Below are 109,141 nucleotides of genomic sequence, written 5' to 3'. Positions count from 1 at the left end.
GCTGGATTGAACATCTCCTGAAAGCGGACATTCGCCCACCGCAGACCACGCATCAGCCACCGCAGCAATAGAGTTGCCTTACGGGCATGTCTGGTGGCGAAAGGAAGCAGCATAGGTTCCGTCCTAGCCCTTAGCCGCTGTCTGCTGTATGAGCAGCCATGGAAAACAACAGATTTGAGAACCCCATCACCGTCAGGGCCGATGCAACTGGCACGCTTCTCACGCTTCGCACTGCTCGCGAGGCTTCCGACTTTCTTCTTAACCGATGGCCTGGCAAGCGAAGTGACAAGCACCGAGCGGCTCTCCAAGCGTGCTCGGACGTCAATCTGGGGAATAAACCAGTAATCGGCGCCCGACGCGCCTTTGTAGCGGCGGCCCGTGAGGCCGGCATCTTTTTTGACGAGAAGGTTTAGCGATCAAACGACTAATCGTCCGATAACGCCGTAGGCTCTGTCTCGCTTTTGGTGTCGACCGATTGTCGCTCTCTGGCCGCTGCCTTGGCGGCGAGTTTCTCGGCCTTCTTGCTGGCCTTTGCGCGGTCGCGTTCTTTGCGTTCTTGACTGTAATTCGGTGGTCGGGGCAATCCGGATCCTTCCTTGGTTGGGGACTAAGTAAGGCGGTGTGCTGCACAACGCAACTTTTTTGGGCGTTGCCTTTCGAGCGGTTCTGGCGGCCGGGGCGCCGGCGCCCCCCCTTCCGGACAACCAGTCGGCGATGAAGAAGGAAGCCCAAAACCAAAAGTTGACATGCATTCAACGATGGCGTATGAAGGTACTATCGATGTTTGCTTGTCTGATTTGTTCTGCGCGCTATTGGCGCCTCCTCGACGAACCTCCCTTCAAAAATCGACCCGACTGCCGCCGTGCAAACGCGCGGGGGTAACTTCATATGCTACAGAAAGGGTTCGTCATGAACACCGGCACAGTTAAATGGTTCAACGCCACCAAGGGCTTCGGCTTCATCCAGCCTGACAATGGCGGCCAGGACGTTTTTGTCCACATCTCCGCCGTCGAGCGCGCCGGCCTGCGCACTATCGCCGAAGGCCAGAAGCTCAGCTACGAGATGGTCCGCGACAACAAGTCGGGCAAGATGTCGGCCGACAAGCTTCAGGCCGCGTGATTATCATCCATTCGGCCGGTGACCACAGATGTACTGGCACCAGTGGCTGAACGGATGACAAGGAAGGGTCAGGCGAGTGCCTGGCCTTTTTTGTTTGGATGGCTTGCTGAACAAGGAGATAGATGATGGCTCGAGATCCTCAAAGCGCACGCGAACGGGCCGAACTCAACTTCGGCAAGACGCAGACGCAGTCCCTCGCCCGCAACCGCATTGTCGAAGAGAGTGAGGCGATTGCCAGAGAACGCGACGCGAAGACTGCGCGATTGAAAGAAATGCGCCTGCAGAAGGAAGCAGAAGAGATGCGTGCAGGAACAGCCCCCCGCACTTCCAAATCGACGGCCAAGAACTGATGGCAAGACGTGCAGTTCTGGTGAAAACGCCCGCGGACGCCACCATCGCCGATGTGGTGGAGAACCTCGATCATCCCATCGAATACGTCCGGCGCATCCTTGAAAAGCTGGAGCGCTGCCGCCGCGCCCATGGCGATGCGCAGGTGCGCATTGGCGTGCTTGGACGAGCCGAATGTCCGAACTACCTGATCGAATACATTACCGAAGACCCCAAATCCGGCCAGCAATCCGTCCATCCGGATGCTGCCTATAGTGGCAGCACACATCGCGAACTCGCCCCCAGACATGTCGAGGAGGCCAGGAACTGGTCTTCTGAAGAAATGAACATCACCGCTGTTTCGGCGTTGATCGGCAGGCTTCGCAGCCGGGCCAGCTGACACGGAGAAAAACTCAATGGCCATCAGATTTGTCGCAAAGGATCAGGAGAAGGGCGCAGCGACCATCACTGCCAAGGCGCCTGACAAGCGCAGCAATGATCGCGAGGCCGCCGCTCCGAACGACCTGGGCGAAACGCCAGCGACGATCGCAACCGACCTTTTCAACTCCATCCCCAAGGCGCCGAAGCGAAAGCGGAAGTCGAGATAGCGTCGTCTTGACAACCCCGCCTACAGGAAGCCGACCGGCTTTGAAGTTCACATGATCGTACCAATTCCCGGTGAAGACTTCGACTGCAAGTCCTGCGGCGCCTGTTGCTCCTGCTCGTCGGAGTGGCCACGGTTTTCCACCGAAGACGAGGCTCAACTCGACCGGATCCCCGCCCAATATGTCGCCGGCGATGAAAGCGGCATGCTGTGCCATGGCGCGCGCTGCGCGGCGCTTGTCGGCGTGGTGGGCAAATCGACCTCATGCGCGATCTATGAAATCCGCCCGGACGTCTGTCGCGCCTGCATGCCAGGCGGCGATGACTGCCTGATGGCACGGCAAAAATTCTTCCGGCCGGATGCGACGCTCGCCTCCTGAAAGACATCCGGGCAACTGAATGCCGGCGTCGGGGTCGCCACCCGGAAGCGCCCCGCTTCTTCCTTGCTATGGAAGAAATGTAAGGCAACACCTCACGTGTTGCAGCTGTTGCCCCCTCACCCCTTCCAAACACCCTCTTTCCTGAGATCTTCCATCGTGCGCGAAATGCCCTCGCGCAAAATGCCCACCATGTCGTCGATCTGCTCTTTGGTGATCGTCAGCGGCGGCGACATCACGCACATATTGATCAGCGGCCGCACCAGAAGGCCGAGCTCGTGGCAATGCGCGTCGATGCGCATGCCGACATTGCGGTCGAGTTCCAGCGGGTTCTTGCTGTCGCGGTCGGCCACGCATTCCACGCAGGCCATGAGGCCGACCCCACGCACCTCGCCCACCAGCGGTAGTTCTTCCAACGTCTTCAGCTGCGCCTGAAAATAAGGCGCCACGGCCCGCGCATGGGCAAGAATGCCGCCCTCGAGCAGGTCGAGATTCTTCAGCGCCACCGCGCAGCCAACCGGATGGCTCGAATAGGTCAGCCCATGGGCATACATGGCCGAGGGGTGGTTGGAGCGGCGCAGCTCCTGCAGCAGGCGCTCCGACACGATCATGCCGCCGAGCGGGAAATAGCCGGAGGTCACGCCCTTGGCGAAGGTGATGATGTCGGGGTCGATGCCGAACACGTCCTCGGACGCGAAGACATGGCCGAGCCGGCCGAAGGCCGTGACGACCTCGTCGGAGACGTAGAGAATGTCGTTGTCACGGCAGATTTTGCGGATGCGCGGCAGATAGTTTTCCGGCGGCACGATGACGCCGCCAGAGGCCTGCACCGGCTCGCCCACGAAGGCGCCAATCTTGTCGGCGCCGATGCGCTTCACCGTTTCCTCGAACTCGGCCACCAGGCTGTCGGTGAAGGCCGCGATGCTCATGCCCGCCGGCCGGCGGAACGGGTCGGGCGACGACAGCTTTACCACCAGGTCGTCGGCGCCATCCATCCAGTCGCGGTCGCGCGGGCGGCCGTTTAGCGAGGCCGACAGATAGGTCGAGCCGTGATAGGCGCCGCCGCGCGACAGGATCAGCTTCTTCTCCGTCCGGCCGCGCACATTGTTGTAGAACTGCATGAAGCGCAGCGCGCTTTCCACCGCCGACGAGCCGCCGGTGGTGAAGAACACGTGGCTGAGATCGCCTGGCGCGTGGCCCGCGATGCGCTCGGCGAGCACGGCGGAGGCCTCGTTCATCGTGTACCAGGGCGTGTTGTAGGAGAGCTGCATGGCCTGGTCGTACATGACCCGGGCCAGTTCCTCGCGGCGGTGGCCGACATTGGTGCACCACATGCCCGCCGGCCCGTCGATCAGCTTCTTGCCTGAGCCGTCGGTGATGTAGATGCCCTCGCCCTCGCCGATCAGGCTGCGCGCTTCGGCGCCGATCTCGCCGGCTGTCGGCCATGGCTGCACCAGATGGCGCTTGGCGAGTTCCACCGCCTCTTCGCCGCTCAGCGCCTCGCCGACCGTCGCCGTCATCATGTCCTGTGCCGCAGCCATTTTCTCCCCTTTCCGAAGCGCGCCGCCCCAAGTCGCCCATGCAACCGGGACGCAGCGACATTGGACATCATATTGAATGTCCGTTCAATCAATATCACAGAAATAGCGCTTGATTTCAATCCGCGGATGAGTTCAAGATGATGAAAAGCTGGCGCGCGACGGGAACCGTGACGCCGGCAAAGTTAATGGGATGGGCATGCAGAACGCGTTCGAACCTGCATATTTGCGCGAGCCGCACCAATGACGGCCGCCGCGGAAGGGTCACAGCCTCTCAGTCTCGGGAGGCGTCAACGAACCTCCCTTCTGCAATCGGAAGCCGCACAAGGCTTCGCCCTGATCAGCCCCACCTTCATCTATGCGCTGGTGCTTCTGGTGGTGCCGATCCTGGTCGTGGTCGCGCACAGCTTCTGGACGCAGAACTACCTCACCATCGACCGCACCTTTACGCTGGAAAACTACCGCATCGCGGTGACCGAGCCGATCTATCTCGACCTGCTGCGGCGCTCCCTGTGGATTTCGCTGCTGGTCAGCTTCTTCACGGTGGTGCTGGCCTACCCGATCGCCTTCTACATTTCGTTCCATGGCGGGCGGCACAAGGGGCTGTGGCTGTTCCTCATCACCATCCCCTTCTGGACGAGCTACCTGCTGCGCGTGATGTCGTGGAAGGTGATCCTCGGCTACAACGGCGTGCTGAATTCGGGCCTGATGGGGCTCGGCATCATCAGCGAGCCGTCGACTGCGTTGCTCTACAACACCAGCGCCGTGGTCATCACGCTGACGCATGCCTGGGCGGCCTTCGCCATCCTGCCGATCTTCGTGTCGCTGGAAAAGATCGACCGCTCGCTGATCGAGGCCGCGACCGATCTCGGTGACGGGCCACTGCGCCGCTTCCTGCGCATCACCCTGCCGCTCTCGGTGCCGGGCATCGTCTCAGCCATCCTCATCGTCATGATCCCGACGGTGGGCGACTTCGTCACGCCCAAGCTGGTCGGCGGCAAGGATGGGGTGATGATCGCCAACGCCATCCAGGCCCAGTTCGGCAAGGGGGCCAACTGGCCGCTTGGCGCGGCCCTTTCTGTGACGACGATGCTGGTGGTGACGGCGATGGCGGCATCCACGGTGCTCATCATCCGCTCGGCGGCAAGGATGGCGCGATGACCGCAATCCGCAACATCCTGTCGCGCTGGCTGCCGGCCTACGCCCTTCTCTATGTCGTCTTCCTCTATCTGCCCGTCGTGTTCCTGCCGATCTTCTCGGTCAACACCTCGCCCTCGCCGAAATTCCCGCTCGCCGAGCTGACCCTGCAATGGTACCGCGATCTACCCAACACGCCGGCGCTGATCGACGCGACCCGCAACAGCCTGATGGTGGGCATCGCGGCCGCGTTGCTCTCCACCATCCTCGGCATCTGCGCGGCGCGCGCCATCACGCGCTATCGCTTTCCGGGCCGGCGCGCCATCAACGGCCTGATCATGGCGCCGCTGGTGCTGCCGGAGATCATCCTGGCCGTTTCGATGCTCCTGGTGATGCTGCAGCTGGGGCTGGAGCTGTCGCTGGTCACGGTGGTGTTCGGCCATGTGCTGGTGTGCATCCCCTATTCGCTCAGCGTGCTGACCTCCGGCTTCGAGGGGTTCGACCGCAGCCTGGAGGAAGCCTCCGCCGATCTCGGCGAAACTGCTTTCGGCACGTTTAGGCGGGTGACGCTGCCCATGGTGGCGCCGGCCATCATTTCCAGCCTGCTCGTCTGCTTCACCATCTCGCTCGACGAATTCATCATCGCCTTCTTCCTCACCGGCACGGAGCCGACGCTGCCGATCTACATCTGGGGCCAGCTGCGCTTCGCCTCCAAGCTGCCCGGCGTACTGGCCCTCGGCACGCTGCTGCTGGTCGGCTCGTTCCTGCTTCTCACCGTCGCCGAACTTTTGCGCCGCCGCGCCGCGCGACGCACCCAGAACGCCGGAGGCGCCTTTGCCTGAGAGACCGATGCCCGAACGCTCGCAAAACGACCGCACGATGATCGAGATTTCGCACGTCACGCGCAGCTATGGCGCCTTCAAGGCGCTGGACGACGCCTCGCTGGTCATCCGCGAGGGCGAGTTCTTCTCGCTGCTTGGGCCCTCCGGCTGCGGCAAGACCACGCTGCTGAGGATGATTGCCGGCTTCGACAACCCGACCAGCGGCACCATCGCCGTCGATGGCCAGCCCATGGCGGGCATTCCGGCGAACCGTCGTCCGACCAACATGGTGTTCCAGAGCTACGCCATCTTCCCGCACCTCAATGTGGAGCAGAACGTCGCCTATGGACTCAGGCGCCTGAGGCTTGGTGCTGCGGAAGAAAAGCGCCGCGTCGAGGAGGCGCTGGCGCAGGTGTCGCTGACGGGCCTCGGAAAACGCGGCGCGCACGAGCTTTCCGGCGGCCAGCGGCAGCGCGTGGCGCTGGCCCGTGCGCTCGTGATGCGGCCAAAAGTGCTGCTGCTGGACGAACCGCTTTCGGCGCTGGACAAGAAGCTGCGCGAGCAGATGCAGGTCGAGCTGCGCCGGCTGCAGCAGGCGGTGGGCATCACTTTTATCCTCGTCACGCACGACCAGTACGAAGCGCTCGCCATGTCCGACCGCATCGCCGTGATGTTCGGCGGACGCATCGCGCAGGTTGCCTCGCCCAAGGAAATCTACCAGCGTCCGGTCAACCGCCAGGTGGCCGACTTCCTAGGCGGCATGAATTTCGTCAAGGCCGAGATCGTGGAGGAAAACGGCTCCTCGCTGGTCGTCGACACGCTGGGCTTCGGCCGCGTCAAGACCGAGAAGCCCAAGGCTTTTGTCCGCAATGGCGGCGGCGCCACGCTTGGCATCCGACCCGAACGGCTGCGCGTGCTGTGGGACGACGCGAGCTCGAAATTCGAGGTGGCCGGCCGGGTCATCGAGCGTCACTATTTCGGCGAGATCACCCATCTGATCGTGGAAATACCGGGGCTGGAAAAGCCGCTTTCGGTGACCGAGACCAACGATTTCGGCGCCGACGACATTCCGGTCGGCGCTCCCATCCGCCTCGCCTATGATCCCGACGCACTGGTGGCGCTGGCAGATTGAATTGGCCTCCGCGATAGGGCGACATCCGCATGACGATTACCGCCATCGACCATGTCCAACTCGCCATGCCGGAGGGCCGCGAAGAAGAAGCGCGGCGTTTCTATGAGGGCCTGCTCGACATCCCGGAAGTGCCCAAGCCGCCGGTGCTGGCCGCGCGCGGCGGCTGCTGGTTCGAACTCAGCATCGTCAAAATCCATCTCGGCGTCGAGCAGGATTTCGTACCGGCCCGCAAGGCGCATCCGGCCCTGGTGACCGACGACCTTCCCGCCCTGACGAGGAAGCTTGAAGCGGTCGGAATTCCGGTCACGCCGGACCATGCGCTTGCCGACACCGAGCGCTGCTTTGTCAGCGACCCTTTCGGTAATCGCATCGAGCTGATCCAGGGCAGAACCGGCGCCTGACCGGCGATTGAATAAGTGCGTCCTTCGAGGCTCGCTTCGCTCACACCTCAGGATGAGGGCTGTTGGCGTATACCTCCCTCATTCTGAGGTGCGAGCCAAAAGGGGCGAGCCTCGAAGGACGCACCTGATGACTTGAAAGCCCCTGTCAGGGTTGTTCTTCCAGTTCAGCCAGCACCTTCCGCGCCCCGATCCGCCCTGCCACGATCGCGCCCTCGATATAGCCGGGGAATGACGGCGACAGTTCCGACGACGCGAGATGAACCGGCGGAGCGCCGGCCAGAAGCACGTCCTCCGCATCCGTGGCGTTTACGTCGAGGATCAGGTCGCTATAGGCGCCGCCGCTCCAGGCGTCGTCGATCCAGTTCCGATAGCAGAAGTCGACCGCCTCTCCCGCCTCTGGGCCAAGCGCCGCCACCAGCCGCGACATGACTTCGGCGCGTAACGCCGCACCGTCGAGCCCGTTCCAACGCAACGCCAGCGGTCCACCAATGAAAACGACCAATGCCGGGTGACTTTCGTCCTTGCTGACGTCGCAGGCGAAGAGGCCGGGCAGGCTTCGCCACATGACCATGCCGCTCAGGCCCCTGTCGCGCCAGAAGGCGTGGGCGTAGCGGACCAGAATTTTGATCACCGCACCACTGTGCCAGACACCGAGCGCCCGCGACAGGCGAGCCGACAGCGGCGGCGAGAAGGCCAGCTTCGACGCCATCATCGGCGGCACCGCGACCAGCACCGAGCGGGCTTCAAAGACGCGGTCGCCCGCCAGAACCCGCACGCCATCCCGTCGATGTTCGATGCCCGTCACGACCGTGCCGAGACGCAGCCGGCCGCCGAGATCGCGCGCCAGATCGTCGGCCAGCGACTGCATGGTCTCGGCCAAAAAGTATTGCAGCTCCGACTGCTCGTTGATGATGCGGCGGTCATTGTCGATCAGGTGCCACAGCGGAATCCTCTCCAGCGCCTGGCACCAAAGCCCCTCGATCATCGAGCGGAAACCGGCCTTGGCCTCCGCCGGGTCGCCCTGCCGCTCGAGCCATGCGGCGACGGTCAGGCCGGCGATGTCCGGATCGTCCGGCTCGATGCCATTCATCCGCTCGCGGATCGCCATGGCGCCGAGATAGGTCTGCTCGGCGCCGTCGCGCGGCAAGGGCGGCTGGGTGATGAAATCGCCCTCTACATGGGTTTTTACCAGCGTCTTGCCGCGCGCCTTTATGAGCGCCATCAGCTCCGGCATATCCTCGCAGAGGAACTGGCCGCCGGTGTCCACCGCCTCGCCGAGGCCATTGGGCCGGGCTTCCACGCGCCCACCCACCCGGTCGCGCGCCTCGAGCAGGACAAAGCTGCGGCCGGCGCGCAAAAGCTCCTGCGCCGCCGAAAGGCCGGTAAAACCGGCCCCGACGACGACGGCATCGCAGCGCTCAATGCTCAATAGCCAGCCTTTATCTTCTCGAACTCGGCGATCATCTTCTGCTTCAGCTCATTGGGCAGCGGCGACTGGAACAGCGTCTTGTCGAGGAACTGGTCGACATTCGCATAGCCTTTCTCGGTCAGTACCGCCGGGTCGATCGCCCCCATGCCCTTGGCATTGGCGTGGCCGTAGCCGAAGGTCGTGACCATATAGTCCGACACCTCGGGCGCGTTGCGGGCGCTAAGGAAGTCATAGGCGCGGTCGATGCTGTCGGGCGCATCCTTCAGCAGCACATAGCCGCACACCCAGGTGGAAAGCCCCTCCTCGGTGTCGCGGTTCATCTCAAGCGGAATGCCCTCCTTCTTCAGCGAGGTGACGGTCTCGTTCCAGGCCCAGGCCAGATCGATCTCGCCATTGCCGAAGGCCTGGTTGATGTCGGTGCTGTCGGTCCAATAGAGGCGGACGTTCTTGTGCACTTCGCGCAGGAAGTCCGACGCCTGCTTGAACTGCTCGTCGGTCATCTTCGTCCAGTCGCGCAGGCCGATGACTAGGGCCGCCAGCGCATAGGCGTCGTCGACATTGTCGCCGATAGTCACCCGCCCCTTGTATTTCGGATCGGCGAAAATCTTCAGCGACTTCGCCTCTTCGGGCGTCACCTTGTCGGTGCGATAGATGAGGGCCGTATTGCCCCAGTCGAAGGGCATGAACCAGGCGTTGCCGGCGTCATCGGTGGCAAGGTTCTTCATCGCCATGATGCCAGGGTTGATGTCCTTCCAGCCGGCTATCCTGGCGGGATCGAGCGGCTGCAGCAGCCCCGCCTCGCGCCACTTCACCACATTCTGCGCGCAGGGATGCGCGACATCGGCCTTGAAGCCGGCCCGCATCTTCTCGAAGGCTTCGTCCTCGTCGCCGAAGAAGGCGAATTCCGGCGGCTCGGCATATTTGGCGTTGTAGGCCGGGTGGAGCGCCGGGTCCTCATAACCCGACCACTCGAAGACGATGGGCGAGCCGCCCGCGGCTAGAGCCGGCAATGGCGCGGCAAGAATGGCAGTGACGGTGGCAAGGAAGGCAAGGCGGCGACTTACTGGCTGCATGGCTGAGCGACCCCCGCTGATGAATGCCGTCCAGAGAATGCTCTCCTGACGCGCGCGTCAACTGGAAAGACATGCTCCGGACGGAACTGAGTAACGTCAGTAGCCGGCTTTGATCTTCTCGAACTCGGCGATCATCTTCTGCTTGAGTTCATTGGGCAGCGGCTGCTGGAACAAGGTCTTGTCGAGGAACTGGTCGACATTCGCATAGCCCTTTTCCTCCAGCACCTTGGGATCGACGGCAGCCATGCCCTTGGCGTTGGCCTGCCCGTAGCCCCACTCGCGCACCATGTAGTCGGCGACGGCCGGATCGTTGACCGCGTTCAGATAGTCGTAGGCCTTTTCCTCGGAACCCGGCGCATCCTTGTAACGGACATAGCCGCACACCCAGGTGGAGATGCCTTCATCGGTGTCGCGCTTCATCTTCACCGGCGCGCCATTGATGGCGAGCTGGGTGGCGGCGTCGTTCCAGGCCCAGGCGAGATCGACCTCGCCGCCATTCATGGCCTGCACGATCTCGGTGTTGTCGGTCCAGTAGAGGCGGACGTTCTTGTGCACCTGGCGCAGGAAGTCGGAGGCCTGCTTGAACTGCTCGTCGGTCATCTTCGTCCAGTCGCGCAGGCCGATGGCGAGGCTCGCCAGCGCATAGGCGTCATCGACATTGTCGCCGATGGAGATGCGACCCTGGAATTTCGGATCGGCAAAGGCCTTGAGCGACTGGATGTCCTTCTCGTCCACCTTCTCGGTGTTGAAGGTGACGGCGGTGTTGCCCCAGTCCCAGGGCATGAACCAGACCGTGCCGTTCTCGTCGGTGGCGAGGTTCTTCATGGCCATGATGCCGGGATTGAGGTCCTTCCAGCCGGCGATCTTGGAAGGATCGAGCGGCTGCAGCAGCCCCGCTTCGCGCCACTTGAGAACGCTCTGCGAGCAGGGGTGGCCAATATCGGCCTTGAAGCCGGAACGCGTCTTCTCGAAGGCCTCGTCCTCGTCGCCGAAGAAGGTGAAGGTGGGCGAGTCGCCGTGTTTTGCGACATAGCCGGGATGGAACGACGGTTCCTCGTAGCCGGCCCAGTCGAAGATCGTCAGATCCTTGTCGGCTGCGCCAGCGCTCCCCATCATCGGAAGCGTCAGCGCACTGGCAAGTGCCAGCGCCATCGAAACCCGTTTCATCACCGTCATCGTTCCCATCCTTCGGTTGTTATGTTTTCACGCGATCTTCTCCCCCGTCTCGCCCTCCCGCGAGAAGTGCTTGGGAAAGACCGAAGCCAGATATTCGACCGCCGCGCGATAGGCGCTTTCGCGCGTCATGTTCTCGGCGCCCATCATCAGGCGCAGCCACAGGCCTTCCAGCATGGCGCTGAGGCCCACTGCCGTGGCCTCGGCGTCATAGGCATAGCCGGCGTCCTTTTTCAGCTGTTCGCACAGGCCGACGATGGTCTGCTGGTAGTCCTGGTCGCGCGAGCCGCTCAGCGCCTGGTAGGTCGGGCGCGACTTGGCCTCGCCCCAGAAGGCGCACCAGGCGGCGAGCTTGCGCTTGTTGCAGATCGAGCGGTCGAAATCCGCCGCCACCAGCGCATGCAGCCGCCGCGCCGGATGCTCGCCGGCCTTCTGCAGCGCGTTGCGCCAATGCGCCGAATATTCGTCGTACATATGCTGCAGCGTGGCGACGAGCAGCTTTTCCTTGCTTTCGAAATGGAAGTTGACGATGCCGCGCGACAGACCCGCGCCGTCAGCCACGTCGGCCATGGTGGTATCGGCATAGCCGCGCTTGGCGAGGGAATCGATGGTGGCTTCGATGAGCTGCAGTTGCCGGGTTTCCTTCGAGGCCTTGCGGCTGCGCCTCTCCACGTCACCCTTGTCCGGTGCCTTTTCGGCCCGCTGCGTCGTCTTCATTCCTGCCGCCATGCTCCACATCGCCGTCAACGACCCTCGTCCGGCTTCCATCCGCGCAGATGAGTGGGGCGGTGTTCCCCGCTGTCAAGAACCTTCTGCATCGCCTCCCAGGTTCTGATGTTCTTGTCGACATAGTCGGCTCCGACGGCGCCCGCGACTGAGGCGTAAAGCGGCCCCTTCAGCCGCTCCAGCTCGCCGCGCGCGACTTCGCCATACCAGGGATTGCGGTCGGTGACGGCGATGTCGCGAAAGCCCGCCGCCTCCATCGCCTTGCGGTAGTGGGCGGGCGAACGCATGGCAAAGCTCAGGCCTTCCGCCGCCACATAGGCCCTCATCTCGGGCGACGGCTCGCCGTCATGGCCGATCATCCAGTTCGAGGCGGCAAACACACCGCCGGGCTTCAGCACCCGGAAGATCTCCGAAAACAGTGCCTGCTTGTCTGGCACATGCAGCAGCGCGTCCTTGGAGAAGACAACGTCGAAGGAAGCATCGGCAAAAGGCAATGGGCCGGGCGGCGCCTGCACGAATTCCGTACGCGCCGAAAGGCCGCGCTGTTCGGCACGCTTGCGCGCCACCGCCAGCACCGGAGCCTCGATGTCGAAGCCGGTCACATGCGCCGCGCCGTGCTTCTCCACCAGATGCAGCGCGATGCCGCCCGCCCCGCAGCCGACGTCGAGGATGCGCTTGCCGGCTAACGAAAGCCCGGCAACCACGCGATCCACCTCCTCCGGCCCGCCGGGCGACAGATAGCCCTCGCCCCACAGCGCTTCCAGGAAGCGGATGGCGGTGTCGTCATATTCCGGCTCTGCCTCGACCCTTTCGATCATTGTTCCACCCCTCCCAGCGGAAATGCCCAACGTCGAAATTTTACCGAAGCCTACTCCGCCTGCCGCAAAACGCAACCCTCCATTTGTTGAACATTCATTCAGAATCTCTGGACAGGACCCGCTTCCCCGTGCCAGATTTCCAAAAAACAAAGAACAAGAGCGGGAACCGGAATGAAGACTTGGGACGCCATCGTCATCGGCGCCGGGCACAACGGGCTCGTCAATGCCTGCTATCTGCAGCGTGCCGGGCTCGACGTGCTCGTGGTGGAAAAGAACGACTGGATCGGCGGCGCCGCCACCAGCCGCTCGCTCACGCCCGGCTTCCTCTACTCCAACTGCTCCTATGTCTGCTCGCTGTTCCGGCCCGAGATCATGCGCGACCTGGAACTGCCGCGCTTCGGCCTGCAGGTCATCTCCTATGAGGGCGGCGCGGTGTTCACCCGCGATGGCGACTATCTCGCCAACTATCGCGACCACCACGCCCACCGCCGCGAATTCGCGCGCTTCTCCGCCCGCGACGCCGAGGCTTACGACCGCTACGCCCGTGACGTGACGCGCCAGTGCCGCTTTATCCAGCCGCTTCTGATGCGGACCGCCCCCGACCCGACCAGCTTTCGCCCCCGCGACATCGGCGAACTGATCTATCTCGGCAAGAAATTTGCCGGGCTGGGCGCGGCCGAAATGGCCGACACGCTGCGCTTCTGGACCATGTCGATCTCCGACTTCCTCGACGAGCATTTCGAGACCGACGTCATCAAGGCCAATTTCGCGCTGTCGGGCATCATCGGCACCGCGCTCGGCCCCATGTCGCCCGGCACGGCCTATGTGCTGCTGCACCACTATATGGGCGAGGTGGACGGCTCGGTCGGCGCCTGGGGCTATGCACGCGGCGGCATGGGCGCGGTCACCAAGGCACTGGCCGACAGTTTTCGCGCGTCCGGCGGCACCATCCGCGCGAGCGCGGAAGTGGAGCAGGTGCTGGTGAAGAACGGCAAGGCGCGCGGGCTGGTGCTGGCCGGCGGCGAAGAGATTTTTGGCAAGCTCGTGGTCTCCAATGCCGACGTCAAGCGCACTTTCCTAAAGCTCGTCGAGGAAAAGGAACTGCCCGACACGTTCCTGCGCCGTGTCAAAAACTTCAAGATGCGCGGCTCGTCGGGCAAGGTGAACATCGCGCTGGATTCGATGCCCGAATTCCCCGCTCTGCCCAAGGATTCGCCCTGCTATCGCGGCGACATGCACTTCACCGACTCGGTCGAGCGCATGGAACGCGGCTACGACGACTGGAAGGCCGGGCGCTGGTCGGCCGATCCCTTCCTCGACATGATGATGCCCACCATGCTCGACCCGACCATGGCCCCGCCGGGCAAGCATTTCATGAGCTGCTTCGTGCAATATTGCCCGCCCAAGGTGGAAGGCCGCGACTGGACCGACGCCGACCGCGATGCCTTCGCCGAAACGGTGATCTCGCAGATCGCCAACTATTCGCCGGGGTTCCGTGACCGCATCGTGCACATGGAAGTGCGCACGCCGCGCGAGCTGGAAGCCGAAGTCGGCCTCACCGAGGGTAACATCTTTCAGGGCGAGCTGACCTTCGACCAGCTGCTGTTCAACCGCCCGGTGCCCGGCTACGCGCAATACCGCTCGCCCATCGACGGGCTCTACATCTGCGGCTCCTCCACCCACCCCGGCGGTGGCGTGATGGGTGCGCCCGGCCGCAACGCCGCAAACGAAATCCTGCGCGACCTCTCGCAGCCCACCAAGCATATGAGCCCGGCCCATGACGTCATTTGATGCAATCGTCATCGGCGGCGGCCACAACGGCCTCACCGCCGCAGCAACGCTGGCCAAGAGCGGCCGCAAGGTCCTGGTGCTGGAGGCCGCAAGCGAGATCGGCGGCGCGGCCCGCACCGAGGAGTTCGCGCCTGGCTTTCGCGCCGCGCCCGCACACTTGCTGAACCGGCTGCACCCGGAAGTGGTGAAGACGCTGGAGCTGGAGCGCCACGGCCTCGCCCTCGGCCCGATCGCGCCGAGCGTTGCGCTCTCGCGCGACGACAAGCCGCTCACGCTTCATGGCGCCTATGGCGAAAGCCTCTCCGGCGCCTCGGCGTCGGAAGCGGCGGCGTGGCAGGAATTGCGGGCGCAGCTCCTGCGCTATGCGGGCATCCTGAAGCCGCTTCTCGCGCGCCGCCCGCCCGAACTCGGCAACATGTCGCTGATGGAAACCTCGGCCTTCGCCATGACCGGCCTGTCGCTGCGCCGGCTCGGCAAGGAGGACATGCGCGATTTTCTCCGCATGCTGCTGATGAATGTTTCGGACGTCGCCGACGAACATCTGGACGACGACCGGCTGAAGGGACTGCTGGCTTTCGACGCTACGCTCGGCAGCCATCTCGGGCCCCGCTCGCCCACCTCGTTGCTCGGCCTCTATTATCGTCTCGCCGGCGAGTTCGGCCGCCAGCCCGGCGCGCAGGCGCTGCCCGCAGGCGGCATGGGCGCGGTGGTCGCTGCGATCCTGCGCGCGGCAAAGGCTGCCGGCGTCAGCATCCGCGCCGACGCGCCTGTGGCAAGAATATTGGCCGAAAAGGGCCGCGCCGCTGGCGTGGCTCTCGACAGCGGCGAGGAGATCCGCGCACGCACGGTCGTGTCGGCCATCAACCCGCACAGCACTTTTTTGGACCTCGTCGGCACACGTGAGATCGACACCGGCTTCGTCCGGCGCATAAAAAACATCCGCATGAAGGGCGATGCGGCAAAGCTGCATCTGGCGCTTGACCGGCCACCGGAGTTTTCGGGCGTCGATGCCGCCGGCCATCGCGGCCGCCTCGTGATCGCGCCCTCGTCCGATCATGTCGAACGCGCCTTCAATCCCGCAAAGTATGGCGAGTTTTCTCCGGAGCCGGTGATGGAAATCACCCTGCCGAGCCTGTCCGACCCGACGCTCGCGCCGGACGGCGCCTGCGTGCTTTCGGCCGTGGTGCAATATGCGCCCTATGCGCTGAAGGAAGGCTGGGAGGCGGGCAAGCCGAAATTCCTGGCCGCCATCATGGCCCGGCTCGAGCTTTACGCGCCGGGCATCGGCAGACTGGTGCGCCATGCCGAACTTCTGACACCCGCCGACCTCGAAGCGCGCTACCGCATGCCCGGCGGCCACTGGCACCATGGCGAATTGCAGGCCGACCAGATGATGATGTCGCGCCCGGCCTTCGGTGCGGCCGGCTACGACACGCCGGTGGAGGGGCTTTTCCTGTGCGGCGCCGGCTCGCATCCCGGCGGCGGCGTTTCCGGCGTGCCGGGCCTCAACGCGGCACGCCGCATCATCGAGATGAGGGGCTGAGCATGCCAAAGACGGCCGTGAAACCCGTGACTGAGCAGGCAATCGTCCAGCCTCTCCACTCCCCCGCCCAGCTCCACTTCCGCACGCTGCGACTCGACACGCCGTTCCAGCCGCGCATCGACGCGGCTATGAAAACCAATGACTGGTACGACTGGGGCGGTTATCGCGCGCCTGCCTCGCTGTGGGACGAGGAGCTGGAATATTTCGCCATTCGCAGCCAGGCGGCGCTGTTCGACATCTCGCCCATGACGAAATACCGGATCGAGGGGCCGGACGCCGAGAGTTTTCTCAACCGCCTCACGCTCCGCGATGTGACCAAGCTGAAAACCGGCCGCGTCCACTACACCGCCTGGTGCGACGACGAAGGTTTTGTGCTCGACGACGGCACGCTGTTCCGCCTCGCGCCGAACCGTTTCCGGCTCTGTTGCCAGGAGCGGCATCTGCCCTGGCTGCTCGACAGCGCCATCGGCTTCGACGTCACCGTCACGGAAGAAACCGAGGTGGTTGCCGCACTCGCCCTGCAAGGCCCGACTTCCTTCGCCATTCTGCGCGAAGCCGGTTTCGAGGGCGTGGAGCGGCTAAAAGTCTTCGATCTTGCCGAGTTTGCGCATGAAGACGGCAGCGTCACCATCTCGCGCACCGGCTTTACCGGCGATCTCGGCTACGAGCTGTTCGTCGAAACGCGTCTGGCGCTCAGCCTGTGGGACCGCCTCTGGCAGGCGGGCGAACTGCGGGGCATCCGCGCCATCGGCTACACCGCGCTGAACCGCGCTCGGCTGGAGGCCGGGCTGATCGTTGCCAATGCCGATTTCGTCACCGCCGAACACGCCATCCGGGCCGACCGCGTGCGCATGCCCGACGAGATCGGGCTGGGTTTCATGGTCGATCTGGAAAAGGGCCATTTCAACGGCCGCCGCGCCATCGCCGAGGCCCGCGCCAAGGGCAGGCTGCGGCATGTTCTGGTGGGATTGGAGATCGAGGGCAACATTCCCGCCGAGCACGCCATCGTCTATCATCGCAAGAAGAAGGAAGTCGGGCTGGTGAGCGCGGCGATCTGGTCGCCCATGGCCAAGCGCAACATCGCGCTGGCGAGCCTGGAGCGACCCTATGGCGATTCAATCACGGACGACCTCTGGGTCGAGATCTATGCCATGCGCGAGCTGAAATACGAACGGTTGATGAAGCGGGCAAAGGTGGTGCAGAGGCCCTTCATAAAGCTCGACCGCCGCACCGCGAGCCCGCCGGCGGAGTTCTGAACATGACCGAGGCGGATGCCGAATTCGCCGAACAGTGGCGGCTCGTAAATACGCCGCTCGGCGAAGAATGGTCGGGCCGCACGCGCTATGCGGCGGCGATGTGGTTCCACAAGCGCGGCGACATGGATGCCGAGACGCTGGAGGTCTACCGCATCTGCTCGCGGCTTGATTCGACAGACCCGTTGCCGATCATCCGCGACCGTGGCGTTGGCCTGGAATGGTTGAGAAGAATGGAGGCGCAGCGATAACGCCGCGCCTCGCGCCTTGAGGACAAATCACCCCTCCAGCACGTCCGCCCATTCGGGGTGCCGGCGGAATTGCGCATTGGCGAAGGGACAGAGCGGGATGATCTTCTTGCCCGACACGCGGGCATCCTCGACCGCCCGCGTCACCAGCCTCAACCCGGCGCCCTGCCCGCGAAACACATCCGGCACCTCGGTATGATCGATGATGATCCGGTGCTCGCCGACGCGGGTAAAAGTCATCTCCGCCTCGGCGCCGTCCGGGCCGCGCAGCACGTAGCGCCCCTTGGAACCGTTTTGCTCGAGTTCGATTTCAGCCAAATTCTCAATCACGTCCGCACCTCCTGGCCTGCCTTTTCGAGCTTGTAGGGGGCAAGGAAATCCCTTGCCGCAACAAGCTCGTTCTGTCGCATCTCGTGTCCGCCTTCATGCCACTCCAGTGTGACACTGGCGCCGTTCGCACGCAAATAGCTGTCGAGCCGCGTGGTCAGTTCCGGCGGACAGATCGGATCGCGGCGCCCGGCGGTGATCAGGATGCGCTTTCCCGCAAGGCTGCCCTTCACCTCGGGCTCGAACGGGATCAACGGATGCATCAGGATCGCGGCGTCAAATAGATCCGGCTCGGCAAAGAGCAGCGAGGCGAGGATGTTGGCCCCGTTGGAAAAGCCGATGCCGATCACCGACGATGGTTTTGCGTCCGCGACATGCGCCTTGACGAAATTCGCCATCTTGGCCGTTCGCGCGGCGAGGTCGGCCATGTCGTAGACGCCTTCGCCGGTGCGGCGGAAGAAGCGCGCCGCGCCATATTCGGAAACGTCGCCGCGCGGCGAGATCGCCGCCACGCCCGGCAACAGATCCAGCGCAAGCCCGAGCATCTGGTTTTCATTGCCGCCGGTGCCGTGGAAGAGGAAGAGCTCCGGACCGTTCTTCTTGCCGGGCAACTCAGTGAAAATGTAGCTGTCCTTGGACATTGTGGCCTCCTTGCCTGATCGATTCGAATGGCCGGCGGCGAAATTCGCCACCGGCCGGGGCTCGTCAGTTGCCGAGCGGCTGCAGGTTCTTTTCGAGCCAGGGCCGCAGATGCGCATGCTGGCTCGGCAGCTTCAGAGCCTCGCCAAGATGGGCGGTGTCCTCGTCGCGGTCGAAGCCGGGCTCGTTGGTCGCCACCTCGAACAGCACGCCGCCGGGGGTGCGGAAGTAGATCGCCCAGAAGTAGTCGCGATCGATCACCGGCGTCACCTGATAGCCCGTGTCCATCAGCGCCTTGCGCACCTCGAGCTGCTTGGCGCGGTTCTCCACCGCGAAGGCGACGTGGTGCACCGAACCGGCGCCGAGGTCGCCATAGGAAACGCCCGACAGGGTCTCGATGTCGACGAAGTCGGCGCCATTGCCGTCCTTCACGGCGAACCGCTTGACGTTGCCCGCGCTGTCCACCGCCTCATAGCCCATGAACTTCAGCAACTCCTCGGTCGCGCCGCCGTCCTTCAGGCGCAGCGACACGGAATGGAAGCCGTGGATCGCATCTTCGCCCGGAACGCCGCCCTTAAGCCATGGCAGCCGCTTGTCGTCCCTGACCTCGACCAGCGCGAAGCTGTCGCCATCGGGCCCGTCGAAGTCGAGACGGTTTTCCCCAAACAGCGTCTCGCGCTTCAGGCCGGTCACGCCCTGCTCAGCAAAGTGCTTTTCCCAATAGCCCAGCGTCCCTTCGGGCACGGAGAAGATCGTCTTGCCGACTTCGCCGGTGCCGTGGCGGCCCTTGCCGATGTTCGGGAAGGGGAAATAGGTCATCACCGTTCCGGGCGTGCCCACCTCGTCGGCATAGTAAAGGTGATAGACGTCGGGCGCGTCGAAATTGACGGTTTTCTTGACCCGGCGCAGGCCGAGCTTGTGGGTGAAGAAGTCGTTGTTCTGCCGCGCATCCTTGGCCATCGAAGTGACGTGATGCAGGCCTTTGATCTGATCCAGCATGTTTTTTCTCCCGTGTTCGCCGTGCAGCGCTTGCTGCTTTCTGCCCCCATATGTCGGTCAAAACGGCTCGCTGGGAAGACGCCGATAGCAGAATGGACTGTATACGATATGTGAACGATCGCACATCTGTCGTTCACCATTATTGAGAGCCGCCCGACTTGCGCCATGCCGAAAATTCGGCTCCATGTTCTGGACGCATGAGGGGGAACCGCGCGTGGCACGCAAAGGCAATCGTCCGAACATTCTTCTGATCACCTGCGACCAGTGGCGCGGCGAATGCCTGTCTGCCGCCGGGCATGGCGTGGTGAAGACGCCGAACGCCGATGCGCTGGCCGCCGAGGGCGTGCTGTTCCGGCGCCACTACGCCGGCGCTGCCCCGTGCTCACCGGCGCGCGCCTGCCTCTATACGGGCCTCTACCAGATGAACAACCGCGTCTGCCGAAACGGCACGCCGCTCGACGCCCGCCACGACAATATCGCGCTCGCTGCCCGCCGCCTCGGCTACGACCCGACGCTGTTCGGCTACACCGACGTCTCGCCCGATCCGAGGACGCTGGCCGCGAACGATCCCTTCCTGCGCAGCTATGAAGGGGTGCTGCCGGGCTTTTCCGTGCGCCAGCTGCTGCCCGAGCACCAGAAGCCATGGCTCTCCTGGCTGGCAGGGCGCGGCATCGATGCCAGCGCCGGCAGCCCGGACATCCATCGCCCTGCCGACGGCATTGTCGGAGACGACGTGACCAACGCCCCGCCGGCCTATTCCAAGGACGAGACGCCGACGGCATTCATCGCCGGCGAGTTCATCCGCTGGCTGGGCGAGCAGGAAAAGGCGCAAAGCTGGTTCGCGCATCTTTCCTTCATCAGCCCGCACCCGCCCTTCATCGTGCCCGAGCCATACAACACGATGTACGATCCGGCAGACGGGCCGGCCTTCCGACAGGCCAAGGGCTGGGAGGAGGAAGCGGCGACGCACCCCTACCTCGCCTACGAATATGAGCATCAAAAACGCTCGAAGTTCATTCCCGGCACCGAGGGCAAGGTGCGCGACTGGGGCGACAAAAACTTCCGGCAGATCCGCGCGCTCTATTACGGCATGATCTTGGAAATGGACGCGCAGCTCGGCCGAATCTGGGCCGCACTCAAGGCCGCCGGCGCATGGGAGGACACGATCATCGTGCTGACCTCCGACCATGCCGAGATGATGGGCGACCATTTCATGCTCGGCAAAGGCGGCTTCTATGATCAAAGCTATCATATCCCGCTGATCGTCCGCGATCCGGCGCGCCAAGCGGCCGCCGGCACCCAGGTCGAGCGTTTCACCGAAGCCGTCGACGTCATGCCGACGCTTCTCGACTTGCTGGACGAAAACGTGCCCGTCCATCTCGACGGAGACTCGCTAAAACCCCTCATCGAGGGAGAGACGCCGAAGAACTGGCGCGACGCGGCGCATTGGGAATTCGATTTCCGCTCCGTCTCGAAGGGCACCGCCGAACAGCATTTCGATATCGGCCCGCGCGACTGCAATCTCTCGGTCATCCGCGGCGAGCGCTTCAAATATGTCCATTTCGGTGGCGGGCTGCCGCCGCTGCTGTTCGATCTTCAGGAAGACCCCGCCGAACTGCGCAACCTCGCCTACGACCCGGCCTTCACCGCCGTGCGGCTCGAATTTGCCGAGCGGCTGCTTGCCTGGCGTTCGCGCCATCTCGACCAGTCGCTGGCGCTCACCGAACTGACGGCCGAAGGTCCCCTCGCCTACAGGCCCTGACCCGAAAAGACCCGCGCCGTCGCCGGCGCGGGTCCTTCGCCATTACGGAATGCACCGTTACTGCTGCTCGATCATGCGCTGCTGGTCGCGCTTTTCGGAATAGGTGCTCTTGTCATAGGCCGGCTGGGACTTGAGCTGATCCTTGGTGAAGTTGGTGTAGAGATATTTCTTGCCGCCCTTGTCGACCATGAAGGCAAGGTTATCCATGCCGACGGCAACTTCCTTCGACCCGATGCCGAGGAAGCCGCCGACGTCGATGATCACCGCATCGACCTTGCCGTCGCCGGACAACACCACGTCGCCGATCTTGCCGACATTGGCGTCCTCGGAGCCGTAGACGGTGGTGCCGGTCAGCTCTGCGGAGCGGATCTCGCCCACCGGCACCCGCGTCAGCAGCGACTTGTCGATCGAAGCCGTGGTCATGGTGTCGGGTTGGGTCGGCGCCATGGCCGTCTTGTTATGAGCCGGCGCCATCGCGCCGCCGCCATTCGTCGGCGCCTGAGCCAGGTTATTCGTTACCGGCGCGCTCGTATCGGCGGCACTGACCGGAGCCACGTCATAGGCGCGGCGGTCGAAGTCGGGCAGCGCCTTCAGCTGGTCCTTGCTGGCATTGACCACCAGCCAGCGCTTGCCGTTCTGCTCGGCCTGGTCGGCGTCACCATAGTTGACGGCGACATTCTTCTCGCCAAGGCCAAGGAAGCCGCCGACACCGACGACCAGCGATTCCACCATGCCGTTCGGCGAAATCACCAGGTCTTTGACCTTGCCGATGTTCTGGGCATCGTCGCCGGTGCTGTTATAGACGGTTTCGCCGATCAGATTGCTGGCCAGGTGACCGTCGGCGCGCATGGCGGGCGCGCCGGAAGGATTGTTGTCCTGGCTCATCGGAGCGGGGCTCGCGGGGGCCGGTGCTGTCGTGTTCTGCGCCTGGGCGGCGGTCGTCAGCAGGGTTGCGATGGCGGTCGTAGCCAAGAGGTTGCGGAACATGATATTCTCCTCATTCGTGAACTTTTCGCACTGCCACGCTGCGGTTTTGCTGTTGCTGGGAGGTGGTTGCGGCGTAGCATTCACGTGTCGACAACGTCACCAAAACCTCGTTGTTCCGAATTTTATCGGCCCTGGAATCGTCAGACTTCGTCTGGAAAATTTGTATAGGCTTTTGGGAACCTTTCCCCGGCCGGCACGTTGGCCGGCGAAGATTCGCTCTGGCAGGCGAGGACGGCGTGCTGCCTTCCAGGAGAAATGGAGACCAACGGATGCATTCTGCAGCGGTGATCAGCCGTGGCGAGGGCGTTCCGGGCACGGCAAACACCGGGATGATTTCCGGCTGCTGCCGAAACTCCGACGAGTGGATGCCAAGCTCATGATGGCACTGAAACGCAAGCTCGCATTCGGCCTGTCAAAGTCGATCATGGATGCGGCTACGCATGATTGCAGCGTCGCATGCTCTGGGATGGATCCCGCTGGCTCGGGCGGGCCGCCGGGCGCGCGCTGTCGGCCAGCTTTGCATTGGCCGATGTCGATTTCCACATGAGACGCGGAAACATTCTGCTGACAATGCAGACATATTAACCCAAACTAAATTACCCTGTTAACTGGGTAGACTTTTGAGGATCTGTGCAGAAACTTAGAAGTGGTGCGGGGAAGCGATTGGGGGAAAAGTGCAGCGCAAATTGAAAGAGGGCCAAGGCTTGCCGGCTGACGTCCTGCGCGCTGTGAACGACGATCAGCGGATCGCCGTTCTGCGCGATCTTCAACTGGCCGACGCGACGTCCGACGTCGATTTCGATAGGCTGACCACGCTTGCCGCGTCGGTGATGGAAGCGCCGATCGCCTTCGTCAGCCTGATCGATTCCGACCGCCAGTGGTTCAAGTCCTGCCTGGGCATCGGCGGCGAAGAGCTTCCTATCAGCGTTTCGTTTTGCGCCCATACCATCGCCGCCGGCGACAAGGTGTTCGTGGTGCCGGATGCGGCAGCCGATCCGCGCTTTGCCGACAATCCGCTGGTCACCGGCAGCCTCAACGTCCGCTTCTATGCCGGCGCGCCGATCATCGTGTCGGGCGAGCCGATCGGCACGCTGAGCGTCATCGACACCAGGCCGCGCCCGACGCCCGACGAAGGCCGCATCGACCAGCTTCACTCGCTTGCGGCGCTGGCCGCCAGCCTGTTCAAGATCAAGGAAGACAATCGCGCCGGACTGGCGGCCCGGGTTGCCCTGGCGCGCGAGGAAAAGCGCCGCGTCGTCGCCGTCGAGGCGGCATCGCTGGCGAGCTGGGCCTGGGACCTGCGCACCGACACGATCGAGTGCGACACGTTGTTTCCCGAGCTTCTGGACCTGCCGCCGACGACCCGCCTGTCGGCCCGCCGGATCTTCCGCGCCATAGACCGCCGCGACGTGAAGAAAGCAGAGGCGGATTTTCGCGCCGCACTCGCCACCGACGAGGAATATATCGGCGAATACCGCGTCGCCGGCGTGCATCCGACGCGCTGGCTGGCCGCGCGCGGACGCGTCATCGAGCATGACGAGGAGGGCAATCCGCTGCTCGTCTTCGGCGTCAATTTCGACATCAGCGAGCGCAAGGCGGCCGAGGAGCGCCAGCGCCTGCTGCTGCGCGAGCTCAATCACCGCGTCAAGAACACGCTGGCGACGGTGCAGGCACTTGCCACGCAAAGCGTACGCCACGCGCAGGAACCAGCCGAGTTCCTCGTGGCTTTCACCGCCAGGCTGCGCGCGCTCGGCCTGGCGCATGGGCTGCTGTCCGATCACGAATGGCGCGGCATCGCGCTATGCGAGCTGATCAAGCTCGAAGTGCTGCCTTTCGACGACGCCGAGAACCCGCGCATCCGGGTCAATGGCGAGCATCTGCTGCTTTCGCCCGACCAGGCGCTGGGCCTTGGCCTCATCCTGCACGAGCTCGGCGGCAACGCGCTCCAGCACGGCTCGCTGTCCAGTCCGGACGGCATCGTCGACCTGAGCTGGCGGGTCGACGGCAACCGCCGCGCCCGGCGGCTGGTGCTGACTTGGGTCGAGAGCGGCGGGCCGCGGGTCGTGCCGCCGCATCGCCACGGCTTCGGCTCCATCCTGATCCGCCGCAGCCTGTCAAAAATCCTCGCCAGCGAGGTCAACCACGAGTACCTGCCCGAGGGCGTACGCGCGGAAATCTCGATGCCGCTGGTGGATTTTCCGAACTGATCGAAAGGAAACGGCAGCGCAACGCTGCCGTCAGCCCTCGCCGCCCTCCTCACCCGACACGTCGGGCTTGGCCCTGTTCTCGCGATAGATGCCATAGGCGACCGCGGCAAGGGCCGGCGCAACGATTGCGCCTAGCCCCGCCTTGCTGCTCAGCAAGGTCGGCACCGCGCTGAGACCGGCGGCTATGGCGATGTTGGCCATCTCCTTGTTACGCTGACGGATCTCGCGCTCACGGCGGCGGTTCACCGCCAGCTTGTAGATAATGAGGATGATGCCAGCCAGAACCAGAAAGCCGATGCCGAAACCCAGCGAGGCTTCCAACGGCCCGTAGCGCCGCGCCGTCCAGATATAGCCGGCCCCGATCAGGAAGCCGATGCCGCACAGGGCGGCGGCGGCGGCCAGCAGATAGACGATCGCCGTCTGGCGCGCATGGCGCGCCGCGACCATCGCTTCCCCCGAAGCGAAGCTTGCGAGCAATGAGGCCAGCATGTTCGTCCCCCCGGCGCGACTCAACGGCGTGACATCATGGCAAAGAGGAAGCCGATACCGGCGGCGATGGCGAGCGACGTGACGGGCTTTTCACGGACGGCGGTCAGGATCTGTTCTTCGAGGTCCTTGGCATTGCTGCGCAACCCTTCCATCGCCGCTTCGCTCTGGACCTTCAGCTGTTCCACGCCTTCCTTGGCGGCGCGGCGCGCCGTGCGATAGGAGTGTTCGCCGGTGACGTTGAGCTGCTCCGTCAGCTTGGCGATGTCGGCCCGCAACTGGCGGATATCGGCATCGAGATCAGGGCTGGCGCCGCCGTCGTTGCCGGTCTTGCTGGATTTGCCTGTTGCTGCAGCCATGATTCAACTCCTCAAATTTCGTTGACCTGCAAACGTTTCATATTCGGCGAGGTTCCGAAAGCCGACCCCTGCCGGCTTTGCGCGCAGGCACGCGGAGCGCTTCATCTACACCAGCGGCCGCACCCTCTGTCCCAGTCCCTCCCAGCGCGCCAACACCATCAGTCCTTCCATGTCGAGGATGGTGCAGCCCCCATCGTGCCAGGCGATGAGCTTGCGGTTCGACAGCTTGCGGATGGTCTTGTTGGTATGGACGAGCGAGAGGCCGAGCGTGTCGGCGACATGCTGCTGGGTGATGGGGACTTCCAGCGAACGGCGCCCGATCAGGCCGACGGCCTGTGCCCTGCTGCCGATGAAGGCCATGAGATAGGCGGCGCGCTCAAGCGCCGAACGGCGGCCGACGCTGAGCAGGTTTTCGTCCAGCATCTGCTCCTCGCGCGCGGCGAGCCAGGTGATGTCATAGGCGAGGCCGGGGTGGTTGCGATAAAGCTCCTCGAGCTGGTCGCGCTCGAACACGCACAGCAACATGGGCGACAGCGACTCGACCGAATGCTGCATCTCGCCCATCAGGCTGCCCTGCAGGCCGATGAGGTCTCCCGGCATGACATAGTTGAGAATCTGGCGGCGGCCGTCCGGCATCAGCTTGAAGCGAAAGCCCCAGCCCGACAGCACCGTGTAGAGATGGGCGGAGTGGCTTCCTTCGACCAGCACGGTGGCGCCCTTGTCGACGGCCAGCTCACCCTTCTTGAACCTGGTGACGAAGGCCAGTTCCTGCTGTTCGAAGGCACGGAAGATCGGCAATGGCCGCAAGGGGCACTTTGCGCAATCGTGCTTGCGCACGGTCGATATCGGCTCCTGCGGCTTTGCCAAGCGGCCCCCTTTGCGAAGATTCCTGGGTGCCCAACGCTCGATTTTAGCCGAAGTTCCGCAACGATATTAAGTATATGTGTCTTTTTTAAATGACAGGTCCGGCGTTTGTCGCCATGGTCGGCGCACAATCCAAAACAGGTGATTTGAGTGTCCGATCTACTCGCCGGCATGCGAATCCTGCTACTTGAAGACGAGTTCCTGATCGCCATGGATGTCGAGCAGCTTTGCCGCGACAATGGCGCCAGGGAGGTCGTGACCGTCAAGGATTTGGACGAGATCGAGCAGGACAAGGTCGCGGAGAATTTCGACGCGGCGATCCTCGACGTCATGGTGAGCGGTACTTCGACCCTCGGCTTCGCGCGCCGCATTCGCGCACAGCGCCTGCCCTTCATCTTCGCGTCCGGCTATACCGACATGGATGAGGTGTTTCAGACCTTCCCCGGCATCCCGGTCGTCGACAAGCCTTATTCGGGCGGGGATCTCATCGAGGCACTGGCCGCTGCCATCAGCCGCCTACGCGGCTCAGGCCGCGTTTGATCCGGTCACCTGCGCTGATATCGCGTCGGGGCCATATTCGGACTCGCCTGAAATCTTGAGAATCTCCTGAAGCCTGTTGCGTGCGCGGCTGACGCGGCTCTTGATCGTGCCGACGGCGCAGCCGCAGATCTCGGCCGCCTCCTCATAGGAGAAACCCGACGCGCCGATGAGGATGATCGCCTCGCGCTGGTCCTGCGGCAGTTGTTCCAGAGCGCCGCGGAAATCCTCGAGATCGAGCAGGCCGTGCTGGCTGGGATGCACGGCCAGGCGCTCGGTCATCACGCCGTCGCTGTCCTGCACCTCGCGGCCGCGCTTGCGCATCTGCGAGTAGAACTCGTTGCGCAGAATGGTGAAAAGCCAGGCCTTGAGGTTGGTTCCCATCTGGAAACTCTCATGCTTGTCCCAGGCCTTGACCAGCGTTTCCTGGACGAGGTCGTCCGCCTTGTCGGCATTCTGCGTCAAGGACACGGCGAAGGCGCGCAGATTGGGGATGGCTGCGAGCAAGTCGTTCTTGAACGCGCTAGAAACAGCCATGCAGATCAACCCTCCTTCTTCTGAAGAGGCTCAGCCTGCTCCAGTTGCGACAGCAACTGGCTGAACCTGTCCGGCACCTCGTCGGACAGCAACTCGTCATAATATTGCTTAAGTTTGCGGCCAATTTCTGAATTCGGGCCTAGGGGATCGCTTGCCCCCTGACGGCGTGAAGCTGCGGGTTCGACGCCGGCGTGTTGTCTGGTCATTATGCAATGTCGTCCTGTTTTACCCGTTTGGGCGGCTCGCAAAGCCTGAATCTAGGCAAACGAAAACCACCCCCACGTCGCCCAATTTGCCCTTAAACGCAGCAACAAGGAATTGGTTCCATTTTCGTGAGGAACTTTTTCAGCTGCGCCGCGTTGAAGGAGTTGGTGTTTCAAACTATCAATTCCAAGTCGCCATGCGAGGGAAGCATCCTACCATGAGTCTATCCGCAACAATCGCCCCTCATCTGCCCTACCTGCGGCGTTTTTCACGCGCGGTCTCCGGATCGCAACAAAGCGGTGACGCGCTGGTGGCGGCCGTGCTCGAGGCGATCATTGCTGATGTCAGCATTTTCCCCGAAGCCTCCAGCGAACGCATCGCGCTCTACAAGGTCTTTGCCAAGCTCTTCACCTCGGTCGCCATCCGCGTGCCGCAGGAAGAGGCGGAGTCACCCTGGGAGCAGCGCGCCGCGGCCAATCTGACGGCACTGTCGCCAGTGCCGCGCCAGGCCTTCCTGCTGGTGACGGTGGAAGGCTTCAGCAATGCGGAGGCGGCCGAGATCCTCGGCGTCACCGAAGAAGAGTTCCTTGACCTACTCTCGCAGGCCAGCAACGAGATCTCGCGTCAGGTCGCTACCGACATCCTCATCATCGAGGACGAGCCGCTGATCGCCATGGACATCGAGGAGATGGTCGAGAGCCTGGGCCACCGCGTCGTCGGCACCGCCCGCACCCACACCGAGGCAATCGCCATGTTCGGCCGCACCCGGCCGAAGATGATCCTGGCCGACATCCAGCTTGCCGACGGCAGCTCCGGCATCGACGCCGTCAACGAGATCCTCTCTTCGTCCTCGGTGCCGGTCATCTTCATCACCGCCTTTCCGGAACGCCTGCTCACCGGCGAGCGGCCCGAGCCGGCCTTCCTGGTGACCAAGCCGTTCAACCCGGAAATGGTCAAGGCACTCATCAGTCAGGCGCTTTTCTTCGACAGGCAGGCCAGGGCCGCCGCCTGACGGGATCAGCCCGGCGCATACAGGAGAGGTCGTCGCCCGCGGCGGCCTTTTTCTTTGACCAGGCGGGCTTCCGGAACAAAAGCTCCGCTTCAACGTTTCCCAGCAACGAAATAGGGAGAAGAATAAATGCTTTATTGGGCTTTGGTATTTCTCGTAGTCGCCATCATCGCCGGCGCCCTCGGCTTTGGCGGCATTGCCGGCACTTCGGCCGGCATCGCACAGATTTTGTTTTTCATATTCCTGGCGTTCCTCGTGATTTCGCTGATCGCCGGCCTCGTTCGCCGGGCGCAGTGACGTGTAAATTCGCAAAAGGTGACATAATGCCGGAAGCCGTCCTGAGTCGGCTTCTGGGCGACCGCCGGACCAGCCTTTTGGGGCGCGGCGGACTACCAGCGGCGGACGCCGCATGAAGATGCAGGGTATCTAGCGGGAACCCATCACAGATTGAATCGTTCAACCTGCGCGTGGGGATAAAAGTTGAACGATGACAACGACAGCTGGCGGGCACGAACACGATAAGGGCGGCTCAAGCGCCGTCTTGGCCACGCGTGGCGGCGGCACACCCGACATCGGCCGCAGCCTCATCCACGCCCTGCGCAACACCGGCATCTCGGTAGTCTACCAGGATCGCGACCTGCGCGTATTGTGGTCGCAGAACCTGCCCACCGCCTGGGCGGCAGGCGACATCATCGGCAAGACCGACAGCGATTTCCTGCCGCACGAGCAGGCCGAGCAGCTGCGCGCCGCCAAGATGGCGGTGTTCGACACCGGCCAGCCGGAGAGCCTCGAAATCCATCTCCCGCACAATGACGGCGTGCGCTGGTTCGACGTCTGGATCGATGCCGACAGGGATACCGAAGAGTCGTCGCGCGGCATCATCACCACCGCCATCGACGTCACCGAGAAGAAGCGCCGCGAGCAGACGCTGAAGGCGCTGCTGCGCGAGCTCAGCCACCGGTCGAAGAACCTCTTGGCGATCGTCCAGAGCATCGCCACGCAGACCGGCCGCTATTCCGGCTCGATCGACACCTTCCTGTCGCGCTTCCGCGGCCGGCTGCAATCGCTGGCCTCGTCGCAGGATCTGGTCACCTCGTCCAACTGGCGCGGCGCCGACCTGCGCGAGCTGGTGGTGAGCCAGGTCGGGCGCTATAGCAGCGACGCCAGGCGGGCGGTCGTGTTCGAGGGCGAAAACCCCTACCTCAATCCCAACGCCACCATCCATATCGGGCTTGCATTGCACGAGCTGGCCGTCAATTCGGTCAACTATGGCGCGCTGGCGCGAGACGGCGGCTTCATCACCGTCTCAGCCAAGCTGATCCAGGAGGGCGACGGCCCGGCGGCCCTGTCGCTGACCTGGACCGAAGCCATCGGCCACGCCGTCCGTACGCCGAACGAAAAGCGCTTCGGCAGCGTTGCGCTGGAGCGCGTGGTTCCGACCTCGCTCAACGGCACGGCCAGCATCAGCTTCGACAACGACACGCTGCGCTACGAGCTGGTGATCCCCGGCGACAGCTTCGAGATCGAATAATTCCAGCTTCCTCCGAGTAGTTCTCCCATCTGGAAAAATAGTTCTTGCCTCCATCAAGAATCGTGGGAACTGCTTGCCGGGTGATTCGTTTTCCTCGCGAGAGGAATCCCCGATGGAACACATTGCTGCACTGCTTCTGATCATCGGCTGTTCGGGCGACCTGAAACAATGCAGCGAGCTGCCCGCGCCGGTCACGGTCTATGAAACCAGCGAGGAGTGCAATACTGCCCTTCCATTCGCTCTGAACGACGCGCAGGGCGAGCGGGTGCGGGTTTTCGGCACATGCGTCTTCGTCGACCCGGCGATGGAAGAGGACGACGCCGAGCTGAACTGGGACATCACGTCCGACGGCAAACTCGTCGCTTCCGTCGATTTTCCCGACCCGGTGGTGACCGCCGCCACGCCACCTCCGCAGCAGGCAAGTCTGCAGGCCAAGTGATGGCCGAGCCCGTGCAAGGCTGCACTAGCTAAGCAGCCTGTTTCTTGTTGGGCGGCGTCAGCGGGACCTCGATCAGCACCACCAGCCCATCCGAACCGTACTCGCGGTTGATCGTGCCGTAGAGCTCGCGCTGGATGTTCATGTCGATCAGCTTGGTGCCGAAGCCGATGCGGGTAGGCGGCTCGATCGGCTTGCTGCTGCTTTCCTTCCAGGTAAGCGCGAGGCGCCGGTCCTTGCCCTGCCCTGTCACCGTCCAGCTGACCTTGAGGGCACCCATGGATTCGCTGACTTCGCCATATTTCAGCGCATTGGTCGCCAGTTCGTGGAAGGTCAGCCCCAGAGCCTGGGTCATGGTCTCGTCCAGAAGCACCATCGGGCCGGTCAGCATGTCCTCGGGCAGTTCCTTGCCGAAGACCTGTCCTAGCTCGATCTCCAGCAGTTCGCGAAGATCGGCCTTCTGCCAGCGCGAACGCGTGAGCATGTCCTGCGAGGCGGCCATCGCCTGAAGCCGCGCGGCGAAGGATTTGGAGAACTCGTTGAGGTCGGGCGCGTGGGCCGCCGTCTGGCGCGCCATCGCCAGCACGCGGGTGATGGAATTCTTGATGCGATGCTTCATTTCCTGAAGCATCAGATCCTTTTCGAGCAGGCTCTTTTCGGTCGTCTCGTGAAGCTGCGAGACGGCTTCGTAGGCGCGCTCCTGATAGCGGGCTACCAGAGCCACCGCGCCTGCCAGCAGCAGTCCGAACAGGCCGAGCAGCACGGGGATGGTCGGCGAAGACGGCTCGGAGAAGCCGACGGTCGGCCGGAAGCGCAGCGTCCAGGGCCGGCCGGCCAGGATGATCGTGCGCGTCACCCGGAAATCGTCGCCATAGGCCGAGGATGGCGTGACGGGCGAACGGTAGAACAGGTGCTCGTCGCTGGCCGCCCCGTCGAACACTTCGGCGCTGACCGGCAAGGCCGGAGCCGCGCCGAGCGCCGCCTGGAACAGGTCACCGGTGCGGAAGGCCACGAACACCAGTCCGACGACATCCGGTTTGGGATCGGTATTGGCCTTCGGCGAGTTGTCGGTCACGCTGGCGAAGACCAGGAACCCCGGCACACGCTGGATCTCCGGGCTCTCCTCCCCCAAAAGGATGCGACCGGTGGCTCGCGGCTGGCCGCTGTGGACCGCCATCTCGATGGCCGAACGCCGCGCCGGGTCGGTGAACATGTCGAAGCCGATGCCGGTGAGATCGCTATCGTCCATCGGCTCATAGAGCAGCACCGGCGTTCGCCAGTCCTGCGTCGAAGGCGGATGAACGGCGCGGTCCACGCCGTGGATGTGCTGGATGCGGTTTTCGAGTTCCGCCTCTTCGCCGGTCGTGCCGAAGCCGAGATAGCCGATGCCCCGCAGGCCCTTGAAATTGTCCTTGACGTCGAGCGCGTCGTAGAAGGCGCTGAACTCGGCGCGGGACATGGAGCCGTCGCGCGCCTGGAACAGCGCCTGGGTCGAGCGCAGCAGCGAAAGCTGCAGGTCGAGCCGGCCCTCGATGCGGTTCATCGCATCGTCGACGGTGGCTTCGAACTTGAAGCGCGCAGCTTCTTGCGAGGCGACATAGGCAAAGCTCGCCAGCCCAAGACTGGCAAGGGCCACAGCCAGGAACGCGGCAACGGAAAAGAACTTCTTCAACGGGCGGGCACTTCCATCGCTCATATCCTACACTTTTTAAAGGGTAGTTGAACGATTGCAATGGACTGCCGGGCTGATTGAGGAGGTAGGGCCTCAACCATCGTGACAATCCGACTTATGCGGCCATGTTCATCGCGCCTGGCCCCGGTATCGCGCCGGGCGGACATTTGCCCAGGATGATCATGCCGAGCACCTCGTCCTTGGTTACGTCTTCCGTCCGCGCCGTGCCGACCACCTGCCCGTTCTTCATCACGCAGACCCGGTCGGCAAGCTCGAAGACGTCGTGGATGTCGTGGCTGATCAGGAAGATGCCAATGCCATCCGCCTTCAGCTGTTTGACCAGTTCGCCGACCTGCGCCGTCTCCTGCGGCCCAAGTGCTGCCGTCGGCTCGTCCATGATCAGGATGCGTGCATTGAACAGGATGGCGCGGGCGATCGCCACCGACTGGCGCTGGCCGCCCGACAGCTTGCTGACCGGCTCCTTGAAACGCTGGAAGCGCGGGTTGAGGCGGCCCATCACCTTGCGCGCCTCGGCTTCCATGGCGACGTCGTCCAGCGTGCCCCAGTCTGTCCTGAGCTCGCGGCCGAGGAACAGATTGGCGGCGGCGTCGACATTGTCGGCCAGAGCCAGCGTCTGGTAGATCGTCTCGATGCCATATCGCTTGGCGTCACGGGGATTGCCGATCGTCGCCTCCTCGCCATTGACGAGGATGGCGCCGGCATCGCGCTTATAGGCGCCCGACAGGATCTTGATCAGCGTCGACTTGCCGGCGCCGTTGTGACCGAGCAGGGCCACGACCTCGCCCGCATGCAGGTCGACCGAGGCGTCGTCCACGGCGCGGATACCGCCGAAGGCGATGGAGATGTTGCGAAGCTCGACGAGCGGGGTGCGTATCTGGTCCATCATCTTCCCCCTCAATGCACGCGGCGGCGGTAGAGCGTGTCCAGCCACACGGCCAGGACCAGCACGATGCCGACGACGATGTTCTGCAGCGGCGTGTCGACATTCAGCAGCACCATGCCCGATTGCAGCGACTGCATCAGCACAGCACCCAGCATGGCGCCGGCCACGGTGCCCACGCCGCCCGACAGCGAGGTGCCGCCGATGACGGCCGCGGCGATGACCAAAAGCTCGTCCAGCGTGCCCTGCGCATTGGTCGCCGCATTCAGGCGCGCCGTCGAGATCGCCGCGCTAATCGCCGCCAGGAAACCCATGACCATGAAGATCATCATCGTCACCCAGCGGGTGTTGATGCCGGCCAGTTCCGCGGCTTCCGGATTGCCGCCGATGGCGAAGACGTAGCGGCCGAAGCGCGTGCGCGTGGTGATGAAGGTCATGATGATGCCGGCCGCAATCGCCATCAGCACGGGGATGGCGATGCCATGGGAAATGAACAGCCCGCCATCCGGAATGGCGATGTTGTTGGCCTCGGCATATTTCTTCACCGTGCCGGCCGGCCAGGGATAGGAGTTGGCGACCAGGACGGCAGCGAGGATGAGAAGGCAGGTCACCGAACCTATGAATACCTCGGCCCAGACAGGGCGCTGCGGAAAGCGGAAGCGCCGCCGCTGGTTGCGGTTCGACACCAGCATCAGCACGACCGCGGCGCAGGCGACGAGACCGATCACCCAGCTCCAGGTCGCGCCGATCGCGCCTTCCGGCCCGCCGCCCATGAGGCGGAAGGTGGCGTCCATCGGCGCCACCGTCTGGCCGCTGGTGACCCACCAGGCAGCACCGCGCCAGACCAGCAGGCCGCCCAGCGTGACGATGAAGGCCGGAATACCGAGATAGGCGATGAGGAAGCCGTGCAGCGCGCCGATCGTCAGGCCGACGAGGAGGCCGGCCCCGAGCGCGATGATCCAGATCGACGGATCGCCCAGCGAATAGCCGGCATAGTGCGGCAGGATGAAGGCCTGGGTGACGCCCATGATCATGCCGCTGACGCCCAGGATCGAGCCGACCGACAGGTCGATGTTGCGGGTGACGATCACCAGCACCATGCCGGTTGCCATGACGGCGACCGATGACGACTGCACCGACAGGTTCCACAGATTGCGCGCGGTCAGGAAGGTGCGGCTGTCCAGCTCGAACGGACTGACGCCCAGGCGCAGGCTCGAGATGAACTGAAAGCCGATCCAGATGACCAGCAGCGCGCCGATCATGCCCAGCATGCGCGTGTCGAGTTCCGTGGCTTTCAGGAACCGGCCAATGGCGCCGGTGTCCGACGCCCGCGCGCGATCGGCAAATTCCTGAGCCCCCTGAGCCGGCGGCTCGCCTGTTGTCACTTGCGTCATGACATCCTCCCACCGGCGGCCGTCAACATTTCCTGCCGGCAATCAACCCTAATAAAACGCCGCGGTTTTCGTCAAACCGCGGCGTCGTTCCTGTGTCGGCATCGCCCCTCGTCCGGCGGGACGGTGGCGAGCCTGACCCAGATCAGTCGCAAGCCGGCGTCGAGCCTGCCTTCACGCCCTGGCAGACCACGTCCTTGGAAACCCAGCCGGCGTCGATGACGAGCTTGAGGTTGTCCTTGGTGACGGCGACGGGCTTGAGGAAGACCGAGGTCATCTCCACCTTGTTGGGGCCGTCCGACCACTTCATGGCGTTCGGGATCTCGTCCATCTTCTTGCCGTCGGCGAGCTGCGAGGCGATTTCTGCCGCGGCCTTGCCGAGTTCGCGCGCATCCTTCCACACCGACACGGTCTGCGTGCCGAGCGCGATGCGGTTGAGCGCGGCATGGTCGCCGTCCTGGCCCGACACCGGCACCGAGCCGGCCAGGCCCTGCGCGTCGAGGGCTGCGATCGCACCGCCGGCGGTGCCGTCATTGGAGGCAACCACCGCATCGACCTTGTTGTCGTTGGCGGTCAGGAACTGCTCCATGTTCTTCTGGGCGTTCGCCGGCAGCCAGCCATCGGTGTAGGCCTCGCCGACATTCTTGATCTTGCCGCCATCGATGGCTTCCTTCAGCACTTCCATTTGGCCGGCGAACAGGAAGTCCGCGTTCGGGTCGGCGCCGTTGCCCTTGATGAAGACGTAGTTGCCTTCGGGCTTGGCCTCGAATACCGACTTGGCCTGCAGGCGGCCGACTTCCTTGTTGTCGAAGGTCAGGTAGAAGGCGTCCTTGTTCTCGATCAGGCGGTCATAGCCGACGACCGGAATGCCCTCGGCCACAGCTTTTTCGACAGCCGGTCCGATGGCGCTGGAATCCTGCGCCAGGATGATCAGCGCGTTGGCGCCCTGCGAGATCAGGCTTTCGACGTCGGTCAGCTGCTTGGCGGCCGACGACTGCGCGTCCGCCGAAATGTACTTGTCGCCCGCCGCCTCGAGTGCTGCCTTGATGGCGGCTTCGTCGGTCTTCCAGCGCTCTTCCTGGAAGTTCGACCAGGAAACGCCGACGACCTTGTCCTTCGCCTCGGCGACAGCCGCCAGCGACATGGACAGCGCAACACCCGCCAGCATGGCGGTTGCAAACTTCTTCATGATTTCCTCCCTGCACCCCCTCAGGAGCGCTATGACGTTGGCATAAGCCTCCCTGAAGCTCTTTTTTTCGAGCCTCGAAAAAAAGAATGACGCATGCCCGGAGTTCTGTCAATATGCTTCGACAGGCCGTTGACGCAGGGCCTGCAAACTGGAATGTCGGCAACGTTCAAGCCCAGAGAAGCAAAATTCGCGCCGCAGGTTCCAGAAGCGGACAGGGCCGGGAGGAAGACCGCACATGTCCGTCGCGATCCGTCACGACGATCTCAGGAAGCGCAACCGGGCCATGGTGATCGCCGCCGTGCGCCGCGCCGGCCAGCCTTCGCGCACTGAAATCGCCGGCTCGACCGGCCTCAGCCATTCGACCATCTCGGCCATCTCCGCCGATCTCATCGCCGAAGGCATTCTCGTCGAAACCAAGGGAACGGAGGCGGCGACCTCGAAGCGCGGCCGCCCGCAGGTGGCGCTCGGCCTTGCCGCCGATGCGGCCGAGATCGTCACGGTGGTGCTGTCGCTGAATTTCCTGTCCGTCGCCGTGGTCGATTATTCGGGCCAGCTGGTCTCGGAGGAAGAGCGCAAGATCGACACGCTGACCATGTCGCGCGAAGACCTGATCGGCCTTTGCGCGGCAATCGTGCGCCGGCAGGTGGAGCAGCGCCGCGCCGCCGGCCGAAGGGTGCTGCGCATCGGCATGGCGGTGCAGGGCATCACCGATTCCGCCTCGCGCATGCTCCTGTGGTCGCCGATTACGCCGCATGCCGACATCGAGTTCGGCGACCGGCTGGAAGCTGCGACGGGCATTCCCGTCACCGTCGAGAACGACTGCAACATGATCGCGGTGGCACTGAGATGGCGTAGGCCGGAACGCTACCGCAACGACTTCATCGCCATCCTGCTGTCGCACGGCATCGGCATGGGCATGATGCTGAAGGGCGAGTTGTTCACCGGCACCCAATCCTCCGGCGGCGAGTTCGGCCACATGATCCACCGGCCCGATGGCGCGCTGTGCCGCTGCGGTCGCCGCGGCTGCGTCGAGGCCTATGCCGGCAACTACGCCATCTGGCGCAATGCCGGGCTAAGGAGCGAGGACGAGGCCCCGCTGTCCGACATTTCCGACGCTGAAATCCGCGACCTGGCCGACCGGGCACGCGCCTCCGACGGCCCCGAGCGCGAGGCGTTTCGCGTGGCCGGAGAGGCGATCGGCTTCGGCCTCGGCAGCCTGTTTGCGCTGATCGACCCGGCCCCGGTCGCGATGGTCGGCATTGGTGCTGCCGCCTTCGACCTCATCGAGCCCCCGCTTCGCGAGGCGATCGACAAGACCGCCGGCGGCCAGCACAACAAGGCGATTTCCTTCGACACCGAGCCGAACGAGCGGCCGCTGATCCGCGAAGGCTGCACCATGCGCGCTCTGACCTTCGTCGACGAAGAACTGTTCGCAGCCGGCCTCGCGGCTGCGGAAAGCTCCGCGCCTCAGTCCTCGCGGATCGCGTAGCCGGAACCGCGGATGGTGCGGATAACGTCGGGCATGCGGCCGTGGTTCACGGCCTTGCGCAGGCGCCCGACATGCACGTCCACCGTGCGCTCGTCGATATAGATCGTCTCGCCCCAGACGTTGTCGAGCAGCTGGCTGCGCGAGAACACGCGGCCGGGGTGACGCATCATGAACTCGAGCAGCCGGAACTCGGTGGGCCCGAGCTTGATCTCATTCTTGCGGCGATAGACGCGGTGCGCCTCGCGGTCGAGCACGATGTCGCCGACCTTCAGCACGCTGGACAGCACTTCGGGCTTGGCCCGGCGCAACAGCGCCTTCACCCGCGCGATGAATTCCGGCGTCGAGAACGGCTTGACCAGATAGTCGTCGGCGCCGGTCGACAGGCCGCGCACGCGATCGCTTTCCTCGCCGCGCGCCGTCAGCATGATGATTGGCAGGCGCTCGGTTTCGGGCCGCATGCGCAGACGGCGGCAAAGCTCGATGCCGGAGATCGCCGGCAGCATCCAGTCGAGGACCAGAAGGTCCGGCACGTTCTCCTGAAGCCTGATTTCGGCCTCGTCGCCACGCGTGACGACCTCGACCTGATAGCCTTCGGATTCGAGATTGTAGCGGAGCAGGACGCCTAGCGGCTCCTCGTCCTCCACGACCATGACTTTTGGTGCAATCATTAGGTTAGTAGTCCTAGGCGGCCGGGCTAGCCAGCGAAGTTTCGTCAAGCTTCGGCCGGTTGGGCGGAAGCTGCTGTCCGGTCATCACGTAATAGGCGTTTTCGGCAATATTGGTGACGTGGTCGCCGATGCGCTCCAGGTTCTTGGCGCAGAACAGGAGATGCGTGCAGGCCGTGATGTTGCGAGGGTCCTCCATCATGTAGGTCAGGAGCTCGCGGAAGACGGCGGTGTACTTCACGTCGATCTTCTCGTCGGCGGCGCGCAGGTCCTGCATCGCGTCGGACTCGCGGGCGACATATTTGTCGACGACGGCGTTCAGCTGGTCGAGCACCATCGCCGACATCGTCTCGATGCTGTGGGCAAGGTTGCGCGGCGTCGAGCTCTGGCCGACAGCGCTGACGCGCTTGGCGATGTTCTTGGCAAGGTCGCCAATGCGTTCGAGGTCGCCCGCCATGCGGATGGCGCCGACCACGGCGCGCAGGTCCTGCGCCATCGGCTGGCGCTTGGCGATCAGCGTGATGGCGCGGTCGTCCAGCTCGCGCTGGCGCGCATCCATCACCGCGTCGTCCGAGATCACGCGCTGGCCGAGTGCCGCGTCGGAACTGACCAGCGCCTGGATCGAGGCTGTCACCATGGAGGCTGCAAGATCGCCCATGTCCCGGATGAGCCGGTCGATATGCCCGAGCTCATCGTCGAATGAGGTAACGGTGTGTTTGCCCATTATCTGTCCTCGTAATCGGCGTCTGCAAAATCCGCGCCGCGTCAGCCGAAGCGGCCGGTGATGTAGTCCTGGGTGCGCCGGTCATCGGGATTGGTGAACATCTTGTCGGTCTCACCTTCCTCGACCAGATAGCCCATGTGGAACATCGCCGTGCGCTGCGAAACGCGCGCCGCCTGCTGCATCGAGTGGGTGACGATGACGATGGTGTAGTTCTGGCGCAGCTCGTCGATCAGTTCCTCGACGCGCGCGGTGGCGATCGGGTCGAGGGCCGAGCACGGCTCGTCCATCAGGATCACCTCAGGCGACACCGCGATGGCGCGCGCGATGCAGAGGCGCTGCTGCTGGCCGCCGGAAAGACCGGTACCGGGCTCATGCAGGCGGTCCTTCACCTCGTTGAACAGGCCGGCCTTCTTCAGGCTGGTCTCGACGATCTCGTCGAGGTCGCCTTTCTTGCGGGCGAGGCCATGGATGCGCGGGCCGTAGGCGACGTTCTCGAAGATCGACTTGGGGAAAGGGTTCGGCTTCTGGAACACCATGCCGACGCGGGCGCGCAGCTCAACCACGTCGATCTTGGGGTCGTAGATATCCTCGTCGTCGAGGGTGATCTTGCCGGCCACACGGGCGCTGTCGATGGTGTCGTTCATGCGGTTGAGGCAGCGCAGGAAGGTGGACTTGCCACAGCCCGAGGGGCCGATCAGCGCCGTCACCTGGTTTTCACGCACGTCGAGGTCGACGTCGAACAGGGCCTGCTTCTCGCCATAGAAGACGCAGACCTTGCGCCCGCGCATCTTGATCGTTTCGTTGGGCGTACCGTTCATCTTGTCGTTCACCGCGCTTTCGAGTGCCGTTTCGGTCATGATGTTCATAATACAGATCTCCCTACCAGCGCCGTTCGAACCGGCGGCGGAGCACGATCGCCGTGATGTTCATCGCCATCAGGAAGATGAGCAGGATGATGATGGCACCCGACATGCGCTCGACGAAGGCGCGCTCGGCCTCATTGGCCCACATATAGATTTGCACCGGCAGTGCGGTCGACGGCTCCAGCGGCGTCGCCGGACGGTCGGCAACGAAGGCGACCATGCCGATCAGCAGCAGGGGCGCCGTCTCGCCCAGCGCGCGCGCCAGGCCGATGATGGTGCCGGTGAGGATGCCAGGCGCCGCCAGCGGCAGGATGTGCTGGAACACCATCTGCATCTTGGAGGCGCCGAGACCCAGCGCTGCCGAGCGGATCGACGGCGGCACGGCGGCAAGGGCTGCGCGCGTGGCGATGATGATGGTGGGCAGCGTCATCAGCGTCAGCACCAGGCCGCCGACCAGCGCCGCCGAACGCGGCAGGCCGAGGAAGTTGATGAACACCGACAGGCCGAGCAGACCGAAGACGATGGACGGCACGGCGGCGAGGTTGTTGATGTTGACCTCGATGAGGTCGGTTAGCCGGCTCTTCTTGGCGAACTCCTCGAGATAGATCGAGGCGGCGACGCCGATGGGCAGCGCCAGCAGCAACACGATGACCATCATGTAGAACGAGCCGATGATGGCCACGCCCATGCCCGAGGTCTCAGGCCGGCTGGAGGCGCCGAAGGTGAACAGGCCCTTGTTGAAATGCTCGGCCAGCGAGCCCTCGGCGGCGAGCTGCTTCATCCAGGTGACCTGCTGGTCGGACACCTTGCGGCGGCTTTCGTCGACCGACAGATCGATCTGGCCCTTGAAGGCGGAATCGATGTTGGCGGCAACGAGGATCTCGACATTGCGGGTCGTGCCGATGATGGAGGGATCGTCGGTCACCATCGTGCGCAGCTGCGCCCGCGCCCCGTCGGACAGGAAGCCCTTGAGCTTGCGCGCCGCGACCTTGTCGTCCGGATTGATGCCGAGCTTGGCCATCAGCGCGTTCTCGGCCAGCTTGGGATAGTTGGCCGTGATCAGCACATTGGGATCAGTCGCCCGCTTGTTTTCCGGGTCGATGACATTTGCGTCGAAGGTGATCGGCAGCGTCGCCGTCGTCTGCCAGAAGGCGGTGTAGCCCTTGCCGATGATCGTGACGAGCATGACGGCGAGGAACACGATGCCTACCGAAATCGCCAGGACGCCGTAGATGCGGAAGCGGCGTTCGGCGGCGTAGCGGCGCTTCAGACCGATGTCGCGCCGCGGCCGGGCGACCGTTCCATTGGCAATGCCGTTCAGGGGGATGTCGGTCATTCGTACTGTTCCCGATACTTGCGCACGATGTAGAGCGCGAAGATGTTCATCACCAGCGTGAGTGCAAACAGGGTGATGCCGAGCGCGAAGGCGACCAGCGTCTGCGGCGAGTTGAACTCGAGGTCGCCGGTCAGTTGGTTGACGATCTTGACGGTGATGGTGGTCATCGCCTCGAACGGGTTGGCTGTCAGGTTGGCGGCGACGCCCGCGGCCAGCACCACGATCATGGTCTCGCCGATGGCGCGCGAGGCGGTGAGCAGGATGGCGCCGACGATGCCCGGCAGCGCGGCGGGCAGGATGACCCGCTTGATGGTTTCGGAGCGCGTTGCGCCCAGCCCCAGCGAGCCGTCGCGCATGGCGCGCGGCACGGCGGTTATGATGTCGTCGGAGAGCGAGGAGACCACCGGGATCAGCATCACGCCCATCACAAGGCCAGCGGTGAAAACGCTCTGAGCCTGGATGAAGCCGGTGCCGCCGGCAAGGGCTGCGCTGAGGTCGCGCAGGAAAGGCCCGAGCGTCACCAGTGCGAAGATACCGTAGACGATGGTCGGGATGCCGGCGAGCAGTTCGAGAGCCGGCTTCACCACCGCGCGCACCCGCGGCGAGGCATATTCGGCCATGTAGACGGCCGACATCAGGCCGACCGGCACCGCCACCAGCATGGCGACGAGGGCGATGTAGAGCGTACCGGCGAGCAGCGGGATGAGGCCGAACTGGCCTTCCGAGCCGCCCGAGCCGGCGGCGGCGAAGCGCGGATCCCACACCGTGCCGAAGAAGAAGTTGGTGAGCGGCACGCGCTCGAAGAAATTGATGGTCTGGAACAGCAGCGACAGGATGATGCCGATGGTGGTCAGGATGGCGATGGTCGAGGCGCCAAGCAGCCCCCACAGCACCAGCTTCTCGACATTGTTGCGCGCACGCGCCCGAACCTGAACATGCGAGACGCCAAGCGTTGCGCCGCCGATCGAGACCGCCAGGATCAGGATGGCGCCGATAAGGCTCAGCCTGTCCTGCATGCGGTTGGCGTCGACCGCGATCGGGATCATGTAGTCCTGCGTGTCCGGCGCCAGCGCCACGCCGCGCGCGGCGAGCTGCGGCTGCAGTTCGGCAAAGCTGGCCGGCGGATTGGCAGCCGTCTGCGGATCGAGCCGGCGCAGGCCGTTGGCAAGGCTCGTCGTCAGGCTCGCGGCAAGCTTCTCGCTGGCAATCGGGCTGTCGGCAGTCTGCATGGGCAGCTGCGACTTGATATGCTCCTGCAGATAGACGTTGGAGCCCACGCCCCAGACGATCAGCAGCAGGAGGGCCGGCATGGTGGCGAGCAGGAAAGCCCACCAGCCGTGATAGTGAGCGCGGGAATGCGGCTTGACCTTGCCGTCGTCCTGCACGAGCGCGCGCTGGCGGCCTACGAAGAAGGCGACCGCGCCAATGGCGAGTACAGCTGCGAACACGAGCATCAAGGACATGGGTTGCTCCCGGCTGAAAGGCAAAACTTCGGGGCACGCCGGATCGCGCACCCCGAAGCCGTAAGCATCATTACATGGTCTTGCCAGCGTCGAAAGCTTCGCGCTGTTCCTTGCGCTCGCTCTCCGGGGCAGCAACCAAACCATACTCGGCCAGCGGGCTGTCCGGACCGATCATCTGGTCGTTCAGGAAGAAGTCGACATATTCCTTCAGGCCCGGAACGACGCCGAGGTGAGCCTTCTTGACGTAGAAGAACAGCGGACGCGACACCGGATACTCGCCCTTGGCGATGGTCTCGGTCGACGGCTTGACGTCGGAGACGGTGGCGACCTTCAGCTTGTCGGCGTTGTTTTCGTAGAAGGAGAGGCCGAACACGCCGACGCCGGTCTTGTTGGCATCGATGCGAGCCAGGGTCTCGGTGTAGTCGCCGTCGATGTCGATGGCCTTGCCGTCCTTGCGGACCGCGATGCAGGTCTTGGCGGCAGCCTTGTCGTCCTGGCCGGCGGCCTTGATGGCGTCGAGCGCGCCGGTCGACTTGCAGCCGGCCGCGAGCAGCTTCTCTTCGAAGACTTCACGGGTGCCGTGCTTCTCGCCCGGGATGTAGGCGGCGATGTCCCAATCGGGCAGGTTCGGGTTGACCTGGTTCCACTTGGTGTTCGGGTTGGCGACCAGCTTGCCGTCGACGACGATCTGGGCGGCCAGGGCCTTGTAGACGTCGGCAGGGGTCAGCGCCCAATCCGGACCATTGATGTCGGTGGCGAAGACGATGCCGTCATAGCCGATCCTGACTTCCTGGATGTCCTTGACGCCGGCGTCGGCGCAGGACTTCACTTCGTCGTCCTTGATCTTGCGCGAGGAGTTGGCGATGTCGATGGTGTTCTCGCCCACGCCCTTGCAGAATTCCTTGATGCCAGCGCCCGAACCGCCCGACTCGACCACCGGGGTCTTGAAGTTGGTGAAGGTCTCACCGAAGTTCTCGGCAACGATCTTCGCATAGGGCAGCACGGTGGACGAACCGGCGACCTGGATCTGGTCGCGGGCAGCGGCGTAGCCTACGGACGCGGCAAGCGCGATCGCAGCGGCCGACGCCGTGAGGAAAAATCTGGTCATGAACCTGGCTCCTGTCGGAAATGGTCTTGCAACGCTTTCTCGCGTCGGGAGGGGCTTACCGCCGGTTTGTAACAGTCACATGACAGTTTGGTGTCAGCCAGGTAACGGCTTCCGACATCGAATTCGGTCCAGCCGCGAGACGCTCCGACTTGAGCGGAAGAATCAATCATTTAGCCGGACAGGTGCACACCCGCAGGTTGTTTTCCGGGCCGGATTCTTTTTATCACAGGCTTGTGTTCGCCTTTGGCGAGGCCGCCAACCGGCAGGCCTCGCAGAGCGGTTTTTGACAGCTTATTTCCCGCTCGGGCTCCGGCTAAAGGGCAAGGCTCGTCTCGGCATCAGCCGGCGGCGCGTTCTTCATCGTCCTCAGCCATCCAGCGCTCCAGCTTTTCGAGCAGCGCCTTGGGGCTGATCGGCTTGGAGAGATAGTCGTCCATGCCCGCCTCCAGGCAGCGTTCGCGATCGCCCTTCAGCGCATGCGCGGTGACGCCGACGATCGGCACATGACGGCCGGCGGAAGCTTCCAGCTCGCGGATCGCGCCCGTCGCCTCGAGCCCGTTCATCTCGGGCATCGAGACGTCCATGAGGATCATGCGCGGGTTCATCTCGCGATGGGCGGCGATTGCCTTGCGGCCGTTGCCGACGATCTCGAAGGTGTAGGCCGTCTCGCCCAGGATCTGGGTGAAGACGAGCTGATTGACCTCGTTGTCCTCGGCCACGAGGATATCGACCGCATGGCCTTCGGCCCGCATCGCCGGGCGGCGTGGTCGCGCGGCGGCAGGCTGCGGGGCCGGCGTGGCCACAATAGTCACGTCCGGCTTTGCCGCTATCTGCTGCGGCGCGGCCGCCGCGCGGTTGCGCTGGATGGTGGTGACGAGCGCCTCGAGCAGAGTCGATGAGCGCGCCGGCTTGATCAGCTGCGCCTCTATGGCGAGGTCGCGGTAGCTGATCTGAGCCAACGACTGATCGACCGAGGTCAGCATGACGATCGGGGTCCTGGCGATCGCCGGCGTGGAGCGTACGATGCGCGCCATTTCCGCCCCGGTCATGCCGGGCATCTGGAAGTCGAGCACGATGCAGTCGACCGCAACGCCGATCGAAGCGGCCGCATGCAGTACCTTGAGGCCTTCGGGTCCGCTCTGCGCGGCGCAGGCGTCAAAGCCCCAGGAGGCCATCTGCTCCAGCAGGATCGCGCGGTTCACCGCATTGTCGTCGACGACGAGGACGCGCGCACCGGTCACGTCGATCGGCGTGGTGCGGCGCCCTTCTGGCCGGCCGGCATTGGGCAGGGAAAGCGTGAACCAGAAGGTCGAGCCCTTGCCCTCGGTGCTTTCGACGCCGATCTTGCCGCCCATCAGATCGACGAGCCGCGAGGTGATGGCAAGACCGAGCCCTGTGCCCTCGTGCCGGCGCGTGGACGAGGAATCGACCTGGCTGAACTTGTCGAAGACAAGATCGAGCTTGTCGGACGGTATGCCGATGCCGGTGTCGGTGACCGCAATGTGCAGATTGGCGACGCCATTCACCGTCTCGCCGGTCACATCGATCAGCACATGGCCGGCATCGGTGAACTTCACCGCATTGCCGACCAGATTGGTGATGATCTGGCGGATGCGGCCGACATCGCCGACGAAGAGATCGTTGAGGCCCGGCGCGACGTGAACGATGAGCTCGAGGTCCTTTTCCTTGGCCCGCGTCGAGACCAGCGTCGCGACGTCCTCGATCGCTTCGGCGAGGTTGAAGGGCGCAGGGTCGAGCACCATCTGGCCCGCGTCGATCTTGGAAAAGTCGAGGATGTCGTTGATGATCGTCAGCAGCGCATTGCCCGACTTGACGATGATGTCGGTAAATGTGCGCTGCTTGGGGTCGAGATCGGACTTGGCCAGCAGTTCGGCCATGCCGAGCACGCCGTTCATCGGCGTGCGGATTTCGTGGCTCATATTGGCCAAAAATTCGGACTTGGCGCGGTCGGCCAGCACGGCGCGCCGCTGCGCTTCCTGCAGTTCCGTCTCGCGCTGCTTGAGTTCGGTAATGTCGGTGCTGGAGCCGATGAGATGCACCGAACCGTCGCCGGAAATGAGCCGGCTTTTCTTGGCTATGAGATGGCGGACGGTGCCGTCGGGATGCGTCAGCGTTTCCTCGACCTCGTTGAGTTCGCCGCTGCGCAGCACCTCCAGGTCACGCTCGGCAAAGCCCTGCCCCTCGTCGCCGAAGAAGTCGCGGTCGGTGCGGCCGATGGCCTCTTCCTTGGTCTTGCCGCCGAAGCTGCACCACAGCTGGTTGACGAATTCGAAGGCGAGATCGGCGTTCTTGACGTAGGCCGACACCGGTAGCTCGTCGAGCACATGGCGGTAGAGCTCGATCTGGCGCATGCTGTCGCGCAGCGCCTTCTCGCGCGTCTTCAGCTCGGTGATATCGACGCGCACGCCGATATAGTTGCCGTCCTCTGTGCGTGTGTCGAAGGCTTTCAGCCAGCGGCCATCTGGATTGAGGCGCTCCGAGACGACATGCCGGGCGTAGTAGCGCCCCATGTAGCCCGTTATCCAGGCTTCGCGGTCGGTATCGTAGAGCGCGTCCAGAACCGTATCGCCGGTGTCCCGGAAATAGCCCGCATCGTGCGCCAGCTCGATTGCATAGCGCAGCGGACGGCCATGAACCCAGGCGTCCTGCATCAGGGGCAGGCCGTCCTGCAGCATGCGGTTGGCCAGCACAAAGCGGTCTTCGCGGTCGTAGATGATGACGCCGGCCGGCAACGATTCAAGCACATTGGCCAGCCGCAGCCGCGCTTCCTCGGCCTCGTTCTCGCGCGTCTTGATCTCGGTGACGTCGAACAGGAAGCCGGCTACATAGTTCTGCTTGCCATCGGGGCTGATGCGTGTCTTGCGCACGATGCGCGTCCGCGTCCTGCCCTTGTGGGCAAAACTCTGCTCGACCTCGAAAAGCTCGCCGGTCGCCAGAACCTGCCGCTCGGTCCCCTCGTAGCGCTTGGCATCTGTAGTGTCGACGAATTCGCGATAGGTCCGGCCCAACATCTCCTGCGGCTGGCAGCGGAACAGCGACGAAAAGGCCTCGTTGACGAAGACGAAGCGCAGCTCCGAATCCTTGACGAAGATCGGGTCCTTGATGCCGTTGATGACCACCTCGGCAAGGTGCGCCTTGTTCAGCGCATCCCCCAGCTGCGTCTCGCGGTCCTTCATCTGGGTGATGTCGTAATAACTGACGAGCCGCCGGCCACCGGAAAGCGCCGTCACCGAATAGATCAGCGTGCGGCCGTCGGCGCGCTTGAACTCGCGCGGCGCCACATCGCCTGCCCGGATCTCAGCCATCCGGTGGGCGGCGTAGCCCTCCCACTCTCCGTCGGCGACCGTATAGACGCCGTCGTAGCGGCTGATCTCCAAGAGCGCCAGGAACGGCGAGCCCGCGCCGACATCCTTCGGCGACACGTTCCAGATGCGGTAGAATTCCTTATTGACGATCTCGGCCCGCAGTTCGGCATCCAAAAGCACGACGCCCATATTCATGGCGTCGAGCACACGTGCCAGATCCGACTGCGCTCCTCCAAGCGCGGGCGATCCTTCGACGCCTGCCATATCCATCATGTTTCCCCCACCCCGCCACGTCGCGGCCGAACCACCACGACGGGCGGTTGTGGCAATTCTGTCGCACAAGCCTTAACGATTGGCTAACCTTATTGATTTGCCGCCGAAGCGTGCGGACCGCATTGCCGTTGGCGAAATCGGCCATAATTCATCAGGCAGGAAGGAGAGCCGTCCATGCCGAATGCCATGCCGATCGCCACCGCGCCGAGGAACGGCAGCAAGGTCCGCGTCTTCTGGACCGACGCCGACGGGCAGGAGAACGAATCCATCGCGCAGTACCGCTCGGCCGAAATGCTGCATGCGCTCGGCGGCGATAGCGACGCCAACGATATCGGCTGGTGGGCCTTCGTCGATTCCCATACTCAAAGGAAGATCGAACCGCATTCGTGGAAGCCGCTCGACGGCGGCGACGATGACGAATAGCCGGCCGTCAGCTCGCTTCCTCAACGGGCGAAAACGGCTCGCGCTTTGAAAACCAGTCCTTCGCTACCTCGATGAAGGCGGTCGCCGCCTTCGACAGCCGTTGGCGCGCGTCATGGGCAATGATGATGCGTTGCAGCGGCACCGGCTCGCTGAGCGGCCGACAGACGAGGCGCTGGCCGTCATAGCTGCGGTCGACCGCCGGCCGCGTATAGGAAATGGCCACGCCGAAACCGTTCGCCACCATGCTGCGCTGCAGCTCGAAGGATCGCGTCTTGGCGGCCACCGCTGGCGCGTGACCGAAGGCACGGAACAGGTCCAGCATATGCTGCCAGCTGTAGGGCTGGTCGGTCACGATCAGCGGCTCCCGGGCCAACTCGGCCAGGCTGACCCGTTCCAGCCGCGCCAGCGGATGGCTGGCTGCCAGCAGCGCATGCGGCGCCAGCTCGCTCAAGAGGACGCGCGCCGCGTTGATCGGCAGGCCGAGATCATAGGTCAGCGCTATATCCACCGCGGCCTCGCCGAGCCGCTTTTCCAGCGTCTCGAAGCGCTCCTCGCTCACGCTGATGCGCACGCCCGGATGCAGCTCGGCCATGCGCCGGATGAGTGCCGGCGCAAAATGCGGCGCCAGGTCCTGGAAGCAGCCCAGCACCAGATCGCCGCCCACCGCCGCCTTGCCGCGCGCCAGGGCATCGAGATCGTCGACATCGTCCAGCACGACCTTGGCCTTCAGCATGAAGGCCTGGCCGAACGGCGTCAGCGCAATACCCGCGCCGCGCTGGCGCACGAACAGTTTTTGTCCCGTCCGCTCCTCGATCTGGCTGATCGCCACCGAGACCGAGGGCTGTGAGACGTTGAGCTCGCGAGCGGCTGCGCTGATGCTTTCATGGCGCGCCGCCGCCACCGCATAGCGAAGCTGGCTCAGCGAGTAACTCATATGAAATGCCTATATTTGACATCAATACTTATTATTTTAACCGATGACGAAGGCGCGCGATAGTCAAGGCAGTTTCAAAGCGGAGAAAGCCATGAAGCCCGCCCCATATTCCCTCAGCCCCGAAATCATCGCCGACTACCAGCGCGACGGCGCCGTCTGCATCCGCGGCGCCTTCAAGGACTGGGTCGATGTCATCGCCGAAGGCATCGAGCGCAACATGCGCGAAAGAAGCGCCACCGCCGTCGATATTGCGGGCGGCGTCGGCAGCTTCTTCGACGACTACTGCAACTGGGAGCGCATCCCCGAATTCGTGCAGGTGGTGCGCGAATCGCCTGCAGCCGCGATTGCCGCAGGCGTCATGCAGTCGCAAACCGCGCAGTTCTTCCACGACCATGTGCTGGTCAAGGAGCCGGGCACGCAAAAGCCGACGCCCTGGCACCAGGACATCCCCTACTATTTCGTCGACGGCAGCCAGACCGTCAGCTTCTGGATTCCGATCGACCCGGTGAAGGAGGCGACGTTGCGGCTCGTCGCCGGCTCGCACAAATGGGACAAGCTGGTGCTCCCGGTTCGCTGGCTCGACGACAGCAACTTCTATGCCGGCGAAGGCGACTATCGCCCCGTGCCCGACCCGGACAACGACCCGGCAATGAAGGTGCTGGAATGGGAGATGGAGCCGGGCGATGCCGTGCTGTTCGACTTCCGCACCGCCCATGGCGCGCGCGGCAACCCGGCCTCCAGCCGCCGCCGCGTGCTGTCGCTGCGCTGGGTGGGCGACGACGCCCATTATGTCGAGCGCCCCGGCCGCACCTCGCCGCCCTATACCGGCCACGACATGAAGCACGGCCAGAAGCTGCGGGAAGACTGGTTCCCGGTCGTCTGGGACGCAAGCGCCGCCTGATTTTCTGACGCAACGGCACCCGGCCCTGCCGGGTGTCTTCCGTTACGGCAGATTGTTACTGTGCGATTCTTGCCTCTTGATCTTGCCCGATCCTTCTGCATTGATCGGCCCCCGAAAAGGACCGCCACCCCTTTCAAATACGCCGACCGCGAATGCGGCAAACGGCGGGGCGATAATCTTGGGCGGTCCTCAGACCGGGGTTTTTGATGCACGCTGTTTTCGACGGCCATAATGACGTCCTGCTGCGCCTGTGGCAGAACGAGAAGAAGGGTGGCGATGCCGTCGCCGAATTCACCGAAGGAACCGACAAGGGTCATATCGACCTGCCGCGCGCCAAGGCGGGCGGGCTCGCCGGCGGCCTCTGCGCCATCTACATCCCCTCGGGCGATCTGGTGCTCAAGGAGCCCGATGCCGACGGCCACTATGTGACGCCGCTTTCGGAGCCGCTCGAACGCGCGCCCTCGCTCGACATCGCCATGGAAATGGCCGCGATCGCACTGCGGCTTGAGCGCGCCGGCAGCTGGCGGCTGTGCCGCACCATGGCCGACATCGACAACGCGCTCGCCGACGACAAATTCGCCGCCGTGCTCCACATGGAAGGCTGCGAGGCGATCGACGCCGACCTCACCGCGCTTGAAGTGTTCCATGCCGCCGGCCTGCGCTCGCTCGGCCCGGTCTGGAGCCGCAACAACATTTTCGGCCACGGCGTTCCGTTCGCCTATCCGATGAGCCCCGACACCGGCCCCGGCCTCACCGACATCGGCCGCGAGCTGGTCAAGGAGTGCAACCGCCTCGGCATCCTCATCGACCTGTCGCACATCACCGAAAAGGGTTTTTGGGACGTCGCCGAGCTTTCCGACCAGCCGCTGGTCGCCAGCCACTCCAACCCGCATGCGCTGGTTCCTGTGGCCCGCAACCTCACCGACAAGCAGCTTGACGCGATCCGCGAGAGCAAGGGCCTGGTCGGCCTCAACTTCGCCGTCACCATGCTGCGCGCCGACGGCCGCGAGAACGCCGACACGCCGCTTTCGGACATGGTGCGCCACATCGACTATCTCGTCGACAAGCTCGGCATCGATGGCGTCGCCATCGGCTCGGACTTCGATGGCGCGCTCATTCCGCGCGAGATCAGCACCGCCGCCGGGCTCCAGAACCTGGTCGACGCCCTGCAGAAGGCGGGCTATGGCGGCGCCGAGCTTGCCAAGCTCTGCCGCGAAAACTGGTTCCGCGTGCTGCGCTCGGCCTGGCACGACACCGAAAATGCTTGAACCACTTCCCGCGGGAGATTGTTTTTTCCCGCAGGAAAGTGATTCATCCAGGAGTGGAACCCGATCCATGTCGACGCGGCTCGGCATCGATCAGGTTCCAGACAACAACACTTCGTCACACACGGGGGAATTCAGAGACATGTTTATGGGAAAAATGAACGCGCGCTTCCGTCCGCTGCTCGCGGGCGCGGCGCTTGCCATGATCGCCTATGCCGGCTCGCCGGCTTTGGCTGGCACGCCGGCCGACACGCTGGTGCAGGCCTGGGCCATCGACGACACCATCACCCTCGACCCGGCCGAGTCCTTCGAGCTCAGCCCCGCTGAATTCCTCGGCAACGCCTATGACATGCTGGTGCGCCTCGACATCGACGACACCACCAAGGTCAAGGGCGGCGTCGCCGAAAGCTGGACCGTTTCCGACGACGGCCTGACCTACACCTTCAAGCTCAAGCCGGGCCTCAAGTTCGCCTCCGGCAACCCGATCACCGCCGAGGACGTCGCCTGGTCGTTCGAGCGCGCCGTCAAGCTCGACAAGAGCCCGGCCTTCATCCTCACCCAGTTCGGCCTCACCAAGGACAACGTCACCGAAAAGGCCAAGGCCGCCGACGAGAACACCTTCGTCTTCACCGTCGACAAGTCCTACGCACCGAGCTTTGTGCTGAACTGCCTCACCGCCACCGTTGGCGCGGTCGTCGACAAGAAGCTGGTGCTGGAGCACGTGGCCCCGGTCACGCCGTCCGACGACTACAAGTTCGACAACGATTTCGGCAACGCCTGGATGAAGACCGGCTATGCCGGCTCGGGCCCGTTCAAGATCCGCGACTGGCGCGCCAACGAAGTGCTCGTGATGGAGCGCAACGACAACTACTACGGCGAGAAGGCGGCGCTCGCCCGCGTCATCTATCGCCACGTCAAGGAAAGCGCGACCCAGCGCCTGATGCTCGAGGCCGGCGACATCGACATCGCCCGCAATCTCGAGCCGGGTGACCTTGAGGCGGTTTCGAAGAACGCCGACCTGGCCACCACCAGCGCGCCCAAGGGCACCGTCTATTACATCAGCCTCAACCAGAAAAACCCGAACCTCTCGAAGCCCGAAGTTCGCGAAGCGTTCAAGTATCTGGTCGACTATGACGCGATCGGCTCGACCCTCATCAAGGGCGTCGGCGAGATCCGCCAGACCTATCAGGCCAAGGGCGTGCTCGGCGCTCTCGAGGCTTCCCCGTACAAGTTCGACGTCGCCAAGGCCAAGGAACTCCTGGAAAAGGCCGGCCTGAAGGACGGCTTCTCGGTAACCTTCGACGTGCGTAACAGCCAGCCGGTCACCGGCATCGCCGAATCCTTCCAGCAGACCGCTGGCGAGGCCGGCGTGAAGATCGAGATCATCCCCGGCGACGGCAAGCAGACGCTGACCAAGTACCGCGCCCGCAACCACGACATGTATATCGGTCAGTGGGGCATGGACTACTGGGATCCGAACTCCAATGCGGAAACCTTCACCTCGAACCCGAACAACGCCGACGACGGCACGGTCAAGACGCTGGCCTGGCGCAACGCCTGGGACATTCCGCAGCTGACCGAGCAGACCAAGGCTGCCCTTCTGGAACGCGACAGCGCCAAGCGCGCCGAGATGTACCAGAAGCTGCAGCAGGAAGCGCTCGACAACAGCCCCTTCGTGATGCTGTTCCAGCAGACCGAGGTCGCCGGCGTGCGCGGCAACGTCAAGAACTACAAGCTCGGGCCGAACTTCGACTCGAACTTCCTCGCTCCCGTGACCAAGGAATGACCCGGAAGGGTCCAGTCCGTTGAGCAGCACGGAAACGCAACAGACGGCAGGGCGCGCCAAACGGCGCGCCTATGCCATCGCCGCCTCGGTCGCCAGCTTCCTGGTGATCGTGGTAACCACTTATCTCGGCCTCCTGGCGGTCACCTTCTTCATCGGCCGCGTCGTGCCGATCGACCCGGTTCTGGCCATCGTCGGCGACCGCGCCCCCGCCCATGTGATGGACCGCGTGCGGGAGGAGATGGGCCTCAACCTGCCCTACTACCAGCAGTTCTTTATCTATGTGAAAGGCGTGCTGTCGGGCGATTTCGGCACCTCGGTGCTGACCACCAATCCTGTGATGACCGACATCCGTCGCGTCTTCCCCGCCACCATGGAGCTCGCCACCGTCGGCACCATCATCGGCGTCGCCTTCGGCATTCCGCTCGGCGTGCTCGCCGCCGTCAGGCGCGGCAGCCTTGCCGACCAGGTCGTGCGTGTCATCGGGCTCGTCGGCTATTCGGTGCCGATCTTCTGGCTCGGGCTGCTCGGGCTTCTGGTGTTCTACGCCCGGCTCGGCTGGACCGCGGGTCCCGGCCGCATCGACGTGGTGTTCGAATACACCTTCACCCCGATCACCGGCTTCTACCTGCTCGACGCGATCCTCAATCGCGACTGGGCGGCGTTCCGGGACATCTTCGCCCACATCATCCTGCCCGCAGCCCTGCTCGGCTATTTCTCGCTGGCCTATATCAGCCGCATGACGCGCTCCTTCATGCTGAACGAGCTGCATCAGGAATACATCGTCGCCGCGCGCGCCAAGGGCCTGTCCGAACGGCGCATCATCTGGGGCCACGCGCTGCGCAATGCCGCCGTGCCGCTGATCACGGTGATTGCGCTGTCCTATGCCGGCCTGCTCGAGGGCTCGGTGCTGACCGAATCCGTCTTCGCCTGGCCGGGTCTTGGCCTCTACATCACCAACTCGCTGCAGAACGCCGACATGAACGCGGTGCTCGGCGGCACGATCGTGATCGGTTCGGTCTTCATCGCCATCAATCTTCTTTCCGACGTGCTCTACCGCATGCTCGACCCAAGGACGCGCGCACGATGAGCGAACTTGCAATGTCCCGCCGCGAATGGCTGCTGACCGACAGGCCGCAGTCTCGCACGCAGGCCCGGCTCGGCCGCGCCTATGTCACCTGGCGCCGATTCACGGCCAACAAGCTGGCCGTCATCGGCATGCTGATCATCCTGGCGCTGATCTTCGTCGCGGCCTTCGCGCCGCTTCTCGCGCCCTACTCGCCCTATATCGGCGACCTGGCCAAGGCGCGCCTGCTGCCGCCGAGCGCCGAGCACTGGCTGGGGACCGACGGCCAGGGCCGCGATATCCTTTCGCGCCTGATCTACGGCTCGCGGCTCACCTTGCAGGTGGTTGCGCTGGTCGCGATCATCGCCGCGCCCATCGGGCTGCTCGTCGGCACCGTGGCCGGCTATGCCGGCGGCTGGGTGGATGCGGTCCTGATGCGCATCACCGACATCTTCCTCGCCTTCCCCAAGCTGGTGCTGGCGCTCGCCTTTGTCGCGGCTCTCGGGCCTGGCATCGGCAACGCCATCATCGCCATCGCCATCACTTCCTGGCCGCCCTATGCCCGCATCGCGCGTGCCGAGACGCTGACGGTCCGCAATTCCGACTACATCTCGGCCGTGCGTCTGATGGGCGCCTCGCCCTGGCGCATCGTGCTGCGTCACATCATGCCGCTCTGCATCTCGTCGCTCATCGTGCGCGTCACGCTCGACATGGCGGGCATCATCCTGACCGCCGCCGGCCTCGGCTTCCTCGGCCTCGGCGCGCAGCCGCCGCTGCCCGAATGGGGCGCCATGATCGCCTCGGGCCGTCTCTTCATCCTCGACCAGTGGTGGGTGGCCGCCATGCCCGGCGTCGCCATCCTCGTCGTCAGCCTCGGCTTCAACCTTCTGGGCGACGGCCTGCGCGATGCGCTTGATCCGCGGGGGAACAGCCAATGAGCACGCTTCTCCAAGTAGAAGACCTTCGCGTCTCCTTCCCCACCCGCACCGGCCTGGTTCAGGCCGTGCGCGGCGTCTCCTTCTCGCTCGGCAAGGAGCGGTTGGGTATCGTCGGCGAATCCGGCTCCGGCAAGTCACAGACCGGCCGCGCCATCATGGGCCTGACGGCGGAGCACGCCCAGATCACCGCCAAGAAGCTCGACTTCAACGGCATCGATCTCCTGAAGGTATCGACCGCCGAGCGGCGCGCCATGCGCGGCAAGCGCATCGCCATGATCTTGCAGGACCCGAAATATTCGCTGAACCCGGTGATGACCATCGGCCGCCAGATCGTCGAGGCGCTGCGTGCGCACGAGCCGGTGGGCGGCGCCGAGGCGCGCCGTCGCGCGCTGGAAATGCTGGCCGCGGTGCAGATCCGCGATCCCGAGCGCGTCTTCAACCTCTACCCGCATGAAGTGTCGGGCGGCATGGGCCAGCGCGCCATGATCGCCATGATGCTGGTGGCAGGCCCCGAACTGCTGATCGCCGACGAGCCGACCTCGGCTCTCGACGTCACTGTGCAGCTCGAAGTGCTGGGCATCCTCAACCGGCTGGTGGCCGAGCGCGGCATGGGCCTGATCTTCGTCTCGCACGATCTCAGGCTGGTCTCGTCCTTCTGCGACCGCGTCATCGTCATGTATGCCGGCCGCATCGTCGAGGAACTGCCCGCCTCGCGGCTCACCGAAGCCGAACATCCCTATACGCGCGGCCTGCTCAACTGCATGCCCAAGATCGGCGCCGACCGGCACCCGCTGCCGGTGCTCGACCGCAAACCGGAGTGGGCGCTATGACCTCGGCTCTTTCGATCGACAAGCTCCGCGTCGCCTTCGACGAATTCGTTGCGTTGAAGGACGTCAGCCTGGAGGTGAAGCCCGGCGAATCCTTCGGCCTGGTCGGCGAATCCGGTTCCGGCAAATCGACGCTGCTGCGCGCGGTGGCCGGCCTCGCGCCCGTCACCGGCGGCAAGGTCGAGGTGAACGGCAAGCCGCTGGGCGCCAAGCGCGACAAGGCCTTCTATCGCCAGGTGCAGATGGTGTTCCAGGACCCCTATGGGTCGCTGCACCCGCGCCAGACGGTCGACCGGCTGCTCCTAGAGCCGCTCGATATCCACGGTTTCGACGACACCGAAAGGCGCATCGTGCGCGCACTGGACGAAGTAGGCCTCGGCTCCAGCTTCCGCTTCCGCTATTCGCACCAGCTGTCCGGCGGCCAGCGCCAGCGCGTGGCAATCGCCCGGGCACTGATCCTCGAACCGTCCATCCTGCTCCTCGACGAGCCGACCTCGGCGCTCGACGCCTCGGTGCAGGCCGAGGTGCTGAATCTGCTCGAACAGGTGCGCGCCGCCCGCAAGCTCACCTTCGTCATGGTCAGCCATGACCTCGCCGTCGTCACCCATATGTGCGACCGGCTGATGGTGATGCAGCACGGGCGCGAGGTAGAGCTGCTGTCGTCGGCCGACCTTGCCGCGCGCAAGGTGAACCAGGACTACACGCGCAGCCTGCTCACCGCCAGCGAAGGGTATCGGCGCAGCGCTTGAGCGCTGCGCGACCTTTCACCTGTGGGTTTCAGCCGCGGGCTTGCGCAACCGCCCTGCCAGAATGTTAAAGAAGGCCTGCGCTTGCAGGGCTTCAGGTGAGTCTCTCGCGCTTCACCACGCACGCCCCGCGGGCGAACCGTCGAAAACCAGAAAACTCGTCCGATGCGTCGAGGAGGCGCAATGAAGGTAGGCATTGACATAGGTTCGGGACCCAACGGAACCGCTGCAATGCTCGACCTCGAGGAATTGCTGGCGACCCGCCTGCTCGTGCAGGGCAATTCGGGCTCGGGCAAATCCCACCTCCTGCGCCGCCTGCTCGAACAGAGCGCGCCCTGGGTGCAGCAATGCATCATCGATCCCGAGGGCGACTTCGTCTCGCTGGCCGACAAGTTCGGCCATGTCGTGGTCGATGCCGCGCGCACGGAAGCCGAGCTCACCCGCATCGCCGCACGTATCCGCCAGCACCGCGTTTCGGTCGTGCTCAACCTCGAGGGCCTCGACGTCGACCAGCAGATGCGCGCCGCCGCCGCCTTTCTGGGCGGCCTGTTCGATGCCGAGCGCGACTACTGGTATCCGGTTCTGGTGGTGGTCGACGAGGCGCAGCTCTTCGCGCCCGCCGCAGCCGGCGAAGTCGCCGACGACGCTCGCCGCCTGTCGCTGGCTGCCATGACCAATCTGATGTGCCGCGGCCGCAAGCGCGGCCTGGCCGGCGTCATCGCCACGCAGCGCCTGGCAAAGCTCGCCAAGAACGTCGCCGCCGAGGCGTCGAACTTCCTGATGGGTCGCACCTTCCTCGACATCGACATGGCCCGCGCGGCCGACCTGCTCGGCATGGAAAAGCGCCAGGCGGAAATGTTCCGCGATCTCGGCCGCGGCCATTTCGTGGCGCTCGGTCCCTCCATCGCGCGCCGGCCGCTACAGGTCACCATCGGCTCGGTCGAGACCGCCGCGCGCTCAACCAGCCCCAAGCTGATGCCGCTGCCCGAGACCGCACCCGAAGACGCCAGCGATCTGATCTTCACGCCTGGCCCGGAGGAACGGCGCCCGATGGTCAAGCGCACGCCCACGCCGCCTCCGCCGACGCCCACGGCCGACATTCTCGCGCAGCTTTCGCAGCCCAAGCCCGCGCCTGAGGCGCCAGCCGAGCCGGTCTTCGCCATCATCGACGAGGCCGACCGCGAGGAACGCATCGAGCTGGTGCTGAAGGAGATACTGGAGGATGCGGATTCGTCCTTCCGCTCCGACGCCATCCTCTATCAGGATTTTCTCGTCCGCTGCCGCATCCGCCGCGTGCCGGGCGATCCCCTGTCGCTGCCCGCATTCCGCCGCAGGCTTGCCGTGGCGCGTGCCGGCGTCGACAACAACACCGCTTCCAGCGATACCTGGCAGCAGGCGCTGGAGCTTTCAGCCACCGTGCCAGAGGACGTGCAGGGCGTGTTCCTCATCGTCGCGCAGGCCGCTGTCACAGGCGCCCCCTGCCCCTCGGATGCGGCGCTGGCGCGCGCCTATGGCACCCACTCCGCGCGGCGGGCGCGGCGCGTGCTCACCTATTTCGAGGAGCGCGGGCTTCTGGTGGTACGGACGGATTTTCGCGGCAACCGGGTCGTGGCCTTCCCCGATCTCGACTGCGAGACCGCGCCTGGCGATCCCAATCTTCCGGACGATCTGGCCGACGAGCAGTTCGCCGCCGAATAACAGCCTATATCAGCCCCCGGCTTCGCGCAGGCGGCTCAGCGCCTCTTGCTCTGCCACTGCCAGCAGCGCGCCGAGATCGTGCAGCATGTGATCGGCGTCCACCGCTGCGATCGAACGGCGCAGCGTTCTCAGCGTGCCATGCGCGTGTCGCAGTCCATTAGTTGCAGCTGTTATTTGGGTGCTGCAACCGGCAAATGAAACCGAAGTTCCTCCACAACCTCTGCCAAGGGTGTGAACACAGCGTCACCCCCAAATGAGACGAGCCGCCGCACCCGGCAGAATTTGCATGGTAGCAGGCAGGAACAGCGGCCCCAGTGGCAACTCTTCCGCGGCCACCCAAAAACCTCCGAAAAACGATCCAAGAAAAATTTCTATTTTTTTCGGAACCTTTCTTTTGCCCGCGTGTTTTATGGCTGCGCCGGGCGACATCCCCCTCTACGCCCGCCGTGCCCTTACTCAACAGCCGCCTCGCAAGAGGCGGCTTTCTTTTTGCCCAAATTCGGCCAGCGCCGGCATTTCTGCGCACCGCGGCCGAGGCGATTAAGCCTTTGGTAATCCGAATAAAGTTTTAGTGAATGCAACAGGCGGAACGGAAAAGCCGGCGGGGGTGTCGGATCGGAGTTCACGCATATGCCGCTTACCCGTATGGGAATAGTCTTCCTGCTGTCAGTGGCCTTTGCCGGCACGCTCGCCGGCCTGGTGCACTATGCAGATAAATTCGGACGCGACAGCAACTGCCGGATCTCTAGCAACCCGGCTTGCTCCGGCCCCTGATCTTTCCGACTTGAGGCTATTTGCAGACGTATCTCACCCGGCCGCCGGCCTCGGTGACGTTATGGCAGTCCATCGAAGCGGGATCCGGTGTCGGATTGGGCGCGGCCTGGGTGGCCGGCTTGGCTGCCGGCGCCGCCTTCTTGGTGGGCTTGTGCGGCTTGGCGGCCGCCTTGTAGGGAGCAGGGATCGGCGCAGGAGCCGGGGGCTGTTCGGGGAAGGCTGCCGGCGTGACTACGACAGTCGCCGACTGGCGCTTGAACCAATGCGGCGTCCCCGGCACGTAGGTAGGGCTGAATTCGATCGAACCGTCCGGTGTGCGCGTACAGCCACTGGCCGCCAGCAGGCCACAGCAAGCCAGCGCGGCAAGCACGGGACTGACCCGATCGACCATCATGAAACTACCCCTCACTCCTGAAACGACAGGCGCATCCGGTGGTTTACACCGGACTCTTGGCGTTTGGGGCAATCTAGCCACTAAGTTGGCGTAGCCGTTAGAACTTTTGCGGATAACGGCAAATAAAGTTCGAAGTGTTGTTTCGCCGCCACGCATCGGCGACGGCGAAACCATGGAAAACCGGCTCTCGAGGATCCTTGCGCCGTCAGCGGCGCAGGATCGGGCAGCCGCGCTCACGCTCGAAGGTCACGCTCACCCAGCGCCCGCCGGAGCGGCCGCTGACTTCCACGAAGCGACGGCCGACCGTCTCGATGCGCGCGCGCCGCAGCCCCATGCGGTCGGCCTTGTTAAGGGCCTGCTCGGGCGAACAGTCGCGCCCATAGCGGTCGCGGCGATCGCCGCGATAGTCCCCGCGGTAGCCGCCGTCATATTCGTCGTCATTGCTACGCCAGTCGCGGCTGCAGCGCGGATCACGGCGATCCCGGGAGCAATCCGGCCCGACGACGACCCGGCTGCCGGACGGGCCGATCTCGAACTGCACCGACTGGGCCGCGGCCGGCTGCAGGGCGCCTGTCACCCCGCCAAGGCACAATAACGCCGACAGCGTCGCATTGCGCACGAACGAAAACATGAAACTTCCCTCCGGTTAGCCGTCACGAGGCGCTCGTGACGGTCTGCTTCGGTGGTCCGTCGGCATCATGTCCCCGTCGGGCGATTCGGCGGCACCGCATGTGAGGATCAATCAACCGATCGGGACTTTTTTGCGAGAGCCGGAACCGAGCCAAGAAAAAGAAATCGCGCCGCTTGCAAAGCAGACACAGGCGGCAGCTTCCAAGCCGATGTTTCCGCGCGCTCCTGTCAAATCGCCCCGGCAGCGGTATATTTTCGGCATCGATCCTCGCCGCGCAGGATGGGAGCGATGGCAGGCATGCAGCACACCCCGTCTATCGGGGACGAGACAGGCAGCGGCTGGCGCTTCAAATGCGGCGTGGCCTTGCTCGTGCTGGCAATCGCGCTTGTGCTGGCAATTCCCCTTCTCGCCACCCTGGGAGTGCCGGCGGCCACTTTGGCGGCCGTCACCGGCGCCGTCTTCATCATAAACAAGCTGCTGCTGATCCTGATCATCGCCCTGGTCGGCAAGGCCGGCTTCCAGCAGCTGAAGAATGCCGTCGCCAGCCATATTCCGCGCCTGGGGACGGTCGGACCGATCGGGCCCGTCCGTCATGCCATCGGGCTGGCCATGTTCTGGGTGCCGCTCACCTGGTCCTTGCTCGAGCCGTATATCGACTATTTCTGGCCCGGCTGGCGGCCCAACCAGTGGGCGTATCAGCTCCTCGGCGATCTCATATTCATAACCGGCATTTTCGTGCTGGGTGGCAATTTCTGGGAGAAGGTCCGCGCGCTCTTCATCCGCACCGCGCGCGTGGTCGATACGGCAAGCCACTGACGTCAAACGGCCCGTGGCAGGGAGATGCCATGTCCGCCGCTGCCGGCCGATCGCCGCCTGGCGGACCGGACCGATCCGGCCTGGTATCCGCGCAGCTTCATGATTTCGGTGGCGGCGACCAGGGCTATTTCCGCGAGCTCATCCTGGCTGAACGGGGCGGGATCCTTCGCCAGCACGAGCAGTTCATCCACCACGTCGGCCTTGTCGTCCATCTTGCCCTCCCGGGCTCAGGCCCGAGGCTCGGCGCGCCGTCGTTGGGGGGGCTTGGGCGGCACCGAGCCTCTTGCTGGCTATTGCCTGTCAGAAGCCAGAGCCTCAAAGTCCAACAATCAGAGCCGTTGTGGTAGTCGGCAATAAAAGCGGTCCGCATCCACCAATGGCGGTAAGCCAAAGGTCGATGCTTAGGTCATCATCAATATATCTAGAGAATTTCATCTATTCCGGGAGACGATTCGTCTTCCCGGAATGCTGCATTGGACCCGTTATTGCACCGGCTTCCAGTCGAAGACGAGATCTTCACGGAACGCAAAGCGCACGATGTGATCGACGACCACCTGCTCCATGCGCGGCAGTTCGGGCGCCTCGACCTCGACGGTCAGGGATGCGTCATTCGCCCGGAGGTCGACCACCCGCCCCTCGCCGAGATCGATCCGCCCCTCGGTCGGCGAAAACTCCACCGCGAATTTGTGGCTCCAGTGCTTGCACAGCTGCTGCAGGTAGCGGCTTGCGTGTTCGGTTTCGACGACGGCCTTCGACTTTGCCATGACGGCTCCCTCATTTCTCAAATCCAACGCAAGCTGATGTAACCATGGCCACCGGATTTTTCCAGAAAGCAGCCGCGCGCAATGTCCGCGATCAAAATCTCGGCTTTCCGCCGACGCCGGATTGATCCGCCTCGCGCCGCGCGACTATATCCTCCTAGCCTTTCGTTGGAGGACACATGCTGATCAGACCCGCCACACCGGACGACAGAGCCGCCATCTGGTCGATCATCGGCCCCACCATCAGGGCCGGCGAGACCTATGCGCTCAACCGCGACATGAGCGAGGCCGATGCCCTGGCCTACTGGCTAGCCCCAGGCAACGAAACCTTCGTCGCCGAAGAGGGTGGCCGCATCCTCGGCACCTACTGCCTGCGCCGCAACCAGGCCGGCGGCGGAAGCCACGTGGCAAATTGCGGCTACATCACCGACCCGGCCGCAACGGGCCGGGGTGTCGCGCGCCGCATGTGCGAACACTCGCTTGAGCGGGCCCGCGAGCGCGGCTTCAAGGCCATGCAGTTCAACTTCGTGATCAGCAGCAACGACCGCGCGGTGCGTCTATGGCAGTCAATGGGCTTTGAGATCGTCGGCCGCCTGCCAAACGTGTTTCTCCATCCTTCTCGCGGCTATGTCGATGCGCTGGTGATGCACCGGACGCTGTGAGCCGGTCGCGAATCAGTCGCTATCGAAACCCTGCTGGCCAACTGTCCAAGCTGGATGGCATGGGCCGGCATATGGGGTTAAGCGCGTCGAATGGAGCGCAAAACGCGTTCTATCGATTGATCCGAGAGGGAAAAAGTCTTGGTACGCCCAAGGGGAATCGAACCCCTGTTTGCGCCGTGAGAGGGCGCCGTCCTGACCGCTAGACGATGGGCGCGTGTAAGACTTGCGCCATATAGGCGAGGCTTTCGGAAAACGCAACCGGGATTCTTCAGCCAATTCACAGGCAATGCGAAGACTCCGGCAAAAGGCCCTTGTCAGGCCTGGCGGCGCGGCTGGATCAGATCCCACAGATTGCCGCAAAGATCGGCGAATACGGCCACCGAGCCATAGGCCTCGTGGCGCGGGGCCTCGCGAAACTCGACGCCCGCTGCCAGCATCGCCGCATGATCACGGGAAAAGTCGTCGGTTTCCAGGAACAGGAAGACGCGGCCGCCCGTCTGGTCGCCGACGCGCGAAAACTCGGCCTCGTTCTTGGCCTCGGCCAGAAGCAGTCGCGCGCCGTTGCCGCCGGCGGGGCCGACCGTCACCCAGCGCTTGCCGCCGCCGAGGTCGACGTCCTCGAAAAGCTCGAAGCCGAGCTTTTCGACGTACCAGGCGATTGCCTCGCCATAGTCGCGCACGACCAGCGAGACGGTCGCGACCTTGCGGGCCGGCGCGCTCACTGCTGCGTCACCGCAAAACGGCCGACCATGCGGCGCTCGGCGAAGTCGTAGAGGAAGATGGCGCGGCTGCCATCGGCAAGCTCGGCCTCGATCGAGATGCGGTTGCCCGACAGCGACTGCGAAATGACCTTCGCCCCCGTCGGCAAAGCGATGTCGCCCGACATGAAGGCCTGCTCGGAAGGCGAAGGCACGCCGCCATTGGTTATGGCCGGCGCCTCGGTCTTGCCGGTTTTGTAGACAATCGCGGCCAGCACCGCCATAAGGGCGATGAACAGCAGGCCCAGATTGATGGCGATGAACCGCACCAGCTTGCGGCGGACCTTCTCGACCGACGGGTCGAGCGGCTTTTCGTCTTCGTCATTCAGATGCGGCGATGCCATTGTCCAAACGGTTCCGGATTGTTGAAGCTAAAATGAACGACCCTGATAGCGAAGCCGACGGCGTAATGAAAGAGTTCAGCGCCGGCGCTGACGCCGCAGGCACGCGGCTCGACCAATGGCTGGCCGGCGCACTGGGGCCCGACTTCTCGCGCAACCGCGTCCAGGGGCTGATCCGCCAGGGCGCGGTGGCGGTGAATGGCACAGCCGTCACCGAGGCCAAGCGCAAGCTGGCCGATGGCGACCGCGTGGCCGTCGAGATGCCCGAGCCGGAGCCCGCCGAGCCGCTCGGCGAAGATATTCCGCTCGACATCCTCTATGAGGACGACCAGCTCATCGTCATCAACAAGCCGGCCGGGCTGGTCGTGCATCCCGGCGCCGGCAACTGGACCGGCACGCTGGTCAACGCGCTGATCCACCACTGCAGCGACAGCCTGTCGGGCATCGGCGGCGTGAAGCGGCCGGGCATCGTGCATCGCCTCGACAAGGACACGTCGGGCGTCATGGTGATCGCCAAGACCGACAAGGCGCACAAGGCGCTGTCGGAAGCCTTTGCCGACCATGGCCGCGACGGTGACCTCGAGCGCGCCTATGTGGCGCTGGTGTGGAACATCCCGTCCCGCCTGACCGGCACGATCGACGCCCCGCTCGGCCGCGCCGCCGACCGCGTGCGCCGCGCCGTGGTGCCCGAAACCCGCGACGACGCCCGCCACGCCGTCACCCACTACACCGTGCTGGAGCGCTATGGCGAAGGCCAGAAGCAGGCCGCCGAGGCAGCATTGGTCGAATGCCGGCTGGAAACCGGCCGCACGCACCAGATCCGCGTCCACATGGCCCATATCGGCCATCCGGTTGTCGGCGATCCTGACTACGGCACCGCCTTCCGCACCAAGGCCAACCGCCTGCCCGAAGAGCTCAAGGCGATGGTACAGGGCCTGTCCCGCCAGGCCTTGCACGCCCGGCTACTGGCATTTCGCCATCCCGATACCCATATGTTGATGAGGTTCGAGGCACCCATGCCTTCGGATATGGCCGGAATTGTCGAGGGTTTCCGCAAGTTGTGAAAACTTGACCACGTTTGTTCACTTTGGCGTGACACACTGTTTCGTGTTGAACAATGTGGGTGCTTTTCTCGCTTTGTTCCTATATAAACACGTTTGACACCGGAGAGCGCGAAGCCCCGGCGTCATATGCCTGCCTGAATCAGGGGGCAAATCCTTAAAGAGGGAGGGCGCTAACATGGCCCAGTCACTACCTAGCATCGTTTCCGGGGAAGGCGGCCTCAGCCGCTATCTGGAAGAAATCCGCCGTTTTCCCATGCTCCAGCCGCAGGAAGAGTACATGCTCGCCAAGCGGTACCAGGAGCATGAGGACACTGGCGCAGCCCACAAGCTAGTCACCAGCCATCTCAGACTCGTGGCCAAGATTGCCATGGGCTATCGCGGCTATGGCCTGCCGATCGGGGAAGTCATCTCCGAGGGCAATGTCGGCCTCATGCAGGCCGTGAAGAAATTCGAGCCCGAACGCGGCTTCCGCCTGGCGACCTACGCCATGTGGTGGATCAAGGCATCGATCCAGGAATACATCCTGCGTTCGTGGAGCCTGGTTAAGATGGGCACCACCGCCAACCAGAAGCGCCTGTTCTTCAACCTGCGCAAGGTGAAGGGCAAGATCCAGGCGCTCGACGAAGGCGACCTGAAGCCCGAGCAGATCACGGAGATCGCCACGCGGCTGAACGTGAGCGAGGAAGAGGTCGTTTCGATGAACCGCCGCCTGTCGGGCGACGCTTCGCTGAACGCGCCGATCCGCGCCACCGAAGGCGAATCCGGCGAATGGCAGGACTGGCTGGTCGACGACCACGAAAGCCAGGAAGAGACGCTGATCGAGCAGGACGAGCTGGAAAACCGGCGCGCCATGCTGGCCGACGCCATGTCGGTCCTGAACGACCGCGAGCGCCGCATCTTCGAGGCACGCCGCCTCGCCGACGAGCCGATGACGCTCGAGGAGTTGTCGAGCGAGTTCGACATCAGCCGCGAGCGCGTCCGCCAGATCGAGGTCCGCGCCTTCGAAAAGGTGCAGGACGCGGTCAAGGCCGCCGCCAAGCGCCGGGCCCAGGCCCTGCGCACCATAGAGGCCCAGCCCGCCGCCTGATTCTTTTCACGCGCGGGTCCACGGAATACCAATCGCGTCGGCTTCGGCCGGCGCGATTTTTTTTGGCTTTTTGTCCCTGAGGACGACGGAGGTCGGGGGAAGCTCAGTCTGCCGCGAGAACGAGGTCCGTCAAATGCTCGGCCCAGGCGCGGTAGCCGGCGGCCGAAGCGTGAAAACCGTCGGTCGAGAAGCCGGCTTCCGGGTCGACGATGGGCAGGCGCGTGGCGGGCACTGCGCCGCGCTCGTGACACAGCCGGGTGCCGAGCGCATTCAGCGCGCTCGCGCGGATTTCCAAAATCTTTCCAAGCAGCGGCGGCAGCGCCGGCACGCGGGTGAACTCCACCACCGGCGACCACACCACGCGCGCCTCCGGCCATTTGGCGCGCAGCGCATAGAGCAGGCCGCCGAATTCCTTCTTGAAGCGACGCAGCGTGTGAAAGTTCTTGGTGTCGTTCGAGCCGATGGAAAGCACGATATGCGTCCAGCGGTCGGCGGAGAGGTTGGGCAACACATGGTCGCGCAGCTCGCCCGCCGTGGCCGAGTTGAAGCCCGCCGCGCGCCAGTGCACGGCCCGGCCCGTGCGCTCCGAGATGATGAGCGCCAGCTGCGCGGCCAGCCCCTCCTGCGAATGGGCGATGCCGACCGAAGCGGCGGAAGAATCGCCCAGCACCAGAAGCGAGAGCGGCGGCTCCTCGCCGTCGACGGCATGCAGCACCGGCCCGCGCGCCGGCACCATGCGCTCGGTGCGGCGGCGCACGCCGAGCCCCTGCCAGACATAGGCGGGAAAGGCGAGCCAAGTCAGGAGCGGCAGAAGGCGGGACATGGGGGATTTATAGCCCGGTCCCGAAAAAGAAAAAGCCCCGCGAGGCGGGGCTTTTCCCCTGCTATGCCGAAACGAATGTCAACCTGATCACGCCCTCGACTGGGCGCCGCGGCCCGGCGAAGAACGGCTTGTCGCCGTGACCAACTATCAGAAATCCTCTTCCCCGCCCGCCATGCACAAAAGCTGACTGTTGCCTAGCCACCCTGAGACCTTGCCCTATTCGTATTCGCTCTCGATATCTCTCCCGGTGTAGTCCGTCATCAGCGCTGCCGCGATCAAGCTGAGTACCGAGCAGGCCAGAATGTAGAACGCGACTGCGTAGGCCGTTCCATAGGTGCTGAACAGCCAGGCAGCGATGAGAGGGGCCGGGCCGCCGGCGATCACGGACGAGAGCTGATAGCCGAGCGACGCGCCGCTGTAGCGCAGCCGACCGGTGAAGGATTCCGCGATCAGCGCCGCTTGCGGTCCGTACATCATGTCGTGGGGTATCAGCGAGATCACGATGGCGAGGAAAATCAGCGCCGCGGAGCCCGTGTTCAGCAGCCCGAAATAGATGAAGCCGTAGACGCCGGTAGCCGCCGCGCCGATCATGTACATGCGCTTGCGTCCGATCAAATCGGAGATGTGACCGAACAACGGGATCGAAACGAAGGAAACGATCGACGCCGCGAGCACGGCAACAAGAAGAAAGTCGCGCGATACCTTCAGCGTCCCGACGCCATAGGCGAAGATGAAAGCCGTGAAGATGTAGAAAGGCGCTTGCTCCGCCATGCGCACGAGCGCGCAGAGCAGAATTTCTTTTGGATAGCGACGCACGACCTGCAGCATCGGTGCACGCTCGACTTTGTTTTCAGCGACGATCTTGCTGAAGATGGGCGTCTCCATGATACCAAGCCTGATCCAGAGCCCGAGAGCGACGAGCAGGAAGCTCAGGAGAAACGGAATGCGCCAGCCCCATGTCAGGAACTGATCGCCCGATAGCCAACTGAACACGAGGACCGCGAGATTGGCGAGGAAGAGGCCGCACGGCACGCCAAACTGCGGCCAGGACGCGATGAAACCGCGATGGCCGAAAGTCCGCGCCCACTCCATCGACAGCAGCACCGAACCGCCCCACTCGCCGCCCACCCCGATGCCCTGAATGAAGCGCAGCGCCGTCAGGATGATTGCACCCCAAATGCCGATGCTTGCGTAAGCCGGGACGAGGCCAACGAGGAACGTCGCAATCCCCATCGTCAAAAGCGTCGCGATGAGCGTCGATTTGCGGCCGATGCGGTCGCCATAGTGGCCGAAGATCGCTGCGCCGATCGGTCGAGCGAAAAAGCCAACCGCATAGATGGCAAATGCCTCAAGAGTACCGACGAGCGGGTCCGAGTGCGGGAAAAACAACCGCGCGAAGACGAGGCCGGTCACCGTGCTGTAAAGGAAGAAATCATACCATTCGATCGCGGTGCCGATCGTGCTCGCTACCACGGCACGCCGAAGCTGCCGGCCGTGTTCCTGTTCGGACAGTGTAGCGGCGCCAAGATTGATGGCTACCATGATCAGTCTCCACGCATCGTCGTTCCGCTGCGCAGACCACTTCAAAAATATAGGGAGACCTGGCTACCTGCTCAAGCCAGCCAGCGGTAGCCAACCACCAATCCGAGACGCTCGTCGCGTAGGGCCGCTTCACTCCTACCGCCCAAAGAAAAAGCCCCGCGCGAGGCGGGGCTTCTCCGTAGTTCGATGGGCTCGGCTTACGCCGCCTTTTCCAGCGCGTCCTGCCACTTGCCGCGGGCGGCAAGGCTGTTCATGTGGGCGCGATGGGTAAATGCGGCCTGCGCGGCCGGAACGTTCTCGGCCTTGCCCGACCATGCCTTCTGAGGTGCTGCCTGCAGCGCGCGGCCATAGGAGAAGGTCAGCTTCCACGGAAGCGGGCCGGAGGCGTTGATCGCGTTGAGGTTGGCGGTTGCCTCCTCGTCCGACTGGCCGCCCGACAGGAAGGCGATGCCCGGCACGGCGACCGGCACCGTCTCGCGGAACAGGCGCAGCGTCTTTTCGGCGACTTCCTCTGGGCTGTTCTTCTGGCCCGACTTCTTGCCGGCAATCACCATGTTGGGCTTCAGGATCGAGCCTTCCAGCTTCACACGCGCGTCGTAGAGCGCGTCATAGAGCTTGACCAGCGTGGCGCGGGTGACGTCGTAGCAGGTGTCGATGTCGTGGGCGCCGTCCATCAGCACTTCCGGCTCGACGATCGGCACGATGCCGGCTTCCTGGCAGAGCGCCGCATAGCGGGCCAGCGCCTGGGTGTTGGCGTCGATCGAGTAGCGCGAGGGAACGCCCTTGGCGGTATCGATGTCGATCACCGCGCGCCATTTGGCGAAGCGCGCGCCGAGCTTGTAGTACTCGGCCAGGCGCTCGCGCAGGCCGTCGAGGCCTTCGGTGATGGTGTCGCCCGGGAAGCCCGTCAGGGCCTTGGCGCCGGCGTCGACCTTGATGCCGGGGATGGAGCCGGAGGCCTTGATCAGATCGACCAGCGGCGTGCCGTCGGCTGCCTTCTGGCGGATCGTCTCGTCATAGAGGATGACGCCGGAGATATAGTTCTTCATCGCATCGGCCGAGCGGAACAGCAGCTCGCGATAGTCGCGGCGGCTGTCGGCCGTGGATTCGACGCCGATCACGTCAAAACGCTTCTTGATCGTGCCGCTGCTCTCATCGGCAGCCAGAATGCCCTTGCCGTCGGCCACCATCGCGGCGGCAATGTCTTCCAGACGTTCGCTCATGCAAATCCTCCTTAGGTGTTCGAGGGGCGCATAACAGAAGTATCTACGCAACGGAATGCCGTGCAAATGCTTGAATCGATTGAAAGACGATCAACTAGTCCGACAAAAAGTTTCGCCCCTCGAAAGGGGCGAAACAAGAGGTCAAAAGCTCATTTCTTGAGAACTTCGACGCCCGGCAGCGCCTTGCCTTCCATCCATTCGAGGAAGGCGCCGCCGGCCGTCGAGACATAGGTGAAGTCGTCGGCCACGCCCGCATGGTTGAGCGCGGCCACCGTGTCGCCGCCGCCGGCCACCGACACCAGCTTGCCGTCCTTGGTGCGGGCTGCGGCATGCCTGGCCGCAGCGACCGTCGCGCGGTCGAAGGGCGAGATCTCGAAGGCGCCGAGCGGGCCGTTCCACACCAGCGTCGTGGCGCGGTCGATCCACTGGTTGATGGTCTCGACCGTCTTGGGGCCGACGTCGAGGATCATGGCGTCGGCCGGCACGGCCTCGATGCCAACCACCTCGTTCGGCGCATCTGCCTTGAACTCACGCGCCACCACGGCGTCGGAGGGCAGGATGATGGCGCAGCCGGCGCCTGCCGCCTCGATCATGATCTGCTTGGCGGTCTGGGCAAGGTCGTGCTCGCATAGCGACTTGCCGACATCGGTGCCGCGCGCGGCGAGGAAGGTGTTGGCCATGCCGCCGCCGATGACCAGCGCGTCGACCTTCTTCACGAGGTTCATCAGCAGGTCGATCTTGGACGAGACCTTGGCGCCGCCGACGATCGCCACCACCGGGCGCACCGGGTTGCCGAGGCCCTTTTCCAGCGCCTCGAGCTCGGCCTGCATGGTGCGGCCGGCATGGGCGGGCAGCAGGCGCGCAAGGCCCTCGGTCGAGGCGTGCGCGCGGTGCGCGGCCGAGAAGGCGTCATTGACGAAGATGTCGCCATTGGCGGCCAGCGCCTTGGTGAATTCGCCTTCGTTCTTTTCCTCGCCCTTGTGGAAGCGGGTGTTTTCCGCAAGCAGGATATCGCCATCCTGCATCGCGGCGATTGCCGCAGACGCGCTGTCGCCGATGCAGTCGGCGGCGAAGCCGACCGGACGGCCTAAAACCTCGGCGGTGGCGGCGGCGATCTGCTGCAGCGAATATTTCGCCTCCGGCCCTTCCTTGGGGCGGCCGAAATGGGCGAGCAGGACCACCTTGGCGCCTTTGCCCGACAGTTCGAGGATGGTCGGCGCAACGCGCTCGATGCGGGTGGCATCGGTCACCTTGCCGTCGGCGACCGGCACGTTGAGGTCGACGCGTACGAGAACGCGTTTGCCTTTGACCTCTCCCAGGTCGTCGAGCGTCTTGAAACCGGCCATGGGCAAAATCCTCTCCTAGATTTGAGTCGCGCGAACCTTATCGCGGTGCGTGGTGGAAGCAAGAACCGCTTTGAGCCAAGTCGCGCAGCAAGCGGCTGCGGCGCTGGCGCTGACTGGGTTCAAGCCTCGTCGCTGACGCGGCTGCTCATCGTGCCGTCGCCGCGGCCGAACAGCGCGCGCAGGCGTTCGCGCAGGTTCTCCGGCACCAGCGGCTGCGGCTGGGTGGGCTCGAAGGACAGGCCGATTGCCGTGATCTTGCCCTTCTCGTCCATGTCGCGGACGATGAGCTCGATGGGTCCGAGATTGAGGCGGTCGGCATATTCGACATGGCCGCCGAAACGCGACAGGAAGAGCTCGCCGATGGTCATCTTCTGCTCTGCCTCGGTGAGGCCCGGCTCGTAAGCCGCTTCGAGATCCGAGGCCGGACGGTCGGGATCGACGGCGAAGGCGCCGAAGAATTCGGCATCCTCCGGATCGACGTCGACGCGGCTGGTGAACAGGCGGTCGAGCAGCGCCGGATAGCGGTCGTGGACGAAGATGTAGACGCGGTCGCCGGCCATCAGCTTGCCGAAGTCGGGGAACTTCATCGAACCGCCATTGCGCACCACCAGTGAGGGGCGCGCCCAGCGCGGCAGGCGCTCGCCGCGCAGCACCGGGCTGCCCGGCACGACGCGGTAGCTGAGCAGTTCGTGGTGCGCCGAGCCCGGCAGCTCGAGCTCGACCTTCTCGATCGGGCCGGCGCGGTGCGGCACGATCAGGCCGAGGCGGCGGGCAAGCGGGCCGACCGTCCAGCCCTGCACGAAGAGCGAGACGAGCACGATGATGAAGGCGGTGTTGAAGATGAGGCGGCCATGCTCCAGCCCGGCCAGCAGCGGGGTGATGGCCAGAAGGATCGACACCGCGCCGCGCAAGCCCACCCACGAGATGAAGGCGACTTCGGCGCTCGGAAGGCGAAACGGTTTTAGGCACAGCCACACGGCCAGCGGGCGGGCGATGAAGATCAGGAACAGGCCGAGCGTGATGGCGCCGAGCAGCAGTCCCGGAAACTGCGAGGGCGTGGCAAACAGACCGAGCACCAGGAACATGATGATCTGCGCCAGCCACGACATGCCGCCCTGGAAGCGCTTCAGCGCCGCAGCACCCCTGATGTCGGAATTGCCGGCGACCATGCCGGCGAGATAGACCGCCAGGAAGCCCGAGCCGCCGATGGCGCCGGCGGCCGCGAAGACCAGCAGCGACAGCGTCAGCACGAAGATCGGCGTCAGGCCGCGGTCGAGGTTCAGCCAGTCGACCAGCCGCGCGATGGCAAAGCCGCCAAGCATGCCCACGGCAGCACCCAGGCCCATGGTGACGAAGAAGCCGACGACGAGATCGGTGAACAACAGCTGGGCTTCGGGATTGACGCCGATTGCGATGATCTCGACCAGCGTCAGCGTCAGGAAGATGGCGATCGGGTCGTTGGAGCCCGATTCGATTTCCAGCGTCGAGCGCACGCGTTCGCGCAGATTGATGTTTCCGGCGCGCAGCAGGAAGAACACCGCCGCCGCGTCGGTGGAGGCGACGGTCGCGCCCAGCAGGAAGGATTCGAGCCAGGAGAAATGGGTCAGGTAGTGCGCCGCCACGCCGAACACGACGGCAGTGATGGCGACGCCTACGGTCGCCAGCGTCAGCGCCGGCAGGCCGGCCTGGCGCAGCACGTTGACGGGCGTTCCGAACCCCGAATCGAACAGGATGACCGCCAGCGCCAACGAGCCGACGAAATAGGCGACCGGCGCATTGTCGAACTGGATGCCGAGGCCGTCCTGGCCGGTAGCAAGCCCGATGGCCAGGAAGAGAAGCAGCAGTGGCGCGCCGAAGCGGAAGGCTATCAGGCTCGAAAACGCTGCCGCAAGCACCAGTGCCGTACCGACCAGTGTCGCGAGATAAATGGCCTGATCCATCGGTAGTCTGCTTCCCCATGCTCCATGTGGTTCGACTTCCTCACAGAGTGCGGCGAAGACATGGCCATGTGCAAGCGACTTGGCCGAAAGAGATTATGCCAAGTGCATTTTTTGGTGACTGTAACGCAAACGCCCGGCCGTGAGGCCGGGCGTCCGGAATGCGCAATGCGAGACTATCGTCTCAGGCGAAGGTCTTGGCCATGGCAACGGCCGTGTCGGCCATGCGGTTGGAGAAGCCCCACTCGTTGTCGTACCAGGACATGACGCGCACGAGGTTGCCGTCGATGACCTTGGTCTGGTCGAGCGCGAAGGTCGACGAGGCCGGGTTGTGGTTCAGGTCGACCGACACCAGCGGCTCCTTGGTGTAGGCGAGGATGCCCTTGAGCGGACCGTCTGCAGCGGCGACGAGGGCTGCGTTGACCTCTTCCACCGTAACCGGCTTCTTCGACACGAACTTGAAGTCGATGACCGAGACGTTCGGGGTCGGCACGCGGATCGACACGCCGTCCAGCTTGCCCTTGAGCTCCGGCAGCACCAGGCCGACGGCCTTGGCCGCACCGGTCGAGGTCGGGATCATCGACATCGCCGCGGCGCGGGCGCGGTAGAGATCCTTGTGCATGGTGTCCAGCGTCGGCTGGTCGCCCGTATAGGCGTGGATCGTCGTCATGAAGCCCTTCTCAATGCCGAAGGCATTGTTGAGCACCATGGCCACCGGCGCCAGGCAGTTGGTGGTGCAGGACGCGTTGGAAATGACGATGTGGTCCTTGGAGATCTGGTCGTGGTTGACGCCATAGACCACCGTCAGGTCGGCACCGTCGGCCGGGGCCGAGACGATGACGCGCTTGGCGCCGGCGGCGAGATGCGCCGAAGCCTTGTCCTTCGACGTGAAGATGCCGGTGCACTCGAGCGCGATGTCGACGTTCAGATCCTTCCACGGCAGCTGGGCCGGATCCTTGATCGCAGTGACCTTGATGGCGCCGCCGCCGATGTTGATCGTGTCGCCGTCGACCTTCACCTCATGCGGGAAGCGGCCGTGCACGCTGTCATAGCGCAGCAGGTGGGCATTGGTCTCGACCGGGCCGAGGTCGTTGATGGCGACGACCTGGATGTCGGTGCGGCCGGATTCGTAGATGGCGCGCAGAATGTTGCGGCCGATGCGGCCAAATCCGTTGATGGCTACTCTGACAGTCATATCAGCTTCTCCCTGGGGGCAAAAAATCAGTTCGACAGGCGTGCTTCAGCGGCCTTCACCGTGGCCTCGGCGGTGATGCCGAAGTGCGGGTAGAGCTGCTCGATGGTGCCGCTGGCGCCAAAACCGTGCATGCCGATGAAAATGCCATCGAGGCCGATGAAGCGGTCCCAACCCATGCGGATCGCCGCTTCAATGGCAATCTTGACCGGGGCATTGCCGATGAGGGCAGCCTTGTAGGTGTCGCTCTGCTTCTCGAACAGCTCGAAGCACGGCACCGAGACGACGCGGGTCGGGTGGCCGTGTGCCTGCAGCTGGGCGCGGGCGGCGAGCGCGATCTCGACTTCCGAGCCGCTGGCGAAGATGGTCACGGCAGCTTCGCCGTCGGCCGTTGCCAGCTCGTAGGCGCCGTAGGCGCAGAGGTTTTCCTCGACATATTCCGTACGCACCGCCGGCAGGTTCTGGCGGGTGAGCGCCAGCGTCGACGGGGTCTTGGTCGATTCCAGCGCCAGCTGCCAGCACTCGGTGGCTTCGGTGGCGTCGGCCGGACGGAAGACATTGTGGTTCGGGATCGCGCGCAGCGCCGCCAGATGCTCGACCGGCTGGTGGGTCGGGCCGTCTTCGCCGAGGCCGATCGAATCGTGCGTCATGACGAAGATGGAGCGGATGCCCATCAGGGAAGCGAGACGCATGGCCGGCCGGGCATAGTCCGAGAAGGTCATGAAGGTCCCGCCATAGGGGATGATGCCGCCATGCAGCGCCATGCCGTTCATGGCCGCAGCCATGCCGTGCTCGCGGATGCCGTAATAGACATAGCGGCCGGCATATTCGCCGGGGGCGATCGGCTTGGTCTGGCTGGTCTTGGTGTTGTTGGAACCGGTCAGGTCGGCGGAGCCGCCGATCGTCTCGGGCACCGCGCCGTTGATGACCTCAAGCGCCATTTCCGACGACTTGCGGGTGGCGACCTTCGGCTTGTCGGCGGCGAGCTTCTGCTTGTACTCGGCGATGACCGCATCGAAGTTGGCCGGCAGGTCGCCGCTCATGCGGCGTTCGAACTCGGCGCGGATCTCGGCGTCGGTCTCGGCGAGGCGGGCTTCCCACTCCTTGCGCTTCTTGCAGGCGTTGAGGCCCGAAACGCGCCAGGCGTCGAGAATGTCCGACGGGATTTCGAAGGGCGGGAAATCCCAGCCCAGCGCCTTGCGGGCGCCGGCGATTTCCTCGGCACCCAGCGCCGAGCCGTGCACCTTGCTGGTGCCGGCCTTGGTGGGGGCGCCGAAGCCGATGGTGGTCTTGCAGGCGATCATCGTCGGGCGGTCGGAGCGGCGGGCCGCCTCGATAGCGGCTGCGATGGCTTCCGGATCGTGGCCGTCGACGGCCAGCGTGTTCCAGTGCGAAGCGGCGAAACGTGCACGCTGGTCGGTCGAGTCGGAGAGCGAGACCGCGCCGTCGATAGTGATGTCGTTGTCGTCCCAGAGGACGATCAGCTTGTTCAGCTTGAGGTGGCCGGCCAGCGCAATCGCTTCCTGGCTGATGCCTTCCATCAGGCAGCCGTCGCCAGCCAGCGCATAGGTGTAGTGGTCGACGAGCGCGTCACCATAACGGGCGTTGAGGATGCGTTCGGCGAGCGCCATGCCGACGGCATTGGCAATGCCCTGGCCGAGCGGACCGGTGGTGGTCTCGATGCCGGCGGCGTGGCCGAATTCGGGGTGGCCCGCGGTGCGGTAGCCGATCTGGCGGAAATTCTTGATCTGGTCGAGGGTGATGTCCTCGTAGCCGGTCAGATAGAGCAGCGAATAGAGCAGCATCGAGCCGTGGCCGGCCGACAGCACGAAGCGGTCGCGGTCGGCCCAGTGCGGGTTCTTCGGATCGTGCTTCATGAAGCGGGTAAAGAGAACGGTGGCAATGTCCGCGGCGCCCATCGGCAGGCCGGGATGGCCGGAATTCGCCTTCTCGACGGCATCCATGGACAGAAAGCGGATCGCATTGGCCATCCGGTCGTGTTTATCGCGTGAGGTCATGATTGCTCGCCAGGCCTTGGTTTTCGGGGCGGGGCCCCCTTGGAAAAGCTCGGCGACACATAGCAGGCATGCCGCATGAGTCAACCAAAGCCGGGGTCTTTCACCCCGGACTTGACGTCGCGGCGGTGTTTCGAAACGCGATAGCAGGGGAAAGCCCGAATCGCTTTGTTGACGCCCCCTTAGCACGAAGCATAATGTTTCCCGGGTAAGTCGTTCTGAACGTGAGCGATTCGGTGATGGGCGGGAGTTTAGACGGAGCCATGACCGGGGAAACCACACTGAAAGAGGTCATCAGCCGGCTCGGCCGGGCAATCGAAACGCTTGAACAGAGCGTTGCGACGCACCTCGAGCGCGAGCAAGACTACAGCGAAGCCGAAGCCGAAGTGCAGCGCATGAATGCCGATCGCAGCCGGCTTGCGCAGGAACTCGACAATTCGGAAGCGCGCGCCGAGCGGCTGGAGGAAGCCAACAAGGAAGTCTCACGCAGGCTGGTGACGGCGATGGAAACGATCCGCGCCGTGCTCGACAGGTAGGGTCCGATGGCGCAGGTTACTGTCACGATCGACGGCAAGGCCTATCGCATGGCGTGCGACGAGGGCCAGGAAGAGCACCTGATCGAGCTCGCCAACAACTTCGACCTCTATGTCTCGCATCTGAAGGACTCTTTCGGCGAAATCGGCGACCAGCGCCTGACCGTCATGGCCGGCATCATGGTGATGGACGAGCTGGCGGAACTGCGCAAGCGCGTGAAGGGCATGGAGACCGAGATCACCACGCTGCGCAAGACGCGCGACGACGCGCTCACCAAGGCCGACAAGAACGATTCCGCCCTGACCGGCGCGCTTTCGAGCCTTGCCCAGCGCATGGAAGACCTGGCCGAAAAGCTGGCCGCGCGCAAATAGCGCCGAACGGGCTTGAGGTTGCGGCCGATTTACGGCTTGCAGGTGCCTACGCCTTCACTGCCCGTAGCGGAACCGCGCTCCGTTTGAGCCAAGCCCCCTCTTTTCCGCAGCCCGATCAAAACCTGTGGCTGAGCACCACCGTCACGCCGATCGCCGCCAGCGCAATGAGCGCCAGTTTCCAGAAATCACGCCGCTGCCTGAGCCCCGGCAGGTCGAGCGGCTTGATGATCTGGATCAGCATGATGCCGATGATGACGAGCGAAAGCGCTTTGGACATGCCGCCATTGAGCAGCAACTCCGGGCTTTGTCAAAGCGGCCCTCGCCTCCACTCGAAGACAGCGCAATTCCGGAGCCGCCCCGAACCGTTTCACAGCTTAGCCCTTAGTCAGATGGACGCCTTGGACTATCATTGTCTAAGAAAAGGCCGTGCAGGCCCGGCATAGGGAGGTGTCGTCATGTCTTCGCGCTATCATCAGGTCTATGAGAGCTGGAAACGCGATCCCGACGGCTTTTGGGCCGAGGCCGCGCGCGACATCGACTGGTTCAAGCCGTGGGACAAGGTGTTCGACGCGCTAGCCGGCGTCTATGGCCGCTGGTTCACCGGGGCCGAATGCAACAGCTGCCACAACGCCGTCGACCGCCATGTCGCCTCCGGTCGTGCCGACCAGACCGCGCTGATATATGACAGCCCCATCACCGGCCGGCAGAAGAAATACACCTATGCCGAGCTGCTGGCCGAAGTCACTGCATTGGCTGCCGTCCTGCAGGATCAGGGCGTCCAAAAGGGCGACCGCGTCATCATCTATATGCCGATGGTGCCCGAAGCGGCCTTTGCCATGCTCGCCTGCGCGCGGCTGGGCGCCATCCACTCCGTAGTTTTCGGCGGCTTTGCGCCCAAGGAGCTTGCCACCCGCATCGACGACGCGACGCCAAAGCTCATCATCTCGGCCTCCTGCGGCGTCGAGCCGAACCGCGTCATAGCCTACAAGCCGCTGCTCGATGGCGCGATCGACCTCGCGCGCCACAAGCCCGAGCGCTGCATCGTCCTGCAGCGCGAGGAACAGCGCTGCGATCTCATCCCCGGCCGCGACCTCGACTATGCCGAGGCCGTCGCCGCCGCGAAGGCGTCCGGCCGCGAGGTGCCGTGCGTGCCGGTGCTCGCCACCGACCCGCTCTACATCCTCTACACTTCCGGCACGACCGGCCAGCCCAAGGGCGTGGTGCGCGACAATGGCGGCCACATGGTCATGCTGAAATGGTCGATGGAGCACGAATTCGGCGTCAAGCCCGGCGAGGTCTTCTGGGCGGCGTCCGACGTCGGCTGGGTGGTCGGCCATTCCTACATCGTCTACGCGCCGCTCTTCCACGGCTGCACCACCATCCTGTTCGAGGGCAAGCCGGTCGGCACGCCCGACGCCGGCACCTTCTGGCGCGTCATTTCCGAGCATGGCGCGGTCGCCTTGTTCACCGCGCCCACCGCCTTCCGCGCCATCCGCAAGGAAGACCCGGCCGGCACCTTCATCCCGCGCTACGACCTCAAAAAGTTCCGCACGCTGTTCCTGGCCGGCGAACGCGCCGACCCCGAGACGATCAAATGGGCCGAGCAGCATCTCGACCGCCCGGTGATCGACCACTGGTGGCAGACCGAGACCGGTGCTCCGATCAGCCAGAACCCGATCGGCCTTGGCCAGCTGCCGGTCAAATACGGCTCGCCGGGTGTGGCCATGCCCGGTTACGACGTCCAGGTGCTGGACGATGCCGGCCACCCGGTCGCACCCGGCACATTGGGCAATGTGGTGATAAAGCTGCCGCTGCCGCCCGGCTGCCTGCCTACGCTGTGGCACGCCGACGAGCGTTTCCACCGCGCCTATCTCGACGAGTTCCCCGGCTACTACAAGACCGCCGACGCCGGGTATCTGGACGAGGACGGCTACCTCTTCATCATGGCCCGCACCGACGACATCATCAACGTCGCCGGCCATCGCCTCTCCACCGGCGGCATGGAGGAAGTGCTGGCCTCGCATCCCGATGTCGCCGAATGCGCCGTAGTCGGCATCCATGACGAGCTGAAGGGCCAGGTGCCTTGCGGCTTCATCGTTCTGTCCTCCGCCGCCACCCGCGACACGGCGACGATCGAACATGAGATCGTGCAGCTGGTGCGCGAGCGTATCGGCGCCGTCGCAGCGCTCAAGCTGGTGGTCACCATCAAGCGCCTGCCCAAGACACGCTCGGGCAAGATTCTGCGCTCCACCATGCAGAAGATCGCCGACAAGGAGGAGTGGATCATGCCCGCGACCATCGACGATCCGGCCATTCTCGAGGAGATCAAGGCGGCGCTCGCCGCGCGCGGCATCGGGATCTGAAACTTGTCGCCCGCGCCGGGCAGGCTCCTGACAGACTGTTGTCAGGACGGGTGTGCGATAGTGCTCTCCGTAAGCCAAGGAGAGTCGCCATGTTCACCCCCGATGTTTTCCGCGCCGTCAGGCACTATGCCGGCAAGATCCAGACCCTGCGCGACCAGATCCGTACCGAACGCTTTCTGAACTCCCTACCGGAGAGCATTCAAAAGGATATAGGCTGGCCCGACGCCTACGCAGCGCGCCGCGCGCGCCGCAGCTGATCGATGACGCCGGAGAGGAGTTTGCCATGAGTGAATCCAGGACCATCGGTTTTGTCTTCATCGACGGTTTCGCCGACTGGGAATACGGCCTTCTGGCCGCCTCGGCGGTAGAATGGTTCGGCCTGCGCACAGTCTCGCTCACGCCGACGGGCGAGGCGGTCAATTCGATGAGCGGCTTCCGCCTCACGCCCCAGCGCGGCGCCGATCCGGCCGAAAATGCCGATCTCGACGCCATCGCCGTCATCGGCTCTGACACCTGGGCCACGCCCCGCGCGCCGGACGTCTCCGCGCTCCTGCGCACCGTCGAGGAACGTGGCGGCGTGGTCGGCGGCATCTGCGGCGGCACGCTGGCGCTCGCGCGCGCCGGCCTGTTCGCCAAGGCCGACCACACCAGCAATGGCCGCGACTGGATTTTGAGGCACGAGCCGGACTATGCGGGTGCCGCGCGCTATCGCGACGTGCCGCATGCAGTGGCCGACAGTCGCATCGTTTCCGCGCCCGGCTCGGCGCCAGGCACATTCACGCTCGCCTTCCTGGGAACGCTGTTTCCGGAGCGCGCGCCGCAACTCGCAGAAATGCGCGAGCTTTTCGCACGCGAATATAGTTGAGCTGGCCAGAAACGCTCCTGACAATATGTTGTCAGGAGCATCGTGCAAATATGCAAGGGTCCGATTCCCCGCTTTGACAGTTGGATTGCCATGCGACGCGCAGACCGGCTCTTTCAGATCGTCCAACACCTTCGCGGCGGCCGCCTGGTCACCGCGCAGAAGCTCGGTGCGTGGCTCGAAGTCTCCGAGCGCACCATCTATCGCGACATCGCCGACCTGCAGTCGACCGGCGTGCCCATCGATGGCGAGGCCGGCGTCGGCTACATGATGCGCGAAGGCTTTGACCTGCCGCCGCTGATGTTCACGCGCGACGAGATCGTGGCGCTGGTGGCCGGCGCCCGCATGGTCCGCGCCTTCGGCGGCGCCACAATGGCGCGCGCAGCCGACGAGGCGCTGGTCAAGATCGGCGCGGTGCTGCCCGACTCGGAAAAGGACCGCATCGCCCGCACCGAGATCCACACGCCGATGTGGGTGGTGAGCGACGCCGACCGCGACGCCATCGACATCATCGAGCGCTCCATCGAAAAGCGCGACGTGCTGGCGCTCGACTATCGCGACGAGGCCGGCCGCGGCACCATGCGCGACGTGCGCCCGCTCGGCCTCTGGTTCTGGGGCAAGGTGTGGACGCTGGTCGCCTGGTGCGAGATGCGCGATGATTTTCGCGCTTTCCGCATCGACCGCATCGCGCGGGTCACCACCGTCGGCCGCATCTTCAAGCCCGAGCGCGGCAAGCAGCTCGCCGACTTCTACCGCCGCGTCGAGCGCAACGAGTTCGCCGGCGACGGCGCCAACCGCTCGATGCGGGGCTGAGATTGGCTTCTTCCCTTAAAACCCTGATGGTCGACGTCGACGGCGTGCTCGTGCACGCCAATTCCGAGGACGGCCGCAGCTGGTTCACGCGGCTTCACGAGGATCTGCAGATCTCCCCCGACGACCTGTACGAGAAATTCTTCGCACCGCACTGGAACGAGATCGTCACCGGCCAGGCAGGCCTTCTGGAACGCCTCGAGCCGGTTCTGGCCGAGATCGCGCCGCGCATCAGCTCCAGCGATTTCCTCGCCTACTGGTTCGGGCAGGATGCGCGGGTGGACACCACCCTGCTGGCCGAATTCCAGCGCTATCGGGCCATGGGCCTGAAAATGCATCTGGCCACCAACCAGGAGCATCTGCGCGCGGCCTATCTGCTCGAAACGCTCGGCCTTTCCGCTCATGTCGACCGCGTGCACTACTCGGCGGCGGTGGGCCACCGAAAGCCCGACCGCGGCTTTTTCGACACGGTCGCGGCCTCCGTCGATCTTGCGCCGGAAAACCTGATCCTGATCGACGACACTTTGCCCAATGTCGAAGCCGCCCGCGATGCCGGCTGGCACGCCGTGCACTGGACGGGCGAAGACCCGCTCGCGGACGTGCTGGCACCTTATCTTTAGCCGACTACAGCGAACCATTTTGCCCGTCGGCGGTTGTGGCTTGGCGCGCGAGGCCTTACGCAAATCGTCCGACGAATCGCCGGGACGCCCCAGCCATGACCGAACGCCCAGACATCATCTACGCCAGCGAGCCTGATCTCGACGTCGCCGAGTTTCGCCGCGTGCTGGTGGAATCGGGCCTCGGCGCTTATCGGCCGGTCGATGACGAACAGCGTCTGCAACAGATGCTGAGCGGCGCCAACCTGTTGGTGACGGCGCGGCTCAGCCTCCCCGGGCGGCCGCTGATCGGCATCGGGCGCGGCGTCAGCGACGGCGCCTGGGCCTGCTATCTGTCCGATCTGGCCGTCTGCGCTTCGGCGCAGGGGCTGGGTGTGGGCCGTGGGCTTCTGGACGAGGCGCGCCACCAGCTCGGCCCAAAAGTCAGCCTCATCCTGGTTTCGGTGCCCGAAGCCGTGGGCTTTTACGAGCGCGCCGGCATGGAGCACCTGCCCACTGCCTTCTGGTATAAGCGCGAGCACTGAGGCATGATCCCGAAAAGTTGCAGACTTTTCGGACGAGATCATGCCTCAAGAACAAAAGCTTGGAGCGAGATAGCGATTCAACCAAAAGTCATCTCGCTCTAAAGACGCAGAGCGCCGTACCGATCAAGATGCCAAAGGTAGTTTGAGCGCCCGGTTCAGCCCGGGAAAATCCTCGACGCGGTTTCGTCCACCATCCTTGGCCCGATAGAGGGCCCGGTCGGCGCGATCGATCAGGGCGTCGAGGCTTTCGCCCCCGATCGTCTCGGCAACACCGATGCTGACGCTGACGGTATGGGAGGCGGGAACGCCCTTGTGCAAGCGTGCCAAAAACGTCGTGCGGATGTGATCTGCGAACGCCCTGCCGCGCACAAGCGTGGTGGCCGGCAGCAGCGCGACGAATTCCTCGCCGCCGATGCGACCCACGGCATAGCCCGCATCGGCTGACGCGCGCCTCAGCACTTCGGCAAAGTCGCGGATCACCATGTCACCCACCCTGTGGCCATAGGTGTCGTTGATGCTCTTGAAGTGGTCGATGTCACAGACGAGGACTGTCGTGGGCTTGGCCTGGCTGGCGTCCTGCACCATCCCCTCGCCCACGCCCAGAAGACCGCGCCGGTTGAGAATGCCCGTCAACGGGTCGGTGAGTGACTGATAGGCGAGATCCTTGAGCCGGTCGGTGTTGATGCGGAACAGGAACAATATCGCAATCGACAGCCAGCTCAGCGCCGCGAAGGACCGGAAGCTCACGAACCAGATGGAGTCCGCCGATTCCGCATCGCTCTGGAGGGAACCTTCAAGGAAATAGGTGACGGCGGGGCGGGCCAGGAGCGCCGCTGCGGTGAGCAGGAAGGCGATTGCCGTCAGGTCGTCGATCCTGTCCCGGTCCTCGTCCTTGAGCTTGATGTATGTGGCCAGCAGGAACATCGCCGCCCCACCCACGCTCGACGTCGTGCCGCGCCAGAACACGCTGGGGTCGACTGCGACGAACCACAGGCTGCAGATGACCGTGACAGCGAAGATCGGAACTATCAACCGGTCCTGCGACTGCGTGGTGTGGCCGAGATTGCTGCCCCGGACCGCGAAGAAACCCATGCCGAGCATAAACACATTGCCCACGAAGGTGATTGCCGCGGCATGTTCAACGAACAGGCGCATCAGGCCCGTGACCGAGCCCAGCACGCCGCAGGCATAGGCCAGGGCCCAGTTCAGCGTGCACCTGTTTTCCCTTTGGCGACGCCAAAGAAGAAAGAAGGTGATGCAGAACAGTGCGGACAAACCCGGAAGAGTTGCAGATGACAGGAACGCGTGACTCATGTCTCACCCCCGGATTTGGCTAATCCGACCGGCTCTAAAGCCGCGTAAAGGCATTTGTTAAAATTGGGCCTATCGTGACAGATTCGCGGAAAAGTTGCATGCCCGCGACGAATTTTTTGATAAGCGCAACTGCCATGCGGGCCAAAACCATTGTGCCCATCGTCGCGTTGCGATGAGGCGATTGGGTCGCTACTTCTTCCTCACCAGCCGTAAAATATCGTCAAACGCCTGCTGCCACTCTTCATCCGTCATCGGCATGAAGCCGAAGCTGCGCAGCAGGAAGGCGCCTTCGCTGGCAAGGAAGGCCAGCCGCAGGCGCCGGCCTTCTTCGGTCGAGCTGTCGAGCTGGGCCATCCGCGCCTCATACCAGGCGCGCGTCTTGGCCAGCCTGTTCTTGTCCTGCACCAGCGCCGCCAGCATCACCGCCGCGCGATCGACCGACGTGCCGTCGAAATCGCGCGTCGCCTCGGCATGCGCCCGCACGCCGCCCTCCACCGAAGTGTCGCCCTTGCCGAGCTCGGCCACTTCAGCGTCGAACTCGGCCTCCCAGCGGTCGATCATCGCCGCGATCAGGTCGTCCTTGGTGCCGAAGGCGTATTGCACCCCGCCCTTGGAGATGCCGCAGGCCTTGGCCACGGCGTCGATGGTCAGGCCGCCTACACCCTGCTCGCTCACCACCTTTTCGGCGGCGTCCAGCACCTTGTTGCGGTCGATGCTCTGCCGGCGTCCCATGCCTCGCCTCTTTTCAATCCATACGGACGTATTTATATAAGCCGTTCAATGCGATTAAAGCATCGGACCGAAAAGTGGAACCCGGTTTTCGGAGAATCCGATGCTCAAACAAAGAGATAGATCGCCAACGATGCGTCCGAAAGGGCGCATCGTTGGCGATCTAGTCGTAAGGTGATTTTCGTGGCGAAGCAAAACCGCTGGCTGGTGCTGGCCATCGTTTCCAGCGCTCTGTTCCTGATCGTGGTCGACATGACGGTGCTTTACACGGCACTGCCGACGCTGACGCACGACCTAGCCGCGACCGCCTCGCAAAAGCTCTGGATCGTCAATGCCTATGCGCTCGTGGTCGCCGGCCTGCTGCCGGGGCTGGGCGCGCTGGGCGACCGCGTCGGCCACAAGCCTATGTTCATGGGCGGCCTCGTCGTCTTCGGCATCGCCTCGCTGGCCGCCGCCTATGCGCCGACGCCTGCCGTGCTGATCGCCGCGCGGGGCCTGCTCGCAGTCGGCGCAGCCATGATGATGCCGGCGACGCTGTCCATCATCCGCATCACCTTTGCCGACGAGAAGGAGCGCGCCATCGCCATCGGCGTCTGGGCTGCCGTCGCCTCGGGCGGCGCGGCCTTCGGCCCGGTCATCGGCGGCGTGCTGCTCGAGCATTTCTGGTGGGGTTCGGTGTTCCTCATCAACGTGCCGGTGGTGCTGCTGGCGGTGGCGCTCGGCGCGGCTATCGTGCCGGCCGACAAGGGCCACTCCACCCGGCCGTGGGATCTTGTCGGCTCGCTGCAGATCATGGTCGGGTTGATCGCGCTCGCCTTCGCCATCAAGGAGCTTGCCACGCGCGAGCCCTCGCTGGCGCTCGCCGCCGGCGCAGCACTTCTCGGCATCGCAGCCCTTGTGCTTTTCGTGCGCCGCCAGCGCCGCAGCACCGCCCCGCTCATCGATTTTGCCCTGTTCCGCGACAGCCGCTTTTCGGCCGGCGTGACGGCAGCACTCATGGCCTCGGTCTCGCTGGTCGGCGTCGAGCTGGCCGTCAGCCAGCGCCTGCAGCTGGTCATCGGGCTCTCGCCGCTCGAGGCGGCCATGTTCATCCTGCCGATCCCGCTCGCCGCCTTCGTCTCCGGCCCGCTGACCGGCATCGCGCTGCCCAGGCTCGGCCCCGGCCGGGTGATGTGGATGTCGCTTGCGCTGGGCGGCGCAGGCCTGGCCGGCTATACGATGGCGCATGAGGCGGCCACCGCGCTGCAGCTTACAATGCTTGGTGTCTTCGGCTTCGGCCTGGGTGCGGCGATGACGGCCGCCTCCAGCGCCATCATGGACAACGCCCCGATCGACCGCGCCGGCATGGCCGCATCCGTGGAAGAGGTGTCCTACGAGCTTGGCGGCGCCATCGGCATTGCCGTACTCGGCAGCGTGCTCACCGCCGTCTATGGCGCCTCGTTCACGCCGCCCGCCAACCTCGATGTACCCGCCACCGTGCGCGACAGCCTGGACGAAGCGCTGCTCGCCTCCGAAAAGCTGCCGCCGGACGCCGCAGCCATGCTGGTTTCGCTCGGCCGCGCGGCCTTCGACCAGGCTTTCGTCGCCGTGCTGGTGGTGGCAACCGTGCTGATCCTCGCCAGCGCCTTCGCCATCAGGCGCACGACGTCGCGGGAAGCACGCACCCGCCCGGCCTGACCGCCGGCAAAAAACCGCGCCACAAAAGAAAAGAGCCTGCATCCCGATGGAATGCAGACTCCCGATCTATGCCCAGAGGCCGACGCGCTCAGTGGCGGTGATGATCGTCCTCGTCCTCGTCGTCCTCGTGCTTGGACTTGAGCGAGGAGAGTTTTGCGAACACCGCATTGGCGTCGAGTTCCTTCTCTTCCTCCTCGTGGTGGCCTTCGGCCGCCGGCTCCAGCCGCTCGGTCAGCGAGGCGGGCAGCAGCGTGTCGCCGGTGGGTGCTGCCGGCGGGCGGTTGTGCGAGGCGCGCTGCACTTCGATGTCGAGGTCGATCTGCGAGCAGAGGCCGAGCGTCACCGGGTCCATCGGCGCCAAATTGGCCGAGTTCCAGTGCTTGCGCTCGCGGATCTGCTCGATGGTCGACTTGGTGGTGCCGACCAGGCGCGAGATCTGCGCGTCCTTGAGCTCGGGATGGTTCCGCACCAGCCACAAAATGGCGTTGGGGCGGTCCTGGCGCTTGGAAAGCGGCGTGTAGCGCGGGCCCTTGCGCTTGCTCTCGGGCACGCGCACCTTCGGCTCGGAAAGTTTTAGGCGATGGTTGATGTCGCGCTCGCCGCGGGCGATCTCCTCGCGGGAGAGCTGGCCGGTGATGACCGGGTCCATGCCCTTGATGCCCTGCGCGGATTCGCCGTCGGCAATCGCCTTCACCTCGAGCGGGTGCAAGCCGCAGAACTGGGCGATCTGGTCGAACGACAGCGCAGTATTGTCGACCAGCCAGACGGCAGTCGCCTTGGGCATCAGAAGCGTATTGGCCATCAGTTAATATCCTTTCGTTCGCCCGCGTCCCTTGCGCGGGCGGTGGATCGAACCACCGAAAATGGGAAATCACGCTTTATATAGCGTTGTTCAGCCCATGGAGCAAGAAAAGTTCGGCCAACGGCCCACAGGGGAGTCGGCCGAGATGTCACCTAGAATTCGACCCCGTTATCTACGCCATTCAACGGTAGTGCTTTTGCCGCCGTGGTAACAGAAGCAGCCGCTAGGGAACCTTGCGGATGCCGCCCAGTCAATTCTCTACCGTGCTGTTGCAGAATGGGTGCTGCATAAACGCATTTGCAAGGTCGCCAGTTCCACCGTCACGGCGCGCGCGCTTATGTCCGACCTGCATCGCATTCCGATGCATCATTCCACCACAGGTGGGGCATTTTGGTGCAGAAGGAAGTGCATCTCGTATATAAGCCGCCCCCTTCACTTCCCGCGAAAATGTCGTGTCATCAAATAGGCTTCCAGACGGCATAGCCGCCACAAAGAAATCGAAACTTGGATCGCTAGCAAGAATCGATTGCACCTCAGCAACACTCATACCTTCGGCAAGAGAATTGATGATCTTTCGATATAGTGCCTTGATACGAGGGCGACTTCGCGCACCACTACCGAGGCGTCGGACCGCCTCCGTAATACCTCTATTTATGACTATAAATTCTTCAAATTTGGCCCTTACCGATGTAAATTTTATGAAATCGTCAGTGTCCCAATCGGAGAATAAAGAAACGTAGCTTAAAAGAGCTACCGGCTGGAACAACCCTCCCCTAGAGTAAAAATACAAGGCCGGATGAAGGCCAAGTGAGGATGGGTGCACTGAGCATATCCTCCAAAGGACTCTGCGCACGGCCGTCAGATATTCGAGAGTCTTTTCTCCGTTTTTATCCTCCGCCAGATCAGCATCATCGACGGCATTTTTATGGCTAGAATCCTTGGCTTGAACACGATTCACTAGGTTCACTAGATCGAAGACAAACGGCAGCGTTTTGGGACCATAACCCTGGCCAGCGACAGGCAAATCAAGTGTCTTGATTGGCAGGTTTAAATTTGGCTCAAACAGTAAATTATGTATTTCTCTACTGAGATCCTCAATTTTTGCACGTATTTCGGCATCAAAAGCCTGCCAGTAGTTATGGCCAGTTCCTCCACGAAGTATAGCCCTAGCCGCTAGCGCAGTCGCAGAACGCCTCGAACTCAGTATTCTTCTTTCAACTGGATCAATTTTTGTTCCACCTTGATTGATCCGAAAGAATGACTTCTCCGCTTTGTCATGGTCGGCATTGCGTATCCATTGAGCAGGTATTTCCTGCCAACCTATCCGCGCCGCTCGCTCCACTACATCAGGGCGTGAATTCTGAGGGAAGTCTATCGCCATTTTGTGATCATCATAGGAGCCGACAGCCGCGTTTACGAGATCTCGCGCTTTCTTCGCAGCTCTAATCTGCTCATCAGGTACTGAGTTCTGGAAGAAACGCCTAGAAACCTCGCCATCACCGTAGTCATTATGAACCCAAGCGATAAGAGCACTTAGGCGATGTGCCCCATCAATGACAAAGACATCCTTCCCCGCCCGCCATAAGATCACAGCAGGAATCAGATCTCGTCGTGCAAATGTACTTATTAGATCGGCTATCTGCTCGGGGCCCCAATTAGCCGTTTCGCGTTGGAAGTCTGGTTTCCGCAGAGCTGGGTACAGGAGCCCCTTCGGCTCGAGGCCCATTATCGACATCGCATTGATATCTTCACCCAATTCGCCCGGCGCAGCCAGATCAGCGCGACGAATGAGAGCATCCAAGTTTACAACATTGGTACTAGCCATATTGACCCTTGATAACGATCAAAAGTTCGTCTCAGTTTCTGGTGTGATCAAATGAACCCCGCCTCATAAGAGACAATGTCATTTCATTCGAGTTGAACGACAAATCTAACCCCTACACACCAAAGCTCACGCAGAAATATCAGTGATTCTGCTGCATTATTCTTCATACCAAGCTACATATCCAATGAGTTTTCCAGAAAACTTTGAGATACGCGCGACCGGCAGCAGCCGCTAAGGATGGAAGCTAAAGAGCAAGACAGGATTTGGGCGAAGCACACATTGGAAAGGGCGCCAAGGACAGCTGACTTTGGCCCTCCGTCGTTCCAAGTGGATAAATGCCAACGTCATCTTCGCGATAATCAATTGAAACCATTGAACTTTCCAAAAATATTTGCCCCTTTTCATCCCCCGCTTTGCCACCTCCCGCATAATCCCCTCCATCGCCCTCGCGGGAACACGGGTCATGAACCGGATGAGCGTGGAGGGCGACGGCGTCCGGGCTGGTGGCGTGACGGTAGCGCTGCTGGATGATGAATCCCCAAGTCCGGGCCCAGGGTGTGGCTGGCCGCGCGAATGCGGAGGCGAACAAACCCAGGCAAGAGCGCCGGGTGGACGCATGGCTAGCGTCAACCAATACCCTTAGAGGCGCGATGCCATGCGTCCGCGTTCCCACGATCCGGCTTCGTTTGCGAGGCGCGGTAACGCCCCTTCGCGTCCGGATTTTTTTGACTCCCCCGACCGCCTTTCGAACAGGAGGAAAATCCGATGGACGAGTTGCCCACCATGAACAAGCGCGCCGCGCGCAAGGCGGCCGAGACCCGCTCGACCCTGATCGGCAGGGGCGAGCCGCTGCCGCGCTCGCTGTCCGACGCCATCGTGCTCGCCGGCAGCATCGCCGCCACGCTGCAGGGCGCGCATCTGCGCTGCCAGCGGCGCGAATGCCGCAACCAAAAGCGCTGTTGTTCGGCGCTGGAGCCCGGCAAGGAGCTCGGCTGCGACGTGCCGCTGCCGGTCGAGATCACCACCAAGATGATGGCCGGCATGCTGGTCTTCGCCCAGCGATTGGCCGAGGGGGTGAAGTGAGTGGGCTTTCGGCAGCAGTGCGGGCAGCATCCGCGTCTCGCCGGTTCTGCGACGGCGCCCCCTCTCCGTCTCGCTGCGCTCGACACCTCTCCCCCGCAAGCGGGGGCGAGGAACCGGCACCCGCCAAGGTCGCGCCATCACAGAACTTGGGTTCCTCGCCCCCATGAAAATGGGGGAGAGGTGCCGAGCGTAGCGAGGCGGAGAGGGGGAGAGACGGAGAGGGGATTGCCCGACGGCGGGCGAAAACCCCTACGCCACGTCGAGCACGATCTTGCCGATGTGGTCGCCCTCTTCCATGCGCTCATGCGCGCGCCAAGCTTCGCGCAGGGGAAAAATCATGTCCATGACCGGGGCGACGCGGCGAGTGGCGAGCAGCGGCCACACCTGCGCTTCCAGTGCGGCGGCAATGCCCGCCTTCACCTCGACCGTGCGGGGCCTGAGCGTCGAGCCGGTGTGCACCAGCCGCTTCATCATCAGCTTGGAAACGTCGGTCGTGGCCACCGCCCCGCCGAGCGTGGCGATCTGCACGATGCGGCCCTCGACCGCCGCGGCGGTGTAGTTGCGCGCCACATAGTCGCCGCCCACCATGTCGAGGATGACGTTGGCGCCCCTGCCCTCCGTCACCTCCTTCACCACCGCGACGAAATCCTCGGTGCGGTAGTTGATGGCGCGGTCGGCGCCCAGCTTTTCGCAGGCCGCGCATTTTTCGGCGCTGCCGGCGGTGGTCAGCACCTGGGCCCCAAAGGCGTTGGCGAGCTGGATCGCCGTGGTGCCGATGCCCGACGAGCCGCCATGGACCAGAAGCGTCTCGCCGCTTTTCAGGGCGCCGCGCTCGAACACATTGTGCCACACGGTGAAGAAGGTTTCGGGAATAGCAGCGGCCTCGGTGAAGGTGAAGCCCGACGGGATCGGCAGCGCGTTGCTCTCATGCACCTTGGCGTATTCGGCATAGCCGCCGCCGGGGGTCAGCGCGCAGACCTTGTCGCCCACGCGCCAGCGGGTCACGCCCTCGCCGAGCGCGGCGACGATGCCCGCCACCTCGAGCCCCGGCAGGTCGGAGGCGCCGGGCGGCGGTGGATAGGCGCCCATGCGCTGGAACACGTCGGGTCGGTTGACGCCCGCGGCCTTGACCTCGATCAGGATCTCGCCGGCCTCGGGCTTCGGCACGTCGCGCCGCTCGGGCTTCAGCACCATCGGGCCTCCGGGCGACGAGATCGCCACCGCCGTCATCTTCTCCGGGATTGCCGCTGGGCTGGTCATGGTCGCTCCTTCCTTTCGGGTGCGCCTGGCGCCCCGGCATTTGCATCCTTGCCCTCCCCTTATGTAGTCTGTCGCCCAAACAGGCAAACGGACAAGCCGGGAGAAATGACGATGGCGCTGTTCGACGACGAACCGAAGAAGAAACCGACCGCCTATGTGGTCGGCCAGGACCTTTCACTCATGTCGGTGGCCGAGCTCAGGCAGCGCATCGACGAGCTAAAGGCCGAGATCGGCAGGCTCGAAACGGAGCTGAAGTCCAAGGACGCCACCAAGAGCGCGGCCGAGGCGCTGTTTCGGCGCTAGAGCATGATCCCGAAAAGTTGCAGACTTTTCGGACAAGATCATGCTCCAAATACAAGAACTTGGAGCGAGATCTCAGGAGGGCTCATCTCGCTGGAGGTCGTGCTTCGGCCCGAACGCCAAATGATGTCGCGCTTGCGCCGCTGAAAAGCCGAAAAGCAGGTATGTTTCGGGCAGCGTTTTTGAACCCCACTCCGATTCGCCGGACTGACGCATGCTTGCAACCTACAAGCCGATCCTGTCGCTCCTGCGCGGCACCGCCTTCCTGCTAGCCGCTTCCGGCCTGCACGGCCTGCTGCTTCCGCTGCGCGGCCAGGAGGAAGGCTTTTCGACGGCCTCGCTGGGCCTCATGGGCACGGCCTGGGCGGGCGGCTTCGTCGCCGGCTGCTATTTTGCGCCGCGCCTGGTGCGGCGGGCGGGCCATGTGCGCGCCTTCGGCACCTTTGCGGCTTCGGCGGCCATCGTGGCGCTGCTCACGGGACTGTGGATCGACGCGCTCGTCTGGATCGTGCTGCGCGCCTTCACCGGTTTCGTCATGGCCGGCGCCTTCATGGTCATCGAAAGCTGGCTCAACGAACGCGCTACCAATGAGAATCGCGGCACCGTCTTCGGCATGTACATGATGGTGACCTATGCCTCCATCATGGCCGGCCAGATGATGGTGGCGGCGGGCGACGTGCGCAACGCCTCGCTGTTCATGGTCACCGGCATCCTGTTCTGCCTGTCGCTCATTCCCACGGCCGTCTCCACCGCAGCCCATCCGAAGCCGCTGCAAGACGTCTCTCTGGACCTCAAGGGGCTTTATGCCAATTCGCCGGTGTCCTTCGTCGCCTGCCTGCTGATCGGCGTCGCCAATGGCGCCTGGGGCACGCTGGGCGCGGTCTATGGCGCGCGCATTGGCATCTCGACCGCCCAAATCGCGTTGATGATGAGCCTTGTCGTGGTCGCGGGTGCGGCCATGCAGATGCCAATGGGGCGCATTTCGGACAAGACCGACCGCCGCTTCGTGCTGGCCGCCGCCGCCTTCGGCTCGGCGCTGGTGGGCGTGGCGATCTATTTCATCGCGCCGACCAATGGCCTCTGGGTCATCGCCATGACCGCCGCCTATGGCGCGCTTGCCTACACGCTCTATTCGCTGGCGGTGGCGCATGCCAACGACCACGCCCGGCCCGAGGATTTCGTAAAACTCTCCGGCGGCCTGCTCTTGCTCTACGGCTTCGGCACCATGATCGGACCGGTGGTCGGCGCAGCACTGATGGGGCTGAGCCCGGAGGGCCTGTTCCTGGCGACCGCGCTCGCCCATTTCGCGCTCGCCGGCTACACGCTGCTGCGCATCAGCCGCCGCGCCCCGGTGCCGGTGGAAGCGCGCGAGGCCTTCAAGACACTGCCGTCCGAACGCGGCGTCACGCCCGAGGCGCTGCGGCTCGATCCGCGCACGCCGGCCGAGCAGGAGGGCTGAGGCATTCTTCGCCGCGCTGGCGAAGGACCGCCCTCGCGAGGAGCGCCGCACGCTAAACCCCGCCAGGACATCAGGGACAGTCAGCGCCTGCCAAAATTTCTGATCTTTGTGATGGAACGGATCGGGTGCCGGGAGCTTTCCAAGACAGCTTGGAAAAACGGTCTTGCCCATCGTTCCGGCGGCAAGCCACGCTGCCGCCGGCTACTTGCAGCGCATCCGCTTATGCGCCGTATGAAGGAATGCTTCAGTGCGTTGTGTTCACGGATGCCTTCAGTTTTTCAATCTCGTCCTTGATTGCCAACTTGCGTCGCTTGAGACTGGCGATTTCAAGATCGTCGACTGACGGATGATTCATCGCCAGGTCGAGTTCGCGATCAATATCGCCGTGCTTCCGCTGCAACTCTTCGAGATGGTTGGCAAGAGACATGATTGGTGCTCCCTTTCATGGATTCCACAATCGTACACGCCCCAGGGCGTCCACCGCAGGTCTTGCCCTGTGACAGTACGATGACAGTCTGCCACCAGATTGCTTGCATGTCGAATGCGGCGTGGTAGCATTTCCTGAAAGATTGAAATGTGCTATGAACGGCGGGTTGGTGGGCACTATGCTTCCAGCCCCGCCATAGGGCGCATTAGGCGTTTGAAATTTCTGCAGACGGTGGACATGTCAGACCAGGATCAGACCGAGATTCGTCTTGAGTTTGCAAAGCTGAAGCAGGAACACGCCGATTTCGACGCGGCCATCAACGCGATGATCGCGACGTCCTGCGACCCGCTCCAGATCCAGCGCATGAAGAAGAAAAAGCTCATGCTGAAGGACATGCTGTCCAAGCTGGAAGACAAGATGATCCCCGACATCATTGCCTGACAACGGGAGGGAGCGCTTGGCCTCCCGCGAATCAGTTTCCTCGACCGCCGGGCGACTCGGAAGACCGCGGGGTGAGGCGGCGGGCGGTGTTTGCACCCATATGGTCGGGAAGCTTGCGGCCCGCGTGGTCTTTGCAGCTTTTCTCGGTGTTGTCGGAGCGATGTCCATGGCTTCTGCTGATTCGGCCGAAACCGGCGTTGAGGCCCCCGGCCCGCAAGGACCGCTCAAGGGCACCCTGCATGCGGCTGCCGCCTCGAATGCGCCTGTCGTTCTCATCATTCCCGGCTCGGGCCCGACCGACCGCGACGGCAACAGCCGACTGGGCGTCCAGGCGTCCAGCTACCGGCTGCTCGCCGAGGGCCTTGGCCGGCGCGGCATTTCCTCCGTCCGCATCGACAAGCGGGGCATGTTCGGCAGCGCGACAGCCATAAGCGACGCAAACAATGTGACGATTGGCGACTATGCCGACGACGTCCACGCGTGGATCTCATCGATTCGCCAGAAAACCGGCAGCGACTGCGTCTGGGTGCTAGGCCACAGCGAAGGCGGGCTGGTTGCGCTTGCCGCTGCCGCCAGAGATGAAACCGGTATTTGCGGCTTGCTACTCGTCGCTGCCGCAGGCCGACCGCTTGGCGAGGTGCTGCGCGAGCAGCTCCGCGCCAATCCGGCCAATGCGCCTATCCTCGATCAAGCCCTGTCCGCGATCGCCCAGCTGGAAGCCGGCAAGCCGGTGGATGCCTCGAAACTCAATCCAGCCTTGCTGCCGCTGTTTCATCCCAGCGTGCAGCGCTTCCTCATGAACGCCCTTTCCTACGATCCGGCGCAGCTGTTGGCAAAGATCCGAAAGCCCGTGCTGATCCTTCAGGGCCAGCGCGACATACAGGTCAGCGAAGAGGACGCGCGTCGCCTCGCCGAAGCGAATCCGAAGGCCGAGCTGCGGGTACTTCCCGACGTCAACCATGTACTCAAGGAGGTGACCTCGGACGACCGCGCCGCAAATATCGCCACCTATGCCGATCCGAACCTGCCGCTTGCACCGGGCGTCGTCGACGCCATTACGGAGTTCGTCTTGGCCGGCGCGAATCCGAATTGAGGGCCGCGGCGCAAGCTTTCCGGCGTGAAACGCTTGCGGGACGGGCGGCATTTCGGTAATGCCGCGACACGCTGATCGCCAGCAGGCCAATTCGACAACCGGAGGCCGGACATTGGGAACAGAGCGCGCCGACGTCGCCATCATCATGGGCAGCCAGTCCGACTGGGCAACCATGCACCACGCCGCCGACACGCTTGAGGCGCTCGGCATTTCCTACGAAAGCCGCATCGTCTCCGCCCACCGCACGCCGGAGCGGCTCTACGACTTCGCCCGCAACGCCAAGGCCGAAGGCTTCAAGATCATCATCGCCGGCGCCGGCGGCGCCGCCCACCTGCCGGGCATGACGGCGGCGCTGACGGCGCTGCCGGTGTTCGGCGTGCCGGTGGAATCGAAGGCGCTTTCGGGACAGGATTCGCTGCTGTCGATCGTGCAGATGCCGGCCGGCATCCCGGTCGGCACGCTCGCCATCGGCAAGTCGGGCGCGGTCAACGCTGCGCTGCTCGCCGCCGCCGTGCTTGCACTGGGTGACGAGGATCTGGCCGAGCGGCTGGACGCCTGGCGCGCCGAACAGACCGCCAAGGTCGCCGAACACCCCAAGGACGAACAATGACCGCACCGCTGCCCGCCGGCTCCACCATCGGCATCATCGGCGGCGGCCAGCTCGGCCGCATGCTGGCCATGGCCGCGGCGCGCCTCGGCTACCGGACGGTGGTGCTGGAGCCGCAGGCAGGCTGTCCCGCTGCGCAGGTGGCCAACGACCAGATCATTGCCGCCTATGACGACCCGGTCGCCTTGCGCGAGCTTGCCGGCAAATGCGACGTGGTGACCTACGAATTCGAGAACGTGCCTGTACAGGCCGCCGAAACGCTGGCCGCGACCATTGCCGTGCTGCCGCCTGCCCGCGCGCTCGACGTGTCGCAGGACCGGCTGACCGAAAAGACCTTTTTGAACGGCATCGGCATCCCGACGGCGGATTTCCGCGCCGTCGACGACGATCACGGCCTGCATGCCGCCCTGCACGACTTCCACGGCGCGGGCGTGCTGAAGACGCGCCGCCTGGGCTATGACGGCAAGGGGCAGCGCGTTTTCCGCAACGTGCCCCTACACGAGACCGGCGGCACGTTTACGGCCATGGGCAACGTGCCCCTGATCCTCGAAGCCTTCGTGACCTTCGACCGGGAAATCTCCATCATCGCCACGCGCGACCGCAACGGCGCGCTGTCGGCCTATGATCCGGCCGAAAACGTCCATCGCCACGGCATCCTGCACAGTTCCACCGTGCCGGCCAACATCACGCCGGAGACCGCCGCCGCAGCGAAAGCGGCTGCCTTCGCCATCCTCGATGCGCTCGACTATGTCGGCGTCATCGGCGTCGAGTTCTTCGTGCTTCCCGATGGCTCGCTGCTGGTCAACGAGATCGCCCCCCGCGTCCACAATTCCGGCCATTGGACGGAAGCCGCCTGCGCCGTCTCGCAGTTCGAGCAGCATGTACGCGCAATCGTCGGCCTGCCGCTTGGCAACGCCAATCGGCATTCCGACTGCATCATGGAAAACCTGATCGGCGATGAAGTGAGCCAGGTTGGGGATCTCGCCGGCGAGCCCGATCTGATCCTGCATCTCTACGGCAAGGCGGAAGCGCGCCCCGGCCGCAAGATGGGCCATTTCACGCGGCTGCGGCGCTGACGGACTACTTGGCCGGCACCGGGCAGGTCAGGTCGCCCTCCTCGCACTTGAGATAGGCCCTGAGCTTGTCCAGGCGCTGTCTGCTGAGATCATCGAGACACTCCAGGGACAGCATGGGATGGATGCTGCCATTGACCGTGTCGCCGGTCGAAAAATCGCATTCGGCCTTGCTATAGGCGTCCCAGGCCTTCTGCGCGGCCGCCAGTCTCTCCCTGCCTTCCGGATCGTCCTTGAGACGGCCCATGATCTCGTCATAGGCCTCTTTGACCGCTGCCTTGGTCTTGATCAGCGCCAGGTCGGCACATTCGTTCAGCTGGGACTGGTTCGAAGAATCGTCGCATTCCTGTGCGAGCACCGGCCTCGCCGCCAAGAGCGCAGCCAGGCAAAGCAGGCCGACGGCGAAGCGCATGGACGACCTCCCTTCATTGCCGTGGGAAAGCGCAAGATTAACGTGCAGAAAAGCTTAGCCGCAACGCTTCCAATTGCATGCCGAGCGCTGCCGGAGGTTGACAGGACGGAGACTCCTCGTCTATGAGCCACCCACAAGTTTGGACGCGCTCTCGGGCGCGTCTTTCAGTTCGGCCTGGCGACGGGCCCAGTTCGACGGATCAGACCAATGAAGATCAAGAATTCGCTCAAGGCCCTCAAGGGTCGTCATCGCGACACCCAGCTGGTTCGCCGCAAGGGTCGCGTTTACCTCATCAACAAGACCGCTCCGCGCTACAAGGCCCGCCAGGGCTGAGTATTCGGGCCGGACGATTTCGCTTTATCCGGCCGGAGTCGGCATTGCGCCGAATCCTTTCACGCGAAATTCAATTTGACGTTCCCATACCGAAGAATAGTTTCTTCGGTATGCGGAGCGTTTTTGCTGTTTTTCTTGGACTGATGGTGGCCACTGGCACGATGCCCGCCTCCGCGCAGTCCGAACTACCCGAACAGGGCGATCCGCTCGCACCTCCGCCGTCGAGCGATTCTCCGGCTCCCAGGCCGAAGGAGCAGGCAGTCCCCCGCGCTCCGGTCACGCTCGATTCGCTGTTTGCCGACCTCAAGCGCGAGCGCAACGAGAAGGCGGCCGCGCGCATTGCCGCCCGCATCCAGAGCCGCTGGGACCATTCGGGCAGCGCCTCCGTCGACCTGATGATGGGATGGGCGCAAAAGGCGATGGAGCAACAGAAGTTCGACGTCGCCCTGGACTTCCTCGACCAGATCGTCACCCTTGCGCCGAATTATGCCGAAGGCTGGAACCGCCGCGCCACCGTGCATTTCCTGATGCAGAGCTACGGCAAGTCGATGACTGACATCGAGCACACGCTGCGCCTAGAGCCGCGCCATTTCGGCGCGATGGCCGGCCTGGCGGTGATCATGGAGATGCGCGGGCGCAAGCAGCTGGCACTGGAAGCCTGGCAGAAGGTGCTCGACGTCTACCCGATGATGCGCAACGCGCAGAACAGGGTTACGACCCTGTCGGAGGAACTGGCCGGCGAGGCCATCTGATCCCCATTGTAAGGCCGTCTTAGGCTGCGAGGGCTAGAGCGTCGGGCATCCTGACGAATGCTATTCCGCCGCTCTATCCGTTTTCTTAGCCGCATTTGTGCGACGCCAGGCGATTCCGTCTGGCTGCAAAATGCTCTATGCGCCCCCGCGTCCCTCCGCGCCGACATAGGCGATGCGCAGCATGTTGGTGGCACCGGGCGTGCCCAGCGGCACGCCGGCCGTGATGATGACGCGGTCGCCAGGACGGCCGAAGCCCTCCTCATAGGCGATGCGGCAGGCGCGATCGACCATGTCGTCCAGATCGGTCGCGTCCTCGGTGACCACGCAATGCGTGCCCCAGACCAGCGACAGCCGGCGGGCGGTCTGCACCACCGGCGAGAGCGCGATGATCGGCACCTGCGGCCGCTCGCGCGCCGCACGCAGGCCCGTCGTGCCCGAGGAGGTGTAGGAGATGATCGCCGACAGCTTCAGCGTTTCGGCGATCTGCCGCGACGCCAGCGAAATGGCGTCGGCGCCGGTCGCCTCCGGCTCGGAGCGCTGGGCGTTGATGATGCCGGCATAGTTCGGATCCTGCTCGATCTGGATGGCGATGCGGTTCATCGTCGCCACCGCCTCGACCGGATATTCGCCAGCCGCCGATTCGGCCGAGAGCATGACCGCGTCGGCTCCCTCGAACACGGCGGTCGCCACGTCCGAAACCTCGGCACGCGTCGGCACCGGAGCGGAGATCATCGATTCCAGCATCTGCGTGGCGATCACAACCGGCTTGCCGGCGCGGCGCGCCGCACGCGTGATCTGCTTCTGGATGCCGGGCACTGCTTCGAGCGGCATTTCAACGCCGAGGTCGCCACGCGCCACCATCAGCGCGTCGGAAAGTTCGATGATCTCAGGCAGGCGGGCCACGGCCTGCGGCTTTTCGATCTTCGACAGGATCAGCGCACGCCCGCGCGCGATCTTGCGCGCCTCGGCCAGATCCTCGGGGCGCTGGATGAAGGACAGCGCGATCCAGTCGACGCCAGCGGCAAGTGCGGCGTCGAGGTCGGCACGGTCCTTTTCCGTCAGCGCGCCCACCGGAAGGTCGGTGTCGGGCAGGCTGACGCCCTTGCGATCGGAAATCTTGTTGCCGGCGACCACGGTGCAGACGATCGACTTGCCGTCGCACTTCACCGCCTTCAGCTCCAGCTTGCCGTCGTCGATCAGCAGGCGATGGCCGGGCTGCACCGAGGCAAGGATTTCGGGATGCGGCAGGTAGACGCGTTCGCTGTTGCCCAGCTGCTCGGCGTTGTCGTCCAGCGTGAAGGCCTGGCCGATCTCCAGCGCTTCCTTGCCATTGGCGAACTTGCCGACCCGCAGCTTCGGCCCCTGAAGGTCGGCCAGGATGCCGATCGGCCTGCCGAGCCTGGCCTCGACTGCACGGATGCGACCGACCAGCTCGCGCATCAGCGGATGGTCCGTATGGCTCATATTGATGCGAAAGGCGTCGGCCCCCGCCTCGAAAAGCTTCTTGATCATGTCCTCGGACGAGGAAGCCGGACCGAGCGTTGCGAGGATCTTTACCTTTCGGCTGCGTCTCATTGAGAATTCGTTCCCGTGACGGCAGCAGTGCCGTCTGTTGCGGGCTCATCAGTCAGCTGGACCATCCAGCTGGCCTGCTCGCCCGTATCATATTCCTTGAAGCCTGCGCGTTGGAATCCACGGGCGACACAATCGGTCACGCCGGCGATCTTGAACTCCTTATCGGCAACGCACATGTTGATCGGACCGTCCCAGCGCCCACCGCGCTCGGAGTCTTCTGCATAAAGATAGTAAAACCGCGATGACAAAGGCCCTTCGATCAGGGTTTTGCAGGTCGAGGCTTCGATATGCCACCAGCCTTCGGTGACCCAGCCTGTCTTGGCGCGGTAGCCGATGCCGACGCCGACCAGATTTTGCGTGGCGTTGCAGACCCTGAAGTCGGCGCGCGCATCGCTGGAAGTGGCGACGAAGAATACAGGAACGACGAGAAGGAAAAGCACTGTGGCCCACGCAGAACGCATAGAAAGCGCTCCCGCAAACCTCATTCTCGAACCCCTCTTGCTTCGCATCGGCATTATCAGGTGCTCCTTTTCGGCAAAGTCCGGGCGCATGTCAACGCGCTCCAATGCCCAATCCAATCGATTTAGATGCGGCTGCGCGGCGGCTTCCCCCGCCTTGGCACCATTTCCGCCAGAACATTGACCAAACGACGGCATTGCACACGCCCTAACTTCATGAAATGACGAACCTATCCTCAACACCGGCAGACGGGAAGTTTGCAAGTCCATGACGCGATCCGCAGTTTTTGCCCCCGTCGAAATCATCGAGGGAGACCGCAAGCGAGGTATCGTGCTCGTCAGCGACCATGCCAAGCGCAACCTGCCCGACGAATATGACGACCTTGGCCTGCCGGCCAGCGAATTCCAGCGCCACATCGCCTATGACATCGGCGTCGAGCATGTGACGCGAAAGCTCGCGGCCTTGCTCGATGCACCGGCTGTACTTGCCAATTTCTCACGCCTTCTCATCGACCCCAATCGCGGCGAGGACGACCCCACCCTCATCCGCCAACTCTATGACGGGACGGTGGTTCCTGGAAACTACCCGATGGCCGAAGAGGAGCGGGAAAAGCGGCTGGAGAAATATTACCGCCCCTATCATGACGCCGTAGCGGCCATGGTGGCCTCGGTGGCGCGCGAAAGCGGCAGGGCGCCGTTCATCCTCTCGCTCCACTCGTTTACGCCGGTCTGGAACAGTCACCCGCGCCCCTGGCATGTCGGCATGCTGTGGGACAAGGACGACCGCGCCGTCCGCCCGCTGATGGAAGGCCTCGCGCAGGACAAGACGCTGATCATCGGCGACAACGAGCCCTATGACGGTGCGCTGCGCGGCGACACCATGTTCCGGCACGCCGTCGTCAACGGCTATGCCCATGCGCTGGTCGAGATCCGCCAGGACCTGATCGCCGAGGAGGCCACGGCCGAGGAGTGGGCGAACTACCTCGCCCCCATCGTTGACGCGGTCAATTCGCGCCCCGATATACATGAAGTCAGACAATTCGGCTCGCGCACGGGCCCGCTGTGATGGAGGCCGAGATGGCGGAATTGAGCAAGGAACAGCAACGCGATTTCGAGGCCGCCGCCTTCCGCCGGCTGGTCAAGCACTTGCGCGAACGCACCGATGTGCAGAACATCGACCTGATGAACCTTGCCGGCTTCTGCCGCAACTGCCTGTCCAACTGGTATCGCGAGGCCGCCGAGGAAACCGGCGTTGCCCTGACCAAGGACGAGTCGCGCGAGATCGTCTACGGCATGCCCTATGCCGAATGGCAGGCGAAGCACCAGACCGAAGCTTCGGATGCCAAAAAGGCCCAGTTCGAGGCGAGCCGCCCGAAGGACCATTGAAGCGGCCTTCGCAACCGATTTCATCCAGTTGAGCTCCGGCCACATTCGCCGTTGAGTGTGAAAACCCGGTTTTTCCTGCCGACTCTGTTGCCAATCCGCCCTTGACCCCTCGGGTCGGCTAAGGCATCGAACGGCAACCCAATCCGCCGCGCCGAGTCGCGGCTTTTTCATCCGGAGCAAGAGAATGGCCGACGAGATTACTGAAACCAGCCAGACCGTTGCCGCGGGCCAGTTGCGCGCCTTCATCGAACGCGTCGAACGCCTCGAGGAAGAGAAGAAGACGATCTCTGACGACATCAAGGACGTCTATGCAGAGATGAAGGGCACCGGCTTCGACACCAAGGCCGTTCGCACCATCATTCGCCTGCGCAAGAAGGATCAGGCCGAGCGCCAGGAAGAGGAAGCGATCCTCGACCTGTACCTGGCGGCCCTCGGCATGGCTTGAGGCCAACGGCCCAACAAAGGTTGAGAAGAGCCTGGGGCGAGATGACTTTTCCTACGTCATCTCGCCCCAGGCTTTTGCTTTTTTGAAGCATGATCTTGTCCGAGAAGTCTGCAACTTTGCGGGATCATGCTTTAGCACTCAGCCAAGCAGCACCTCGCGCAGCACGACCGCGTCGTTGTGGGCTTCGTCGTGAGCGGAATAGACCAGCGTCAGCACGCCGGCCCGCGCGATCTCGCGCAGCCGATCGAGTTCCGGGCCATGCCGGGCCAGCTCGGCACGGTAGCGCCGGCGGAATTCGTCCCACTTCTCAGGATCGTGGCCGAACCATTGGCGCAGCTCGGTGCTGGGCGCGATGTCCTTCATCCATTCGTCGATTGCGGCGTCCGCCTTGCGCACGCCGCGTGGCCATAGCCGGTCGACGAGGATACGTGTGCCATCCTCGGCAGACGGGGGCTCATAGGCTCGCTTGAGCCGCACCCTGCCTGCCGGGATGTTCGCGCTCATCCTTCGGCGGGATGGAAATTCAGCGCCACGCCGTTGATGCAGTAGCGCAAGCCCGTCGGCGGCGGGCCATCCTCGAAGACATGGCCGAGATGGCTGCCGCAGCGCGAGCAGTGCACCTCGGTGCGCAGCATGCCGTAGCTGCGGTCGGTGGTGGTTTCCACCGAGCCCTCGACCGGGTCGTTGAAGCTCGGCCAGCCGGTGCCGCTCTCGAATTTCAGCTTGGATTCGAACAGGGGCTGGTCGCAGCCGGCGCAGGTGAAGGTGCCGGCCCGCTTTTCATAAAGCAGCGCGCAGCTGCCGGGCCGCTCGGTGCCGTGCCCGCGCATGACGGCATATTGCTCCGGCGTCAGAAGCGCCCGCCATTCCGCGTCAGTGCGGGTCACCGGATAGCGATGTTCGTCCATGATGCTCTCCCTGGAGCATGATCCCGAACCGAAGGACCGCGTCAGCGAAAAGTTGCAGGCTTTTCGGATGAGATCATGCTTTGAAAACAAAATATTAGAGCGAGATGACAATTCAAGGAAGGGTCATTTCGCTCGAACGGCTCGTTGGCCTTATGTAGGCCCGACGACGGCCGCCGAACAGATGCCTAGTCGGCCTTCGGCTTGTAATAATGCGGCAGGTCCGGATTGTCGAAGCGGTCGGAATCCAGTCCCTTCTCGATGTCCGCCGGCAGCAGGTCACGCAGCTTCCGATAGTAGCATTCCCGGATGAGATGCAGGGCGCCGCTGTCGCGCGCGCCCATGAAGGCCTTGACGTCGGCCAGCGTCTGCCAGTTGAGCGGCTGGTGGAAGAAGCGGTTCAGTTCGCCCATGGTCTCGAAGACGAACATCAGGTCGCGCAACGGCACCGAGACCATCAGGTCCTCCGGGATCGTCTCCAGCCCGTATTCGACCTGCTCTTCGACCGTCGTGTAGTGGGCTTTGTCCATCTCAGTGCTTCCTCGATAGCTCCTTCGTGGCGCTTTCCAGGCCCGAAAGCGTCAGCGGATACATGCGCCCGGCAAAGATCTCGCGGATCATGCCGATGGAATGGGTGTAGCTCCAATGCTTCTCGCGCGCCGGGTTGATCCAGACGGCGTTCGGCCACTGCTCGAGCACGCGCTGCAGCCACACCGAGCCGGGCTCCGGGTTCCAATGTTCGACCGAACCTCCCGCGTAGGAGATTTCGTAAGGGCTCATCGAGGCGTCGCCGACGAAGATAACCTTGTAGTTGCGGCCATATTTGTGCAGCACGTCGAGCGTCGGGATGGTCTCGGAACGGCGGCGGCGATTGTCCTTCCACACGCCCTCGTAGAGGCAGTTGTGGAAGTAGAAATATTCGAGCTGACGGAATTCGGCTCGCGCGGCCGAAAACAGCTCCTGGACCACCTCGATATGGTCGTCCATCGAGCCGCCCACATCGAAAAACATCAAGAGCTTCACGGCATTGCGCCGCTCGGGCCGCGTGCGCACGTCGAGATAGCCGTGCTCGGCCGTGGCGTGGATGGTGCCGGGCAGGTCGAATTCTTCTTGCGAGCCTTCGCGCACCCAACGGCGCAGGCGCTTCAGCGCCACCTTGATGTTGCGTGTGCCCAACTCGACGGAATCGTCGAAATTCTTGAACTCGCGCTTGTCCCAAACCTTTACCGCGCGGCGGTGGCGGCTTTCGTGCTGGCCGATCCGCACGCCTTCGGGATTGTAGCCATAGGCGCCGAAGGGCGAGGTGCCGGCCGTGCCGATCCATTTCGAGCCGCCCTGATGGCGCCCCTTCTGCTCCTCGAGCCGCTGTTTCAGCGTTTCCATGAGCTTTTCGAAGCCGCCCAGCGCTTCGATCAGCTTCTTTTCCTCGTCGGTCAGATGCTTTTCGGCGAGCCGTCGCAGCCACTCTTCCGGAATGTTGGCGACATCGATGGCCCCCTCGCCCGAAACCGCCTCCACGCCCTTGAAAACGTGTGAAAACACCTGGTCGAAACGGTCGATGTGGCGCTCATCCTTCACCAGCGTGGCGCGGGCGAGATAGTAAAAGCCCTCCACGTCATAGGTGACGAGGCCGGCCTCCAGCCCTTCGAGAAGAGCGAGATATTCGCGCAGCGAAACCGGGACCTTGGCGGCTTTGAGTTCGAGAAAGAAGGGTATGAACATGGGGGCAATTTGGTTCGCATCCGGCCCGCAGGCAAGACCACCCGCCGCGCTTTCGATCGGCTAACAAGGTAAACAAGCGGATTCAGCCTTTCTTGGTAATTTCCCGTTAGCAATTGCCCAGACGTGTTGCGATGGCTCTGGGCCGTCGCCGTTTTTGCGTGCGGGTGTCTATGCGTTTCTCAGGCGTGTCAGCAATTGTCTTCGCTTGCATGGCCATGGCCGGCTGTTCGTCGAGCTCGGGCCTGGGCGACCTTTTGGCGCAAGCGCGGCCGCCTTCGAAGGAGACGACGAGTTCCGTCGCCAGGCCGAACAGCCCCGTCCCCGAGGCGACCATTCCCTCAGTCGCCGCAAATGACGAACCGCCGCAGCGAACCGAGCCGCAGGAAGTGCTGGCCTGGGCCGGTCCCGTGCCGCAGGCTCCTGTGCCGCAGATGACTACCGTCGGCATGCCGATCCCGGCCGAAAAACCCCTGGCCATGCTCGCGCCCTCGAGGCCGATGGCGCGCGCCACTCCGGGACAGCGGTCGCGAATCTATAGCCGCCAGTTCCGCGATGCCAAGCCGATCAATTTCGGCAGGGGCTCCCCCAAGGCATTGGCCGTGCACGGCGTCGACGTATCGCGCTGGCAGGGCGATATAGACTGGGCGAAGCTGCGCACGCAGGGCGCAAACTTCGCCTACATCAAGGCCACCGATGGCGGCGACCATCTCGACCCGATGTTCAGGGCAAACTGGCGCGGGGCCCAGGAAGCCGGGCTGAAGCGCGGCGCCTACCACTTCTTCTACTGGTGCCGCACCGCCGGCGAACAGGCCGACTGGTTCATCCGCAACGTGCCGCGCGAACCGAACGCGCTGCCGCCGGTCATCGACGTCGAATACAATGGCGAATCGAGCTGCAAGCGTCGCCTGTCGCCGGAGAAGATCCGCGAGAAGATGCAGGTGTTCATGGACAAGCTGGAACGCCATTACGGCCAGCGCCCGATCATCTACACCGCCCCGGATTTTTATCGCGACAATTTGCAGGGTGCGTTCCTGAACTATCCGTTCTGGCTGCGGGCCGTGGCCGAGCATCCGTCCAAGGTCTATCCGGGGCGCAGATGGGTTTTCTGGCAGTATTCGGGGTCGGGCTTGTCGCACGGCGTCGAAGGCAAGATAGACCTCAACGTCTTCCACGGCACCGAGGATCAGTGGCACGACTGGGCCGACGCGCGCTCGAGCTGAAGAAACTGAGCCTTGCGGGGCGCGCGGCATCGCCCGCCCCGCACGCAGAGATTACATGAGATCGTACTCGATGAAGCCGGTGCGCCGCGCGACGTGATCGTAGAGCTTGCGCGCGGTGGCGTTGGTTTCGTGCGTCATCCAATAGACATTGGTCACGCCGATCTTGCCTGCCTCCTGCTTCACCGCCTCGATCAAGGCAGCGCCCACGCCCTTGCCGCGCGTTTCGGGCGCGGTGAACAGGTCCTGCAGATAGCAGTTGTTGACGGTCGACCAGCAGGAGCGGTGATAGAGATAGTGCACCAGCCCCACCGGCTTGCCGTCCATCAGCGCCAGAGAGCCCTTGGGCTCGAACTCGCCTTCGGTGAACAGGCGCTTCCAGGTGGCCTGGTAGACCTCCTCCGGCACGGTGGTCTTGTAGAATTCGAGATAGGCGGTCCAGAGCCGGCGCCAGTCGTCGTGGTCAGTCTGCTGGAGCGGGCGGATGGTGATGTCGGCCATTAGGGTTCCTAGCGCTGATATTTGATGAAGGGTGTTGCGCGGGCGAGCTTGTCGTAGAGCTTGCGCGCGGTTTCGTTGAAGTCCTGGGTGAGCCAGTAGGTCTGCGCGGCTTCGTGCTTGTCGGCTTCCGAATACACCGCTTCGATGAGCGCCCGGCCGACGCCCTTGCCGCGGATTTCCGGATCGGCAAACAGATCCTGCATGTAGCAGCGCGGATTCCATTCGGACGTGGAGGAGACGAAGAAGTAATGGGCTAGCCCGACGACCTTGCCTTCGATCGCGGCTGCGAAACCGAAGGGCTCGCCGCTGCCATCCAAGAGCCGCGACCATAGCCGGTCGGTCACGCGCTGCTCGACGCTGCGCTTGTAGAACGTGTTGTAGCCTTGCCAGAGCGTTTCCCAATGCGCCCTGTCTCCCGGTTCAAATCGGCGGATTGTAACTTCGGTCATCGCTGTTCCATCGCTTGTTCTTAGCGGGACAGACTTGCCGAAACCTCGCATAGTGCCAACGGGCCAGAACGCAGAAATCGCTGGCCGTTCTGTAGCCCTCCCCTCCCGTGGGGAGAGGAGGGTTTGCGAGGCAAATCGCGTCGGGGAGCTTACCCCTGCCGTCTCGCCATGAAGGCCAGCCGCTCGAACAGATGCACGTCCTGCTCGTTCTTGAGCAGCGCGCCGTGCAGTTTTGGCAAAGCGTTCTTCGGATCGGCGCGCAGGTCGGCCGGGTCGACATCGTCGGCCACCAGAAGCCTGATCCAGTCGAGCGCCTCGGACGTGGACGGCTTCTTCTTCAGCCCCGGCACCTCGCGCACCTCGTAAAACTGCGTCAGCGCCTCGCGCACCAGGCTCTGCTTGATGCCGGGGAAATGCACCTCGACGATCTTGGCCAGCGTCTCGGCATCGGGGAAGCGGATGTAATGGAAGAAGCAGCGGCGCAGAAAGGCGTCGGGCAGTTCCTTCTCGTTGTTGGAGGTGATGATGACGATGGGCCGTTGCCGCGCGCGGATCGTCTCGCCCGTCTCGTAGACGAAGAACTCCATCTTATCGAGTTCCTGCAGCAGATCGTTGGGGAACTCGATGTCGGCCTTGTCGATTTCATCGATCAGCAGCACCACCTTGCGGTCGGCGGCAAACGATTCCCACAGCTTGCCGCGGCGGATGTAGTTGGTGATGTCGTTGAAACGGTCGTCGCCGAGCTGGCTGTCGCGCAGGCGCGAGACGGCGTCATATTCATAGAGGCCCTGCTGGGCCTTAGTGGTGGATTTGACATGCCATTCGATGAGGTCGAGACCCAGTGCTGCTGCCACCTGCTTTGCAAGTTCGGTCTTGCCGGTGCCCGGCTCGCCCTTGACCAGCAGCGGCCGCTCCAGCGCGATCGCCGCATTGACGGCCACCATCAGATCCTTCTCGGCGACATAGGCCGACGTGCCTTCGAAACGCATTCCAAACTCCGCTTTATGCCGGCCGGGACAGTAGGTGTCCTGCACCATCACAGCAAGGCGTCGTGGCCGTTTTGCGTCGGCCTGTCGCGCTCCGTCGCAATTTTGCTGCACTGCAATATATAGATTGAACGCCAGCCCGGACAAAGGATGCCGCCATGACCGCCAAGAAGACCGCCATCGTCACCGGCTCGACCTCGGGCATCGGCTTGGCTATTGCCAACGCATTGGCGGCCGAGGGCTGCAACATCGTGGTCAATTCCTTCTCCAACAGGACGGAAGACCATGAAATCGCCGAGAAAATCGCCTCCGACCACAAGGTCAAGGCGATCTACATCGAGGCCGACATGTCGGATCCGGGAGCGTGCCGGGCGCTAGTGGCCAAGGCGGCGGAGAATTTCGGCTCGGTCGACATCCTCGTCAACAATGCCGGCATCCAGCATGTTGCGGCGATCGAGGATTTCCCGATCGAGAAATGGGATTCGATCATCGCCATCAACCTCTCCTCGTCCTTCCACACCATCGCGGCGGCAATCCCGTTCATGAAGGAGCAAGGCTGGGGACGCATCGTCAACATCGCCTCCGTGCATGGCCTCGTCGCCTCGCCGTTCAAATCGGCCTATGTCTCGGCCAAGCACGGCATCGTCGGGCTCACCAAGACGGTGGCGCTCGAGGTGGCGACCTTCGGCATCACCTGCAACGCGATCTGCCCCGGCTATGTGTTGACGCCGCTGGTCGAGGCCCAGATCCCCGACCAGATGAAGGTGCACAAGATGGACCGCGAGACGGTCGTCCGAGAGGTGATGCTCGAAAAGCAGCCGACTAAGGAGTTCGTCACCGTCGGGCAGATCGGCGCGGCGACCGTCTTCCTCTGCTCGGATGCAGCCGCGCAGATCAACGGCACGCAGCTTTCCATCGACGGCGGCTGGGCGGCGGGCTGATCAACGGCCGCACGGCCAAAATCACAGGAAACATCGACAGGAATGACGCCATGACTGGAAACGGCAAGGCGGAGGAGAAAAAACCGATCAACGTCGCGCTTCAGGGAGGCGGCTCGCACGGCGCCTTTTCATGGGGCGTGCTCGACCGCCTGCTGGAGGACGGGCGGCTCGAAATTGCGGCGGTGTCGGGCACCAGTGCCGGCGGCATGAACGCAGCCGCCCTCGCCGACGGCTGGGTGCGTGGCGGCGCCGAGGGCGCGCGCCAGAAGCTGCACGACCTGTGGCGTGCGGTGGCGTTGAAGGGCCGCTTCAGCCCGGTGCAGCGCATGCCCTGGGACGTGCTGTGGGGCAATTGGTCGGTCGAGCACACGCCAGGCTACATCTGGCACGACACCCTGTCGCGAACGCTGTCGCCCTATGCGGCCAACCCGCTGAACATCAATCCGCTGCGCGACGTGGTGGCGAGCGAGATCGACTTCGACAACGTCCGCTCCTGCAAGGCGATCAAGCTTTTCGTCTCGGCCACCAATGTCGAGACCGGGCAGCTGCGCGTTTTCCAGCCGAACGAGATCACGCTCGACGTCATCATGGCCTCTGCCTGCCTGCCGCAGATATTTCAGGCCGTGGAGATCGACGGCACGCCCTATTGGGACGGCGGCTATGGTGGCAACCCGGCCATCTTCCCCTTCTTCAGCGAAGCCAAGACCGACGATGTGCTTTTGGTGCAGATCAATCCGGTCACCCGGGAGGGGACACCCAGGACCGCCAACGAGATCCAGAACCGCATTGACGAGATCACCTTCAACGCCTCGCTGCTGCGCGAATTCCGGGCCATCGCCTTCATCAAGGAACTGATCGCGGCCGGCCGACTGCCGCATGGCGAATACCGCGACATCCGCATGCACCGCATCGACGCCGACGACGCCTTCAAGGACCTGTCGGCCTCCTCCAAGGTCAATGCCGAATGGGCGTTCCTGGAATATCTGCGCGACCTTGGCCGCAACGCCGCAGGCGACTGGCTCGACGAGAATTTCGACGCGGTCGGCAACCGGCCCACGCTCGACCTGACCGACGAGTTCCGCGGCCGCTTCGGCCCGTTGCAGCACGCGATCCCCGGCAAGCGGGTGCGCGAATTTTTGGCGACGCGCAAGAAACCCGAGGCAGCCTGACACCATTGCTTCGGCACGTTGCTGGACTTTCGAAACCCATGATGTGCTAGTCTTCCGGATCGGATGCTCGGGAAGGACATGCCATGCGCCTCATGGTCGACGGACAAGGGATCGAGATCGACGCCGATCCCGACATGCCGCTTTTGTGGGCGCTGCGCGACCTTGCAGGCAAGAAGGGCCTGAAATTCGGCTGCGGCATCGCCGCCTGCGGCGCCTGCACGGTGCATGTGAACGGCGAGGCGGTGCCCTCCTGCACGCTGCCGGTCGGACAGGTGGAGGGGGCCGTCACCACCATCGAGGGGCTTTCGACCGACGGCAAGCTGCATCCTGTCCAGCAGGCCTGGCTGGAGGAGCAGGTGCCGCAATGCGGCTACTGCCAGTGCGGCCAGATCATGAGCGCGGCAGCCCTTCTGGAGCACACGCCATCACCGACTGACGCCGAGATCGACGAGGCCATGAGCGGCAATCTGTGTCGCTGCGGCACCTATCCGCGCATCCGCGCGGCGATCAAGCGCGCGGCATCGCTGAAGGCGGGAGCCTGACATGGCCGGAAAGATCGCCCGCCGCACCTTCCTGATCGGAGCCGCCGCAGTCGCCGGTGGCGTCGCCTTCGGCTACTACAGCTATCGCAAACCCTTCCCCAACCCGCTCGAAGGCGAGCTTTCCGACGGCGAGGCGACCTTCAATCCCTATGTGAAGATCGCGCCCGACAACACCATCACGGTCATCGCTCCGCGTGCTGAGATGGGTCAGGGTGTGGCGACCACGCTCGCCGCGCTGGTGGCGGAAGAACTCGACCTCGACCTTTCAGCGCTCAAGGTCGAGCACGGCCCGGTGGCGTCGGCTTACGCCAATATCGCCATCCTTCGCGATGGCCTGCCCTTCCCGGTCTTCGATGAATCCACGCTCGCCAATCTGGCGCGCGACGGCATGGCGGTCGTCGGGAAATTCCTCGCCGTGCAGGCGACCGGCGGATCGA

At 63.9% G+C, this 109,141-nt stretch carries 119 protein-coding genes and 1 tRNA gene (1 of these 120 running past the window's edge); 61 read left to right on the top strand and 59 right to left on the bottom strand.

Annotated features, from left to right (window positions below; genetic code table 11):
• Positions 1 to 158 precede the first annotated feature (158 nt).
• The 6 genes from C7I85_RS17365 (at position 159) to C7I85_RS17340 (ending at position 2,429) form a co-directional block, all read left to right on the top strand.
• Entirely contained in the window at positions 159 to 413 is a 255-nt protein-coding gene (locus C7I85_RS17365) for a DUF982 domain-containing protein (RefSeq protein ID WP_106725263.1), read from the top strand.
• 496 nt (positions 414 to 909) lie between these two features.
• The gene (locus C7I85_RS17360) at positions 910 to 1,119 is read left to right on the top strand and encodes a cold-shock protein (RefSeq protein WP_106725360.1); all 210 of its coding nucleotides are present in this window, start codon (positions 910 to 912) and stop codon (positions 1,117 to 1,119) included.
• Between the two features lie 122 nt (positions 1,120 to 1,241).
• Positions 1,242 to 1,469 carry a hypothetical protein gene (locus C7I85_RS17355; protein WP_428832870.1) on the top strand — a complete coding sequence of 76 codons (228 nt, stop codon included), beginning with the start codon at positions 1,242 to 1,244 and terminating at the stop codon, positions 1,467 to 1,469.
• The gene (locus C7I85_RS17350; RefSeq protein ID WP_106725261.1) at positions 1,469 to 1,846 is read left to right on the top strand and encodes a hypothetical protein; all 378 of its coding nucleotides are present in this window, start codon (positions 1,469 to 1,471) and stop codon (positions 1,844 to 1,846) included. Before C7I85_RS17355 ends, C7I85_RS17350 begins: the two co-directional genes overlap by 1 nt.
• Positions 1,847 to 1,862: 16 nt before the next feature.
• A complete protein-coding gene (locus C7I85_RS17345; RefSeq protein WP_106725260.1) occupies positions 1,863 to 2,054 on the top strand; it encodes a hypothetical protein in 192 nt (63 codons plus the stop codon).
• Positions 2,055 to 2,105: 51 nt separating this feature from the next.
• The gene (locus C7I85_RS17340) at positions 2,106 to 2,429 is read left to right on the top strand and encodes a YkgJ family cysteine cluster protein (protein WP_106725259.1); all 324 of its coding nucleotides are present in this window, start codon (positions 2,106 to 2,108) and stop codon (positions 2,427 to 2,429) included.
• Between the two features lie 116 nt (positions 2,430 to 2,545).
• Here C7I85_RS17340 and C7I85_RS17335 read toward each other — a convergent pair whose 3' ends face one another.
• Positions 2,546 to 3,967: an aminotransferase gene (locus C7I85_RS17335; RefSeq protein WP_106725258.1), complete on the bottom strand. Its 1,422-nt coding sequence runs from the start codon at positions 3,965 to 3,967 to the stop codon at positions 2,546 to 2,548.
• 240 nt (positions 3,968 to 4,207) lie between these two features.
• Here C7I85_RS17335 and C7I85_RS17330 point away from each other — a divergent pair, with 240 nt between their 5' ends.
• The 4 genes from C7I85_RS17330 to C7I85_RS17315 are packed head-to-tail and all read left to right on the top strand — an operon-like array spanning position 4,208 to position 7,455.
• The gene (locus C7I85_RS17330; protein ID WP_106725257.1) at positions 4,208 to 5,125 is read left to right on the top strand and encodes an ABC transporter permease; all 918 of its coding nucleotides are present in this window, start codon (positions 4,208 to 4,210) and stop codon (positions 5,123 to 5,125) included.
• Complete coding sequence (locus C7I85_RS17325) at positions 5,122 to 5,943, top strand: ABC transporter permease (protein ID WP_106725256.1); 822 nt, start codon at positions 5,122 to 5,124, stop codon at positions 5,941 to 5,943. The genes C7I85_RS17330 and C7I85_RS17325 overlap by 4 nt, the downstream gene beginning before the upstream one ends.
• Before the next feature lie 37 nt (positions 5,944 to 5,980).
• Entirely contained in the window at positions 5,981 to 7,054 is a 1,074-nt protein-coding gene (locus C7I85_RS17320) for an ABC transporter ATP-binding protein (RefSeq protein WP_106725359.1), read from the top strand.
• 29 nt (positions 7,055 to 7,083) lie between these two features.
• Entirely contained in the window at positions 7,084 to 7,455 is a 372-nt protein-coding gene (locus C7I85_RS17315) for a VOC family protein (protein WP_106725255.1), read from the top strand.
• A gap of 145 nt (positions 7,456 to 7,600) precedes the next feature.
• Here the strand turns inward: C7I85_RS17315 and C7I85_RS17310 are convergent, their stop codons facing one another.
• From C7I85_RS17310 to C7I85_RS17290, 5 genes are all read right to left on the bottom strand, one after another.
• Positions 7,601 to 8,884: a flavin monoamine oxidase family protein gene (locus C7I85_RS17310; protein ID WP_106725254.1), complete on the bottom strand. Its 1,284-nt coding sequence runs from the start codon at positions 8,882 to 8,884 to the stop codon at positions 7,601 to 7,603.
• The gene (locus C7I85_RS17305; protein WP_106725253.1) at positions 8,881 to 9,957 is read right to left on the bottom strand and encodes an extracellular solute-binding protein; all 1,077 of its coding nucleotides are present in this window, start codon (positions 9,955 to 9,957) and stop codon (positions 8,881 to 8,883) included. The genes C7I85_RS17310 and C7I85_RS17305 overlap by 4 nt, the downstream gene beginning before the upstream one ends.
• Before the next feature lie 96 nt (positions 9,958 to 10,053).
• Positions 10,054 to 11,124: an extracellular solute-binding protein gene (locus C7I85_RS17300; RefSeq protein ID WP_106725358.1), complete on the bottom strand. Its 1,071-nt coding sequence runs from the start codon at positions 11,122 to 11,124 to the stop codon at positions 10,054 to 10,056.
• 36 nt (positions 11,125 to 11,160) lie between these two features.
• Entirely contained in the window at positions 11,161 to 11,847 is a 687-nt protein-coding gene (gene betI, locus C7I85_RS17295; protein WP_245444980.1) for a transcriptional regulator BetI, read from the bottom strand.
• Between the two features lie 26 nt (positions 11,848 to 11,873).
• Positions 11,874 to 12,674, bottom strand: coding sequence for a methyltransferase domain-containing protein (locus C7I85_RS17290; RefSeq protein WP_106725252.1), 801 nt, complete (start codon positions 12,672 to 12,674; stop codon positions 11,874 to 11,876).
• A gap of 171 nt (positions 12,675 to 12,845) precedes the next feature.
• Between C7I85_RS17290 and C7I85_RS17285 the strand changes: the two genes are divergently transcribed.
• From C7I85_RS17285 to C7I85_RS17270, 4 genes are read left to right on the top strand one after another with little or no spacing between them, the layout of a single operon-like run.
• On the top strand, positions 12,846 to 14,465 hold the full coding sequence (locus tag C7I85_RS17285; RefSeq protein WP_106725251.1) for a phytoene desaturase family protein: 1,620 nt from the start codon (positions 12,846 to 12,848) through the stop codon (positions 14,463 to 14,465).
• Positions 14,452 to 16,008 (top strand): phytoene desaturase family protein, encoded by a 1,557-nt coding sequence (locus C7I85_RS17280; protein WP_106725250.1) that lies wholly within the window; start codon positions 14,452 to 14,454, stop codon positions 16,006 to 16,008. Before C7I85_RS17285 ends, C7I85_RS17280 begins: the two co-directional genes overlap by 14 nt.
• Positions 16,009 to 16,010: 2 nt before the next feature.
• Positions 16,011 to 17,264 (top strand): aminomethyltransferase family protein, encoded by a 1,254-nt coding sequence (locus C7I85_RS17275; RefSeq protein WP_106725249.1) that lies wholly within the window; start codon positions 16,011 to 16,013, stop codon positions 17,262 to 17,264.
• Between the two features lie 2 nt (positions 17,265 to 17,266).
• On the top strand, positions 17,267 to 17,512 hold the full coding sequence (locus C7I85_RS17270) for a hypothetical protein (protein WP_106725248.1): 246 nt from the start codon (positions 17,267 to 17,269) through the stop codon (positions 17,510 to 17,512).
• Between the two features lie 27 nt (positions 17,513 to 17,539).
• On the opposite strand, the gene C7I85_RS17265 is transcribed toward C7I85_RS17270, so the two are convergent.
• From C7I85_RS17265 to C7I85_RS17255, 3 genes are all read right to left on the bottom strand, one after another.
• Positions 17,540 to 17,839 carry a GNAT family N-acetyltransferase gene (locus tag C7I85_RS17265; protein ID WP_106725247.1) on the bottom strand — a complete coding sequence of 100 codons (300 nt, stop codon included), beginning with the start codon at positions 17,837 to 17,839 and terminating at the stop codon, positions 17,540 to 17,542.
• On the bottom strand, positions 17,836 to 18,477 hold the full coding sequence (locus tag C7I85_RS17260; RefSeq protein WP_106725356.1) for an alpha/beta hydrolase: 642 nt from the start codon (positions 18,475 to 18,477) through the stop codon (positions 17,836 to 17,838). The genes C7I85_RS17265 and C7I85_RS17260 overlap by 4 nt, the downstream gene beginning before the upstream one ends.
• 64 nt (positions 18,478 to 18,541) lie before the next feature.
• On the bottom strand, positions 18,542 to 19,474 hold the full coding sequence (locus C7I85_RS17255; protein ID WP_106725246.1) for a VOC family protein: 933 nt from the start codon (positions 19,472 to 19,474) through the stop codon (positions 18,542 to 18,544).
• A gap of 214 nt (positions 19,475 to 19,688) precedes the next feature.
• Between C7I85_RS17255 and C7I85_RS17250 the strand changes: the two genes are divergently transcribed.
• On the top strand, positions 19,689 to 21,236 hold the full coding sequence (locus C7I85_RS17250) for an alkaline phosphatase family protein (protein ID WP_181257208.1): 1,548 nt from the start codon (positions 19,689 to 19,691) through the stop codon (positions 21,234 to 21,236).
• A 57-nt stretch (positions 21,237 to 21,293) separates the two neighbouring features.
• Here C7I85_RS17250 and C7I85_RS17245 read toward each other — a convergent pair whose 3' ends face one another.
• Positions 21,294 to 22,223 (bottom strand): PRC-barrel domain-containing protein, encoded by a 930-nt coding sequence (locus C7I85_RS17245; protein WP_106725244.1) that lies wholly within the window; start codon positions 22,221 to 22,223, stop codon positions 21,294 to 21,296.
• A gap of 674 nt (positions 22,224 to 22,897) precedes the next feature.
• Here C7I85_RS17245 and C7I85_RS17240 point away from each other — a divergent pair.
• Positions 22,898 to 24,430: a sensor histidine kinase gene (locus C7I85_RS17240; RefSeq protein WP_106725243.1), complete on the top strand. Its 1,533-nt coding sequence runs from the start codon at positions 22,898 to 22,900 to the stop codon at positions 24,428 to 24,430.
• Positions 24,431 to 24,460: 30 nt separating this feature from the next.
• Here the strand turns inward: C7I85_RS17240 and C7I85_RS17235 are convergent, their stop codons facing one another.
• From C7I85_RS17235 to C7I85_RS17225, 3 genes are all read right to left on the bottom strand, one after another.
• On the bottom strand, positions 24,461 to 24,919 hold the full coding sequence (locus C7I85_RS17235) for a hypothetical protein (protein ID WP_106725242.1): 459 nt from the start codon (positions 24,917 to 24,919) through the stop codon (positions 24,461 to 24,463).
• Positions 24,920 to 24,939: 20 nt separating this feature from the next.
• Positions 24,940 to 25,275, bottom strand: a complete 336-nt coding sequence (locus C7I85_RS17230) for a DUF883 family protein (RefSeq protein ID WP_106725241.1) — start codon at positions 25,273 to 25,275, stop codon at positions 24,940 to 24,942.
• 105 nt (positions 25,276 to 25,380) lie between these two features.
• The gene (locus tag C7I85_RS17225) at positions 25,381 to 26,142 is read right to left on the bottom strand and encodes a Crp/Fnr family transcriptional regulator (protein ID WP_106725240.1); all 762 of its coding nucleotides are present in this window, start codon (positions 26,140 to 26,142) and stop codon (positions 25,381 to 25,383) included.
• Positions 26,143 to 26,289: 147 nt separating this feature from the next.
• Between C7I85_RS17225 and C7I85_RS17220 the strand changes: the two genes are divergently transcribed.
• Complete coding sequence (locus C7I85_RS17220) at positions 26,290 to 26,679, top strand: response regulator (protein ID WP_245444978.1); 390 nt, start codon at positions 26,290 to 26,292, stop codon at positions 26,677 to 26,679.
• Here C7I85_RS17220 and C7I85_RS17215 read toward each other — a convergent pair.
• Both C7I85_RS17215 and C7I85_RS17210 read right to left on the bottom strand, forming a co-directional pair.
• Positions 26,665 to 27,213 carry an RNA polymerase sigma factor gene (locus tag C7I85_RS17215; RefSeq protein ID WP_106725238.1) on the bottom strand — a complete coding sequence of 183 codons (549 nt, stop codon included), beginning with the start codon at positions 27,211 to 27,213 and terminating at the stop codon, positions 26,665 to 26,667. The genes C7I85_RS17220 and C7I85_RS17215 overlap by 15 nt on opposite strands.
• Before the next feature lie 5 nt (positions 27,214 to 27,218).
• On the bottom strand, positions 27,219 to 27,419 hold the full coding sequence (locus tag C7I85_RS17210) for a NepR family anti-sigma factor (RefSeq protein WP_106725237.1): 201 nt from the start codon (positions 27,417 to 27,419) through the stop codon (positions 27,219 to 27,221).
• A 215-nt stretch (positions 27,420 to 27,634) separates the two neighbouring features.
• On the opposite strand from C7I85_RS17210, the gene C7I85_RS17205 reads away from it, so the two are divergent.
• From C7I85_RS17205 to C7I85_RS17190, 4 genes are all read left to right on the top strand, one after another.
• Positions 27,635 to 28,429 carry a response regulator gene (locus C7I85_RS17205; protein ID WP_106725236.1) on the top strand — a complete coding sequence of 265 codons (795 nt, stop codon included), beginning with the start codon at positions 27,635 to 27,637 and terminating at the stop codon, positions 28,427 to 28,429.
• Positions 28,430 to 28,555: 126 nt separating this feature from the next.
• On the top strand, positions 28,556 to 28,723 hold the full coding sequence (locus tag C7I85_RS17200) for a DUF1328 domain-containing protein (RefSeq protein WP_106725235.1): 168 nt from the start codon (positions 28,556 to 28,558) through the stop codon (positions 28,721 to 28,723).
• Positions 28,724 to 28,913: 190 nt separating this feature from the next.
• Positions 28,914 to 29,957, top strand: coding sequence for a sensor histidine kinase (locus C7I85_RS17195; protein ID WP_106725234.1), 1,044 nt, complete (start codon positions 28,914 to 28,916; stop codon positions 29,955 to 29,957).
• Between the two features lie 112 nt (positions 29,958 to 30,069).
• Complete coding sequence (locus C7I85_RS17190; protein ID WP_106725233.1) at positions 30,070 to 30,396, top strand: hypothetical protein; 327 nt, start codon at positions 30,070 to 30,072, stop codon at positions 30,394 to 30,396.
• Between the two features lie 28 nt (positions 30,397 to 30,424).
• Here the strand turns inward: C7I85_RS17190 and C7I85_RS17185 are convergent, their stop codons facing one another.
• The 4 genes from C7I85_RS17185 to xylF all read right to left on the bottom strand — a co-directional run bounded on the left by C7I85_RS17185 (position 30,425) and on the right by xylF (position 35,546).
• Positions 30,425 to 32,065, bottom strand: a complete 1,641-nt coding sequence (locus tag C7I85_RS17185; RefSeq protein ID WP_106725232.1) for a CHASE domain-containing protein — start codon at positions 32,063 to 32,065, stop codon at positions 30,425 to 30,427.
• 115 nt (positions 32,066 to 32,180) lie between these two features.
• Positions 32,181 to 32,969 carry an ATP-binding cassette domain-containing protein gene (locus tag C7I85_RS17180; protein WP_106725231.1) on the bottom strand — a complete coding sequence of 263 codons (789 nt, stop codon included), beginning with the start codon at positions 32,967 to 32,969 and terminating at the stop codon, positions 32,181 to 32,183.
• A gap of 11 nt (positions 32,970 to 32,980) precedes the next feature.
• Complete coding sequence (locus C7I85_RS17175; protein WP_106725230.1) at positions 32,981 to 34,360, bottom strand: sugar ABC transporter permease; 1,380 nt, start codon at positions 34,358 to 34,360, stop codon at positions 32,981 to 32,983.
• Positions 34,361 to 34,502: 142 nt separating this feature from the next.
• Positions 34,503 to 35,546 carry a D-xylose ABC transporter substrate-binding protein gene (xylF, locus tag C7I85_RS17170; protein WP_106725229.1) on the bottom strand — a complete coding sequence of 348 codons (1,044 nt, stop codon included), beginning with the start codon at positions 35,544 to 35,546 and terminating at the stop codon, positions 34,503 to 34,505.
• A 235-nt stretch (positions 35,547 to 35,781) separates the two neighbouring features.
• Here xylF and C7I85_RS17165 point away from each other — a divergent pair, with 235 nt between their 5' ends.
• Complete coding sequence (locus C7I85_RS17165) at positions 35,782 to 37,035, top strand: ROK family protein (RefSeq protein ID WP_106725228.1); 1,254 nt, start codon at positions 35,782 to 35,784, stop codon at positions 37,033 to 37,035.
• Here the strand turns inward: C7I85_RS17165 and phoB are convergent.
• From phoB to C7I85_RS17130, 7 genes are all read right to left on the bottom strand, one after another.
• Complete coding sequence (gene phoB / locus C7I85_RS17160) at positions 37,014 to 37,703, bottom strand: phosphate regulon transcriptional regulator PhoB (RefSeq protein WP_106725227.1); 690 nt, start codon at positions 37,701 to 37,703, stop codon at positions 37,014 to 37,016. The genes C7I85_RS17165 and phoB overlap by 22 nt on opposite strands.
• A gap of 13 nt (positions 37,704 to 37,716) precedes the next feature.
• Entirely contained in the window at positions 37,717 to 38,424 is a 708-nt protein-coding gene (gene phoU, locus C7I85_RS17155) for a phosphate signaling complex protein PhoU (protein WP_106725226.1), read from the bottom strand.
• Between the two features lie 41 nt (positions 38,425 to 38,465).
• Positions 38,466 to 39,290 (bottom strand): phosphate ABC transporter ATP-binding protein PstB, encoded by an 825-nt coding sequence (pstB, locus tag C7I85_RS17150; protein WP_106725225.1) that lies wholly within the window; start codon positions 39,288 to 39,290, stop codon positions 38,466 to 38,468.
• A gap of 13 nt (positions 39,291 to 39,303) precedes the next feature.
• Positions 39,304 to 40,623, bottom strand: a complete 1,320-nt coding sequence (gene pstA / locus C7I85_RS17145) for a phosphate ABC transporter permease PstA (RefSeq protein ID WP_106725224.1) — start codon at positions 40,621 to 40,623, stop codon at positions 39,304 to 39,306.
• Positions 40,620 to 42,086, bottom strand: coding sequence for a phosphate ABC transporter permease subunit PstC (gene pstC, locus C7I85_RS17140; protein WP_106725223.1), 1,467 nt, complete (start codon positions 42,084 to 42,086; stop codon positions 40,620 to 40,622). The genes pstA and pstC overlap by 4 nt, the downstream gene beginning before the upstream one ends.
• A gap of 70 nt (positions 42,087 to 42,156) precedes the next feature.
• Positions 42,157 to 43,194 carry a PstS family phosphate ABC transporter substrate-binding protein gene (locus C7I85_RS17135; protein WP_106725222.1) on the bottom strand — a complete coding sequence of 346 codons (1,038 nt, stop codon included), beginning with the start codon at positions 43,192 to 43,194 and terminating at the stop codon, positions 42,157 to 42,159.
• Positions 43,195 to 43,532: 338 nt separating this feature from the next.
• Positions 43,533 to 46,790, bottom strand: a complete 3,258-nt coding sequence (locus tag C7I85_RS17130) for a PAS domain-containing hybrid sensor histidine kinase/response regulator (protein WP_106725221.1) — start codon at positions 46,788 to 46,790, stop codon at positions 43,533 to 43,535.
• Between the two features lie 177 nt (positions 46,791 to 46,967).
• On the opposite strand from C7I85_RS17130, the gene C7I85_RS17125 reads away from it, so the two are divergent.
• Positions 46,968 to 47,216, top strand: a complete 249-nt coding sequence (locus C7I85_RS17125; protein WP_106725220.1) for a hypothetical protein — start codon at positions 46,968 to 46,970, stop codon at positions 47,214 to 47,216.
• Between the two features lie 7 nt (positions 47,217 to 47,223).
• On the opposite strand, the gene C7I85_RS17120 is transcribed toward C7I85_RS17125, so the two are convergent.
• The gene (locus C7I85_RS17120) at positions 47,224 to 48,150 is read right to left on the bottom strand and encodes a LysR family transcriptional regulator (RefSeq protein ID WP_106725219.1); all 927 of its coding nucleotides are present in this window, start codon (positions 48,148 to 48,150) and stop codon (positions 47,224 to 47,226) included.
• Between the two features lie 91 nt (positions 48,151 to 48,241).
• Here C7I85_RS17120 and C7I85_RS17115 point away from each other — a divergent pair, with 91 nt between their 5' ends.
• From C7I85_RS17115 to C7I85_RS17080, 8 genes are all read left to right on the top strand, one after another.
• Positions 48,242 to 49,051: a phytanoyl-CoA dioxygenase family protein gene (locus C7I85_RS17115; protein WP_106725218.1), complete on the top strand. Its 810-nt coding sequence runs from the start codon at positions 48,242 to 48,244 to the stop codon at positions 49,049 to 49,051.
• 206 nt (positions 49,052 to 49,257) lie between these two features.
• Positions 49,258 to 50,319 (top strand): dipeptidase, encoded by a 1,062-nt coding sequence (locus tag C7I85_RS17110; RefSeq protein WP_106725217.1) that lies wholly within the window; start codon positions 49,258 to 49,260, stop codon positions 50,317 to 50,319.
• A 139-nt stretch (positions 50,320 to 50,458) separates the two neighbouring features.
• On the top strand, positions 50,459 to 52,102 hold the full coding sequence (locus C7I85_RS17105) for an ABC transporter substrate-binding protein (RefSeq protein ID WP_106725355.1): 1,644 nt from the start codon (positions 50,459 to 50,461) through the stop codon (positions 52,100 to 52,102).
• Between the two features lie 19 nt (positions 52,103 to 52,121).
• Entirely contained in the window at positions 52,122 to 53,189 is a 1,068-nt protein-coding gene (locus C7I85_RS17100) for an ABC transporter permease (RefSeq protein WP_106725216.1), read from the top strand.
• Positions 53,186 to 54,103, top strand: a complete 918-nt coding sequence (gene nikC / locus C7I85_RS17095) for a nickel transporter permease (protein WP_106725215.1) — start codon at positions 53,186 to 53,188, stop codon at positions 54,101 to 54,103. The genes C7I85_RS17100 and nikC overlap by 4 nt, the downstream gene beginning before the upstream one ends.
• Positions 54,100 to 54,933, top strand: coding sequence for an ABC transporter ATP-binding protein (locus tag C7I85_RS17090; protein ID WP_106725214.1), 834 nt, complete (start codon positions 54,100 to 54,102; stop codon positions 54,931 to 54,933). The genes nikC and C7I85_RS17090 overlap by 4 nt, the downstream gene beginning before the upstream one ends.
• Complete coding sequence (locus C7I85_RS17085) at positions 54,930 to 55,679, top strand: ABC transporter ATP-binding protein (protein WP_106725213.1); 750 nt, start codon at positions 54,930 to 54,932, stop codon at positions 55,677 to 55,679. The genes C7I85_RS17090 and C7I85_RS17085 overlap by 4 nt, the downstream gene beginning before the upstream one ends.
• Before the next feature lie 180 nt (positions 55,680 to 55,859).
• A complete protein-coding gene (locus C7I85_RS17080) occupies positions 55,860 to 57,374 on the top strand; it encodes an ATP-binding protein (protein ID WP_106725212.1) in 1,515 nt (504 codons plus the stop codon).
• A gap of 243 nt (positions 57,375 to 57,617) precedes the next feature.
• Here the strand turns inward: C7I85_RS17080 and C7I85_RS30580 are convergent, their stop codons facing one another.
• The 3 genes from C7I85_RS30580 to C7I85_RS17070 form a co-directional block, all read right to left on the bottom strand.
• On the bottom strand, positions 57,618 to 57,803 hold the full coding sequence (locus C7I85_RS30580) for a hypothetical protein (protein WP_146148893.1): 186 nt from the start codon (positions 57,801 to 57,803) through the stop codon (positions 57,618 to 57,620).
• 361 nt (positions 57,804 to 58,164) lie between these two features.
• Positions 58,165 to 58,542 carry a hypothetical protein gene (locus tag C7I85_RS17075; protein WP_106725211.1) on the bottom strand — a complete coding sequence of 126 codons (378 nt, stop codon included), beginning with the start codon at positions 58,540 to 58,542 and terminating at the stop codon, positions 58,165 to 58,167.
• 205 nt (positions 58,543 to 58,747) lie between these two features.
• Positions 58,748 to 59,173, bottom strand: a complete 426-nt coding sequence (locus C7I85_RS17070; RefSeq protein ID WP_106725210.1) for a hypothetical protein — start codon at positions 59,171 to 59,173, stop codon at positions 58,748 to 58,750.
• A 288-nt stretch (positions 59,174 to 59,461) separates the two neighbouring features.
• Between C7I85_RS17070 and C7I85_RS17065 the strand changes: the two genes are divergently transcribed.
• Complete coding sequence (locus tag C7I85_RS17065) at positions 59,462 to 59,989, top strand: transporter suffix domain-containing protein (protein ID WP_245444977.1); 528 nt, start codon at positions 59,462 to 59,464, stop codon at positions 59,987 to 59,989.
• A 2-nt stretch (positions 59,990 to 59,991) separates the two neighbouring features.
• Here C7I85_RS17065 and C7I85_RS17060 read toward each other — a convergent pair whose 3' ends face one another.
• Together C7I85_RS17060 and C7I85_RS17055 are read right to left on the bottom strand one after the other, a co-directional pair.
• Positions 59,992 to 60,201 (bottom strand): hypothetical protein, encoded by a 210-nt coding sequence (locus C7I85_RS17060; protein ID WP_106725209.1) that lies wholly within the window; start codon positions 60,199 to 60,201, stop codon positions 59,992 to 59,994.
• 270 nt (positions 60,202 to 60,471) lie between these two features.
• Positions 60,472 to 60,753 carry a DUF2218 domain-containing protein gene (locus C7I85_RS17055; protein WP_106725208.1) on the bottom strand — a complete coding sequence of 94 codons (282 nt, stop codon included), beginning with the start codon at positions 60,751 to 60,753 and terminating at the stop codon, positions 60,472 to 60,474.
• Positions 60,754 to 60,929: 176 nt separating this feature from the next.
• Here C7I85_RS17055 and C7I85_RS17050 point away from each other — a divergent pair, with 176 nt between their 5' ends.
• The gene (locus tag C7I85_RS17050; protein WP_106725207.1) at positions 60,930 to 61,412 is read left to right on the top strand and encodes a GNAT family N-acetyltransferase; all 483 of its coding nucleotides are present in this window, start codon (positions 60,930 to 60,932) and stop codon (positions 61,410 to 61,412) included.
• A 139-nt stretch (positions 61,413 to 61,551) separates the two neighbouring features.
• On the opposite strand, the gene C7I85_RS17045 is transcribed toward C7I85_RS17050, so the two are convergent.
• The 3 genes from C7I85_RS17045 to C7I85_RS17035 form a co-directional block, all read right to left on the bottom strand.
• A tRNA-Glu gene (locus C7I85_RS17045) sits at positions 61,552 to 61,626 on the bottom strand.
• A gap of 100 nt (positions 61,627 to 61,726) precedes the next feature.
• Positions 61,727 to 62,134, bottom strand: coding sequence for a VOC family protein (locus C7I85_RS17040; RefSeq protein WP_106725206.1), 408 nt, complete (start codon positions 62,132 to 62,134; stop codon positions 61,727 to 61,729).
• Entirely contained in the window at positions 62,131 to 62,514 is a 384-nt protein-coding gene (locus C7I85_RS17035; protein ID WP_106725205.1) for a fimbrial protein, read from the bottom strand. Before C7I85_RS17035 ends, C7I85_RS17040 begins: the two co-directional genes overlap by 4 nt.
• 32 nt (positions 62,515 to 62,546) lie before the next feature.
• Here C7I85_RS17035 and C7I85_RS17030 point away from each other — a divergent pair, with 32 nt between their 5' ends.
• Positions 62,547 to 63,575 carry an RluA family pseudouridine synthase gene (locus C7I85_RS17030; RefSeq protein WP_106725204.1) on the top strand — a complete coding sequence of 343 codons (1,029 nt, stop codon included), beginning with the start codon at positions 62,547 to 62,549 and terminating at the stop codon, positions 63,573 to 63,575.
• Positions 63,576 to 63,750: 175 nt separating this feature from the next.
• Positions 63,751 to 64,662, top strand: a complete 912-nt coding sequence (gene rpoH, locus C7I85_RS17025; protein WP_106725203.1) for an RNA polymerase sigma factor RpoH — start codon at positions 63,751 to 63,753, stop codon at positions 64,660 to 64,662.
• 103 nt (positions 64,663 to 64,765) lie between these two features.
• On the opposite strand, the gene C7I85_RS17020 is transcribed toward rpoH, so the two are convergent.
• The 7 genes from C7I85_RS17020 to tkt all read right to left on the bottom strand — a co-directional run bounded on the left by C7I85_RS17020 (position 64,766) and on the right by tkt (position 74,743).
• Positions 64,766 to 65,485 carry an SGNH/GDSL hydrolase family protein gene (locus C7I85_RS17020; RefSeq protein WP_106725202.1) on the bottom strand — a complete coding sequence of 240 codons (720 nt, stop codon included), beginning with the start codon at positions 65,483 to 65,485 and terminating at the stop codon, positions 64,766 to 64,768.
• Between the two features lie 216 nt (positions 65,486 to 65,701).
• Positions 65,702 to 67,027, bottom strand: a complete 1,326-nt coding sequence (locus C7I85_RS17015; RefSeq protein WP_106725201.1) for an MFS transporter — start codon at positions 67,025 to 67,027, stop codon at positions 65,702 to 65,704.
• Between the two features lie 197 nt (positions 67,028 to 67,224).
• Positions 67,225 to 68,250, bottom strand: coding sequence for a class I fructose-bisphosphate aldolase (locus tag C7I85_RS17010; protein WP_106725200.1), 1,026 nt, complete (start codon positions 68,248 to 68,250; stop codon positions 67,225 to 67,227).
• Positions 68,251 to 68,399: 149 nt separating this feature from the next.
• A complete protein-coding gene (locus C7I85_RS17005) occupies positions 68,400 to 69,596 on the bottom strand; it encodes a phosphoglycerate kinase (protein WP_106725199.1) in 1,197 nt (398 codons plus the stop codon).
• 119 nt (positions 69,597 to 69,715) lie between these two features.
• Positions 69,716 to 71,536, bottom strand: a complete 1,821-nt coding sequence (locus C7I85_RS17000) for a potassium/proton antiporter (protein ID WP_106725198.1) — start codon at positions 71,534 to 71,536, stop codon at positions 69,716 to 69,718.
• 181 nt (positions 71,537 to 71,717) lie between these two features.
• Complete coding sequence (gene gap / locus C7I85_RS16995; RefSeq protein WP_106725197.1) at positions 71,718 to 72,728, bottom strand: type I glyceraldehyde-3-phosphate dehydrogenase; 1,011 nt, start codon at positions 72,726 to 72,728, stop codon at positions 71,718 to 71,720.
• A gap of 26 nt (positions 72,729 to 72,754) precedes the next feature.
• The gene (gene tkt, locus C7I85_RS16990; protein WP_106725196.1) at positions 72,755 to 74,743 is read right to left on the bottom strand and encodes a transketolase; all 1,989 of its coding nucleotides are present in this window, start codon (positions 74,741 to 74,743) and stop codon (positions 72,755 to 72,757) included.
• A gap of 260 nt (positions 74,744 to 75,003) precedes the next feature.
• Between tkt and C7I85_RS16985 the strand changes: the two genes are divergently transcribed.
• Positions 75,004 to 75,276, top strand: a complete 273-nt coding sequence (locus C7I85_RS16985; RefSeq protein WP_106725195.1) for a DUF4164 domain-containing protein — start codon at positions 75,004 to 75,006, stop codon at positions 75,274 to 75,276.
• 6 nt (positions 75,277 to 75,282) lie between these two features.
• The gene (locus C7I85_RS16980) at positions 75,283 to 75,645 is read left to right on the top strand and encodes a cell division protein ZapA (RefSeq protein ID WP_106725194.1); all 363 of its coding nucleotides are present in this window, start codon (positions 75,283 to 75,285) and stop codon (positions 75,643 to 75,645) included.
• Positions 75,646 to 75,760: 115 nt separating this feature from the next.
• Here the strand turns inward: C7I85_RS16980 and C7I85_RS31000 are convergent, their stop codons facing one another.
• Positions 75,761 to 75,922, bottom strand: coding sequence for a hypothetical protein (locus C7I85_RS31000; RefSeq protein ID WP_181257207.1), 162 nt, complete (start codon positions 75,920 to 75,922; stop codon positions 75,761 to 75,763).
• Between the two features lie 178 nt (positions 75,923 to 76,100).
• Here C7I85_RS31000 and C7I85_RS16970 point away from each other — a divergent pair, with 178 nt between their 5' ends.
• The 6 genes from C7I85_RS16970 (at position 76,101) to C7I85_RS16950 (ending at position 80,821) form a co-directional block, all read left to right on the top strand.
• On the top strand, positions 76,101 to 78,008 hold the full coding sequence (locus C7I85_RS16970; protein WP_106725192.1) for a propionyl-CoA synthetase: 1,908 nt from the start codon (positions 76,101 to 76,103) through the stop codon (positions 78,006 to 78,008).
• 89 nt (positions 78,009 to 78,097) lie between these two features.
• Positions 78,098 to 78,265 (top strand): hypothetical protein, encoded by a 168-nt coding sequence (locus C7I85_RS30995; RefSeq protein ID WP_181257206.1) that lies wholly within the window; start codon positions 78,098 to 78,100, stop codon positions 78,263 to 78,265.
• A 26-nt stretch (positions 78,266 to 78,291) separates the two neighbouring features.
• Positions 78,292 to 78,873 (top strand): DJ-1/PfpI family protein, encoded by a 582-nt coding sequence (locus tag C7I85_RS16965; protein WP_106725191.1) that lies wholly within the window; start codon positions 78,292 to 78,294, stop codon positions 78,871 to 78,873.
• Positions 78,874 to 78,963: 90 nt separating this feature from the next.
• Positions 78,964 to 79,683 (top strand): helix-turn-helix transcriptional regulator, encoded by a 720-nt coding sequence (locus C7I85_RS16960; RefSeq protein WP_106725190.1) that lies wholly within the window; start codon positions 78,964 to 78,966, stop codon positions 79,681 to 79,683.
• A gap of 2 nt (positions 79,684 to 79,685) precedes the next feature.
• Positions 79,686 to 80,300: an HAD family hydrolase gene (locus tag C7I85_RS16955; RefSeq protein WP_146148892.1), complete on the top strand. Its 615-nt coding sequence runs from the start codon at positions 79,686 to 79,688 to the stop codon at positions 80,298 to 80,300.
• A gap of 95 nt (positions 80,301 to 80,395) precedes the next feature.
• On the top strand, positions 80,396 to 80,821 hold the full coding sequence (locus tag C7I85_RS16950; protein WP_106725188.1) for a GNAT family N-acetyltransferase: 426 nt from the start codon (positions 80,396 to 80,398) through the stop codon (positions 80,819 to 80,821).
• Positions 80,822 to 80,944: 123 nt separating this feature from the next.
• Here C7I85_RS16950 and C7I85_RS16945 read toward each other — a convergent pair whose 3' ends face one another.
• Both C7I85_RS16945 and C7I85_RS16940 read right to left on the bottom strand, forming a co-directional pair.
• Positions 80,945 to 82,135: a GGDEF domain-containing protein gene (locus tag C7I85_RS16945; protein WP_106725187.1), complete on the bottom strand. Its 1,191-nt coding sequence runs from the start codon at positions 82,133 to 82,135 to the stop codon at positions 80,945 to 80,947.
• Positions 82,136 to 82,324: 189 nt separating this feature from the next.
• Complete coding sequence (locus C7I85_RS16940) at positions 82,325 to 82,867, bottom strand: TetR/AcrR family transcriptional regulator (protein ID WP_106725186.1); 543 nt, start codon at positions 82,865 to 82,867, stop codon at positions 82,325 to 82,327.
• A gap of 180 nt (positions 82,868 to 83,047) precedes the next feature.
• On the opposite strand from C7I85_RS16940, the gene C7I85_RS16935 reads away from it, so the two are divergent.
• Positions 83,048 to 84,541, top strand: a complete 1,494-nt coding sequence (locus C7I85_RS16935) for an MFS transporter (RefSeq protein WP_106725353.1) — start codon at positions 83,048 to 83,050, stop codon at positions 84,539 to 84,541.
• Between the two features lie 88 nt (positions 84,542 to 84,629).
• On the opposite strand, the gene C7I85_RS16930 is transcribed toward C7I85_RS16935, so the two are convergent.
• Positions 84,630 to 85,343: a DUF1013 domain-containing protein gene (locus tag C7I85_RS16930; RefSeq protein ID WP_106725185.1), complete on the bottom strand. Its 714-nt coding sequence runs from the start codon at positions 85,341 to 85,343 to the stop codon at positions 84,630 to 84,632.
• A gap of 250 nt (positions 85,344 to 85,593) precedes the next feature.
• Positions 85,594 to 87,168 carry a GmrSD restriction endonuclease domain-containing protein gene (locus C7I85_RS16925; RefSeq protein ID WP_106725184.1) on the bottom strand — a complete coding sequence of 525 codons (1,575 nt, stop codon included), beginning with the start codon at positions 87,166 to 87,168 and terminating at the stop codon, positions 85,594 to 85,596.
• Between the two features lie 765 nt (positions 87,169 to 87,933).
• Between C7I85_RS16925 and C7I85_RS16920 the strand changes: the two genes are divergently transcribed.
• Positions 87,934 to 88,251: a hypothetical protein gene (locus C7I85_RS16920; RefSeq protein WP_106725183.1), complete on the top strand. Its 318-nt coding sequence runs from the start codon at positions 87,934 to 87,936 to the stop codon at positions 88,249 to 88,251.
• 249 nt (positions 88,252 to 88,500) lie between these two features.
• On the opposite strand, the gene C7I85_RS16915 is transcribed toward C7I85_RS16920, so the two are convergent.
• Positions 88,501 to 89,511 (bottom strand): NAD(P)H-quinone oxidoreductase, encoded by a 1,011-nt coding sequence (locus C7I85_RS16915; RefSeq protein WP_106725182.1) that lies wholly within the window; start codon positions 89,509 to 89,511, stop codon positions 88,501 to 88,503.
• Between the two features lie 111 nt (positions 89,512 to 89,622).
• Here C7I85_RS16915 and C7I85_RS16910 point away from each other — a divergent pair, with 111 nt between their 5' ends.
• Both C7I85_RS16910 and C7I85_RS16905 read left to right on the top strand, forming a co-directional pair.
• Complete coding sequence (locus tag C7I85_RS16910; RefSeq protein ID WP_106725181.1) at positions 89,623 to 89,814, top strand: DUF1192 domain-containing protein; 192 nt, start codon at positions 89,623 to 89,625, stop codon at positions 89,812 to 89,814.
• Positions 89,815 to 90,025: 211 nt separating this feature from the next.
• Positions 90,026 to 91,270 carry an MFS transporter gene (locus tag C7I85_RS16905; RefSeq protein ID WP_106725180.1) on the top strand — a complete coding sequence of 415 codons (1,245 nt, stop codon included), beginning with the start codon at positions 90,026 to 90,028 and terminating at the stop codon, positions 91,268 to 91,270.
• Positions 91,271 to 91,514: 244 nt separating this feature from the next.
• On the opposite strand, the gene C7I85_RS16900 is transcribed toward C7I85_RS16905, so the two are convergent.
• Positions 91,515 to 91,697, bottom strand: a complete 183-nt coding sequence (locus C7I85_RS16900; protein ID WP_106725179.1) for a YdcH family protein — start codon at positions 91,695 to 91,697, stop codon at positions 91,515 to 91,517.
• 237 nt (positions 91,698 to 91,934) lie between these two features.
• Here C7I85_RS16900 and C7I85_RS16895 point away from each other — a divergent pair, with 237 nt between their 5' ends.
• The 4 genes from C7I85_RS16895 (at position 91,935) to C7I85_RS16880 (ending at position 94,914) form a co-directional block, all read left to right on the top strand.
• The gene (locus tag C7I85_RS16895) at positions 91,935 to 92,138 is read left to right on the top strand and encodes a YdcH family protein (RefSeq protein ID WP_106725352.1); all 204 of its coding nucleotides are present in this window, start codon (positions 91,935 to 91,937) and stop codon (positions 92,136 to 92,138) included.
• 166 nt (positions 92,139 to 92,304) lie between these two features.
• Entirely contained in the window at positions 92,305 to 93,231 is a 927-nt protein-coding gene (locus tag C7I85_RS16890) for an alpha/beta hydrolase (RefSeq protein WP_210203052.1), read from the top strand.
• Positions 93,232 to 93,343: 112 nt separating this feature from the next.
• Positions 93,344 to 93,841 carry a 5-(carboxyamino)imidazole ribonucleotide mutase gene (gene purE, locus C7I85_RS16885; protein ID WP_106725177.1) on the top strand — a complete coding sequence of 166 codons (498 nt, stop codon included), beginning with the start codon at positions 93,344 to 93,346 and terminating at the stop codon, positions 93,839 to 93,841.
• Positions 93,838 to 94,914 (top strand): 5-(carboxyamino)imidazole ribonucleotide synthase, encoded by a 1,077-nt coding sequence (locus C7I85_RS16880; RefSeq protein WP_106725176.1) that lies wholly within the window; start codon positions 93,838 to 93,840, stop codon positions 94,912 to 94,914. The genes purE and C7I85_RS16880 overlap by 4 nt, the downstream gene beginning before the upstream one ends.
• A gap of 4 nt (positions 94,915 to 94,918) precedes the next feature.
• On the opposite strand, the gene C7I85_RS16875 is transcribed toward C7I85_RS16880, so the two are convergent.
• Positions 94,919 to 95,323 (bottom strand): lysozyme inhibitor LprI family protein, encoded by a 405-nt coding sequence (locus C7I85_RS16875; protein ID WP_106725175.1) that lies wholly within the window; start codon positions 95,321 to 95,323, stop codon positions 94,919 to 94,921.
• 207 nt (positions 95,324 to 95,530) lie between these two features.
• On the opposite strand from C7I85_RS16875, the gene ykgO reads away from it, so the two are divergent.
• Together ykgO and C7I85_RS16865 are read left to right on the top strand one after the other, a co-directional pair.
• A complete protein-coding gene (gene ykgO / locus C7I85_RS16870; protein WP_106725174.1) occupies positions 95,531 to 95,656 on the top strand; it encodes a type B 50S ribosomal protein L36 in 126 nt (41 codons plus the stop codon).
• Between the two features lie 110 nt (positions 95,657 to 95,766).
• Entirely contained in the window at positions 95,767 to 96,408 is a 642-nt protein-coding gene (locus C7I85_RS16865) for a tetratricopeptide repeat protein (RefSeq protein WP_106725173.1), read from the top strand.
• Positions 96,409 to 96,543: 135 nt separating this feature from the next.
• Here C7I85_RS16865 and pyk read toward each other — a convergent pair whose 3' ends face one another.
• A complete protein-coding gene (pyk, locus tag C7I85_RS16860) occupies positions 96,544 to 97,983 on the bottom strand; it encodes a pyruvate kinase (RefSeq protein ID WP_106725172.1) in 1,440 nt (479 codons plus the stop codon).
• The gene (locus C7I85_RS16855) at positions 97,980 to 98,444 is read right to left on the bottom strand and encodes a DUF1036 domain-containing protein (RefSeq protein ID WP_245444983.1); all 465 of its coding nucleotides are present in this window, start codon (positions 98,442 to 98,444) and stop codon (positions 97,980 to 97,982) included. The genes pyk and C7I85_RS16855 overlap by 4 nt, the downstream gene beginning before the upstream one ends.
• 265 nt (positions 98,445 to 98,709) lie before the next feature.
• Here C7I85_RS16855 and C7I85_RS16850 point away from each other — a divergent pair, with 265 nt between their 5' ends.
• From C7I85_RS16850 to C7I85_RS16840, 3 genes are all read left to right on the top strand, one after another.
• Positions 98,710 to 99,507, top strand: a complete 798-nt coding sequence (locus C7I85_RS16850) for an N-formylglutamate amidohydrolase (RefSeq protein ID WP_106725171.1) — start codon at positions 98,710 to 98,712, stop codon at positions 99,505 to 99,507.
• A gap of 11 nt (positions 99,508 to 99,518) precedes the next feature.
• Positions 99,519 to 99,827: a DUF1244 domain-containing protein gene (locus C7I85_RS16845; RefSeq protein ID WP_106725350.1), complete on the top strand. Its 309-nt coding sequence runs from the start codon at positions 99,519 to 99,521 to the stop codon at positions 99,825 to 99,827.
• A 184-nt stretch (positions 99,828 to 100,011) separates the two neighbouring features.
• Positions 100,012 to 100,272, top strand: coding sequence for a DUF2312 domain-containing protein (locus tag C7I85_RS16840; protein ID WP_106725170.1), 261 nt, complete (start codon positions 100,012 to 100,014; stop codon positions 100,270 to 100,272).
• A gap of 138 nt (positions 100,273 to 100,410) precedes the next feature.
• Here C7I85_RS16840 and C7I85_RS16835 read toward each other — a convergent pair whose 3' ends face one another.
• The 4 genes from C7I85_RS16835 to C7I85_RS16820 form a co-directional block, all read right to left on the bottom strand.
• Positions 100,411 to 100,776: a DUF488 domain-containing protein gene (locus C7I85_RS16835; RefSeq protein WP_106725169.1), complete on the bottom strand. Its 366-nt coding sequence runs from the start codon at positions 100,774 to 100,776 to the stop codon at positions 100,411 to 100,413.
• A complete protein-coding gene (gene msrB / locus C7I85_RS16830; RefSeq protein ID WP_106725168.1) occupies positions 100,773 to 101,180 on the bottom strand; it encodes a peptide-methionine (R)-S-oxide reductase MsrB in 408 nt (135 codons plus the stop codon). Before msrB ends, C7I85_RS16835 begins: the two co-directional genes overlap by 4 nt.
• A gap of 185 nt (positions 101,181 to 101,365) precedes the next feature.
• On the bottom strand, positions 101,366 to 101,707 hold the full coding sequence (locus C7I85_RS16825; protein ID WP_106725167.1) for a hypothetical protein: 342 nt from the start codon (positions 101,705 to 101,707) through the stop codon (positions 101,366 to 101,368).
• A 1-nt stretch (position 101,708) separates the two neighbouring features.
• Positions 101,709 to 102,899 carry a vWA domain-containing protein gene (locus tag C7I85_RS16820; RefSeq protein WP_106725166.1) on the bottom strand — a complete coding sequence of 397 codons (1,191 nt, stop codon included), beginning with the start codon at positions 102,897 to 102,899 and terminating at the stop codon, positions 101,709 to 101,711.
• Between the two features lie 170 nt (positions 102,900 to 103,069).
• Here C7I85_RS16820 and C7I85_RS16815 point away from each other — a divergent pair, with 170 nt between their 5' ends.
• On the top strand, positions 103,070 to 104,119 hold the full coding sequence (locus tag C7I85_RS16815) for a glycoside hydrolase family 25 protein (RefSeq protein WP_106725165.1): 1,050 nt from the start codon (positions 103,070 to 103,072) through the stop codon (positions 104,117 to 104,119).
• A 51-nt stretch (positions 104,120 to 104,170) separates the two neighbouring features.
• Here C7I85_RS16815 and C7I85_RS16810 read toward each other — a convergent pair whose 3' ends face one another.
• The 3 genes from C7I85_RS16810 to C7I85_RS16800 form a co-directional block, all read right to left on the bottom strand.
• Positions 104,171 to 104,617: a GNAT family N-acetyltransferase gene (locus C7I85_RS16810; protein WP_106725164.1), complete on the bottom strand. Its 447-nt coding sequence runs from the start codon at positions 104,615 to 104,617 to the stop codon at positions 104,171 to 104,173.
• A gap of 8 nt (positions 104,618 to 104,625) precedes the next feature.
• Positions 104,626 to 105,066: a GNAT family N-acetyltransferase gene (locus tag C7I85_RS16805; RefSeq protein ID WP_106725163.1), complete on the bottom strand. Its 441-nt coding sequence runs from the start codon at positions 105,064 to 105,066 to the stop codon at positions 104,626 to 104,628.
• Between the two features lie 149 nt (positions 105,067 to 105,215).
• Entirely contained in the window at positions 105,216 to 106,055 is an 840-nt protein-coding gene (locus tag C7I85_RS16800) for an AAA family ATPase (protein WP_106725162.1), read from the bottom strand.
• Positions 106,056 to 106,210: 155 nt separating this feature from the next.
• Here C7I85_RS16800 and C7I85_RS16795 point away from each other — a divergent pair, with 155 nt between their 5' ends.
• From C7I85_RS16795 to C7I85_RS16780, 4 genes are all read left to right on the top strand, one after another.
• On the top strand, positions 106,211 to 106,993 hold the full coding sequence (locus C7I85_RS16795; RefSeq protein ID WP_106725161.1) for a 3-hydroxybutyrate dehydrogenase: 783 nt from the start codon (positions 106,211 to 106,213) through the stop codon (positions 106,991 to 106,993).
• 50 nt (positions 106,994 to 107,043) lie between these two features.
• A complete protein-coding gene (locus tag C7I85_RS16790; protein WP_106725160.1) occupies positions 107,044 to 108,162 on the top strand; it encodes a patatin-like phospholipase family protein in 1,119 nt (372 codons plus the stop codon).
• 83 nt (positions 108,163 to 108,245) lie between these two features.
• Entirely contained in the window at positions 108,246 to 108,704 is a 459-nt protein-coding gene (locus C7I85_RS16785; protein ID WP_106725159.1) for a (2Fe-2S)-binding protein, read from the top strand.
• A 1-nt stretch (position 108,705) separates the two neighbouring features.
• A protein-coding gene (locus tag C7I85_RS16780) for a xanthine dehydrogenase family protein molybdopterin-binding subunit (protein WP_106725158.1) crosses the window boundary here: on the top strand, positions 108,706 to 109,141 show its 5' end (the start). 1,832 nt of this gene lie beyond the right edge of the window; 436 of the gene's 2,268 nt are visible here — the first part of the coding sequence; it begins with the start codon at positions 108,706 to 108,708; its stop codon lies off the right edge, out of view.

This window comes from Pseudaminobacter soli (ex Li et al. 2025) (genome assembly GCF_003012705.1).
Classification (GTDB): Bacteria; Pseudomonadota; Alphaproteobacteria; order Rhizobiales; family Rhizobiaceae; genus Pseudaminobacter; species Pseudaminobacter soli.
This window is presented reverse-complemented; position numbering and strand designations above follow the sequence as displayed.

Coding starts and splice junctions, on each gene's coding strand:
- C7I85_RS17365 (WP_106725263.1), top strand. CDS start 159: ATGGAAAACAACAGATTTGAGAACCCCATCACCGTCAGGGCCGATGCA.
- C7I85_RS17360 (WP_106725360.1), top strand. CDS start 910: ATGAACACCGGCACAGTTAAATGGTTCAACGCCACCAAGGGCTTCGGC.
- C7I85_RS17355 (WP_428832870.1), top strand. CDS start 1,242: ATGATGGCTCGAGATCCTCAAAGCGCACGCGAACGGGCCGAACTCAAC.
- C7I85_RS17350 (WP_106725261.1), top strand. CDS start 1,469: ATGGCAAGACGTGCAGTTCTGGTGAAAACGCCCGCGGACGCCACCATC.
- C7I85_RS17345 (WP_106725260.1), top strand. CDS start 1,863: ATGGCCATCAGATTTGTCGCAAAGGATCAGGAGAAGGGCGCAGCGACC.
- C7I85_RS17340 (WP_106725259.1), top strand. CDS start 2,106: ATGATCGTACCAATTCCCGGTGAAGACTTCGACTGCAAGTCCTGCGGC.
- C7I85_RS17335 (WP_106725258.1), bottom strand. CDS start 3,967: ATGGCTGCGGCACAGGACATGATGACGGCGACGGTCGGCGAGGCGCTG.
- C7I85_RS17330 (WP_106725257.1), top strand. CDS start 4,208: ATGACGGCCGCCGCGGAAGGGTCACAGCCTCTCAGTCTCGGGAGGCGT.
- C7I85_RS17325 (WP_106725256.1), top strand. CDS start 5,122: ATGACCGCAATCCGCAACATCCTGTCGCGCTGGCTGCCGGCCTACGCC.
- C7I85_RS17320 (WP_106725359.1), top strand. CDS start 5,981: ATGATCGAGATTTCGCACGTCACGCGCAGCTATGGCGCCTTCAAGGCG.
- C7I85_RS17315 (WP_106725255.1), top strand. CDS start 7,084: ATGACGATTACCGCCATCGACCATGTCCAACTCGCCATGCCGGAGGGC.
- C7I85_RS17305 (WP_106725253.1), bottom strand. CDS start 9,957: ATGCAGCCAGTAAGTCGCCGCCTTGCCTTCCTTGCCACCGTCACTGCC.
- C7I85_RS17300 (WP_106725358.1), bottom strand. CDS start 11,124: ATGAAACGGGTTTCGATGGCGCTGGCACTTGCCAGTGCGCTGACGCTT.
- betI (WP_245444980.1), bottom strand. CDS start 11,847: ATGAAGACGACGCAGCGGGCCGAAAAGGCACCGGACAAGGGTGACGTG.
- C7I85_RS17290 (WP_106725252.1), bottom strand. CDS start 12,674: ATGATCGAAAGGGTCGAGGCAGAGCCGGAATATGACGACACCGCCATC.
- C7I85_RS17285 (WP_106725251.1), top strand. CDS start 12,846: ATGAAGACTTGGGACGCCATCGTCATCGGCGCCGGGCACAACGGGCTC.
- C7I85_RS17280 (WP_106725250.1), top strand. CDS start 14,452: ATGACGTCATTTGATGCAATCGTCATCGGCGGCGGCCACAACGGCCTC.
- C7I85_RS17275 (WP_106725249.1), top strand. CDS start 16,011: ATGCCAAAGACGGCCGTGAAACCCGTGACTGAGCAGGCAATCGTCCAG.
- C7I85_RS17270 (WP_106725248.1), top strand. CDS start 17,267: ATGACCGAGGCGGATGCCGAATTCGCCGAACAGTGGCGGCTCGTAAAT.
- C7I85_RS17260 (WP_106725356.1), bottom strand. CDS start 18,477: ATGTCCAAGGACAGCTACATTTTCACTGAGTTGCCCGGCAAGAAGAAC.
- C7I85_RS17255 (WP_106725246.1), bottom strand. CDS start 19,474: ATGCTGGATCAGATCAAAGGCCTGCATCACGTCACTTCGATGGCCAAG.
- C7I85_RS17245 (WP_106725244.1), bottom strand. CDS start 22,223: ATGTTCCGCAACCTCTTGGCTACGACCGCCATCGCAACCCTGCTGACG.
- C7I85_RS17235 (WP_106725242.1), bottom strand. CDS start 24,919: ATGCTGGCCTCATTGCTCGCAAGCTTCGCTTCGGGGGAAGCGATGGTC.
- C7I85_RS17230 (WP_106725241.1), bottom strand. CDS start 25,275: ATGGCTGCAGCAACAGGCAAATCCAGCAAGACCGGCAACGACGGCGGC.
- C7I85_RS17215 (WP_106725238.1), bottom strand. CDS start 27,213: ATGGCTGTTTCTAGCGCGTTCAAGAACGACTTGCTCGCAGCCATCCCC.
- C7I85_RS17210 (WP_106725237.1), bottom strand. CDS start 27,419: ATGACCAGACAACACGCCGGCGTCGAACCCGCAGCTTCACGCCGTCAG.
- C7I85_RS17205 (WP_106725236.1), top strand. CDS start 27,635: ATGAGTCTATCCGCAACAATCGCCCCTCATCTGCCCTACCTGCGGCGT.
- C7I85_RS17200 (WP_106725235.1), top strand. CDS start 28,556: ATGCTTTATTGGGCTTTGGTATTTCTCGTAGTCGCCATCATCGCCGGC.
- C7I85_RS17195 (WP_106725234.1), top strand. CDS start 28,914: ATGACAACGACAGCTGGCGGGCACGAACACGATAAGGGCGGCTCAAGC.
- C7I85_RS17190 (WP_106725233.1), top strand. CDS start 30,070: ATGGAACACATTGCTGCACTGCTTCTGATCATCGGCTGTTCGGGCGAC.
- C7I85_RS17180 (WP_106725231.1), bottom strand. CDS start 32,969: ATGGACCAGATACGCACCCCGCTCGTCGAGCTTCGCAACATCTCCATC.
- C7I85_RS17175 (WP_106725230.1), bottom strand. CDS start 34,360: ATGACGCAAGTGACAACAGGCGAGCCGCCGGCTCAGGGGGCTCAGGAA.
- xylF (WP_106725229.1), bottom strand. CDS start 35,546: ATGAAGAAGTTTGCAACCGCCATGCTGGCGGGTGTTGCGCTGTCCATG.
- C7I85_RS17165 (WP_106725228.1), top strand. CDS start 35,782: ATGTCCGTCGCGATCCGTCACGACGATCTCAGGAAGCGCAACCGGGCC.
- phoB (WP_106725227.1), bottom strand. CDS start 37,703: ATGATTGCACCAAAAGTCATGGTCGTGGAGGACGAGGAGCCGCTAGGC.
- phoU (WP_106725226.1), bottom strand. CDS start 38,424: ATGGGCAAACACACCGTTACCTCATTCGACGATGAGCTCGGGCATATC.
- pstB (WP_106725225.1), bottom strand. CDS start 39,290: ATGAACATCATGACCGAAACGGCACTCGAAAGCGCGGTGAACGACAAG.
- pstA (WP_106725224.1), bottom strand. CDS start 40,623: ATGACCGACATCCCCCTGAACGGCATTGCCAATGGAACGGTCGCCCGG.
- pstC (WP_106725223.1), bottom strand. CDS start 42,086: ATGTCCTTGATGCTCGTGTTCGCAGCTGTACTCGCCATTGGCGCGGTC.
- C7I85_RS17135 (WP_106725222.1), bottom strand. CDS start 43,194: ATGACCAGATTTTTCCTCACGGCGTCGGCCGCTGCGATCGCGCTTGCC.
- C7I85_RS17130 (WP_106725221.1), bottom strand. CDS start 46,790: ATGGATATGGCAGGCGTCGAAGGATCGCCCGCGCTTGGAGGAGCGCAG.
- C7I85_RS17125 (WP_106725220.1), top strand. CDS start 46,968: ATGCCGAATGCCATGCCGATCGCCACCGCGCCGAGGAACGGCAGCAAG.
- C7I85_RS17120 (WP_106725219.1), bottom strand. CDS start 48,150: ATGAGTTACTCGCTGAGCCAGCTTCGCTATGCGGTGGCGGCGGCGCGC.
- C7I85_RS17115 (WP_106725218.1), top strand. CDS start 48,242: ATGAAGCCCGCCCCATATTCCCTCAGCCCCGAAATCATCGCCGACTAC.
- C7I85_RS17110 (WP_106725217.1), top strand. CDS start 49,258: ATGCACGCTGTTTTCGACGGCCATAATGACGTCCTGCTGCGCCTGTGG.
- C7I85_RS17105 (WP_106725355.1), top strand. CDS start 50,459: ATGTTTATGGGAAAAATGAACGCGCGCTTCCGTCCGCTGCTCGCGGGC.
- nikC (WP_106725215.1), top strand. CDS start 53,186: ATGAGCGAACTTGCAATGTCCCGCCGCGAATGGCTGCTGACCGACAGG.
- C7I85_RS17090 (WP_106725214.1), top strand. CDS start 54,100: ATGAGCACGCTTCTCCAAGTAGAAGACCTTCGCGTCTCCTTCCCCACC.
- C7I85_RS17085 (WP_106725213.1), top strand. CDS start 54,930: ATGACCTCGGCTCTTTCGATCGACAAGCTCCGCGTCGCCTTCGACGAA.
- C7I85_RS17080 (WP_106725212.1), top strand. CDS start 55,860: ATGAAGGTAGGCATTGACATAGGTTCGGGACCCAACGGAACCGCTGCA.
- C7I85_RS30580 (WP_146148893.1), bottom strand. CDS start 57,803: ATGTCGCCCGGCGCAGCCATAAAACACGCGGGCAAAAGAAAGGTTCCG.
- C7I85_RS17075 (WP_106725211.1), bottom strand. CDS start 58,542: ATGATGGTCGATCGGGTCAGTCCCGTGCTTGCCGCGCTGGCTTGCTGT.
- C7I85_RS17070 (WP_106725210.1), bottom strand. CDS start 59,173: ATGTTTTCGTTCGTGCGCAATGCGACGCTGTCGGCGTTATTGTGCCTT.
- C7I85_RS17065 (WP_245444977.1), top strand. CDS start 59,462: ATGGCAGGCATGCAGCACACCCCGTCTATCGGGGACGAGACAGGCAGC.
- C7I85_RS17060 (WP_106725209.1), bottom strand. CDS start 60,201: ATGGACGACAAGGCCGACGTGGTGGATGAACTGCTCGTGCTGGCGAAG.
- C7I85_RS17055 (WP_106725208.1), bottom strand. CDS start 60,753: ATGGCAAAGTCGAAGGCCGTCGTCGAAACCGAACACGCAAGCCGCTAC.
- C7I85_RS17050 (WP_106725207.1), top strand. CDS start 60,930: ATGCTGATCAGACCCGCCACACCGGACGACAGAGCCGCCATCTGGTCG.
- C7I85_RS17035 (WP_106725205.1), bottom strand. CDS start 62,514: ATGGCATCGCCGCATCTGAATGACGAAGACGAAAAGCCGCTCGACCCG.
- C7I85_RS17030 (WP_106725204.1), top strand. CDS start 62,547: ATGAACGACCCTGATAGCGAAGCCGACGGCGTAATGAAAGAGTTCAGC.
- rpoH (WP_106725203.1), top strand. CDS start 63,751: ATGGCCCAGTCACTACCTAGCATCGTTTCCGGGGAAGGCGGCCTCAGC.
- C7I85_RS17020 (WP_106725202.1), bottom strand. CDS start 65,485: ATGTCCCGCCTTCTGCCGCTCCTGACTTGGCTCGCCTTTCCCGCCTAT.
- C7I85_RS17015 (WP_106725201.1), bottom strand. CDS start 67,027: ATGGTAGCCATCAATCTTGGCGCCGCTACACTGTCCGAACAGGAACAC.
- C7I85_RS17010 (WP_106725200.1), bottom strand. CDS start 68,250: ATGAGCGAACGTCTGGAAGACATTGCCGCCGCGATGGTGGCCGACGGC.
- C7I85_RS17005 (WP_106725199.1), bottom strand. CDS start 69,596: ATGGCCGGTTTCAAGACGCTCGACGACCTGGGAGAGGTCAAAGGCAAA.
- C7I85_RS17000 (WP_106725198.1), bottom strand. CDS start 71,536: ATGGATCAGGCCATTTATCTCGCGACACTGGTCGGTACGGCACTGGTG.
- gap (WP_106725197.1), bottom strand. CDS start 72,728: ATGACTGTCAGAGTAGCCATCAACGGATTTGGCCGCATCGGCCGCAAC.
- tkt (WP_106725196.1), bottom strand. CDS start 74,743: ATGACCTCACGCGATAAACACGACCGGATGGCCAATGCGATCCGCTTT.
- C7I85_RS16985 (WP_106725195.1), top strand. CDS start 75,004: ATGACCGGGGAAACCACACTGAAAGAGGTCATCAGCCGGCTCGGCCGG.
- C7I85_RS16980 (WP_106725194.1), top strand. CDS start 75,283: ATGGCGCAGGTTACTGTCACGATCGACGGCAAGGCCTATCGCATGGCG.
- C7I85_RS31000 (WP_181257207.1), bottom strand. CDS start 75,922: ATGTCCAAAGCGCTTTCGCTCGTCATCATCGGCATCATGCTGATCCAG.
- C7I85_RS16970 (WP_106725192.1), top strand. CDS start 76,101: ATGTCTTCGCGCTATCATCAGGTCTATGAGAGCTGGAAACGCGATCCC.
- C7I85_RS30995 (WP_181257206.1), top strand. CDS start 78,098: ATGTTCACCCCCGATGTTTTCCGCGCCGTCAGGCACTATGCCGGCAAG.
- C7I85_RS16965 (WP_106725191.1), top strand. CDS start 78,292: ATGAGTGAATCCAGGACCATCGGTTTTGTCTTCATCGACGGTTTCGCC.
- C7I85_RS16960 (WP_106725190.1), top strand. CDS start 78,964: ATGCGACGCGCAGACCGGCTCTTTCAGATCGTCCAACACCTTCGCGGC.
- C7I85_RS16950 (WP_106725188.1), top strand. CDS start 80,396: ATGACCGAACGCCCAGACATCATCTACGCCAGCGAGCCTGATCTCGAC.
- C7I85_RS16945 (WP_106725187.1), bottom strand. CDS start 82,135: ATGAGTCACGCGTTCCTGTCATCTGCAACTCTTCCGGGTTTGTCCGCA.
- C7I85_RS16940 (WP_106725186.1), bottom strand. CDS start 82,867: ATGGGACGCCGGCAGAGCATCGACCGCAACAAGGTGCTGGACGCCGCC.
- C7I85_RS16930 (WP_106725185.1), bottom strand. CDS start 85,343: ATGGCCAATACGCTTCTGATGCCCAAGGCGACTGCCGTCTGGCTGGTC.
- C7I85_RS16925 (WP_106725184.1), bottom strand. CDS start 87,168: ATGGCTAGTACCAATGTTGTAAACTTGGATGCTCTCATTCGTCGCGCT.
- C7I85_RS16920 (WP_106725183.1), top strand. CDS start 87,934: ATGGACGAGTTGCCCACCATGAACAAGCGCGCCGCGCGCAAGGCGGCC.
- C7I85_RS16915 (WP_106725182.1), bottom strand. CDS start 89,511: ATGACCAGCCCAGCGGCAATCCCGGAGAAGATGACGGCGGTGGCGATC.
- C7I85_RS16910 (WP_106725181.1), top strand. CDS start 89,623: ATGGCGCTGTTCGACGACGAACCGAAGAAGAAACCGACCGCCTATGTG.
- C7I85_RS16905 (WP_106725180.1), top strand. CDS start 90,026: ATGCTTGCAACCTACAAGCCGATCCTGTCGCTCCTGCGCGGCACCGCC.
- C7I85_RS16900 (WP_106725179.1), bottom strand. CDS start 91,697: ATGTCTCTTGCCAACCATCTCGAAGAGTTGCAGCGGAAGCACGGCGAT.
- C7I85_RS16895 (WP_106725352.1), top strand. CDS start 91,935: ATGTCAGACCAGGATCAGACCGAGATTCGTCTTGAGTTTGCAAAGCTG.
- C7I85_RS16890 (WP_210203052.1), top strand. CDS start 92,305: ATGGCTTCTGCTGATTCGGCCGAAACCGGCGTTGAGGCCCCCGGCCCG.
- C7I85_RS16880 (WP_106725176.1), top strand. CDS start 93,838: ATGACCGCACCGCTGCCCGCCGGCTCCACCATCGGCATCATCGGCGGC.
- C7I85_RS16875 (WP_106725175.1), bottom strand. CDS start 95,323: ATGCGCTTCGCCGTCGGCCTGCTTTGCCTGGCTGCGCTCTTGGCGGCG.
- ykgO (WP_106725174.1), top strand. CDS start 95,531: ATGAAGATCAAGAATTCGCTCAAGGCCCTCAAGGGTCGTCATCGCGAC.
- C7I85_RS16865 (WP_106725173.1), top strand. CDS start 95,767: ATGCGGAGCGTTTTTGCTGTTTTTCTTGGACTGATGGTGGCCACTGGC.
- pyk (WP_106725172.1), bottom strand. CDS start 97,983: ATGAGACGCAGCCGAAAGGTAAAGATCCTCGCAACGCTCGGTCCGGCT.
- C7I85_RS16855 (WP_245444983.1), bottom strand. CDS start 98,444: ATGCGTTCTGCGTGGGCCACAGTGCTTTTCCTTCTCGTCGTTCCTGTA.
- C7I85_RS16850 (WP_106725171.1), top strand. CDS start 98,710: ATGACGCGATCCGCAGTTTTTGCCCCCGTCGAAATCATCGAGGGAGAC.
- C7I85_RS16845 (WP_106725350.1), top strand. CDS start 99,519: ATGGCGGAATTGAGCAAGGAACAGCAACGCGATTTCGAGGCCGCCGCC.
- C7I85_RS16840 (WP_106725170.1), top strand. CDS start 100,012: ATGGCCGACGAGATTACTGAAACCAGCCAGACCGTTGCCGCGGGCCAG.
- C7I85_RS16835 (WP_106725169.1), bottom strand. CDS start 100,776: ATGAGCGCGAACATCCCGGCAGGCAGGGTGCGGCTCAAGCGAGCCTAT.
- msrB (WP_106725168.1), bottom strand. CDS start 101,180: ATGGACGAACATCGCTATCCGGTGACCCGCACTGACGCGGAATGGCGG.
- C7I85_RS16825 (WP_106725167.1), bottom strand. CDS start 101,707: ATGGACAAAGCCCACTACACGACGGTCGAAGAGCAGGTCGAATACGGG.
- C7I85_RS16820 (WP_106725166.1), bottom strand. CDS start 102,899: ATGTTCATACCCTTCTTTCTCGAACTCAAAGCCGCCAAGGTCCCGGTT.
- C7I85_RS16815 (WP_106725165.1), top strand. CDS start 103,070: ATGCGTTTCTCAGGCGTGTCAGCAATTGTCTTCGCTTGCATGGCCATG.
- C7I85_RS16810 (WP_106725164.1), bottom strand. CDS start 104,617: ATGGCCGACATCACCATCCGCCCGCTCCAGCAGACTGACCACGACGAC.
- C7I85_RS16805 (WP_106725163.1), bottom strand. CDS start 105,066: ATGACCGAAGTTACAATCCGCCGATTTGAACCGGGAGACAGGGCGCAT.
- C7I85_RS16800 (WP_106725162.1), bottom strand. CDS start 106,055: ATGCGTTTCGAAGGCACGTCGGCCTATGTCGCCGAGAAGGATCTGATG.
- C7I85_RS16795 (WP_106725161.1), top strand. CDS start 106,211: ATGACCGCCAAGAAGACCGCCATCGTCACCGGCTCGACCTCGGGCATC.
- C7I85_RS16790 (WP_106725160.1), top strand. CDS start 107,044: ATGACTGGAAACGGCAAGGCGGAGGAGAAAAAACCGATCAACGTCGCG.
- C7I85_RS16785 (WP_106725159.1), top strand. CDS start 108,246: ATGCGCCTCATGGTCGACGGACAAGGGATCGAGATCGACGCCGATCCC.